General features: G+C 55.3%; 118 protein-coding genes and 2 pseudogenes (2 of these 120 cut by a window edge). 109 read left to right on the top strand and 11 right to left on the bottom strand.

Going from position 1 to position 115,343, the window contains the following annotated elements; genetic code table 11:
• From D7M11_RS01180 to D7M11_RS01170, 3 genes are all read right to left on the bottom strand, one after another.
• Positions 1-1,084, bottom strand: the 5' portion of a protein-coding gene (locus D7M11_RS01180; RefSeq protein ID WP_120745312.1) for a glycosyl hydrolase family 18 protein. It extends 827 nt beyond the left edge of the window; the window shows 1,084 of its 1,911 coding nt (coding positions 1-1,084); its start codon is at positions 1,082-1,084; its stop codon lies beyond the left edge, outside the window.
• 189 nt (positions 1,085-1,273) lie between these two features.
• Positions 1,274-1,552, bottom strand: a complete 279-nt coding sequence (locus D7M11_RS01175; RefSeq protein WP_120745311.1) for a DUF2653 family protein — start codon at positions 1,550-1,552, stop codon at positions 1,274-1,276.
• On the bottom strand, positions 1,552-1,971 hold the full coding sequence (locus D7M11_RS01170) for a hypothetical protein (protein WP_120745310.1): 420 nt from the start codon (positions 1,969-1,971) through the stop codon (positions 1,552-1,554). The genes D7M11_RS01175 and D7M11_RS01170 overlap by 1 nt, the downstream gene beginning before the upstream one ends.
• Before the next feature lie 204 nt (positions 1,972-2,175).
• Here D7M11_RS01170 and D7M11_RS01165 point away from each other — a divergent pair, with 204 nt between their 5' ends.
• The 3 genes from D7M11_RS01165 to D7M11_RS01155 are packed head-to-tail and all read left to right on the top strand — an operon-like array spanning position 2,176 to position 3,925.
• Positions 2,176-2,709: a DUF309 domain-containing protein gene (locus D7M11_RS01165; protein ID WP_120745309.1), complete on the top strand. Its 534-nt coding sequence runs from the start codon at positions 2,176-2,178 to the stop codon at positions 2,707-2,709.
• Positions 2,706-3,305, top strand: a complete 600-nt coding sequence (locus D7M11_RS01160; RefSeq protein WP_420817390.1) for an HD domain-containing protein — start codon at positions 2,706-2,708, stop codon at positions 3,303-3,305. Before D7M11_RS01165 ends, D7M11_RS01160 begins: the two co-directional genes overlap by 4 nt.
• A 53-nt stretch (positions 3,306-3,358) precedes the next feature.
• Positions 3,359-3,925 (top strand): beta-class carbonic anhydrase, encoded by a 567-nt coding sequence (locus tag D7M11_RS01155; protein ID WP_120745308.1) that lies wholly within the window; start codon positions 3,359-3,361, stop codon positions 3,923-3,925.
• Positions 3,926-3,982: 57 nt separating this feature from the next.
• On the opposite strand, the gene D7M11_RS01150 is transcribed toward D7M11_RS01155, so the two are convergent.
• Complete coding sequence (locus tag D7M11_RS01150) at positions 3,983-4,345, bottom strand: iron-sulfur cluster biosynthesis family protein (protein ID WP_120745307.1); 363 nt, start codon at positions 4,343-4,345, stop codon at positions 3,983-3,985.
• Positions 4,346-4,477: 132 nt separating this feature from the next.
• Between D7M11_RS01150 and D7M11_RS01145 the strand changes: the two genes are divergently transcribed.
• The 11 genes from D7M11_RS01145 (at position 4,478) to D7M11_RS01095 (ending at position 15,830) form a co-directional block, all read left to right on the top strand.
• Positions 4,478-5,998 carry a carboxypeptidase M32 gene (locus D7M11_RS01145; protein WP_120745306.1) on the top strand — a complete coding sequence of 507 codons (1,521 nt, stop codon included), beginning with the start codon at positions 4,478-4,480 and terminating at the stop codon, positions 5,996-5,998.
• Positions 5,999-6,140: 142 nt separating this feature from the next.
• Complete coding sequence (locus tag D7M11_RS01140; protein ID WP_120745305.1) at positions 6,141-7,151, top strand: ABC transporter substrate-binding protein; 1,011 nt, start codon at positions 6,141-6,143, stop codon at positions 7,149-7,151.
• A 28-nt stretch (positions 7,152-7,179) separates the two neighbouring features.
• The gene (locus tag D7M11_RS01135; RefSeq protein WP_120745713.1) at positions 7,180-7,974 is read left to right on the top strand and encodes an ABC transporter ATP-binding protein; all 795 of its coding nucleotides are present in this window, start codon (positions 7,180-7,182) and stop codon (positions 7,972-7,974) included.
• Positions 7,971-8,810 (top strand): ABC transporter permease, encoded by an 840-nt coding sequence (locus D7M11_RS01130; protein ID WP_120745304.1) that lies wholly within the window; start codon positions 7,971-7,973, stop codon positions 8,808-8,810. Before D7M11_RS01135 ends, D7M11_RS01130 begins: the two co-directional genes overlap by 4 nt.
• Before the next feature lie 134 nt (positions 8,811-8,944).
• The gene (locus D7M11_RS01125) at positions 8,945-9,892 is read left to right on the top strand and encodes an aromatic acid exporter family protein (protein WP_120745712.1); all 948 of its coding nucleotides are present in this window, start codon (positions 8,945-8,947) and stop codon (positions 9,890-9,892) included.
• Between the two features lie 130 nt (positions 9,893-10,022).
• A complete protein-coding gene (locus D7M11_RS01120; protein ID WP_120745303.1) occupies positions 10,023-10,976 on the top strand; it encodes an ABC transporter ATP-binding protein in 954 nt (317 codons plus the stop codon).
• Positions 10,973-11,767, top strand: coding sequence for an ABC transporter permease (locus tag D7M11_RS01115; RefSeq protein ID WP_120745302.1), 795 nt, complete (start codon positions 10,973-10,975; stop codon positions 11,765-11,767). The genes D7M11_RS01120 and D7M11_RS01115 overlap by 4 nt, the downstream gene beginning before the upstream one ends.
• Before the next feature lie 35 nt (positions 11,768-11,802).
• Positions 11,803-12,477: a response regulator transcription factor gene (locus D7M11_RS01110; protein WP_120745301.1), complete on the top strand. Its 675-nt coding sequence runs from the start codon at positions 11,803-11,805 to the stop codon at positions 12,475-12,477.
• Entirely contained in the window at positions 12,474-13,535 is a 1,062-nt protein-coding gene (locus tag D7M11_RS01105) for a sensor histidine kinase (protein ID WP_120745300.1), read from the top strand. Before D7M11_RS01110 ends, D7M11_RS01105 begins: the two co-directional genes overlap by 4 nt.
• 293 nt (positions 13,536-13,828) lie before the next feature.
• Positions 13,829-14,395, top strand: coding sequence for an outer spore coat protein CotE (locus D7M11_RS01100; RefSeq protein WP_120745299.1), 567 nt, complete (start codon positions 13,829-13,831; stop codon positions 14,393-14,395).
• A 100-nt stretch (positions 14,396-14,495) separates the two neighbouring features.
• Positions 14,496-15,830 (top strand): putative amidoligase domain-containing protein, encoded by a 1,335-nt coding sequence (locus D7M11_RS01095; protein ID WP_120745298.1) that lies wholly within the window; start codon positions 14,496-14,498, stop codon positions 15,828-15,830.
• A gap of 36 nt (positions 15,831-15,866) precedes the next feature.
• On the opposite strand, the gene D7M11_RS01090 is transcribed toward D7M11_RS01095, so the two are convergent.
• Complete coding sequence (locus tag D7M11_RS01090) at positions 15,867-16,949, bottom strand: sialidase family protein (RefSeq protein WP_205127014.1); 1,083 nt, start codon at positions 16,947-16,949, stop codon at positions 15,867-15,869.
• Positions 16,950-17,215: 266 nt separating this feature from the next.
• On the opposite strand from D7M11_RS01090, the gene mutS reads away from it, so the two are divergent.
• From mutS to D7M11_RS00975, 24 genes and pseudogenes are all read left to right on the top strand, one after another.
• Complete coding sequence (gene mutS, locus D7M11_RS01085; RefSeq protein WP_120745297.1) at positions 17,216-19,981, top strand: DNA mismatch repair protein MutS; 2,766 nt, start codon at positions 17,216-17,218, stop codon at positions 19,979-19,981.
• 13 nt (positions 19,982-19,994) lie between these two features.
• Positions 19,995-21,461, top strand: coding sequence for a S41 family peptidase (locus D7M11_RS01080; RefSeq protein WP_120745296.1), 1,467 nt, complete (start codon positions 19,995-19,997; stop codon positions 21,459-21,461).
• A complete protein-coding gene (mutL, locus tag D7M11_RS01075) occupies positions 21,461-23,545 on the top strand; it encodes a DNA mismatch repair endonuclease MutL (RefSeq protein WP_120745295.1) in 2,085 nt (694 codons plus the stop codon). The genes D7M11_RS01080 and mutL overlap by 1 nt, the downstream gene beginning before the upstream one ends.
• Complete coding sequence (locus tag D7M11_RS01070) at positions 23,545-24,318, top strand: class I SAM-dependent methyltransferase (protein ID WP_120745294.1); 774 nt, start codon at positions 23,545-23,547, stop codon at positions 24,316-24,318. The genes mutL and D7M11_RS01070 overlap by 1 nt, the downstream gene beginning before the upstream one ends.
• Positions 24,315-25,268 carry a tRNA (adenosine(37)-N6)-dimethylallyltransferase MiaA gene (gene miaA / locus D7M11_RS01065; RefSeq protein WP_120745293.1) on the top strand — a complete coding sequence of 318 codons (954 nt, stop codon included), beginning with the start codon at positions 24,315-24,317 and terminating at the stop codon, positions 25,266-25,268. The genes D7M11_RS01070 and miaA overlap by 4 nt, the downstream gene beginning before the upstream one ends.
• Before the next feature lie 69 nt (positions 25,269-25,337).
• Entirely contained in the window at positions 25,338-25,580 is a 243-nt protein-coding gene (hfq, locus tag D7M11_RS01060) for an RNA chaperone Hfq (protein ID WP_120745292.1), read from the top strand.
• 198 nt (positions 25,581-25,778) lie between these two features.
• Entirely contained in the window at positions 25,779-28,604 is a 2,826-nt protein-coding gene (locus D7M11_RS01055; protein WP_120745291.1) for a transglycosylase domain-containing protein, read from the top strand.
• Positions 28,605-28,728: 124 nt separating this feature from the next.
• Entirely contained in the window at positions 28,729-30,459 is a 1,731-nt protein-coding gene (locus D7M11_RS01050) for an ABC transporter ATP-binding protein (RefSeq protein ID WP_120745290.1), read from the top strand.
• Positions 30,456-32,345, top strand: a complete 1,890-nt coding sequence (locus D7M11_RS01045; protein ID WP_120745289.1) for an ABC transporter ATP-binding protein — start codon at positions 30,456-30,458, stop codon at positions 32,343-32,345. Before D7M11_RS01050 ends, D7M11_RS01045 begins: the two co-directional genes overlap by 4 nt.
• Before the next feature lie 232 nt (positions 32,346-32,577).
• Positions 32,578-34,323 carry a sensor histidine kinase gene (locus tag D7M11_RS01040; RefSeq protein WP_120745288.1) on the top strand — a complete coding sequence of 582 codons (1,746 nt, stop codon included), beginning with the start codon at positions 32,578-32,580 and terminating at the stop codon, positions 34,321-34,323.
• Between the two features lie 2 nt (positions 34,324-34,325).
• Positions 34,326-35,873 (top strand): response regulator, encoded by a 1,548-nt coding sequence (locus D7M11_RS01035; RefSeq protein ID WP_120745287.1) that lies wholly within the window; start codon positions 34,326-34,328, stop codon positions 35,871-35,873.
• 49 nt (positions 35,874-35,922) lie between these two features.
• A complete protein-coding gene (locus tag D7M11_RS01030; RefSeq protein ID WP_120745286.1) occupies positions 35,923-36,648 on the top strand; it encodes a metallophosphoesterase family protein in 726 nt (241 codons plus the stop codon).
• A gap of 10 nt (positions 36,649-36,658) precedes the next feature.
• Positions 36,659-37,162 (top strand): NUDIX hydrolase, encoded by a 504-nt coding sequence (locus D7M11_RS01025; protein ID WP_158606373.1) that lies wholly within the window; start codon positions 36,659-36,661, stop codon positions 37,160-37,162.
• Between the two features lie 55 nt (positions 37,163-37,217).
• Positions 37,218-37,958: a class I SAM-dependent methyltransferase gene (locus tag D7M11_RS01020; RefSeq protein WP_120745284.1), complete on the top strand. Its 741-nt coding sequence runs from the start codon at positions 37,218-37,220 to the stop codon at positions 37,956-37,958.
• 37 nt (positions 37,959-37,995) lie between these two features.
• Positions 37,996-38,582: pseudogene (gene pgsA / locus D7M11_RS37990) on the top strand (CDP-diacylglycerol--glycerol-3-phosphate 3-phosphatidyltransferase).
• 137 nt (positions 38,583-38,719) lie between these two features.
• Positions 38,720-39,139, top strand: coding sequence for a GNAT family N-acetyltransferase (locus D7M11_RS01010; RefSeq protein ID WP_338042458.1), 420 nt, complete (start codon positions 38,720-38,722; stop codon positions 39,137-39,139).
• Positions 39,136-39,690 carry an NUDIX hydrolase gene (locus D7M11_RS01005; protein ID WP_120745283.1) on the top strand — a complete coding sequence of 185 codons (555 nt, stop codon included), beginning with the start codon at positions 39,136-39,138 and terminating at the stop codon, positions 39,688-39,690. Before D7M11_RS01010 ends, D7M11_RS01005 begins: the two co-directional genes overlap by 4 nt.
• Positions 39,635-40,126, top strand: a complete 492-nt coding sequence (locus D7M11_RS01000) for an NUDIX hydrolase (protein ID WP_158606372.1) — start codon at positions 39,635-39,637, stop codon at positions 40,124-40,126. Before D7M11_RS01005 ends, D7M11_RS01000 begins: the two co-directional genes overlap by 56 nt.
• Positions 40,123-40,731 (top strand): DUF4269 domain-containing protein, encoded by a 609-nt coding sequence (locus D7M11_RS00995; protein WP_120745281.1) that lies wholly within the window; start codon positions 40,123-40,125, stop codon positions 40,729-40,731. The genes D7M11_RS01000 and D7M11_RS00995 overlap by 4 nt, the downstream gene beginning before the upstream one ends.
• 4 nt (positions 40,732-40,735) lie before the next feature.
• Positions 40,736-41,386, top strand: coding sequence for an HAD family hydrolase (locus D7M11_RS00990; protein ID WP_120745280.1), 651 nt, complete (start codon positions 40,736-40,738; stop codon positions 41,384-41,386).
• The gene (locus tag D7M11_RS00985; RefSeq protein WP_120745279.1) at positions 41,383-42,039 is read left to right on the top strand and encodes an HAD family hydrolase; all 657 of its coding nucleotides are present in this window, start codon (positions 41,383-41,385) and stop codon (positions 42,037-42,039) included. Before D7M11_RS00990 ends, D7M11_RS00985 begins: the two co-directional genes overlap by 4 nt.
• 80 nt (positions 42,040-42,119) lie before the next feature.
• A complete protein-coding gene (locus D7M11_RS00980) occupies positions 42,120-42,344 on the top strand; it encodes a helix-turn-helix transcriptional regulator (RefSeq protein ID WP_120745278.1) in 225 nt (74 codons plus the stop codon).
• Positions 42,345-42,596: 252 nt separating this feature from the next.
• Entirely contained in the window at positions 42,597-42,755 is a 159-nt protein-coding gene (locus D7M11_RS36250) for a hypothetical protein (RefSeq protein WP_158606371.1), read from the top strand.
• Positions 42,756-42,940: 185 nt separating this feature from the next.
• Positions 42,941-43,066, top strand: a complete 126-nt coding sequence (locus D7M11_RS00975) for a YjcZ family sporulation protein (protein ID WP_120745709.1) — start codon at positions 42,941-42,943, stop codon at positions 43,064-43,066.
• 288 nt (positions 43,067-43,354) lie between these two features.
• On the opposite strand, the gene D7M11_RS00970 is transcribed toward D7M11_RS00975, so the two are convergent.
• Positions 43,355-43,873 carry a DUF3231 family protein gene (locus tag D7M11_RS00970; protein WP_120745277.1) on the bottom strand — a complete coding sequence of 173 codons (519 nt, stop codon included), beginning with the start codon at positions 43,871-43,873 and terminating at the stop codon, positions 43,355-43,357.
• Positions 43,874-43,953: 80 nt separating this feature from the next.
• Positions 43,954-44,199 carry a WGxxGxxG family protein gene (locus tag D7M11_RS36680; protein ID WP_168928290.1) on the bottom strand — a complete coding sequence of 82 codons (246 nt, stop codon included), beginning with the start codon at positions 44,197-44,199 and terminating at the stop codon, positions 43,954-43,956.
• A 602-nt stretch (positions 44,200-44,801) separates the two neighbouring features.
• Here D7M11_RS36680 and rsmD point away from each other — a divergent pair.
• Both rsmD and coaD read left to right on the top strand, forming a co-directional pair.
• Complete coding sequence (gene rsmD / locus D7M11_RS00955) at positions 44,802-45,401, top strand: 16S rRNA (guanine(966)-N(2))-methyltransferase RsmD (protein WP_120745275.1); 600 nt, start codon at positions 44,802-44,804, stop codon at positions 45,399-45,401.
• Positions 45,382-45,879: a pantetheine-phosphate adenylyltransferase gene (coaD, locus tag D7M11_RS00950; RefSeq protein WP_120745274.1), complete on the top strand. Its 498-nt coding sequence runs from the start codon at positions 45,382-45,384 to the stop codon at positions 45,877-45,879. The genes rsmD and coaD overlap by 20 nt, the downstream gene beginning before the upstream one ends.
• A 33-nt stretch (positions 45,880-45,912) precedes the next feature.
• On the opposite strand, the gene D7M11_RS00945 is transcribed toward coaD, so the two are convergent.
• Positions 45,913-47,193 carry a sporulation protein gene (locus D7M11_RS00945; protein ID WP_120745273.1) on the bottom strand — a complete coding sequence of 427 codons (1,281 nt, stop codon included), beginning with the start codon at positions 47,191-47,193 and terminating at the stop codon, positions 45,913-45,915.
• Positions 47,194-47,304: 111 nt separating this feature from the next.
• Here D7M11_RS00945 and D7M11_RS00940 point away from each other — a divergent pair, with 111 nt between their 5' ends.
• A complete protein-coding gene (locus D7M11_RS00940; protein ID WP_120745272.1) occupies positions 47,305-48,441 on the top strand; it encodes a SepM family pheromone-processing serine protease in 1,137 nt (378 codons plus the stop codon).
• A 57-nt stretch (positions 48,442-48,498) separates the two neighbouring features.
• Here D7M11_RS00940 and D7M11_RS00935 read toward each other — a convergent pair whose 3' ends face one another.
• The gene (locus D7M11_RS00935; RefSeq protein ID WP_120745271.1) at positions 48,499-49,800 is read right to left on the bottom strand and encodes a nucleotidyltransferase; all 1,302 of its coding nucleotides are present in this window, start codon (positions 49,798-49,800) and stop codon (positions 48,499-48,501) included.
• Positions 49,801-49,965: 165 nt separating this feature from the next.
• Here D7M11_RS00935 and D7M11_RS00930 point away from each other — a divergent pair, with 165 nt between their 5' ends.
• The 31 genes and pseudogenes from D7M11_RS00930 to D7M11_RS00780 form a co-directional block, all read left to right on the top strand.
• Positions 49,966-50,475, top strand: a complete 510-nt coding sequence (locus D7M11_RS00930; protein ID WP_158606370.1) for a YceD family protein — start codon at positions 49,966-49,968, stop codon at positions 50,473-50,475.
• 29 nt (positions 50,476-50,504) lie between these two features.
• Positions 50,505-50,678: a 50S ribosomal protein L32 gene (rpmF, locus tag D7M11_RS00925; RefSeq protein ID WP_120745269.1), complete on the top strand. Its 174-nt coding sequence runs from the start codon at positions 50,505-50,507 to the stop codon at positions 50,676-50,678.
• A gap of 248 nt (positions 50,679-50,926) precedes the next feature.
• Positions 50,927-51,523 carry a transcription factor FapR gene (gene fapR / locus D7M11_RS00920; RefSeq protein ID WP_120745707.1) on the top strand — a complete coding sequence of 199 codons (597 nt, stop codon included), beginning with the start codon at positions 50,927-50,929 and terminating at the stop codon, positions 51,521-51,523.
• Positions 51,507-52,508 (top strand): phosphate acyltransferase PlsX, encoded by a 1,002-nt coding sequence (gene plsX / locus D7M11_RS00915; RefSeq protein WP_120745268.1) that lies wholly within the window; start codon positions 51,507-51,509, stop codon positions 52,506-52,508. The genes fapR and plsX overlap by 17 nt, the downstream gene beginning before the upstream one ends.
• Before the next feature lies 1 nt (position 52,509).
• Entirely contained in the window at positions 52,510-53,496 is a 987-nt protein-coding gene (locus D7M11_RS00910) for a beta-ketoacyl-ACP synthase III (protein WP_120745267.1), read from the top strand.
• 37 nt (positions 53,497-53,533) lie between these two features.
• Positions 53,534-54,487, top strand: coding sequence for an ACP S-malonyltransferase (gene fabD, locus D7M11_RS00905; protein ID WP_120745266.1), 954 nt, complete (start codon positions 53,534-53,536; stop codon positions 54,485-54,487).
• Positions 54,488-54,501: 14 nt separating this feature from the next.
• Positions 54,502-55,242 (top strand): 3-oxoacyl-[acyl-carrier-protein] reductase, encoded by a 741-nt coding sequence (fabG, locus tag D7M11_RS00900; RefSeq protein ID WP_120745265.1) that lies wholly within the window; start codon positions 54,502-54,504, stop codon positions 55,240-55,242.
• A gap of 151 nt (positions 55,243-55,393) precedes the next feature.
• Positions 55,394-55,627 carry an acyl carrier protein gene (acpP, locus tag D7M11_RS00895; protein WP_120745264.1) on the top strand — a complete coding sequence of 78 codons (234 nt, stop codon included), beginning with the start codon at positions 55,394-55,396 and terminating at the stop codon, positions 55,625-55,627.
• Between the two features lie 214 nt (positions 55,628-55,841).
• Positions 55,842-57,080 carry a beta-ketoacyl-ACP synthase II gene (fabF, locus tag D7M11_RS00890; RefSeq protein WP_120745263.1) on the top strand — a complete coding sequence of 413 codons (1,239 nt, stop codon included), beginning with the start codon at positions 55,842-55,844 and terminating at the stop codon, positions 57,078-57,080.
• 51 nt (positions 57,081-57,131) lie between these two features.
• On the top strand, positions 57,132-57,830 hold the full coding sequence (rnc, locus tag D7M11_RS00885; protein WP_420817370.1) for a ribonuclease III: 699 nt from the start codon (positions 57,132-57,134) through the stop codon (positions 57,828-57,830).
• A 240-nt stretch (positions 57,831-58,070) separates the two neighbouring features.
• A complete protein-coding gene (smc, locus tag D7M11_RS00880) occupies positions 58,071-61,643 on the top strand; it encodes a chromosome segregation protein SMC (protein ID WP_120745261.1) in 3,573 nt (1,190 codons plus the stop codon).
• Between the two features lie 35 nt (positions 61,644-61,678).
• Entirely contained in the window at positions 61,679-62,671 is a 993-nt protein-coding gene (gene ftsY / locus D7M11_RS00875; protein WP_120745260.1) for a signal recognition particle-docking protein FtsY, read from the top strand.
• A 203-nt stretch (positions 62,672-62,874) separates the two neighbouring features.
• Positions 62,875-63,288 carry a MerR family transcriptional regulator gene (locus D7M11_RS00870; RefSeq protein ID WP_338042467.1) on the top strand — a complete coding sequence of 138 codons (414 nt, stop codon included), beginning with the start codon at positions 62,875-62,877 and terminating at the stop codon, positions 63,286-63,288.
• Positions 63,285-63,836 carry a hypothetical protein gene (locus D7M11_RS00865; protein ID WP_120745258.1) on the top strand — a complete coding sequence of 184 codons (552 nt, stop codon included), beginning with the start codon at positions 63,285-63,287 and terminating at the stop codon, positions 63,834-63,836. The genes D7M11_RS00870 and D7M11_RS00865 overlap by 4 nt, the downstream gene beginning before the upstream one ends.
• Positions 63,827-64,420 carry an ATP-dependent Clp endopeptidase proteolytic subunit ClpP gene (gene clpP / locus D7M11_RS00860; RefSeq protein WP_120745257.1) on the top strand — a complete coding sequence of 198 codons (594 nt, stop codon included), beginning with the start codon at positions 63,827-63,829 and terminating at the stop codon, positions 64,418-64,420. The genes D7M11_RS00865 and clpP overlap by 10 nt, the downstream gene beginning before the upstream one ends.
• A gap of 127 nt (positions 64,421-64,547) precedes the next feature.
• Positions 64,548-66,242 carry a MutS-related protein gene (locus D7M11_RS00855; protein ID WP_120745256.1) on the top strand — a complete coding sequence of 565 codons (1,695 nt, stop codon included), beginning with the start codon at positions 64,548-64,550 and terminating at the stop codon, positions 66,240-66,242.
• A 28-nt stretch (positions 66,243-66,270) separates the two neighbouring features.
• Positions 66,271-67,206, top strand: a complete 936-nt coding sequence (rbsK, locus tag D7M11_RS00850) for a ribokinase (protein WP_120745255.1) — start codon at positions 66,271-66,273, stop codon at positions 67,204-67,206.
• Between the two features lie 178 nt (positions 67,207-67,384).
• Positions 67,385-67,714, top strand: coding sequence for a chaperone CsaA (gene csaA / locus D7M11_RS00845; protein ID WP_120745254.1), 330 nt, complete (start codon positions 67,385-67,387; stop codon positions 67,712-67,714).
• A 146-nt stretch (positions 67,715-67,860) separates the two neighbouring features.
• Entirely contained in the window at positions 67,861-68,211 is a 351-nt protein-coding gene (locus D7M11_RS00840; RefSeq protein ID WP_120745253.1) for a putative DNA-binding protein, read from the top strand.
• A 52-nt stretch (positions 68,212-68,263) separates the two neighbouring features.
• On the top strand, positions 68,264-69,640 hold the full coding sequence (ffh, locus tag D7M11_RS00835) for a signal recognition particle protein (RefSeq protein ID WP_120745252.1): 1,377 nt from the start codon (positions 68,264-68,266) through the stop codon (positions 69,638-69,640).
• A 155-nt stretch (positions 69,641-69,795) separates the two neighbouring features.
• Entirely contained in the window at positions 69,796-70,068 is a 273-nt protein-coding gene (gene rpsP, locus D7M11_RS00830) for a 30S ribosomal protein S16 (RefSeq protein WP_120745251.1), read from the top strand.
• Positions 70,069-70,089: 21 nt separating this feature from the next.
• Positions 70,090-70,320 (top strand): KH domain-containing protein, encoded by a 231-nt coding sequence (locus D7M11_RS00825; protein ID WP_120745250.1) that lies wholly within the window; start codon positions 70,090-70,092, stop codon positions 70,318-70,320.
• A 206-nt stretch (positions 70,321-70,526) separates the two neighbouring features.
• Positions 70,527-71,051 (top strand): ribosome maturation factor RimM, encoded by a 525-nt coding sequence (rimM, locus tag D7M11_RS00820; RefSeq protein ID WP_120745249.1) that lies wholly within the window; start codon positions 70,527-70,529, stop codon positions 71,049-71,051.
• Entirely contained in the window at positions 71,051-71,794 is a 744-nt protein-coding gene (trmD, locus tag D7M11_RS00815) for a tRNA (guanosine(37)-N1)-methyltransferase TrmD (protein WP_120745248.1), read from the top strand. Before rimM ends, trmD begins: the two co-directional genes overlap by 1 nt.
• A gap of 175 nt (positions 71,795-71,969) precedes the next feature.
• The gene (rplS, locus tag D7M11_RS00810) at positions 71,970-72,311 is read left to right on the top strand and encodes a 50S ribosomal protein L19 (protein WP_120745247.1); all 342 of its coding nucleotides are present in this window, start codon (positions 71,970-71,972) and stop codon (positions 72,309-72,311) included.
• 157 nt (positions 72,312-72,468) lie between these two features.
• Positions 72,469-73,119, top strand: coding sequence for a signal peptidase I (lepB, locus tag D7M11_RS00805; protein ID WP_120745706.1), 651 nt, complete (start codon positions 72,469-72,471; stop codon positions 73,117-73,119).
• A 46-nt stretch (positions 73,120-73,165) separates the two neighbouring features.
• Positions 73,166-74,065 carry a ribosome biogenesis GTPase YlqF gene (gene ylqF / locus D7M11_RS00800; protein ID WP_120745246.1) on the top strand — a complete coding sequence of 300 codons (900 nt, stop codon included), beginning with the start codon at positions 73,166-73,168 and terminating at the stop codon, positions 74,063-74,065.
• 139 nt (positions 74,066-74,204) lie between these two features.
• Positions 74,205-74,828 (top strand): ribonuclease HII, encoded by a 624-nt coding sequence (locus D7M11_RS00795; protein ID WP_120745705.1) that lies wholly within the window; start codon positions 74,205-74,207, stop codon positions 74,826-74,828.
• A gap of 106 nt (positions 74,829-74,934) precedes the next feature.
• Positions 74,935-77,001 (top strand): hypothetical protein, encoded by a 2,067-nt coding sequence (locus tag D7M11_RS00790; protein ID WP_120745245.1) that lies wholly within the window; start codon positions 74,935-74,937, stop codon positions 76,999-77,001.
• Entirely contained in the window at positions 76,998-77,306 is a 309-nt protein-coding gene (locus D7M11_RS00785; protein ID WP_168928289.1) for an EscU/YscU/HrcU family type III secretion system export apparatus switch protein, read from the top strand. Before D7M11_RS00790 ends, D7M11_RS00785 begins: the two co-directional genes overlap by 4 nt.
• 24 nt (positions 77,307-77,330) lie before the next feature.
• Positions 77,331-77,687 (top strand): annotated as a pseudogene (locus D7M11_RS00780) (YraN family protein); the annotation flags it as partial.
• Positions 77,688-77,775: 88 nt separating this feature from the next.
• On the opposite strand, the gene D7M11_RS00775 reads toward D7M11_RS00780, so the two are convergent.
• Positions 77,776-77,964, bottom strand: coding sequence for a DUF2524 domain-containing protein (locus D7M11_RS00775; RefSeq protein ID WP_120745243.1), 189 nt, complete (start codon positions 77,962-77,964; stop codon positions 77,776-77,778).
• A gap of 86 nt (positions 77,965-78,050) precedes the next feature.
• Positions 78,051-79,598 (bottom strand): YifB family Mg chelatase-like AAA ATPase, encoded by a 1,548-nt coding sequence (locus D7M11_RS00770; RefSeq protein ID WP_120745242.1) that lies wholly within the window; start codon positions 79,596-79,598, stop codon positions 78,051-78,053.
• A gap of 243 nt (positions 79,599-79,841) precedes the next feature.
• On the opposite strand from D7M11_RS00770, the gene D7M11_RS00765 reads away from it, so the two are divergent.
• The 37 genes from D7M11_RS00765 to D7M11_RS00585 form a co-directional block, all read left to right on the top strand.
• Positions 79,842-80,087: a hypothetical protein gene (locus D7M11_RS00765; protein ID WP_120745241.1), complete on the top strand. Its 246-nt coding sequence runs from the start codon at positions 79,842-79,844 to the stop codon at positions 80,085-80,087.
• Between the two features lie 286 nt (positions 80,088-80,373).
• Positions 80,374-81,534: an ADP-forming succinate--CoA ligase subunit beta gene (gene sucC / locus D7M11_RS00760; protein ID WP_120745240.1), complete on the top strand. Its 1,161-nt coding sequence runs from the start codon at positions 80,374-80,376 to the stop codon at positions 81,532-81,534.
• A gap of 21 nt (positions 81,535-81,555) precedes the next feature.
• Positions 81,556-82,488 carry a succinate--CoA ligase subunit alpha gene (sucD, locus tag D7M11_RS00755; RefSeq protein WP_120745239.1) on the top strand — a complete coding sequence of 311 codons (933 nt, stop codon included), beginning with the start codon at positions 81,556-81,558 and terminating at the stop codon, positions 82,486-82,488.
• 116 nt (positions 82,489-82,604) lie between these two features.
• Positions 82,605-83,705 carry a DNA-processing protein DprA gene (gene dprA / locus D7M11_RS00750; RefSeq protein ID WP_338042457.1) on the top strand — a complete coding sequence of 367 codons (1,101 nt, stop codon included), beginning with the start codon at positions 82,605-82,607 and terminating at the stop codon, positions 83,703-83,705.
• Between the two features lie 68 nt (positions 83,706-83,773).
• Positions 83,774-85,885, top strand: coding sequence for a type I DNA topoisomerase (gene topA / locus D7M11_RS00745; protein ID WP_120745238.1), 2,112 nt, complete (start codon positions 83,774-83,776; stop codon positions 85,883-85,885).
• A gap of 82 nt (positions 85,886-85,967) precedes the next feature.
• A complete protein-coding gene (trmFO, locus tag D7M11_RS00740) occupies positions 85,968-87,296 on the top strand; it encodes an FADH(2)-oxidizing methylenetetrahydrofolate--tRNA-(uracil(54)-C(5))-methyltransferase TrmFO (protein ID WP_120745237.1) in 1,329 nt (442 codons plus the stop codon).
• A 164-nt stretch (positions 87,297-87,460) separates the two neighbouring features.
• A complete protein-coding gene (hslV, locus tag D7M11_RS00735; RefSeq protein WP_120745236.1) occupies positions 87,461-88,000 on the top strand; it encodes an ATP-dependent protease subunit HslV in 540 nt (179 codons plus the stop codon).
• 190 nt (positions 88,001-88,190) lie between these two features.
• A complete protein-coding gene (gene hslU / locus D7M11_RS00730) occupies positions 88,191-89,585 on the top strand; it encodes an ATP-dependent protease ATPase subunit HslU (protein WP_120745235.1) in 1,395 nt (464 codons plus the stop codon).
• 353 nt (positions 89,586-89,938) lie between these two features.
• Positions 89,939-90,718: a GTP-sensing pleiotropic transcriptional regulator CodY gene (codY, locus tag D7M11_RS00725; protein ID WP_120745234.1), complete on the top strand. Its 780-nt coding sequence runs from the start codon at positions 89,939-89,941 to the stop codon at positions 90,716-90,718.
• A 221-nt stretch (positions 90,719-90,939) separates the two neighbouring features.
• A complete protein-coding gene (gene flgB / locus D7M11_RS00720; protein WP_120745233.1) occupies positions 90,940-91,344 on the top strand; it encodes a flagellar basal body rod protein FlgB in 405 nt (134 codons plus the stop codon).
• A 3-nt stretch (positions 91,345-91,347) separates the two neighbouring features.
• Complete coding sequence (gene flgC / locus D7M11_RS00715; RefSeq protein WP_120745232.1) at positions 91,348-91,797, top strand: flagellar basal body rod protein FlgC; 450 nt, start codon at positions 91,348-91,350, stop codon at positions 91,795-91,797.
• 45 nt (positions 91,798-91,842) lie between these two features.
• The gene (gene fliE / locus D7M11_RS00710) at positions 91,843-92,151 is read left to right on the top strand and encodes a flagellar hook-basal body complex protein FliE (RefSeq protein ID WP_120745231.1); all 309 of its coding nucleotides are present in this window, start codon (positions 91,843-91,845) and stop codon (positions 92,149-92,151) included.
• A gap of 38 nt (positions 92,152-92,189) precedes the next feature.
• Positions 92,190-93,779 carry a flagellar basal-body MS-ring/collar protein FliF gene (fliF, locus tag D7M11_RS00705; protein ID WP_240040908.1) on the top strand — a complete coding sequence of 530 codons (1,590 nt, stop codon included), beginning with the start codon at positions 92,190-92,192 and terminating at the stop codon, positions 93,777-93,779.
• A 12-nt stretch (positions 93,780-93,791) separates the two neighbouring features.
• On the top strand, positions 93,792-94,808 hold the full coding sequence (gene fliG / locus D7M11_RS00700; RefSeq protein WP_120745230.1) for a flagellar motor switch protein FliG: 1,017 nt from the start codon (positions 93,792-93,794) through the stop codon (positions 94,806-94,808).
• Positions 94,801-95,646: a FliH/SctL family protein gene (locus D7M11_RS00695; protein WP_120745229.1), complete on the top strand. Its 846-nt coding sequence runs from the start codon at positions 94,801-94,803 to the stop codon at positions 95,644-95,646. The genes fliG and D7M11_RS00695 overlap by 8 nt, the downstream gene beginning before the upstream one ends.
• Positions 95,639-96,961, top strand: a complete 1,323-nt coding sequence (fliI, locus tag D7M11_RS00690) for a flagellar protein export ATPase FliI (RefSeq protein WP_120745228.1) — start codon at positions 95,639-95,641, stop codon at positions 96,959-96,961. Before D7M11_RS00695 ends, fliI begins: the two co-directional genes overlap by 8 nt.
• A gap of 5 nt (positions 96,962-96,966) precedes the next feature.
• On the top strand, positions 96,967-97,413 hold the full coding sequence (fliJ, locus tag D7M11_RS00685) for a flagellar export protein FliJ (protein ID WP_158606369.1): 447 nt from the start codon (positions 96,967-96,969) through the stop codon (positions 97,411-97,413).
• Positions 97,414-97,438: 25 nt separating this feature from the next.
• The gene (locus D7M11_RS00680; protein WP_120745226.1) at positions 97,439-98,347 is read left to right on the top strand and encodes a MotE family protein; all 909 of its coding nucleotides are present in this window, start codon (positions 97,439-97,441) and stop codon (positions 98,345-98,347) included.
• Positions 98,348-98,380: 33 nt separating this feature from the next.
• Positions 98,381-99,985, top strand: a complete 1,605-nt coding sequence (locus D7M11_RS00675) for a flagellar hook-length control protein FliK (RefSeq protein WP_120745225.1) — start codon at positions 98,381-98,383, stop codon at positions 99,983-99,985.
• Between the two features lie 26 nt (positions 99,986-100,011).
• Positions 100,012-100,431: a flagellar hook capping FlgD N-terminal domain-containing protein gene (locus tag D7M11_RS00670; RefSeq protein WP_120745224.1), complete on the top strand. Its 420-nt coding sequence runs from the start codon at positions 100,012-100,014 to the stop codon at positions 100,429-100,431.
• 13 nt (positions 100,432-100,444) lie between these two features.
• Positions 100,445-100,831 (top strand): TIGR02530 family flagellar biosynthesis protein, encoded by a 387-nt coding sequence (locus D7M11_RS00665; protein WP_120745223.1) that lies wholly within the window; start codon positions 100,445-100,447, stop codon positions 100,829-100,831.
• Between the two features lie 98 nt (positions 100,832-100,929).
• Entirely contained in the window at positions 100,930-101,748 is an 819-nt protein-coding gene (locus D7M11_RS00660) for a flagellar hook-basal body complex protein (RefSeq protein WP_120745222.1), read from the top strand.
• 86 nt (positions 101,749-101,834) lie between these two features.
• On the top strand, positions 101,835-102,056 hold the full coding sequence (locus D7M11_RS00655; protein WP_120745221.1) for a flagellar FlbD family protein: 222 nt from the start codon (positions 101,835-101,837) through the stop codon (positions 102,054-102,056).
• 2 nt (positions 102,057-102,058) lie between these two features.
• On the top strand, positions 102,059-102,541 hold the full coding sequence (locus tag D7M11_RS00650; protein ID WP_120745220.1) for a flagellar basal body-associated FliL family protein: 483 nt from the start codon (positions 102,059-102,061) through the stop codon (positions 102,539-102,541).
• A gap of 30 nt (positions 102,542-102,571) precedes the next feature.
• Complete coding sequence (gene fliM, locus D7M11_RS00645) at positions 102,572-103,570, top strand: flagellar motor switch protein FliM (RefSeq protein ID WP_120745219.1); 999 nt, start codon at positions 102,572-102,574, stop codon at positions 103,568-103,570.
• On the top strand, positions 103,560-104,891 hold the full coding sequence (gene fliY / locus D7M11_RS00640) for a flagellar motor switch phosphatase FliY (protein ID WP_120745218.1): 1,332 nt from the start codon (positions 103,560-103,562) through the stop codon (positions 104,889-104,891). The genes fliM and fliY overlap by 11 nt, the downstream gene beginning before the upstream one ends.
• Positions 104,892-104,914: 23 nt before the next feature.
• Positions 104,915-105,277 (top strand): response regulator, encoded by a 363-nt coding sequence (locus D7M11_RS00635; protein WP_120745217.1) that lies wholly within the window; start codon positions 104,915-104,917, stop codon positions 105,275-105,277.
• On the top strand, positions 105,277-105,957 hold the full coding sequence (locus D7M11_RS00630; RefSeq protein WP_120745216.1) for a flagellar biosynthetic protein FliO: 681 nt from the start codon (positions 105,277-105,279) through the stop codon (positions 105,955-105,957). The genes D7M11_RS00635 and D7M11_RS00630 overlap by 1 nt, the downstream gene beginning before the upstream one ends.
• Positions 105,954-106,715: a flagellar type III secretion system pore protein FliP gene (gene fliP / locus D7M11_RS00625; RefSeq protein WP_120745215.1), complete on the top strand. Its 762-nt coding sequence runs from the start codon at positions 105,954-105,956 to the stop codon at positions 106,713-106,715. Before D7M11_RS00630 ends, fliP begins: the two co-directional genes overlap by 4 nt.
• Before the next feature lie 43 nt (positions 106,716-106,758).
• The gene (gene fliQ / locus D7M11_RS00620) at positions 106,759-107,028 is read left to right on the top strand and encodes a flagellar biosynthesis protein FliQ (RefSeq protein WP_120745701.1); all 270 of its coding nucleotides are present in this window, start codon (positions 106,759-106,761) and stop codon (positions 107,026-107,028) included.
• A gap of 11 nt (positions 107,029-107,039) precedes the next feature.
• Complete coding sequence (fliR, locus tag D7M11_RS00615) at positions 107,040-107,828, top strand: flagellar biosynthetic protein FliR (protein WP_120745214.1); 789 nt, start codon at positions 107,040-107,042, stop codon at positions 107,826-107,828.
• A gap of 31 nt (positions 107,829-107,859) precedes the next feature.
• Entirely contained in the window at positions 107,860-108,957 is a 1,098-nt protein-coding gene (gene flhB, locus D7M11_RS00610) for a flagellar biosynthesis protein FlhB (RefSeq protein WP_193556070.1), read from the top strand.
• Between the two features lie 48 nt (positions 108,958-109,005).
• Entirely contained in the window at positions 109,006-111,036 is a 2,031-nt protein-coding gene (flhA, locus tag D7M11_RS00605; RefSeq protein ID WP_120745212.1) for a flagellar biosynthesis protein FlhA, read from the top strand.
• Positions 111,033-112,304 carry a flagellar biosynthesis GTPase FlhF gene (gene flhF / locus D7M11_RS00600; RefSeq protein ID WP_120745211.1) on the top strand — a complete coding sequence of 424 codons (1,272 nt, stop codon included), beginning with the start codon at positions 111,033-111,035 and terminating at the stop codon, positions 112,302-112,304. Before flhA ends, flhF begins: the two co-directional genes overlap by 4 nt.
• A complete protein-coding gene (locus tag D7M11_RS00595; protein WP_120745210.1) occupies positions 112,304-113,173 on the top strand; it encodes a MinD/ParA family protein in 870 nt (289 codons plus the stop codon). The genes flhF and D7M11_RS00595 overlap by 1 nt, the downstream gene beginning before the upstream one ends.
• Positions 113,174-113,215: 42 nt before the next feature.
• Complete coding sequence (locus D7M11_RS00590; RefSeq protein ID WP_120745209.1) at positions 113,216-114,325, top strand: protein-glutamate methylesterase/protein-glutamine glutaminase; 1,110 nt, start codon at positions 113,216-113,218, stop codon at positions 114,323-114,325.
• Between the two features lie 27 nt (positions 114,326-114,352).
• A protein-coding gene (locus D7M11_RS00585) for a chemotaxis protein CheA (RefSeq protein WP_120745208.1) crosses the window boundary here: on the top strand, positions 114,353-115,343 show its 5' end (the start). 1,070 nt of this gene lie beyond the right edge of the window; only the first 991 of its 2,061 coding nucleotides appear in the window; its start codon is at positions 114,353-114,355; the stop codon falls past the right edge of the window.

Below are 115,343 nucleotides of genomic sequence, written 5' to 3'. Positions count from 1 at the left end.
TTGCGTCCGCGAGCTGGAACCAGGTGGGGGAGTCGATATCGAGTCCGACGGTCGTCTGCACCTGCTTCTTGATCGTGTCGGCGGCCGACGAGCCGTTCCAGCCCCAATACAGCAGCTTGCAGCTGTTGTTCCAGATCCGTTTGCCATGGTAGGTGCGAATCGATATCCCCGTATACCATTGCGAAAATTGGAGCGCTTCCGATATCGTTTTGAAGGCGGTCACTTTATTGTCGTTCTGGTATACCTCATAGTACGGATTGTTCGTCCATATTTCTTTGCCGTTCAGCTTGATCGTAATATGTAGATACCACTGCGAGTAGGCAATCGCTTCGTCGACGCTGATGAATTCGGCGATCGGGGTATCGTTCTGATACACCTTGTACGGCCTGCCGTTCGAATACACGACCTCGCCGCTATTCGACGTATCGATTACGACCGAATCGTACCATTTCAGCGCTTCAGTCACGGCATCTTCCAAGTATGCGAACGTGCCCAAATCCGTCGATACGCCTTGCTGCCGCACCTTATAAATACCCGCTCCTTGCCGGAGCTTGTCTTTCTCCGCGGCGGATATATTATCCCATACCCACTTGTTCGTTTGCAGATCGATGACATGAGAGCCCAGATAATACTTGGCTGCGGCTATTGCATCCTTCAGGTCGGCAAATTCCCAAGTATCCAGCGTGATAGAGCCCTGATACAGCCGGTAGCGCGGGTAGTTGTTCCACACCCAGGAGGTCGACTGCATGTCGCGGATCGCGGCGTGACCGTAATAACGGGCAACCGCCTTCGCTTCCTCCAACGTGGCGAATTCCCAGCCGGGCAGCGATACGTCGTACTGGTACAGCTTGTAGCGCGGGTAATTGTTCCACACCCATTTGCGCGAGCCAATCTCTTCGACGTAGCTTTCCTTATACCCTCCTGCGTAAGCGATCGCCTGCTTCAAGTCGGAAAACTCGGAAACCGCCGTTTCATTCTGATACACCCGGTACTTCGTCGTTTTGTTCGCCGCCATAGCGGTGAACGGCGTTACCAATACGGTTACCGACACGAGCAGCGCGGCAACCCATCTGCTTCCTCTCATTTCGATCAGCCACTCTCCCTATCAATCTCGTCTATTAGACGTAAAAAGATGAAGAAAGTTGCGAGATTTCGGGAGAATCGGCCAAATATCAAGAGAAAATACGGTGTAGCACCGATAATCGGGCGATACGTTCGGAAACGGACAAAAAAAGAGCGTTCCGGTTTCCCGGAAACGCTCTTCGCTAACTTGTTACTCTTTGACGATACAGAACATCTCGTCCTCAACATCCAGCTCCAATTGGCTGCGGAACACGCGCCGATTGTAATGGTTCAGGACGTATCGTTCGACCGCCTCGAGCATGTTCGCCTCGATAATATAGTGCGAACGGCCGTCGATCGTGATCTCGGCGGAAAACCCGAGGCTTTCCTCCCATTCCAGCTGAACGCTTACCTGATCGGGCGAAATGCCTTTGCGTTCGGCCATATGCTCGCATATGGCGTTGATCAATTCCTGCTGGTTAAGCGTCATTACGGCTCGAACCTCTTCTTCGATTTATTGCGGTCGCGGAAGTACACATAAGCGACGCGAATAAGCATGATCAACGCGAAGATGGCGATGACGTTGATGAGCAGGCCGAGAATGTTGCCGAGGAAGCCCATGCCGCCGAACATGCCGCCGAACAGCATACCGGCCAGACCGCCGATCATGAGGCCTTTCATAAAGCCGCCGCCGCTGAAAAATCCGGGCTTGGAAGCAGTAGCCGGTGTAGTCGGATTAGTCGTTGCTTTCCCCGAATCTGTCTTGGACACATTGTCCGAAGGCTTCGTAGGGGAGTAGGACTTGCTGCCCGAATTGAAGCTGCTTTTCGGCTTCGCATCTGCAAACTGTGGCGCGCTGAACGCTACGACGGCGAAGCAAGCCATCAGTACCAGCACCCATTTTCTCATTGGTAAACCCTCCTGTACTATAAATCAATCTGCCTATCAAGTTGTACTACGATTAGTTTCGGCATCGGTTTCATATTTTAAAAAAATATTTGATAAAAAGTTTTTATAAAAAAATTGCTGCCTCCGATCAACTGCATCGGAGCCGGATAAGTGATATAATACGTAGATGGACTGCGCCCGATAGGATAGGAGGCGATCTTACAGATGTATCCGGACGAGTACGTCGACTATTTGATTCATTTTCATGCCAGCCGGGACTGGTTTGAATGTCACGAAATTTTGGAGGAATACTGGAAGCGTCACCCGCACGATCCGAAAAGTCGGACCTGGGTAGGACTGATTCAAGTAGCGGTGTCGCTGTACCACCATAGACGCGGCAATCAGTCTGGCGCGCTGAAAATGATGTCGGCGGCGCTGCGCAATATGGATCAGGTCCATCTGAAGGAGCTCGGGATCGATGCGGACGCTTTTCGCAGGGAAGCGGAGCGGCGGCTGCACAAGCTGAATGCAGGCGAGGCGGCGCCGTTTGCCGATATGGATATTCCGCTGGCGGACGCGCGGCTGATCGCGAAGTGCGAATCGGTATGCGAGGCCAAAGGGCTGAACTGGAAACAGCCGAGCGACCCGGAAGATTCGTTCCTGAGAAACAAACATACGCTTCGCGACCGAAGCGACGTGATCGAAGCGCGGCAAAGAGAAGCCAATCGGCGGCACGAATACAAGGAAGCGCGGGGGTGAGCGGTCAGGTGGCCATGCGGCTCGAGCAGCAGCTAAGCTTTATTATCGAAATCGACAAACTCAAACATATTTTTCGCAAAACACGGCTCGTACGCAGCGACAGATTCGAGAACGATGCCGAACATACGTGGCATCTCGCCATGATGGCTGTCGTCCTGTACGAGCATGCCAACGAGCCGGATCTCGATCTGCTTACGGTGCTCAAGATGCTGCTTATCCACGATCTCGTCGAGATTGATGCCGGCGACACATTCGCCTACGACGAGAAAGGACTTGAAGGCAAGTTCGAGCGCGAGCAGGCAGCCGCGCAACGTCTGTTCGGTATGCTGCCGGACGATCAGAAGGACGAGTTTATCGGCCTGTGGATGCAGTTCGAGGCGCGTGAGACGAAAGAAGCGAAATTCGCCGCGGCCGTCGACCGGCTGCAGCCGATGCTGTTCAATTACGAGAACGAAGGCCAGTCGTGGAAGGAGCACGGCATCTCGAGCGATCGGGTGCTGGAGCGGAACAAGCATATCGCACAAGGTTCGACGGAGCTGTGGCGCTATGCGGAGGAACTGATCGGCAAGGCGGTCAAGCAAGGATATTTCAATTGACACTCCCGCGCGGCGGGCACGCCTGCTGCCGGACGAATAAGGAGACTTGGAACATGGCCAGACTATTAGATGAAATTATCGATTTTAACCGTTCGTTCGTAGATCAGAGCAAGTACGAGCCTTACTTGACGTCGAAGTTTCCGGACAAAAAGTTCGTAATTCTCACTTGTATGGATACCCGTCTGATCGAGCTGCTGCCGGCGAGCATGAACATCAAAAACGGCGACGTAAAAATGATCAAATCCGCTGGCGGCGTCGTGTCGACGGCGTTCGGGGGCATCATGCGAAGCATTATCGTGGCGATCTACGAGCTGGGCGCCGAAGAAGTGCTCGTCATCGGCCACTACGACTGCGGCATGGGCAACATTAACCCGCATGCGATGAAAGATAAGTTCCGCGAGCGGGGCATTGCCGAAGATACGCTGCAAATTCTGGAACATTCAGGCCTGAATATCGAGCATTGGCTGCGCGGCTTCGACGACGTATCGGAAAGCATCCGCAAAAGCGTCAGCCTGATCCGCCATCATCCGCTCGTGCCGAACATTCCGATTCACGGTCTCGTGATCGATCCGAAGACGGGCAAGCTCGACGTTGTGGATAAAGGTTATCTGGACAATTAAGTGAGTGCAAGCCAAAAGGGCCTCTTCGCTGTGCGAAAGAGGCCCTTTTGCTGCGATTCAGGCTTTAACGGATGACGAACCGGCCGCTGCGGTGCGGAAATCGATCGTTTTCATGTGCGAATTGTACGTTTGCTGCTTGCTTTTCAGAACGAGCGTTGGTCCTCCGGGCTTTCGATCCACAGTCAATTCTTCCTCGAAGAAAACGGCCTGCTTCGGATCGAAAAATACGGTAAACGCGTTGCTGCGGGCAAGCTGGTCGTCCTCGTCCGGGTTATTGACGAGCCACAGGGCGGCGACACCGTTCACAGCGCAGCCGCAGCCGTCGGTATCGTAGGCGAGCTTTAAGGCGCCTGCGGCCGTTCCGGTATAATAGGTTTGACGGATGAAGGCGGCCGCATCGTCGGTAAAGTGAATGTACATATTCGGAAACCTCCCCGCATGGAATCGTAGTGTACTGATTGTAACACAAAAAGCCGGCGAAGTTGATTCCTCCCGCCGCTCCAATGTATGATGGAACCATCCGTTTCCGCTGACGAAGGAGGAATGTTCAAGATGAGTGAATCGATCCAAGCGCTTAGACAGTCGTTTCGCAGTTATGTGAAGAAGATGAAGAGCTACGGGGAAGCGCTCGACGTCATGTATTGGGATTTGCGCACCGGTGCGCCCCGCAAAGGCGTAGAAGCCCGTTCCGAGGTCATCGGAGAGCTGTCTGCAGAAATGTTCAAAATGTCCGTATCGAGCGAAATGGGCCGCTTTTTGGAGCAGTTGTCGGAGCCGGGCGTTTTCGAACAGCTTGACGCCGTGGACCGGAAGCTGGTGGAGGAGTGCAAGAAGGAATACGACCGCAGCATCAAAATTCCGCCGGACAAATACCAGGCATACGTCGTTCTGACGTCCCAGGCGGAATCGGTATGGGAAGAGGCGAAGGAGAAAGCCGATTTCGCCATGTTCCAGCCGTATTTGGAAAAAATCGTTGCCGCGAACCGCGAATTTATTGAGCTGTGGGGTTATGCGGGGCATCCGTACAATACGCTGCTCGATATGTACGAGCCGGGAATGACAACCCAGAAGCTGGATCAGTTGTTCGCGGACGTGAGAGCGAAGCTGGTGCCGCTTGTGGCCGCTATCGGGCAATCGTCGAACGTGCCGGATACGGCGTTTTTACGGCAAACGTTTGATGTGACGCAGCAAAAAGCGTTCAGCTTGTACATACTGAAGGAGCTCGGCTACGATTTCGAAGCCGGACGGCTTGATGAGAGCGTTCATCCGTTTGCGACAGGGCTGAATCCGGGCGATGTGCGCATTACGACCCGCTACCTGCCTCACGATGTAACGAGCGCGTTGTTTGGCACGATCCATGAATGCGGCCATGCGCTGTATGAGCAAAATATTTCGCAGGAGCTGATCGGCACTCCGTTATGCACGGGAACGTCGATGGGCATCCACGAATCGCAATCGCGCTTCTGGGAAAATATGGTCGGACGCAGCCGGACGTTCTGGAAGCGATATTACCCGAAACTGCAGGAGCTTTACCCGGACCGGTTCGAGGGCGTTTCGGTCGACTCGTTCTACGACGCGATCAATGTCGTGCAGCCTTCGCTCATTCGCATCGAAGCCGACGAACTGACCTACAATCTGCATATTATGATCCGCTACGAGATTGAGAAGAAGCTTTTCGACGGATCGCTTCGCGTCGCCGATCTGCCTGCATACTGGAACGAGAAGTATAAGGAGTATCTCGGCGTCGTTCCGGCTCACGACGGCGAAGGCGTGCTGCAGGACGTCCATTGGGCCGGAGGCGCGTTCGGTTACTTCCCGTCGTATTCGCTGGGCAACATGTACTCAGCGCAGATCCGCTCCACGATGGAGAAGCAGCTCGGCGATCTCGACGATTTGGTGGACAGAGGGGAATTTTCCGCGGTCAAGACGTGGCTGGTCGAGAAGATTTATCGTCACGGCAAGCTGCTGACACCGAATGAAATCGTGGAGGGCGTGACAGGAGAGCCGCTGAATCCCGAATATTTGCTGGATTACCTCGGCAAGAAGTACGGCGACATTTACAACTTGAACTAAGGGTTATAAAAGGCAAGGAGCTCGCGCTCTCTTGCCTTTTTGCTTTTCGCCGCCGTTTATATCCGCCTTCCCTTCCGGGCCTCACACCAATACATGGGCAGCCGCATAAACTGATGGCAAAAAGCAAAGGGAGAATGGCAACATGGGCAAAACGATGAAGCCGCTGCTGGCCGTCCTGGTCGCCCTCGCTGCGGTTGCGCTCGCCGCCTGCTCCGGCACCGCTGCGGACCGGACCAAGATCCGGATCGGCGAAGTAACCCGCTCTATTTTTTATGCGCCCCAGTACGTGGCGATCAGTCAAGGCTTTTTCAAGGACGAGGGGCTGGATGTCGAGTTGACGACAACGGCGGGCGGCGACAAAACGATGACCGCGCTTCTGTCGGGAGCGATCGATGTGGCGCTCGTCGGTTCAGAAACATCGATTTATGTGAACCAGCAAGGCTCCGGCGATCCGGTCATCAACTTCGCGCAGGTCACGCAGACGGATGGAACGTTTCTCGTGTCGCGCAAAAAGATCGACAAGTTCGACTGGTCGATGCTGAAGGGGAGCACATTCCTCGGCCAGCGTAAAGGCGGCATGCCGCAGATGGCAGGCGAGTTTACGCTGAAGAAGAAAGGGATCGACCCGCAAAAAGATTTGAAGCTGATTCAAAACGTCGACTTCGCCAACATTCCGGCCGCCTTCGCCTCGGGAACCGGCGACTACGTGCAAATGTTCGAGCCGCAGGCGACCGTTATCGAAAAAGAAGGGAAGGGCTTCGTCATCGCTTCGTTCGGTGTGGAAAGCGGGCAGCTGCCGTATACGGTGTTCATGTCCAAAAAAAGCTTTATCGATAAAAACTCGAAATCGATTCAAAAATTTACGAACGCGGTCTATAAAGCGCAGCGCTGGGTGGCCGAAAAGCCGGTTGACGACATAACGGCTGCGCTTATGCCGTTCTTCGCCGATACGGATAAAGAGATCGTCAAGGCGGTCGTGAAGCGGTACAAGGATCAGGCGTCGTTTGCGACGGACCCGATCGTGGACGAGAAGGAATGGAACAACTTGCAGGATGTGATGCAGGCGGCAGGCGAGCTGCAGCAGCGGGCCGATTACGGCAAGCTTGTCAACAACACGTTCGCCCAGAAAGCAATCGAAACCGTCAAAAAATAAGGAACCGGAGGGAAGGGCGGTGAAGGCTGTGGACGAGGCGAAGCCGTCAGTAGTTTTGCAAGAGGTTTCCCATGTATACGTATCCGGCAAAACGGCGTTTCTGGCACTGGAGCGGATCGGGTTTACGCTTCAGGCCGGGGAGTTCGTCAGTCTGGTCGGGCCGAGCGGCTGCGGCAAAACGACGCTGCTCTCCATCGTCGCGGGGCTCATCGCGCCGACCGCAGGGCGCGTGGAGGTCGGCGGCAAAGCGGTAACCGGCCCTTCCCGGCAGATCGGCTACATGCTGCAGCACGACTACTTGTTTCCGTGGAGAACGATACTGGACAACAGCCTGATCGGGCTGGAGCTGCACGGGAACATAACGGAGGGGCAGCGCAGCGAAGCGCTCGGGCTGCTCGCGGAGATGGGACTCGGGGACGTAGCGGGCCAGTATCCGCATCAGCTGTCGGGCGGGATGCGCCAGCGGGTGGCGCTCGTGCGGACGCTGGTTACGTCGCCGGACATTTTACTGCTCGATGAGCCGTTCTCCGCGCTGGATTACCAGACGAAGCTGCAGTTGGAGCAGCTCATAGCGGATACGCTGCGCAAGTGGGGCAAATCGGCGCTGCTCGTGACCCATGACATCTCGGAGGCGATCGCGATGAGCGACCGGATCATCGTGATGGACCGCAGGCCCGGACGTCTGCGCCGGGATATTCGAATACCGGAGGAGATTCGGGCGGCCAGTCCGATGAAAGCGCGGGAAATGCCGGGGTTTCATCGGCTGTTCGGCGAAATATGGAACGAGTTCGAGGACATGGAAGCGAGGAGGGAACCGTTATGATACGGAACGCAGGGGCCGGAAGCGGAGACGCTCGGCCGGCCGACCTCCCTTCCCACGTGCTTGCGGCGCATCGCAAGTTGCTGCGCAGGCGAGCAGTGGCCGTCCTAACGACGCAAATCGCGATTTTGCTCGTCTTTCTTGCCGTCTGGGAAGTGGCTGGAAGACGCCAATGGATCGACGTGCTGCTGTTCAGCTATCCGAGCAAGATCGCCAGGCTGCTGGCCGGCAAATTGGCCGACGGCTCGCTAATGCCCCACGTCTGGACGACCGTGCTGGAAACGGGAGCGGGCTTCCTCCTCGGTACGCTGCTCGGCACGGCGCTCGCTACACTCATCTGGTGGTCGCCTTTTCTGTCCCGGGTCCTCGATCCTTATCTCGTTGTGGCCAACAGTATGCCGAAGGTGGCGCTTGGCCCGCTGTTTATCGTCGGACTCGGTCCGAACATGGGGGCGATCATAGCGACCACGCTTGCCGTCACGGTTATCATTACGACTCTGGTCGTGTATGCAAGCTTTAAGGAAGTAGACGATAACTATGTGAAGGTCGTGCGTATGTTCGGAGGAACGAAAAGCCAGTCGTTCCGCAAAGCGATTTTGCCCGCTTCGATTCCGGCTATCGTATCGACGCTGAAAGTAAATGTCGGGCTCGCCTGGGTCGGGGTGATCGTCGGCGAATTTCTCGTATCGAAGCAGGGGCTCGGTTATTTGATCATTTACGGCTTTCAAGTGTTCAACTTTACGCTTGTGCTCGGGAGTCTCGTTATTATCGCGATCGTGGCGACTGTGATGTACCGGGTCGTAGCTTCTATAGAAGCAAGACTGAACAGAAAGCCGTAGGGAAAGGAAAACGGGATGCGGAGGACGGAAGGTTGTCGCATCCTTTTTTACCGGAGCGCCAGCGGACAAGCTCGCCGATTGAATGCGAAGCCGAGTTGATTTACTATAGAAACAAAAACAGGGGGGAGTCGCCTATGGGTATTAGAACCTTGAAAACCGCAATCGCCACGGTGGCTGCCGTTTATTTGGCGATGCTGCTGACGCTGCAGTATCCGATGTCCGCCGGACTGCTGGCGATCCTGGGCGTGGAGTCGACGATCCGCAAAGGCATCGTCACCTCGCTCGTCCGCATCGGGGCGTCGGTGCTGGGGCTGGCTATCGCCACGATCATGCTGGTCGTGTTCGGCTTTCATCTGCTCGTGCTGGCCGCCTTCATTCTCATTGCCATTCCGGTGCTGCTCCGGCTCAAGCTGCAAAACGGGCTCGCTACCTGCTGCGTAGCGGTCTTCCACGTCTTCTCGATCGGCGACGCGACGATTCCGATCGTCCTGAACGAAATCGGATTGCTGCTGGTCGGGCTGGGAACGGCTACGCTCGTCAATATCGTTTATATGCCGGACACCGAGCGCAAACTGAAGATGGGGCGCGAGCGGGTCGAACATTTGTTCTCCGCCATCTTTTTGCAAATCGCGCACAGCTTGCGCGATGTCGATTATGCCTGGAGCGGAAGCGAGGTGCTCGAGCTGCGCGAAGCGATCGATAGCGGCAAGGCCGAAGCGGTGAAGGCGGCGGAAAACCGGCTTTTTCCCGGCAAGCCTTACTGGGGCCAGTACTTCCGTATGCGCGAAAGTCAGCTCGAATCGATCGAGGACATGATCCATATCGTAGCCCAGGTGTACAGCAGCTTGCCGCACGGCCAGCTCGTGGCGGAGCTGTTCGAGGCGCTCAGTGTAGACGTCAAAAGCGACACGTATACTGGAAACGTGGAGAAGCGGCTCACCGCGCTGGAGGAGCAGTTCAAGGGCATGCCGCTGCCGCAAAGCCGCGAGGAGTTCGAGGTGCGCTCGGCCATTTTGCAAATGTGCCACGAGTTGAAATATTATCTCAACATCGCGAAGAGAGAAAAGTACAGGCTGGAATGAGAAGAGTTTTCCCCGGCTGAACGCAGTACATATTCAGTTCACATTTACCGATTATGATAGGTACTGTTCCGAAAGTGATCGGCTTGGGTCGCAGATTGAAGCCGGCACCAATCATGGAGGAGGAAACGGAATGGAACCTATTATAGCGGTAAACAATTTGGTGAAACGATACAAAAAAGCCGACAAACCGGCCGTGGGCGGAATTAGCTTCGAGGTGAAGCAGGGAGAGTTTTTCGCGTTTCTCGGCCCAAACGGAGCAGGCAAAACAACGACCATATCCATACTGACCACAACGCTCTCGAAGACGGAGGGGCAAGTTACGATTGCCGGCTACGATATAGAACGGGAAGCTGCCGAGGTCCGGAGAAACGTCGGGATCATCTTCCAGAACCCAAGCCTGGACCTGGATTTGACGGCGGAGGAAAACATTCGTCTGCATGTCAGTATTTACGGCATATACGGCTATCGTCCGCTTTATCGGATGATGCCTGCCGAATACCGGCAGCGTATCCATGAACTGGCCGAAGTCGTCGGGCTTCAAGACCAATTGTTTAAGAAAGTCAAAGGCTTTTCGGGAGGCATGAAGCGCAAGCTGGAAATTATGAGAAGCCTGATGCATAACCCGCGCATTTTGTTTCTGGATGAACCTACGCAAGGACTCGATGCTTCGGCCCGTCAGTCCATATGGACTTATTTGAAACAGCTCCGAAAAGAACAAAAGATTACCGTGTTTCTGACGACTCACTATTTGGAGGAGGCTGAAGAAGCCGATCGTGTATGCATGGTGACCGGCGGGAAAATCTCCGCGCTAGGAACGCCGGATGAAATCAAACGGCAGTTGGCGGGCCCCGGCATGATGGTGCTGGCATCGGACGACATCGAGACGTTGAAAAACGAGCTTACTCTACTGAACGCTCCCTTTGTCGAGGAGCCGGGCGGCTTGCGGATCACCTGCTGGGAAGGGCAAGCGCAAAAAATCGTCGCAGGCTTGAAATCGCCGTTAACGAAGCTCGATATTCGCCAGCCGACGCTGGAAGAAGCGTATCTGAGTCTGGTAACCGGCAAAGGAGGCGTTTCGGCATGATTGCAGCTTGGAGAAGGGAAGGTAACGCCGCGGCGGCGATCGCCGCAAGAGAAATTACGAAAGGGATTAAAAATCCCACCTTGCTTATTGTCTCCATCGTGATGCCGATTATTTTTATCGGCCTGATGGGCGGGAGCCTGTCGCAAAATATGGCCGGCGGACTCGGATACAACTTCCTTCAATTCATGATGATCGGGATGATCGTGAACAGCACGTTCACGGGCTTGGTCAGCGGCATGAGCTCGCTGATCGAGGAGAGAAATCAAAACTTGACGCAAGAGCTTTACGTGTCGCCGATTTCGCGATATACGATTATCGTCGGCAAGATGATCGGCTCCAGCTTTTCCAGCTTAGTCGGTCTGCTCGGCATATTACTCGTCGCACTACTTATGAACATCCCTCTTGGGGGCATGCATATCGTTTACCTGTTTCTGCTGACCCCGCTGTTTTGTCTCGTCGCAGGATCGCTCGGCATTTTATTCATCGGCTTCGTTCAGGACAGCAAGTCGGCCGACATCGGCTCCATGATGATCGTTATGCCGCAAATGTTTCTCTCCGGAGCGATGATTCCGATTCAGCATTCCACCGGCCTGCTCGGCTTTTTGGCGAAGCTCATGCCGATGACCTACTGCATCGATTTTGCAAGAGCCGTTTTTTACGCGGGAACTCCGGAATACGATCTTGTGGTCATTCATCATCCGCTTACGGACTTGGCCGTAATGGCCGCTTGTTTCCTTGTATTTACCGTCGTCGGAACGATTATGTTTACGAGGTCGGAAAGAAACCGTTAAACTCAACCATAACCGATTTTGAAGGCGGGATCGTGATGCCGTATATTTTAGTCGTCGATGACGACAGCCATATCCGCGAGCTTGTCACCCACCTCCTGCGCAAGGAAGGGTTCTCGACCGAAGAAGCCGGAAACGGTCGGGAAGCGTTGAACGAGCTTTCCCGCAAACGCGCGGATCTTGTCATCCTCGATATTATGATGCCGGAGATGGACGGCTGGGAACTGTGCAGGAATCTTGCGGACGATTACCCGGATCTGCCGGTTCTCATGCTTACCGCCAAAGGAGAAACGGTGCATAAAGTAAAAGGCTTCGAGCTCGGAACGGACGATTATCTCGTAAAGCCGTTTGAGCCCCTGGAGCTGATCGCCCGCGTGAAGGCGCTGCTTAAGCGTTACCGGATCGCCGCTTCTCAGCAAATCCGGATCGGCGGTCTTGAGCTGGACCGGAAAACGTTCGAATGCCGGATTGGAGGCGAAAACGTAACGCTGCCGCTCAAGGAATTCGAGCTGCTGTTTCTTCTCGCCAGCTACCCGGGGAAAACGCTGACGCGCGACGCTCTGATCGAGCAAATATGGGGCTTCGACTACGAAGGCGACGAGCGCACGGTCGACGTTCATATCAAGAGGCTCCGGGAAAGGCTCGCGGAAGCGGATCGTTTGGAAATACGGACGATTCGCGGGCTCGGATACCGTTTGGAGGAAAAAGGATGAAGCGGCTTTCCCCGAAGCTCAAATTGATCCTGATCAGCTGCCTGCTATTTATAGGCGTGTTTTCATGGCTGACTGTTTGCTGGATCGGGGCCTTCTATTTAATGGAAGTGATTCCCTGGGAGCCTGCGCCTCTGCTCGATCATCTGATCACGTCCGGACTCGGCTTCTTGTTGTTCGGTTTTACGATGATGCTGATTTCTCTCTTTACGCGGAAAAGACGGGATGCGTTTCTGCAATCGATCATGGACGCCCTCCGCCGGATCGCCAAAGGAGACTTTAGGGTAAAAATCCCGCTGGAGGGGGAGTGGAATGATGGCCAAATGAGCTTTTTGGTCCGAGGAATCAACGATATGGCGGCCGATTTGGAAAAAATAGAAGTGATGCGGCAGGAGTTTATATCCAGCGTCTCGCATGAAATTCAGTCCCCTCTGACCTCGATCGGCGGATTCGCCCGCGTGTTGAAGGAAGGCGATCTTTCTTACGAGCAGCGGGTCCATTATTTGGACATTATCGAGCAGGAGAGCGTTCGTCTGTCCCGGCTGTCCGACAACATGCTGAAGCTGGCTTCGCTCGATTCCGACAAGCATCCCTTCAATCCTGTCGACCTAAGGCTGGACAAGCAGTTGCAGCGTGTCATTTTGGCCGCGGAGCCACAGTGGGCTGCGAAAAATTTGGAGCTTAGCGCACAGCTGGAGCCTGTACAGGCTCAGGCGGATGCGGACCTGCTTGAACAGGTATGGACCAATCTGCTTCATAATGCGGTTAAGTTTACACCGGAGAATGGTACCATCCTCGTAACGCTCCTTAAGACTACGGACGAAGCGGTCGTTACCTTTGAGGATTCCGGCGCAGGCATCCCCGAGGAAAGTATCGCCCGTGTGTTCGATAGGTTTTATAAAGCAGACCCGTCGAGGACCCGAAAGGGAGGCGGAAGCGGACTCGGGCTCTCCATTAGCCGCAAAATCGTCGAAATGCACGGCGGGACCATCACGGCTGCGAACGGAAGCGAGCGCGGAGCGGTTATGACCGTCCGCTTGCCTGTACGCCACCAATCTTAAAAAGTCCGGGTTCCGGCGGGAACAATCATATTTATTGCAAAAGAACTATAAATGAAGGTGGCAGGGAGGAGTACCTCGCTGCTTTTTGGTTTGCAAAAAGAAAGAGTTGGAATCCGGTGATTGGCCGCGAAGCCTATACCACCACTGGTTTCATGAGCTTGCATCAAACGCGGAATACCGATTATATCAGGGTTTTCCGAATTATTTATATTCGTCTGCATCCAATTAATCAACATTCGCCTATGTCCTGCATACACTTTAATTGAATGATTGTCATGGAGGAGGTTTGCAGGATGTCGACATCACATAGAGATACGCATTGCAGAGAAATCATCACGAAAGCTGTATGCGGCAAGGGTCGTAAGTTTTCTCAAGTGACGCATACCGTAACTCCGCCACACTCGCCGTCCAGTATTCTTGGTGCTTGGGTCATTAACCATGAATATGAAGCTGTCAAATCGAACGACGGAGTCGAAGTGGTAGGTACTTACGATATCAACATTTGGTATTCTTACGACAAAAACAAGAGCACAGACGTAGCAAAAGAGACAGTATCTTATGTAGAACTGGTCCCGCTGTCGTATCTCGATTCGAAACATAGAGCCTCCACGGTTGAGGTGTCTGCGGTCGCAACGCAGGACCCGAACTGTGTGGAAGCGAATGTTTCGTCCACTGGGGGAGGTGTTGTTATTCGAGTGGAGCGGGAATTCCAGGTTGAGTTGGTCGCCGAGACGAAAGTGTGCGTTCTCGTATGTGCAGGGGGCTGCGACGATCTCGAGAAGGATACCGACTTCGACGATAACGGCGATACCGAATTCGAGGATCTGGACCCGGATCTGCTCGACGACGAAGTGGATTAATACTTACTGTATATACTATGTCGGAGCTGTGCATTTCGTCAGGGGGCATTCGCCCTCTTTTTTGTTTAGCGGCGCTATCGGAGGAAAGGAGGCGGCCCGGGTGGACCCTTTACATGAGCAGGCCAAGCGGCTCGGCTTAAACGCCTCGGTGCGGGACGGCCGTGAGGGCCGGATGGGGCTTGGACACGAGGAGGCCCGTCTGCTCGGCTATGCGGAGCTAACGGGAACCGGGGACGATCGGGTCATCACCCATCGTTACCGGTTTTTCTTGTTTCACTTCGAGGTGTTGCTTACATACAAATCGGCGGCCAATTGCGTTTATACGGCGCGTCATGCGCGGAGCGGTTCGCTGTACACGCCGGTCCGTACCGATTGTGACGGCGGCGAGCAGTGGAGTCTGGTTGAGGCGGACGACAAGACGGATGACCCGAAGCTTAGAAGAGCGAGGAAGGCCGCCCTGCGCATTTTGTACATAACCGGCTTCGATTACGGAATCGTAGATATCGGTATTCGTTCGGGAGAGAAACCCGTGCTGCTTGCGCTTCAGCCGGATGCAGCCTTGGATGCGGCGCAGGCGCAGCGGATGGCGGAGGCGCTGGAGCGGTATCGCAGGCTGGAAGCGGCCGATAGCGGGGATGCCTGGAAGCCTCCGGTCCTGCTGGGGGCTGACCCCGAGTTTCTGCTGACCAATGCGGACGGCAAGGTCGTACCGGCTTCCGTCTATTTGCCGAGAGCCGGGCTTGCCGGCTGCGACCTCGTCCGTATCGCCGGCAAGGTGCATTATCCGTTAGCTGAGCTGCGCCCGGTGCCAAGCGCCGACCCGTTGCAGCTCGTCATCCATGTTCGCCGGGCGCTTCTGGCTGCGTCCGAGCTTATCCCGGACTCGCCCGGAGTGAAGTGGCTCGCCGGAGGAATGCCGGCCAAAGGGTTCGCGCTTGGCGGTCATATTCACATAAGCGGAACCCCGCTCCGGGCGGAGCTGCTCCGGGCGTTCGACAACTATCTGGCTCTGCCGTTAATCCTAATCGAGGACAGCCGGGCGGCTTCACGACGCCCCCGCTACGGCATTCCCGGCGACTTCCGCCGTCAGCCGCACGGCGGCTTCGAATACCGGACCTTGCCCAGCTGGCTTGTTTCGCCAAAGGTGGCGAAAGGCGCGATCGCCCTGGCGGCGCTGATCGCGAAACGCTACAAAAGCTTGCGGGCAAGACCGCTGCATCGGGCTGCCGTCCTCAGGCAATACTTTGCGGGCGATAAAGCCGGACTTCGCGCAGTTGTTCTGCCGCTGCTGGACGACATTCGCCGGCTGCCGGAGTATACGGAGTATGAGCCTGCTCTGGAGCCGCTGCTTGCGATGATAGCAAGCGGACAGAGCTGGGACGAAAGCCGCGACATTCGGGCCGGGTGGAAAATCCCGGTGCCTGCGGACGTATGATCGCGCTCCGTTCGACCCGTCAGCTGGGGAAGCTGCTCACGGCTTGAAGCGGGTAGCCGCAATATGTCTGATGCCTCCGTCATAGCCGTTCGGATCATTAGCTTCATTGAAATAGTAAGCGGCGAGCACCTCGCCGGGCGTTGTTTCGACGGCCCTCGGGTAGCCGAGATCTTTGCTGCCGCCGTCGTCGCGCAAAATAAGCTCCGGTCCCCATGTCCGTCCGCCATCTTCGCTGCATGCGGCGCGAATGCCAAACGGAGGGCGCCGGTATCCGTAAACGGCAAGCAGTCTGCCGTCACTCAGCAGCTTCAAGTCAACGACGTCGCCATGATCGTTGATCCGCGAGACGAAGCGCCACGTCCGGCCCCCGTCCTCGGAAGCGTACAGCTCGTTCCAGGCGGCGATCATATCCGGCTTGCATCGAACGGCCGCTAGGATCGTACCGCTTGGAAGCAGGACGGGCGAGGGGCAGATCATCCGGTATTCATGACTTGCCGGCATAAGCGAGATCAAGGACCAGTTTACGCCGCTGTCGAACGAGGCGAAGACGACAGGCCGGTCATGCGGATTCGTTTTCGGCTTCGCCGTCAAAAACAATAAAATGACGCCATCCGGCCGTACGATATAGGAGGGGCGCCCTTGGTAGCGGGGAATGCCGCAGCCCGGCAACAGCACGGCTTCCCCCCATACGGCTCCGCCGTCGCGGGACAGCTTGATCCAGGCTTTCGCTTTATCGCTGCCCGAATTCGGCGTACTCCAGCATGCGAGCAGCACGTTCGGATCCGAAAAGTCCGCCCCTTCGGCTATTTTTCGCGCCGGCCCGTACAGCAGCGGCTCGGCCAGATGGTAATTGTCCTCGATATCGGCCGCCTCCGACCAGGTCCGTCCTCCGTCGAGCGTTCGCGCGGCTGCGATGCGGCCGTACGTTTCCACGCGGTCGTGGTTCAGTTGTCCCGGTACGGAATAGTTGCAGGCGATGTTCATAAACCCGACGAGGACGTGTTGGTCCGACAGCTTCCACATCCCGGCATTAAACGGCCAGGAGCAGAACTCGTCGTTTTTGCGGTACACGATTGTATGCTCGGCATCTGTAGGCTTGACAGGCTTATAATATAACATGCGGACTCCTCCATGATCGAAATGCAGGACTTCCCGGCATACGCCGCATCATTTGGTGTTATCGATAACATTTCGTCGCGCCGAATGCACTGGTTTCTTCCACAGTATACCAGCAGCAGGCTTGTTTGGGCAGGGGAATCTGCGTTCGTTCGTCCGTTTGTCCGGCCTTCCGAATCGGTTCGATGCAGGACAAGGTGAGCGGCACGTTTTATGTTATAATGAAGGTTACACGCAGTTGAACCACGATTTTCGGTTGGGGGATGGACATGAGCAAATATACGCCGATGATCGAGCAATATTTGTCGATCAAGGCTCAGGCGGAGGACGCCATACTGTTTTTCCGTTTGGGCGATTTTTATGAAATGTTTTTTGACGACGCGATTCAGGCGGCGCAGGTGCTGGAAATTACGTTAACCGGGCGTGAAGGCGGCATGGAGGAACGTATTCCGATGTGCGGCGTCCCTTATCATTCTGCAGAAGCTTATATGAATCGACTGGTCGAAAAAGGATTTAAGGTAGCCATCTGCGAGCAGGTGGAGGACCCTTCGGAAGCCAAGGGGGTCGTGAGGCGCGAGATCGTGCGGATCGTAACGCCGGGCACCGTCATGGACGGCAAGATGGCGCCGGAGACGAAAAATAACTTCCTCGTATGCGTCAGCTCGTCCAAGGACCAGTATGGACTGGCTGCTTGCGACTTATCGACGGGCGAGCTGTTCGTAACGGCTACGGAGTCCACTCTGGAACAGTTGATGGACGAAATCAACGTATACAGCCCGTCCGAGCTGATTGGCCAGCCCGGAGTGCTGGGCGAGCTGCGCGCGTCGATGGCCGGATGGCTGCAAGGCATGCTGCTTACGGACTGGCAGCGGAAGGACGAGAAGCTCCTCAGCTCCCAGTTTCCGCAGGAGCAGCTTCGGGAAACTTCGCCTGTTTGTGCGGAATGCGTCGCCCTGCTGCTTTCGTACTTGAGCGAAACCCAGAAGCGGGCGCTCACCCACATCACCCGTATCGAAAACTACGAACGCAGGCAGCATATGACGATGGACCCGTTCACGCGGCGCAATCTGGAGCTGACGGAAACGGTCCGGGAACGGACGAAAAAAGGCTCGCTGCTGTGGCTGCTTGACCGCACGGTCACGTCGATGGGCGGAAGATTGCTGCGGCGGTGGATCGACAAGCCGCTGACAAACCGCGCCGACATCGAGAAACGGCTCGAGGCTGTCGATTGCTTGTACAACCGGCTTATCGTGCGCGAGGAGCTGCGTCAACAGCTCAAGGACGTATACGATCTTCAGCGCCTCGTAGGGCGCATTTCGTACGGGAATGCGAACGGCCGCGATCTGGTCGCGCTAAAGCTGTCGCTGATGCAAATTCCGTTTATTAAGCAAATATGCGCCGAATCCGGTTCGTCAACGCTGCAAGAGCTTGCCGATACGATGGACGATTGCGACGATATCCGCGCCTGGATCGAAGAGGCGATAGCGGACGAGCCCCCCGTTTCGGTCAAGGAAGGCGGCTTGATCAAGCAGGGCTACCAAGCGCATCTCGATCAGTTGCGGGAAGCCAGCGCGAACGGCAAGATGTGGATCGCGGAGCTGGAGCGGCGGGAGAAGGAAACAACCGGGATTAAATCGCTGAAGATCGGCTACAATAAAGTGTTCGGCTATTATATCGAGGTCACCCGCAGCAATTTGTCGTCGCTGCCCGAGCACCGGTACGAACGGAAACAGACGCTGGCGAACGCGGAGCGTTTCGTCACCCCCGAGCTGAAGGAGAAGGAAGCGCTCATTCTCGAAGCCGAGGAAAAGATGGTCGACATCGAATACGAGCTGTTTATGCAGATCAGGGACAAGCTGGCTGCGGAGGTGAAGCGGCTTCAGCTCCTGGCCGAAACGGTGGCGGCGGCTGACGTGCTGCAATCGTTCGCGACAGTCGGGGCGACGTATCGGTACCGGCGGCCGGTTATAACCGACGGCTACGATCTCGTCGTCAAGGAAGGGCGTCATCCGGTCGTGGAGGCGATTTTGGAGGGCGGCTCGTTTATCGCCAACGATACGGATATGGCCCGGGACGACGGGCGCGTGCTGCTCATCACCGGACCGAATATGGCGGGCAAAAGCACGTATATGCGCCAGGTTGCGATGCTTAGCATTATGGCGCAAATCGGCAGCTTCGTGCCTGCGGAAGAGGCTACGATTCCGATCGTGGACCGCATCTTTACGCGGATCGGCGCGGCGGACGATCTGGTAGGCGGACAAAGCACATTCATGGTCGAGATGATGGACATCCAGACAATGACGGCAAAAGCGACGGAACGCAGCCTCGTTATTATCGACGAGCTCGGCCGGGGCACGTCGACAAGCGAAGGCATGGCGATCGCGCAGGCGGTTATCGAGTTTTTGCACGACCGGGTCGGCTGCAAAACGCTCGTCTCGACGCACTTCCACGAGCTGGCTCATCTGGAGGAGACGGAGCCAGGGCTCCGCAATCATTGCATGGCGGTCAAAGAGAGCGATGGCGACGTGACGTTTTTGCGCAAAATGATCCGAGGCGCAGCCAGCACGAGCTACGGCGTCTACTGTGCCCGCATCGCCGGACTGCCGGATACGATCATAGACCGGGCGTACGAGCTGCTGAGCCGGTTCGAGACGGCTTCCGCCGTTTTGCAATCCGCAGACGAAGCCGCAGCGGGCCGCGAGCGGACTAGGGAGGAGACGACGCAGCCTCCGGCGGCGATCCCAGCAGCGGCTGCTTCCGAAGTTGGCGGCGCCGAAGAAGCGGAGGCCGTGCCTGTTCGCGAGGAAACTTTTGCGCCGGAGATGGTCAAGGAGTCGCCGCTCGTGCAGCTTAGCTTGTTCGGAGAGGGCGAGCGGCCGGGCAAGTCGGCGGCGAAAGGGAAGTCGAAGGCGGAGCTGGCCGCCGAGAAGCTGAGCCAGCGGCTGCAAACCGCCGATTTGATCAATATGACGCCGCTTCAGGCGATGAATTTTTTGTTCGAGCTGAAGCAGATGGCGGCAGCGGAAGCGAAATAAGGGGGATTATCCGATGAATCGCAGCATATTTGCCGGAAAGCTACGGGTATTCAAAACGCTTGCGGCGTCAATGACACTGCTGGCCCTGCTAACCGCTCCGGCCGCACCGACATGGGCGGAAGCCAAGGCCGAAACGGCGCAGCAGCTGAAGGAAGTCCGGGACGTCATCCAGAAAGTGCATTTGAGCGGAATAAGCGCCGCCGACTTGCAGGCGGATACGATCGAAGGCTTGATTCGAAAGCTGGACGATCCTTATACGGAATATTTCGACGAGGCGAGATGGAATGAGTTTCAAAATTCGCTCGAATTGAACTATGCGGGCATCGGCATGCGACTTGGGCAGGATGAAGGCGGCTTTATCGCCGTCGAAGTATTCGAGGGCTCGCCGTCGGTAACGGCCGGACTGCGGCGCGGCGACTACATTATTGCCGTAGGCGGGAGTCCGACGGCCGGCATGAGAATCGACGAGGTGACCGGCCTTATACGCGGAGCCGAAGGAACGGAAATAAGCATCCGGGTCAAGCGGGGAGACCAGCAGCTTGACTTGACGGTCAAACGCAAACAAATTCATCTGCCCGTCGTCAGTGGCGGCATGATGGAAGGCGGAATCGGCTACTTGAACGTCGACAGCTTCTCCGAGGAAGCCGACGAGCAGTTCGCCGCCATGCTGGACGTGCTGAAAAAAGCGAAGGCGAAAGGACTCGTTATCGACCTGCGCGACAATCCGGGCGGGCTGCTGGAAACGGCAAAGCATATCGCCGAGCAGTTTATTTCGGACGGCGTTCTCATCCATACCCGGGACAAATTCGGCGTGGACGAGCCGCTATACATCCGAAGCGGACAGTCGGTTTCGTTCCCGGTGATCGTTCTTGTCAACGAGAACAGCGCCAGTGCTTCGGAAGTGCTGACGGCCGCTTTGCAGGATTATCATAAAGCCGCTGCCGTTGGTAAGAAAACGTACGGCAAAGGAAGCGTTCAGTCGCTCTATCCGCTTCCGTCCGGCGGCGTGCTGAAAGTAACGGTTCAGGAATATTTATCGCCGGACAAGCGTGTGGTTAACAAGGTCGGGCTTATGCCGGATATCGAGACCGAAGGTACCGTACCCCAGCTTCTGACGGGGCTTCGCCAAGCCGGGCTGAACGACATTCGGCTGGAGGCGGACAAACATTCCTATAAGGTGGGCGGGTTCGAATTTTTTGATGCGGATTTGCCGACGATCACCGATGCGGGTCATCTTTATATGCCTGCCCGCGTGCTTGCGGCGAGCGTCGGGGAACAGCTCGTATGGAACGAAAGCCTGCACGCCGTAGAGATCGGTCAAGGCAGCGCGAAGCATTTGTTTAGCGACGGGACGGGTTTCCGCAACGAAAAAGGGACCGGGTTCATTGAGCTGAGCCGCTTCAAGGAGCAATATCCGCAAATCGAATGGACGAACGATGCGGAGAAGACCGTGCTGACCGTGAAAGGAAAAGAAATGTAATGGGAAAAATTAAAGTGCTCGACGAACATGTGGCGAACCAGATCGCCGCAGGCGAAGTCATCGAGAGGCCGTCGTCCGTGGTGAAGGAGCTCGTCGAAAACTCGCTGGATGCCGGGAGCACCAGAATAAACGTCGCGATCGAGGAGGGCGGCCTGCAGCTCATCCGCGTAACGGACAACGGCAGCGGCATCGAAACGGAAGATTGCGAGGTCGCCTTTTTCCGCCATGCAACGAGTAAAATCGGCAGCGGCAAAGATTTGTTCCAAATTCGCACGCTTGGCTTTCGCGGCGAAGCGCTGCCGAGTATCGCGGCCGTAGCCAAGGTGGAATGCGTAACGTCTCCGGAGCGGACCGGCCTTGGCAGGAAGCTCGTTATCGAGGGAGGCTCCGTCAAGGCGTTCGAGGAAACGGCCGCGTCCCGGGGCACCGATATGACGGTCAAGGAGCTGTTCTACAACACACCAGCCCGGCTGAAATACATGAAGACGATCCAGACCGAGCTGGGCCACATTTCCGATTACTTGTACCGCAGCGCCATGGCGCATCCGCAAGTGGCGTTCACTCTGAGGCACAACGGCTCGGTTTTGCTGCAAACGCTCGGCAACGGGGATCTGCTACAAGTCATTGCGGCCGTATACGGCACCGCTGTAGCTAAGACGATGCTGCCGATACAAGCGGAAAATGCCGACTATACGCTCCAAGGATATATCTCGCGTCCGGACATGACCCGGTCGAACCGCCAGGCGATCACGATGATCTTAAACGGCAGAACGATTCGCAATTACTCGGTATCGAATGCCATACTCGGCGCGTATCATACGCTGCTTCCGATCAACCGTTACCCGGTCGTTTGTCTGCACATCGGGATGGACCCGGCGCTTGTCGATGTGAACGTGCATCCGGCGAAGCTGGAAGTACGCTTCAGCATGGAGCAGGAGCTGACCCGGTTCGTTGAAGAGCAGGTTCGAAGTGTCCTGAGAGGTCAGGTGCTCATTCCGGAGGCCGCCAGGCCAACGCCGAAGGCGGCTGTCGTGCAAGAGCGGATGGAGCTGTACCGCGCGCCCGCCGAGCCGTTTGCCGAATCCGACGCCTATCGGAGCGCACCGCTTCCGGAGCCTCCGACGGAAACCGGCACCGCGGCTGCCGACGGCTCCGAGCCGGAACGCCAGGAGATGGAATCTCCCGACGATCGCGAGCAAGCGCCGGTCCGGGAAGCGGCTCCGCCCGCTAACACGAACACGACAGAGCCTTACATACCTGACCGTTCGGAGGAGCGCCAGCAGATTAATCCGCAGAAGGATTACAGTGGGGCTCGTGGGGAGCAGCGCCGTTCGGATTTGGACAGCAGCGCGCAGCGAAGCACTGTTTCGTCTTCGGCGGCTACCGGCAGGAACCGAGGAGCTTCTTACGAACGGCCGGATTCCAAAGGCGGCGTTCCCTATGATCGCATGACCGGGATGCTGCCTGCATCCGGAGCGCTGCAGCCGTCTGCGGCTCCGCGGTTCCCGCAGCTTGATCCGATCGGGCAGATGCACGGAACGTATATTGTCGCCCAGAGCGAGACGGGTCTGTATTTGATCGATCAGCATGCCGCGCATGAGCGCATTAACTACGAATATTACTACGAGAAATTCGGCAAGCCCGCCGAGGCAAGCCAGCAGCTGCTCGTGCCGCTTACGCTTGAATTAACAACGGCGGAGGCCGAGGCACTGACCGGCAAGCTGGAGCTGCTCGGACAGGTCGGCGTCGATCTGGAGCCGTTCGGCGGCGGCGCCTTTCTTGTCAGGGGACTTCCGCATTGGTTTCCGCCGGGAGAAGAGAAGGCGCTGGTGGAGGAAATGACGGACTATTTGCTGGCCGAGAAAAAGTCGGTCGATCTGACCAAGCTGCGTGAGAAGGCGGCGATTATGTGCTCCTGCAAAGCTTCGATTAAGGCGAATCAATATTTGAGCACGGCGGAGATCGAGGCGCTGCTCGACCGGCTGGCCCGGTGCCGCAATCCGTATACGTGTCCGCACGGAAGACCGATCGTAGTCAGCTTCTCGACGTACGAGCTGGAAAAAATGTTTAAACGGGTGATGTAATGCTTGTCACGACTTCCTATTCTCCGACGTCCGAAGCGACTGAGCGCGCGAAGCGCATCGCCGGCGAGCTTGCGCTGTCTTACGTGCCGCGGGGCACGTCCTCCGTCCGCCGGCTCGGCGAACGATATCGCGAGAGCGAATTTCTGCTCGTTACCGAACGGGAGCTGCACTATTACGGAGACGGCGATACGCCGCTCTTTTTTCACCCGTCGCTCTCTTTGGTTCGCGTTAAACGACTGATGAACGGAGAAAACGACGGATTGGTCAAAATCTCCGGTGCTGCCCCCGGGGACCGCGTAGTGGACTGCACGGCCGGACTCGGCTCGGATGCGATCGTGCTCTCCTATGCGGTCGGTGAAACGGGCGAGGTAACGGCTATCGAAAGCGAACCTGCGCTATATACGGTCGTGCGGGAAGGGCTGCTAACGTACGACTCGCCGCTAAAACCGTTCGAGGCGGCGATGCGGCGGGTCCGGATGAAGCTGGCCGATCATTTGTCCGTCCTTCGGGAACTGCCGGATCGCAGCGTCGACATTGTTTATTTCGACCCGATGTTTCGCCGTCCGGCCTTGGAATCAAGTGCCATCGGACCGCTCAGGCAAGTCGCCAATCACGCGCCGCTTGCGGAGGAGTCGATCCGCGAGGCGCTCCGCGTCGCCCGCAAAAGCGTCGTGCTGAAAGAAAATAAAGACAGCGGCGAGTTCGAGCGTCTGGGCTTCCCCGAGATGCCGCGCTCGCGCACGAAAATAGCCTATGGAGTGATACATCCTTGACGGAAACGAAACCGCGTCTTCTCGTGCTGGTCGGGCCTACGGCCGTCGGGAAGACGCAATTAAGCCTGGAGGCGGCAGCGCGATACGGCTGTGAGATCATTTCCGGCGACTCGATGCAAGTATACCGGGGCATGGATATCGGAACGGCGAAAGCCTCTTTGCAGGAGCGATCGATCGTGCCCCATCATATGATCGACATTCACGATCCGGACCATCCGTTCTCCGTCGCCGAATTCCAGGAGCGGGTAAGGGGTCTGATCGCGGACATCGGCGACCGCGGCAAGCTGCCTTTTATCGTCGGGGGCACAGGCCTGTACATCGAATCGGTATGCTACGACTATCAGTTTAGCGATATCGGCGTCGACGAGGAGTATCGGGCGGAGTTAAACAGCTATGCCGATCGTTATGGCGAGGAAGCGCTGCATGACAAGCTGAAGGCTGCCGATCCCGAAACGGCAGCGCGAATTCATCCGAACGACCGGAGAAGGACGATCCGCGCATTGGAAATCGTCCATATCGCAGGAGCCCCCGTCTCCCGCGAGCAGGCGAGACACAAAAAGGAATCGCCTTACGAACTGTGTATCGTCGGCTTGACAATGGACCGCGAAATTTTATATAAACGTATTGAAGCGCGCATCGACGAGATGGTGGGGCAAGGGCTCGTCGGCGAGGTGGAGCGTCTTCTGACACGCGGCTATACGACCGACCTGCCTTCGATGCTCGGACTCGGTTACAAGGAAATAGCCGGATACGTCAAGGGCGACTATGATCTGGACTTCGCGGTCGAGCTGCTGAAACGGAATACGCGAAGGTTTGCCAAACGCCAGCTTTCCTGGTTTCGCCACATGACGGATATCCGGTGGATCGACGTGACGGAGCCAAATTTTTCTGAGCATTTGCAAACATTTCATGATATACTAGCAGGAAAGTTTACCCCCGATCCAGAATAATAGTGGGGAGATTACCAAACAACAATGCCGGCAGCGTCCGCGGACATTTCTATATTAGGGGGAACCTTGATGAACAAGTCGATCAACATTCAGGATACGTTCCTGAACCAACTTCGCAAGGAGAGTATTGCCGTTACCGTATATTTGACGAACGGTTTCCAAATCCGCGGATATATTAAAGCGTTCGATAATTTCACGATCATTATCGACAGCGACGGCCGTCAGCAGATGGTATACAAGCATGCGATCTCGACGTTCACACCGCAGCGTCCGGTATCGCTTATGCCCCAGGAGTCCGCAAGCGAATCTTGATGGATTCGTGCCGGTGGCCTTGAGCGGGCGCAACATTTTTTGAAACTTTTTCAGGTGGAATTTCGTTTAATAGGTGTACCACAAAGAGGAGCAACCCGCGGTGGGTTGTTCTTTTGCTTCCGGCACATAGAGAGATAGACGGGAATCCTGCGAAAGCGGGCGACGATTTTCGGATTCGGGTAGGGAAGGAGTCGGACGATGAGCGCAACAAGAAACGGTAACGGCAAGGAGCCGAAGCCCCCAAACAAAAAAAAGAAAAAGCGATTTCGGCCGCGAAAGCTGATCCTGTGGTTTTTCATCACCTGCGCGTTAGGCATGTTTTGTGCGATGGGCGGTTATATTTTCATTATGCTGAACGGGGAGAAGCTGTTCCGGGAAAATCTCGACAAGCTGGACATGGCGCAATCGGCCAAAGTGTATGACGTGCAGGGACAAGAGGTCACCACTTTGTACGTGGCGGGGGAAAACCGCGAACTTGTCGAGGCCAAGGATATTCCGCAGAGGCTCGGTCAGGCGTTTATCGCCACCGAGGATAAGCGGTTCGAGGAGCATGGCGGGATCGACTTCTGGTCGATCGGACGGGCGCTGGTCAAGGACGTCGTCAACCGCAGCGCGGTCGAGGGCGGCAGCACGATCACGCAGCAGCTCGCCAAAAACTTGTTTCTGAACGCGGACAAAACGATATTCCGCAAAGCGACCGAAGCATCGATTGCACTGGCGCTGGAAAACAATTTGTCCAAGGATGAGATTTTGACGCTGTACTTGAACCGGATTTACTTCGGCAACCGGGTGTACGGCGTGAAGGCGGCAGCCAAAAAATATTTCGGCAAATCGGATCTGAACCAGCTCGAGCTGTGGGAGATGGCGTCGCTGGCCGCTATTCCGAAGGCGCCTGCCTATTATAACCCGATCGATCATCCGGACCGGTCCAAGGAGCGCCGGGGAGTCGTGCTTCAACTGCTCAGGGATCAGGGCTATATAACCGAAGCGGAACGGGCGCAGGCGGCGGAAGTGGAGTATACGTACAAAGCGCCGGCAACGACGAAGGAGTATACGACGTTCATCGACTATGCGCTTGACGAAGCGGAGGAGAAGTCGGGCAAAACCGAGGACGAACTGCTGCGCGGCGGGTATCAGATCTACACGACGCTGGACACGGCGGCGCAAAAGGCGATGGAAACGGCGTATGCGAACGACAAGCTGTTCCAGAAGGACGGACCGAATCAGAAAATGCAAAGCGCGATGGTCATCGTGAATCACAAAGACGGCGGGATCGTCGGTATGGTCGGCGGCCGCGACTACAAGACGAAGCAGCTCAACCGGGCCATCCAGCCTCGGGCTCCGGGGTCAACGTTTAAGCCGATCGCGGAATATGGGCCGGCGATGGAGAAGGACTTCAAAAAGTGGAATCCGTATTCGATGCTGAAAGACGAGAAGACGACGTATCAGGGCGGCTATTCGCCGAGTAACTGGGATGGCATCTATCTCGGTCAGATCAGTATGCAGATGGCTTTGCAAAAGTCGGCCAATGCGCCTAGCGTTTGGCTGTTGAACGAGATTCGCGTACAGACAGGCATGGATTTTGCAAAAAAATTAGGAATAGATCTCGATGCGAACAAAGACAACAACCTTGCGATCGCGCTCGGCGGTTTGACGAAGGGCGTTACTCCGCTGCAAATGGCTTCGGCTTATGGCGCGTTCGCCAATAACGGGCTGAAGCACGAAAGCCACTCGGTCGTCAAAATTGTCGGACCGGACAACAAGGAGCTGTATAAGTTCAACGACAAGCCAACCCAAGCGATGAGTGCGAGAACTGCTTGGTACATGACGGTTATGCTCAAAAATGCCGTTGACAACGGTACAGGCACGAGCGCAAAACTCGGCAATTGGCCTGTCGCAGGCAAGACGGGCACAACGCAGCTTGATCTGAAAGGACTCGAGAAATATAACCGGGACGTCTGGTTCGCCGGTTATACGCCGGAATGGACTGCGGCGATCTGGATGGGCTTCGATAAGACCGATAAAGATCACTATGTATCCAGCGGCAGCGCGGGACCGGCCATTCTGTTCAAGGAAGTAATGACCAAAGCGCTGGCGGGGCGCAAGCCGACGCAGTTCCAGAAGCCGAAGGACGTTCCGGAGCTGACGCAGCCGCCGCAAGCAGTGAATGATTTAAGCGCCGCGTTTGTTCCGGAAAAAGGAACGGTACGGCTCACATGGTCTCCGATCACCGGCGACAATATAGTTTACAAGCTGTTCCGTAAAAGCTCGAAGGATAAGGATTTTGCCGAGCTGGCCCGTTCGGCGACGCCAAGCTTCGAGGATTTGAACGTGCCGGCGGGCGACAAATACGAGTATTATGTCGTTCCCTACAATTCGGCGACCGATACGGATGCGGAAAAATCGAATGTGGCGAACGTGGACGTTCCGGCCTCCGGCGCGAACAACGGCCAACCCGGGGACAATCCGAACGGTCCGGGCCAGGGCAACGGTCAAGGAAACGGGAACGGTCAGGGGAACAATGGCCAAGGCAACGGCCCGAACAACGGCAACAACAATAACAACGGTAACAACGGAAATGGGAACGGGAACGGCTCCAATCAAGGTGGTAGCGGCAATACTGGAACCGGGGGAACAGGAGGCTCTGGAACCGGAACGGGCATTGGCGGTTCCGGCGGGAACGGAACCGGAGCAGGTTCAGGTACCGGTGCGGGCCAAGGAGGCAGCGGGCAAACGAAACCGGGGACTCCCGGCACCGGCACCGGTACATCCGGCAGCGGCACAGGCGGATCAACCGGTGGCAGTACCGGAGGTACGAACGGCGGAAGCGGTACGGGTAGCGGCACGGGACAAACTCCGGGCAGCGGCACCGGTACAACGAAACCGGGCTCGGGAACCTCAGGCACTGGAACGTCAGGAACCGGAACGCCTGGAACCGGTGCGAGCACAGGAACGGGTACCGGAACCGGCGGCACCGGCTCGACGGGGGGAAGAACAATCCAGGTAACTCCGGATAATTTCTAGTATGCATACGTAACTCCTACAAAAAGAATCGGTCGGGCGACCGATTCTTTTTTGCGCCTATGCGTTTATAGTAATCGATGAAGCTCTAAACGGACATGTTATACAAGTATTAGGAGTGTGAATGATGTTCAAACTATTTCGTTTTGTGAGGCCTTACCGGATGTGGGTGGTCGCTGTAGTTTTGCTTATGTTTCTACAGTCGATCGCCCAGCTATACTTGCCTACGCTTATGGCGGATATCGTCGATATCGGCGTCGTGAACGGGGACGCCGGCTATATTTTGCAAACCGGCGCCATGATGCTGCTTTTCGCTGCTTTCGGCACACTTTGCAACGTGACGGCAGGTTTTATGTCCGCCAAAACGGCGGCCGGCTTCGGCAAAATCGTTCGCGGCAACGTATTCGCCCATGTGGAAACATTTTCGCTTCAGGAGTTTGACAAATTCGGTACCGCATCGATGATTACCCGTACGACGAACGATATTACCCAGGTGCAGCAAGTGCTCTTCATGCTGATGCGCATGTTTTTGAGCGCTCCTCTGATGATCGTCGGCGGTATCGTTATGGCCGTATCCAAAGACGCGACGCTGTCGCTGGTGCTTGTAGCGGTCATTCCGCTGCTTGTTGCCGTCATCGTGCTGGTCGCCTCCAAAGGCCTCCCGCTCTTCCAGATCATGCAAGCAAAGCTGGATCGGCTGAACCTTGTTCTTCGGGAAAACTTAACCGGCATCCGTGTCGTCAGGGCGTTCAATCGGACGGAGTGGGAGCGCAGCCGGTTTCGGACGGCAAATGAAAGCTTGACCGATACGGCCATTAAGGTGACTCGCATCATGTCTGTCATTTTTCCGATTATGCTGCTGCTGCTCAATTTGTCGCTAGTGGCGATCATGTGGTTCGGCGGCATTCGGATCGATAACCAGCATATGCAGGTCGGCGACCTGATCGCCTTCACCCAATACGCCGCGCAAATCTTGATGTCGCTGACGATGGTATCGATGATGTTTATGATGATTCCGCGGGCTTCGGCTTCGGCGGTCCGGATCAACGAAGTGCTGAATACGGAGCCTTCGATCGTGGATAGAACCGGAGCCCGGGAGAACGCCTATGTGCAGCGAGGCGTCGTCGAATTCGACTCTGTTACGTTCCGGTATCCGGGAGCGGAGCAGCCTGCCGTGCGCAACATCTCGTTTACGGCTAGGCCTGGCGAGATGACAGCCATTATCGGCGGCACCGGCAGCGGCAAATCTACGCTGATGAATCTGCTCATGAGATTTTATGATGTAGACGGAGGCGGCATCCGGATTAACGGCCAGGATATTCGCGAAATGCGGCAGGAGCAGCTGCGCGGCCTAGTCGGGTATGTGCCGCAAAAAGCGTCGCTTTTCTCCGGTACGGTTGCGGAAAATATTCGCTTCGGAAGCGATGCAGCCACGATGGAGGAAGTGGAGCATGCTGCCGAGGTCGCTCAGGCCAAGCCGTTCATCGATGAGATGAAGGAAGGCTTCGATTCGGCCGTTTCGCAAGGAGGAACGAACTACTCCGGCGGGCAAAAGCAGCGGCTTTCCATTGCGCGCGCGATCGCCCGGGGGCCTGCCGTGTACGTATTCGACGATAGCTTCTCCGCGCTCGATTTCAAAACGGACGCTTTGCTTCGCGCTTCGCTGCGAGCCGAAACGGAGGATGCAACGATGCTGGTCGTGGCGCAGCGGGTCAGCACGATTATGAACGCCGACCGGATTATTGTGCTGGACGACGGTGAGGTGGCGGGCATCGGAACGCACCGGGAACTGCTCGCTTCGTGCGGCGTTTACCGTGAGATCGTTACATCCCAGCTGTCCGAGGAGGAGATCCAATGAGCGAGCAGAATCGAAAATCGTCTCATGGAGGGCCGATGCGGGGACCGGGCTTCGGGCCTGGAGGCGGCATGATGGGAATGCCGGGACAGAAGGCGAAGAATGCGAAAGGCGCCATGAAGCGGCTGCTCGGTTATTTGAAGCAGCGGCAGGCTCAGCTGTGGGTCGTGCTGATCGCGGCGATTCTTAGCACCGTGTTCGGAATCGTCAGCCCGAAAATTATGGGCAAGGTGACTACGATTCTGTTCGAAGGCGCCATTGCCAAAATGAAAAACGTACCGGGAGCGTTTATAGACTTCGAAGCGATCGGCCGTATATTGCTGCTGCTAATTGGCTTGTATGCGGTCAGCGCGCTGTTTACATTCATCCAGCAGTTTATCGTCGCCGGCGTTGCCCAGAAGATTGTCTTCGCTCTGCGTCAAGACGTACAGAGCAAGCTGAACCGGCTGCCGCTGAAGTATTTCGACTCCCGCACGCACGGGGAAATTCTGAGCCGGGCGACGAACGACGTGGACAACATCGGCAATACGCTCCAGCAGGTGCTGGCCCAGTTCATCTCATCGGTTGTGCTGCTTGTGGGCATTATCGTTATGATGCTGACGATCAGCCCTTGGCTTACGTTAATTACGATCATTACATTGCCGCTCAGCGTGCTTATTACGAAGAAGGTCGCCGGCCGTTCGCAAAAATATTTCGCCGCCCAGCAAAAAACGCTCGGGGAGCTGAACGGTCATGTGGAAGAAATGTACGGCGGGCATTCGATCGTAAAAGCTTTCGGCTACGAGCGCAAGTCGGTCGACAAGTTTAACGCCATTAACGAAACGCTGTACGATTCCGGTTGGCGGGCCCAGTTCGTCTCCGGCATCATTATGCCGCTTATGATGTTTGTCGGCAATATCGGCTACGTTCTCGTCTGCGTGGTCGGCGGCATCTTCGTCACGCGCCAGGCGATTACAATCGGCGATGTGCAGGCGTTCATTCAATATTCGCAGCAGTTTACAATGCCGATTACGCAGGTGGCGAATATTGCGAACCTGATTCAATCGGGGCTCGCGTCGGCCGAACGCGTCTTCGAACTGCTGGACGAGACGGAGGAAATTCCGGAATCGCCCGCTGCCGGAGCGCTCAAGACGCCGAAAGGCCATGTTGCGTTTAACGAGGTCAGCTTTGGTTACAAAGAAGAGGCGCCGCTGATCGAGGGGATGTCGATCGCGATCAAGCCCGGACAGACGGTAGCCATAGTCGGACCGACCGGAGCGGGCAAAACGACGCTTGTCAATCTGCTTATGCGCTTCTACGAAATCGGAGGCGGATCCATCACGATCGACGGCACCGATATCCGCGAGCTGAAGCGCAGCACGCTGCGGGGGATGTTTGGCATGGTGCTGCAGGATACGTGGCTGTTTAACGGCACGATTCGCGACAATATCGCCTACGGGCGCGAAGGCGCGACTGAGGAAGAGGTCGTGCAGGCGGCGAAAGCGGCGTATGCGGATCATTTTATCCGTACGCTGCCCGACGGCTATGACACGATATTAAACGAAGAAGCATCCAACTTGTCGCAAGGGCAAAAGCAGCTTCTGACGATTGCGAGGGCTATACTCGCAGATCCAGCCATTTTGATTCTCGACGAGGCCACGAGCAGCGTCGACACCCGCACAGAGGTGCATATTCAGACAGCGATGACCGATCTGATGCAAGGGCGAACAAGCTTCGTTATCGCTCACAGGCTGTCCACGATCCGGGACGCCGACCTGATTCTCGTCATGAATCACGGGAGCGTTATCGAGCAGGGGACTCACCAGGAGCTGCTTGCCGCCGGCGGCTTTTACACGGATTTGTACAACAGCCAGTTTACATCCGGCGGTCAGCAGCCTAATGCAGTGTAAAGTTGGCTGAGTGCTGTTCATACGTTTGGCGAAAGCCCGGGCTAACCGGGCTTTTCGTTCGACCCAGGCTTGCCGGTTCCTACCCGGCCGGCCTATTTTTTTTCCAGTTTTCGGGAAGGGATTTCGGGACAGATCCCTTCGTTTAAGTACAAAAGCATGGGCCGAGGTAGGAATCCGGCTGTTTTTGTCGAAGTAATGGAACTACTGCCGTATTTGGAATGACGGGTGACTTATGAAGCGACTGTTTGCATGGCTTGGTTCGCAGCCTTTTCGGAGCTTTCAGCTCCGCTTGTTTATTTATTTGTTTTTGATCGGCTCGATTCCGGTGTTCGGGGCGCTGTCGCTCTTTTATGTCCATTCCTCCGAGCGCTCCGACGAGGAATGGCGGGCGACGGTCGTGGCGAAGCACGATCAGGTACAGCGAAGGCTGGACAAAGAGCTTCGCGAGCTTGAATATTTATACCGCAGCTGGATGCAGAACGAGTATGTCGCCCAGCTCATTATGATGAACCGGGACGGCCGCCTCTTGAACGAAACGGCGTTTCGCTCGGTCAAGGAATCGATCGGAAGCATGGCGATGGTTCAGATGGAATACCGCAAATTCGTCACCGATATTTGCTTTACGATCGAGGAAGCGGGCTCGTTTTGCACGAACGGCAATCCGTTCGATTACGAAGAGCAAGAACTGCGAAAGCCGGCGAATCGCTCCGACTTTATTATACGTGTCCAAGGACATAAAGGGATTGGCTGGGTCGGCCCGCTGTACGATCCGGCTAACCTCGTCATTGTCGGTTCGATTGAGATCGTCTTCGACATGCCACGGCTGCTGGGTGAAATCCGAAGCGATCACGCGCTGTCCGATCTGGTGCTGTGGGATACGGCAGGCGATTCCATCCTGTTCGAGAGCGGCCGCCGCGATACGGCGACGAGCCCCGGCTCTTCCTTGTTTTTGGCGGAGAAGGAACCGTTTTTGCGCAGCGAGTCGAACGTTTTTTTATCTCAGCGTCCGGTATCCGTACCGGGCCAAACGTGGATGACGTATTTGGAATCTCCCAATACGGACATTCGTTCGCTGAAATCGACGCTGAAAAATACGATTCTTGTTTTTTGTACGATTTTGGTCGTGGTATCGATTGTAAGCTCGTTTATTTTCTCCACGTTGTTCTCGAGGCCGCTGCGCAAGCTGCGTCAATTGATGAAACGCGCCGAATCCGGCGATTTGAAGGCCTACTGGATGTCCGGCAGCATTCGCGAGATCGACGAGCTCGGTAACGGCTATAACCAGATGCTGAACCGGCTCGAGGAGACGATCAAGCAGGCGAAGCTGGAGGAGTCGCTCAAGAAGGAAGCGGAGATCGAAGCGCTGCAATATCAGCTCAATCCGCATTTTTTGTACAATACGCTGAATACGATCAAATGGGTGGCGAAAATTCACCAAACGCCGCAAATTTCCGATGCGGTCAGTGCGCTCGTCCGGCTGCTGCAAGCAAGTCTCGGGAAAAAGGGCGATTTTCTGACGCTTAAGCAGGAAGTCGGGCTCATCCGCGACTATATGGCGATTCAAACGTTCCGTTACGGAGATACGGTCCGCATGTTTCTGGATATCGACCCGATCGCATCGATCTGTCTCGTGCCGAAAATGATCTTACAGCCGCTCGTCGAAAACGCGCTCATTCACGGGCTCGAAAACAGCGCGAAGGGCGGAGAAATTACGATCAAAGCATGGCTCGACCGGGATATGCTGATGCTGGAGGTGCAGGACAACGGGAAAGGGATGGCGCCCCCCGAGGCGGGAGAAGAGGCGCTGCCTCCCGGCAAAAGCGCCAAGGAGCGAATGAGCGGCATCGGTCTGAACAATATTCGCGACAAGATCAAGCTGTACTACGGGCCGGATTATAAGATGCACATATTCAGCAAACCGAATGCGGGGACAACGGTGCGCCTATCGCTGCCCATTCACCGAAGCGAGGAGTCTTGACCATGAATGTACTGATAGTCGACGATGAGCCGATCATCCGTGTCGGGCTCAAATCCCTCGTCGATTGGGAACGAAACGGATTTCATCTGATCGGCGAAGCGGCCGACGGGGTCGAGGCGCTGGAGCTGTTCCGGAGCAGGCCGGTCGATATCGTCATAACCGATATCCGCATGCCGAGAATGGACGGACTCGCCCTTATGCGCGAGGTCAAGTCGGTGCAGGACGATGTGGGCCTGCTCGTGCTGAGCTGTCTGGACGACTTCGCCTACGTGAAGGAGGCGATGAAGCTCGGCGCGCAGGACTATATTTTGAAGCCGACAATGGAGCCGGAGGAGCTGCTGTCGATCCTGCAAACGGTGAAGGAAAAGCTTGGAGAAAAAAGGCAAACGAAGCGGGCGCTGGCCGAATGGCGCGAGCATATGCAGCAATCCGGCGCTTACAAAATCGCCGACTCGCTGCGCCAGTTCGTGGAAAGCGGCAACGGTCAGGAACGTCTGGAGACGGAGCTGTTCTCGCCCGGCTGCGGCCTGTTCAGCGTATGGGTCGAAGGCGATCTGTCGGCGCTGCCGAATATCGAGGAACGGACATTGCCGGGTGCCAAGGCGGTAGTCCGCTGGAGCGAGCGGATCTGGATCGCCCTGTACGCCTACGAGAAATCGGCCTCGGAAAAGGAACGCTACGAACGGATGTTTGCAAGCGCGCAAAGCTTGTACTCACGATGCAAAGAGAACGCCTCGAAAGAGGCGGACTGGTTCGTGTGTCTCGGTCCGGCGATAACCCGGCTGCCGCAAATCCACGAAAGTATAGCCGTTCACCGCAAGCAGGCCCACAATCGTTTCTATGGCGCGCCTAACGCGTTTATTACCAGCTGGCCGGAATCCGTAGCGGACGGTCCGCTGCCGGTCGCAGAACGAAACGACTTTTTGCGCGCCGTCTCGAACGGCAATCCGGAAGCTGCCTATCATTCGATCGATATGCTGACCGAATCGGTCCGGCGGCATCAGCCGGGCGTTCCCAAGCTGCAATCGTTTTTGCTGGAAACGCTCGGGGTCGCTTTCGGTCTTGCGCGGCAGCACCATCCGAACGGGGCCGAGGAGGACGATGCGGTAGCCGGGCTGCTCCAGCCGCTCCGCTCCGCGCTTCATGTGGAACCGTTATGCGCATTCGTGAAGGAAACGGCGCGCAAGCTCTGGATGAAGCCGCTTGGTCATGAGGCGGCCAAAGGGGCCGGCAATCCGTTTATCCGCAAAGCGATCCGCTTTATGCGCGAGCAGTACAACCGGAATATCGGCACGGTTGATATCGCTGACCATGTCAAGCTGAGCCGCAGCTATTTGAGCGACCTGTTCAGCAAGGAGATGGGCGAATCGCTCACGGAAACGCTGACCCGGATTCGGATCGAGGAGGCGAAGCGGAAGCTGCGCTCGGGGGAGATGAAAGTGTACGAGGTCGCCGAGGCGGTCGGCTTTTCCGACTCGAAGTCTTTTGCCAAAACGTTCAAACGGCTTGTCGGCTGCACGCCGAAGGAGTATGAGTCGTCCAGTCATTAAACGGTAAGCCATTGCGGTTGGGAAGCGGGAGGAGGAAAGGCAACTTGATATGAAAATAGCGATTATAACCGATGTTCACGGCAATGCTCCCGCGCTTGATGCCGTGCTGGCGGAAATCGACGCCGCCGGCGATATGGAGCGGATCTACTGTCTGGGGGATATGATCGGAATCGGCCCCGATACGAATGAAGTGCTGGCGAGGTTAACCGGACGAAGCGACGTTTCGTTCGTAACGGGCAATCATGAGTTGGCCGTCCTGCACATTATAGACGGCCGCGGCTGTTTGAACGGACATGAGACGGCCTATGCGCACCATCAGTGGATTGCGGAGCGGCTAGACCCGCGCTACATCCCTTTTTTGAACGGACTGCCGGTAAGCGAGCAGGTGCAGGTCGGAGGCGTTTCGATCTTGATGACGCATTACCATCTTCGTGCCGACGGGCAATTCGAGCCAATTGATGCCCGGCCGGACGGGCTAAAGCTGGATGCGCTATACAGCGGTACCGGCTACGACCTAGTTTGCTTCGGCCATCATCATCCGCTGCATCTGTTCGAGACGGCCAGCCGAACCTACTTGAATCCTGGCGCTCTGGGCTGTTACGTTATACCGAAGGCCCGATACGCCATCGTGCGCGCGGCAGGCGGCGCCGTGACTATCGAGTGCAAGGAAGCGGATTACGATAACCGCGCTTTTCTGAGATCGTACCTGGATCTGGACGTGCCGGATGCGACTTTTATTTTGCAAGCCTTTCACGGCAATCAGATCGGGAGGTAAAAGAAATCCGATGATGAGCGACTATAACTATTGTCCGCTATGCGGCGGCCCTCTTGCGGGGACATACGAGAAAGGGAAAAGCTATCGTTTTTGTCCGTCCGGTCATTACACGCTGTATCCGTCCCAGTCGGTCGGGGCGGTGGCTGTAATCCCGGATGGGGAGGGGCGCATTTTGCTGGAACGGAGAGCGATTGAGCCCGGTTACGGGATGTGGGCTTTGCCTGGCGGCATGGCCGAGCAGGGAGAGTCCATACAGGCTTGCGCCGTGCGGGAAGTACTCGAGGAAACGGGGCTGGAGATCGAAGTGACGAAGCTGCTGGACGTCACCGGGGGCATCCGGGTGTGCACCGTCTTTTACGAGGCCCGGCTGATCGGCGGTATGCTGACCAAGTCGGCGGAATCGCTGGAGCTGGAGTGGTTCCGCCCGGAGCATATTCCGTTCGAACAATTCGCATTTCCCCGGCATAAGGAGCAGTTGAGCCGGTGGCTGAATGAGCGGCGAACCGAGGCGTAGTCCGTCTGTTGGTTGCTGCGGTCCGGGAGAACGAACAGGGAGAGGTTAACCGACTGTGAAAAAATATTATTTGGACGAGCATACGGCAGCGTATGCCGAAATGAAGGAGCGGGGAATCGCCGCCTGGGATCAATATTACGATCCCGACTCTTACAGCTTCGATCGCTTTATGATGCGGCCATTTCTGGAGCAGGCGCTGGAGACCGCGGCAATCGGCGGAGTGGGACGCGCACTCGAATACGGATGCGGGACAGGAGCTGCGTCATGTTTTTTGGCCCGGTGCGGATTTGAAGTCGAAGGCATCGATATTACGCCGGACGCGATCGAGCTGGCGAGACGTTATGCGCTGGAGCGCAATCTTAACGTTGCTTATGCTGTACGCGATATAACACAGTGCCGGTTCGCGGAACCGGTGTTCGACCTCGTCGTGGACAATTATTGCATGCAGAGCATCGTGACGGACGAAGACCGCGATTCGCTGTTTGCCGCTGTACGATCGGGGCTGAAGAATGGCGGCTACTACATTGTGGCTACGGCGATGTACCACTCGGGCCGGGATTATGGCGATGGTTATTACGATTCGGAGAAGGGCATCGTTTACGAGAAGCTGGAGGCGGACCCGGCTTTGTTTTCCGATACGTTGTATCGGGATGGTGGCTACTGGCTGCCGCACCGGAGGCATTTGACGGCGGACGCCCTGCGGGCGGAGCTGCAGAGAGCGGGATTCTCCATCGTTTACCAGCAGGAAGGCAACGTTATCTGTAAACTGTCTTCGGTATCGGACCGACACCTATAGGCGAATAAACCAATAAGCGCTTGCAAGGAGGAGTTTTATGAACGCTGCGAATCGGATAACGGTTGCCCGAATCGGACTGATTCCGCTGCTCGTGCTGTTTTTGCAGCCATTCCCGGATGGGCTGGTCCGGGAGTACGCAGTCGTCGAATGGCTGGATCAGTACGGGATGTATGCGGCGACGTTTGTGTTTGTGCTGGCTGCCGCTACGGATAAGACGGATATGTCGCCCGGACCTATAATCAAACGACGAATTTGGGCAAGCTGCTTGATCCTCTTGCGGACAAGCTGCTATTATTAACCGCGTTAATTATGCTGGTGCAGCTTGGGCTTATACCGGCCTGGATAGCGGTCGTCATCATCGGGCGCGAATCGGTCATTACCGGTATCCGGGTTGCCGCTGCGGCAAGAGGAGTCGTGCTTGCGGCCGATACATACGGAAAGTGGAAAATGGTCGTCCAGGTAGCCGCTATAAGCATCGTACTCGTTCAACAGCTGCCGGTCGCTGCCTTCGCCGGTTCGAGCGCCGGTTCGTTTGCGATGCTCGCGGCGGCGGGCATTACCGTTTATTCCGGTATCCGGTATATCGCGCTGCACGGTTCGCTGCTGCTGCGGCCGAACGGATAACGGCCCCTCGTGAAGAAGGGGCTGGATGAGGCGTTTTCCGACAAGTTTCCGCTTTGTCGGCGCGCTTGTCGGTTTGTGCGCTTTCCCGGGAAAAGGTGAGGCTTGCAGGCGGGGTTACAAGGGAAGGAGGCCAGGCCGTGGTTGAGATTACGGAAATGACGATTGAGCATTACGAGCGAATGATCGGACTGTGGAACGTCACGGAAGGGCTTGTTTTGAGCGAGGCGGATTCCAGGGAAAATATCGAAAGCTTTTTGCGGCGCAATAGCGGCCTAAGCTTCGTCTGCATCGACCAACGGCAAGTGGTGGGCACGAGTATGTGCGGTCACGACGGCCGCAGAGGATTTTTGTATCACGTAGCCGTACACCGCTCCTATCGCGGGCAGCGGATCGCGAAAGATTTGGTCGAGCGGAGTCTCGGAAGTTTGCGGAACGCGGGCATTACGAAATGTCATTTGTTTACGCTGGAACATAACGAGATCGGCAACCGGTATTGGTCCGGCAGCGGCTGGTCGAGAAGAGACGGAATTCTGCTGTATTCGAGGGATTTGGTATGAGCGATGAGCCGTCTATCCCGTATACGCTGTTGTTTATTCGTCAAGGGTCCAAGCTGTTGATGCTGAACCGGGATAAGGCTCCGGCGAAAGGGCTGTGGAACGGCGTCGGCGGCAAGCTGGAAGCCGGGGAAGCGCCGCTCGAAGGAGTGCTGCGGGAGGCGTTCGAGGAAACGGAAATCCGGCTCGCGGCTGCCAGCTTCAAGGGTATCGTATGGTGGGAGTCGCATGGCGCGCCCGCTGTGGGCATGTACTTGTTCACGGCCGAACTGCCGGAGGATGAGCATTACGAGACGCCAAGACGAACGGAAGAGGGGTTGCTGGAATGGAAGGAGATCGGCTGGGTGCTGTCCGATCATAATTTGGGCGTAGGCGAAGCCATCCCCAAATATTTGCCAGCCATGCTGAACGAGGATTGTCCTTATATCCACATTTGCCGACTGGATCGGAACCGGATGACGGGTTATGAACGGAAAAAGGATTGGATGGGAGGCGGCCATGATCAAACCGGAGCAATGGCACAGGCATCTGGGGGCATACGGAATATGCCTTAGGGATGGAAAGCTTCTGGTCATCCGCAAAAACGGCGGGCCGTATACGAAACGGTTCGATTTGCCCGGAGGGACGATAGAGCCGAACGAATCGCTAACCGAAACGGTCCATCGCGAGTTTCTAGAGGAGACGGGTCTGCAGGTCCGCATCATGCGGTCTCTTGGCACGCGAGACTATGTAGTCGCCTGGACGCGGGAAAGCTTCGCCCATACGCATTGCCACCACATCGCCGTGTTGTATGAAGTCGAATATGCGGACGGAGACGTTGCCGATTCGCCATGCTTCGACGATTCCGACGGGGCGGAATGGATCGATGTCGAATCGATTAACGAGGATGCGGCGTCACCGCTCGTTCTGGATGCGCTGCGTTGGGTCAGGACGGGTAAGTTACCGCTCGAGGCGGCCAGATACGATCATTGGCAGGTGCAGGGCGAATGAGGGAAGACGTGCAGCGAAGAAGCTGGTCGGATATCGAATATTTGAGGGTAGGGACCGCCGTTCAGAGGAAGGCTTACGACGTTATATTCCGATTCGGATTGCTGGAGCCGCTCCGGCCTTATCAGCCGGTTGTCGTAGGGACGATCCCGATCGAGCTGAACGTTCAAGGAAGCGATCTGGACATTGCCTGCGAGGTTTACCGGTTCGAGCCGTTCGAGCAGACCGTCCGGAAGGCGTTCGGCGGCTTCGACCAGTTTGAGTTTGTGCGCAGGGGCGCGCAGCGGGGACGCAAAGAACGGGCGGTAGTCCGCTTTGAGTGCGGCAATCTGCCGGTGGAATTGTTTGCGGAGCCGGCGCCGGTTCGCATGCAGAACGGCTACAGGCATATGGTAATAGAGGCTCGGCTGCTGGAGCTGTACGGACAACGCGCCAAAGAGGCGATTCTGAACAGGAAGCGCGCCGGTATGAAGACAGAGCCCGCTTTTGCCGACTATTTCGGGCTGAAGGGCGATCCATACGAGGCGCTGCTGGAGCTGGAACTGTACTCGGACGAACAGTTGTCTATGGCGGTGACGCCGGTAATGCCCGAACAAACAGAGGAGTGAGCGTGTGAGAAACTTGACGACGATTCTTTTCGATTTTGACGGTACGCTGGCGGATACGCTGCCGATATGCATTCATGCGATCCAGCAAGCTTTCCTGACCTATGACGGCCAAACGCTGACGCCCGGTGAGGTCGTGGCGATGTTTGGCCCTACCGAAGCGGATATCATCCGCTTGAATCTGCGGAATCGGGAGGCGGCCGAAGACGGGGTGCGGCTTTTTTACAAGCTGTACAATGAAGAGCACGACGTAAGAGTGAAGCCGAACGAGGCGATTCTCGGGCTGCTGGGCCATTTGAAAAGCAAAGGGTACCGCATGGGCATCGTAACCGGCAAAGGCAGGGATTCGCTCGATATTTCTCTCGATCGTCTCGGCATGACGGATTACTTCGATGTGACCGTCTCCGGCGATGAAATGACGAAGCCGAAGCCCGACCCCGAAGGGGTGCTCACGGCGATGCAAGCGCTTGGAGCCGAGAAGGACGAAACGCTTTTTATCGGCGACAGCGAAGCGGATATGCGGGCGGGCAAAGGTGCCGGCGTGTTCACGATCGGGGCGCACTGGCTTGAGAACGTGCAGACGCACGAATTCGGAACGATGCCCGATCTGTACGTGAAGAGAGTAGCCGAGCTGCTTGCTTTTCTAGAAACGGCATGAGTAGGGGCCAAGCTCGCTACAAAGCGATCCTGTTCGATATGGACAACACGCTGCTGCGATCGCGAATCGATTTTCCGCGGATCAAGCGCGACGTATTCGCTCTGCTGACCGAGCAAGGGATTCTCCCCGCGGACTTTCCGCTCGAAGACCATACGATCGCGACCCTGATCGAAACGGCGCGTGCCTCGAACAGGTTGACGGATGAGTTGGATCGCAGCGTATGGGACATCGTCGTTCGCGGCGAGCGGGAAGGAATGGCCGGAGCGGAGCTGGAGCCTCATGTCGAGGAGACGCTGGAACGTATCCGAGGCCATGTGCGGATGACGATTCTGACGAACAATGCGCTTGAAGCCGCGCAGGAAGCCTTGCAACGCACAGGCATTGCGCCGTTCTTCGAGCATATTGCAGGCCGGGAACAGATGACTTCGCTGAAGCCGTCACCATCCGGCGTTTTTCACCTGTTGTCGCAGTACCCGGGCATTCGCCCGGAGCTGTGGTTGTCCGTAGGCGATTCCTGGATCGACGGAAAAGCGGCGCAGCAAGCGGGAATTTCCTTTCTGGCATACAATGCGCGGATGACGGAGCTGGAACGAAGAGGCGTTCCGTCGATCGGGCATATTCGTTCCATGCGCGAGCTGGATAACTATTTGTAGATTTCGTCAAAACCTCTTATCCCTCGTCAAAGGATTCGACAAACGGTCATGTCGAAGATTTAGGAAGAGGTGATGAAACGATGGTGGATCAAATCGATTGCCGGCTGCAAGAAATTCTCGATTCCAGAGGAATTGAGCAGGAATGGCTCTGCAAGCAAGTAGGGATATCGAGTTCTGCCATGAAGCGGATTGTCAAAGGGGAGAGTGAGCCGACGTTTCTGACAGCCTTAAAAATATCGGAAGCTTTAGACCTTGTCACCAATTCCATATGGAGTCTGAAAAAAGAGAGTGGAGCGGCGTCCTGATGCGAAGCAGCGGAAAGCCGGAGGATGAGGGTTAAAAGCGGAAGGGTCTTCCTGAGGACGGGAAGGCCCTGTTCGGCGTTTTCGGCAAATGCGGTCGTTAAGGCCGTTAAGTAATGGAAGTTTTAGGCGTTTGTCCCGCCAAGCTGCGATGAACAAGCTATAAATAGACTTGAGGGGCGGTATACGCGCTAGTGTTTCTAGCAATTGAATCACCATATGATATAGCATTCTTAAAGAAGTGGAGGTGATTCCATGCTAGAGCGCATTATGGGGCTATTGAATGGCAAGCAGGGCAAGGGCTTCGGTTTCGGTGGCGGAATGGGGTCTTTTGGCGGCAAACGCAGAAAAGGTATTGGTCCGGAACGGATGATTTCCTCTATACTCAACAATGTCATGAAAAAGCGCCGTTAACGGTTACGATCGGCCGTATAGATGTTTTTTTGCGGCGGGATTATCGAACGCTCTCCGTTTGTGCAGACGAGGGCGTTTTTTTATATAAGAAAACCCCGGCACTACCGGACATTAGTCCAAACCATTTTATTTTTCGCTCATACGATGTGGAGGTAGTTCAGAAAGGCACGATGGGTGGTGAAAACATGAGTGGTATTGGCGGAATAGGTGGAGTTGGCGGTTTTAGCTGTGGCGGTCTGGGAACCAGTACGGCGGTTATCCTGGTACTCTTCATCCTTCTGGTCATCGTCTCGCGAGCTTTTGTTTTTTAATGCCCCATACGATGTGTGAACTGCTGCATATGGGGGATGTGCAGCCTGCGATTGTTCCCCCGATCCATCTGGAAAACTTCCGTTTGGCCCTTGTGCCGGGCGGGAGTTTTTCTTTTCGTCTATGCCGAGCGTACGGAGTATTTCTCTGCCGTACGGAATGAGAAGTCCAAATCGTGGCCCCTTTTCCAAAAAGACGTCTTTTTTGTGCTTCTTTTTACAAAACAAGAAAACGGGGCGGACCAGTATCAGCTTTCACTGACTTTCTGGGCAGCCCCGGAATTTAATTCTTTAAGCTTCAACAAGCTCTGGTCGTTTCATGTGTAGAGGAGGTGGCACTAGCCATCCTTTTTCCTTACTCAACTCCAACATTTTTAAACCTAGAGCTGCTTTGGTGACATGATATTTACCAAATAATGCCCCAATATCTTCACGAATCGATTTGCCCATGATCTGGCTGCATATTGCCATACTTGCAGCTGTATCAGTGGCAATCATGGACGCAATTTCGATATCCGTAAATCTTGCGCCGACGGGAATATCTTCAAGCTTTGCTTCGGGCCTTGCAGGGAGAGTAGGGGATGAAGGTATCCCGTTATGAATCAAGATTTCATCGCATTCTTCGGATTCCAGTTCTGCTTGGTTGATCATATCATCCAAAATTTTCTTTAGCTCTTTATCACCAGCATGGTACGAATAAGCCCGATAGACGGAAATACAACCTTTTGCTTTCATTGAGAAAGCCCACAGATCAAAGGCTTCTCCGTAATGCAAAGGCTGATCTTTAGGATTGCCACTTAAAATCCCCATTAATAACAGCTCCTTACTTGTATTGTAAACCGGTTGTTATCATTACCTCAAAATACACGGGTTATTCTAGTTCAAAACCCTCATTTTTGAGGATCCTTCGAACGATTTCTCATTCCAGCTAATCCTAAAAGACCTGCTAAACCAAGCCAGCCCCAATTATTGTTATTCCTATTGTCTGTAGCGTAGGCGTGAGTCGTGTTGGTTGCATTGTTCATCGTGGTGTTTACAGCAATTGCATTGTCAGTAGGTGTACCTTCGGCAAATGTAGGTTGAGACAGAAACAAACCGAAAGACAGAACAAATGTGGCCATGAAAAGTTTTCTCATAACTCAATCTCCTCCAAATTGTTTTAGGATTCACTTGTAGGTTGCGATCATTTAGGCTAAATATCTATTCCATTTTTCACCATGTTTTTTGGTTTGTGCTTCGAAGGCCGCAATACCACGTTAATCCGAGCAATCTATTCGGCGATGACTGGTCGGGGTGATGTGCCCCTTTTATATTGGGGGGACTTATTGGAAAGCCCCTTCGCCGAATTTCTTCCCCAATTCGTATCCAATTTGCGAATATGAAGAAATTCACGTCGCTCTTAACCATAAAAAAACCGCTTCCCACAAGGGAAAGCGGATCAAGGTCTCGGAGCCCGCTTGCGCGAACTCCTTCATGGGAGAGGAGAAACCGGACGAAGAGCTTATGGGGAAACGTAAGCCTTCTCCGCGGTTGTCTACGACATTGGTTGGATGTCGATATCTTCAATATTCCCGTACCTGGAAAAAGATATACCTATGCCGCTGAAATTTTGTGGTTCTGTTGCAGAATATGTTACGATAGCAGCAGGAATGCCGCAGGCGGCAAGGGAAAGACCGTTGCCGGAACAAAGCGGAAATTACATACTTCAAGTGTGGTACAGAGAGAACGGGGGACTACCGTGAGAGTGATATCGGGGTCGGCCAAGGGCAGGCCGCTGAAGGCGGTTCCGGGCATGGGGACGCGGCCTACTACGGATAAGGTTAAAGAAGCGATATTCAGTATGATCGGGCCCTATTTTGCCGGGGGCTCGGTGCTGGATTTGTTTGCGGGAACCGGCGGTCTCGGCATTGAGGCGCTCAGCCGGGGCATGGACGCCGCCGTTTTTATCGACGCGGACAAGAAGAGCGTGGAAGTCGTACATGCCAATCTACAGGCGGCAAGACTCGAGTCGAAGGCGGAGGTATACCGCAACGACGCAATACGGGCGCTGAAGGTGCTGGGCAAACGGGGAACGAAGTTCGACCTCGTCTTTCTAGACCCGCCCTATAAAATGACGGCGATTGCGGAAATGATTCAGACGATGCTGGAGCTTGGCCTGCTGGCGGATGACGCCACGGTCGTGATCGAGCACGATGCATCCAACGTATGGGAGGAGAGCATCGGAGACTTGTTCCGCAAAAAGCATGTCGAGTACGGGGAAACGGCCGTATCCGTCTATAAACGGGAACTGGGATATGAATCGGAGGGGAGAGGTAACGATGAGCGAACAGAAGCATGATTACAAAATTGCCGTTTACCCGGGGAGCTTCGACCCGGTCACATTCGGACATCTCGATATTATTCACCGGGCCGCGGCCGTATTCGATAAGGTAATCGTGGCGGTGCTGAACAACAGCAAAAAAAGTCCGCTCTTCACGGTCGAGGAACGGACGCAGCTGCTGGGGGAAGTGACGCGCGGCCTGCCGAACGTCGAGGTGGACAGCTTCGGCGATTTGCTGATCAATTATGTGAGCGAGAAGAAAGCGAACGTTATTGTAAAAGGGCTTCGGGCCATTTCCGATTTCGAATCCGAGATGCAGATGGCCTCCCTGAATCATAAGCTGAACGATAAAGTGGAAACCTTCTTTATGATGACAAGCCCGCAGTATTCGTACTTAAGCTCGAGCATCGTCAAAGAAATCGCGCGTTACCACGGGCCGGTGTCGGATCTTGTGCCCGCCGAAGTGGAGCAGGCGCTTAACGATAAATTCGCGTAAGCGAGACCGGCCGTACCGGGCGATCAGTGAAGGTCAGTCCGCCCATTTTCCCGTACGCTGCCATATGGATACAACGACCGACAAGCCGATGCCGATTAGGAGTACAGTTCCTAGTCCCATTATTTGATAAGGAGCGGCCGTCAACCAACCGGTCCACAGGGAAACGCCGGATTCGGCAGCAGCGGCGGAAGGCTGGAAAAAACTCGGCTCCGCCCGGCGGAACCATGCGGATAAAGGCTGCCACGTCGCGAAGGTTAAAAGAACGGATAAACCGGCTTGCACAAGCCGGGTCAGCAAAAAGACGCGATAACGCAAATCGGTGTGGCGGATCGCCGTTTTTACCTGCACATGCACTGCGAGGCCGCTCCAGGCGAGCCCTGCGGCGATCAAGGCAGCGATTGAGGCGCCAGACAGCGGTATTTGGCTGAGCCGGTTGGAGCCGATGTGCAGCTCCAGCAGACCGGAGAGGAAGCTGCGAACCGAATCCGCTGCCGCAGTCGTTTCCGGAAAGGTTAGCGACGCAAGGCCCGCCGCTGCCCGCACAACGCCGGCCGTTTCGATCACCCCGAGCAGCACGGAGAAAACGATCATCGTTCCGCCGATCATCATCAGCGTTTGGATCGATCCGGATACCGAATCGCCCAGCAGCTTGCCGAAGGACCTCCCGTCCTCAAGACGGGCCCGGTGCATGTCCGCTAACGCGCGGAAGAGAAGCGTTCGTTTATTGTTGACGGCAGTGCTGGAGCTTCGAGCTGCCGGGTTCCCGATAGCGGGTCGTGTGTCGCGCTGGAACAGGCGGAGCAACAGCCCCGTCCCGATAGCGGACGCGTAGTGAACGATGGCAATGATCGCTCCGGTCTCGGCGCTATGCAGAAACCCGGCTCCTATGACCGTCAGCACGAAAAAAGGGCTGGCCACGTGGGAAACTACCAGGATGCGTTCCCCTTCCTCGCGGCTGACGAGCCCGTCCCGGCGAAGCTTGCCGGCCATTTCCGCTCCTGTGGGCATCCCGGCTACGGCGCCGAGCGCAATCGCCCAGCCGCCGATTCCGGGGAAACGAAACAGCAGGCGGGCCAAAGGCTCGAGCAAGGTGCCGATCGCGCGTGTCGCTCCGAAGCCGTTCATCAGCTCGCCAAGCATCAGAAACGGCAGCAGGGAAGGGAACACGATGTTCCACCATATCGTTAATCCGCCGAGAGAGGACTTAAACGCACGTTCCGGAAACAACAATATCGAAAGCACCAATAGGGCCGTCAGCACCGCAAGCGCAGCGGTATATTCGCGGCTTCTTGCGTGAAACGTCCAAAGTCGCATTGCGATCGCCTCCGCATAGGGTCAAGTGGTACATGTTTACGCGAGGCGGGGGCGCTTTAGACCAAGCCCGGCCTGATTCGCCCGGCTACCAGTCTGGAAGGAGCAACAAGCATGATCGACAGTCGCTACAGAGAACGCAGCAAGCTGAAATGGTCGCGTGGCTTTCTTTCTTCGTTTCTCCTTACAATCACGCTGGCTTATGCGTTTTATTTCATACCCGTTCCCTATTACATCTACAAGCCTGGCACCGCAGAGGAGCTTAAGCCGATGGTGAAGGTGGAGAACGGGGATCCGGAGGAAAAAGGGGCCTTTATGCTCACGACGGTGTCCATGGGCCGCTCAAGCATCCTAAGTTTTGTGCTCGCCAAATTAAGTCCGAATACGGAAATCCGCAAGAAGGAAGAAGTGCTGCGGGGCAGTACGGAGCAGGAATATTCGACCCGGCAGGAATATGTGATGCTCGACTCGCAGAGCAGTTCGATTCAGGCCGCCTACAAGCAGGCGAACATACCGTTTCGCATCGATTCCCAAGGCGTGCTGGTGATGCAGACGATCAAGGAGTATCCGGCCTACGGCATTCTTCTGCCCGGGGATAAAATATTGCAGGTCGCCTCCAAGCCGGTGCTGAAGCATGAGGACATCGTGAATGAGCTGAAGCTGCATAAGGCGGAGGAAGCGGTCGATGTAGTAGTAAAACGCGGCAAGACGGAGAAAACGGTATCGGTCACGCTGAAAGACCTGGACGCCATCGATAAGGAACACGGGAAAAACAGCGCGGCGGGAAGCGCGCCGGCAAGCGGCGGCCGCATCGGCTTCGGCATATCGACGGCGGAGCTGCTCGGCATAACACCCGAGCGGAGCGATAAGAAGGTAACGATCGATGCCGGCGAAATCGGCGGGCCGTCGGCCGGACTGCTGTTTTCGCTCGAGATCTATAACCAGCTGACGCCCGGAGATTTGACGAAATCGTACCGGATTGCCGGAACGGGGACGATCGATCCCAGCGGCAACGTCTGCTCGATCGGCGGCATCCGGCAAAAAATCGTCGCCGCGGACCGGGAGAAAGCGGACATCTTTTTCGCTCCGGTCGACCGCAAGATGGGCGAGTGCAATTTGGCCGCGGATGTGCCGAACGCTTCCGATGCGGCCGATCAGGCGAAAAAAATCGATTCGAAGATGAAAGTGGTTCCCGTGGCGACGCTGGAAGAAGCCGTACGTTATCTGGAAAGCTTGAAGCCTAAGGCGTAAGGCACGGCGCGAGTCCGACCCGAGCGAGGACGGGTCTGATCCAGCTTCAGCCGCGCATCAGACTTCGTCCGCCAGCCGAACGGGAGGCTCGTAATAGTCCCGGAACAGCTCGGCTTTCGAGGGCTGCCGATAAGCCGAAGCGTGCACCGTCGCCGAACGGATGTCCATGTCGAGGAACGGGTGACGGAATGACGCCGCTTTCGTGACGACCGGCACGGACGCCGTTTTCCTCATCGCTTTGAGCAGCGCTTGTCCTGCGGCCGTAAAACCGAGCACGCGCAAGTACGGAACCCCGCCGCGCAGAAGATCGGGCGACAGGTCGATTTTACGGTGGTTCAATAAAATTCTGGTCATCATCCGCTGCAGTTTCGTTCGCGTGTACCGCTTCGTCTTTAAAGCCTGCATCAACTGCTCGAAGGGCTCGCCTGCGGACGGCTGCACTTCGTGCAAGCAGCGGGCGATGCGGTGCTCGAGCCCTTCCGTTACTTCCCCGAACTCGGCCATTTCGGACGGAGACGTTACGGCCAGGCGCGCGAACAACGGCGCATAAAAGCTCGCCCAACTGACCGGAGCTCGTCCGGCTTCCCATTCCCGCTGCAGAATACGTCTCGTATACGCCGGCACGAAGGGGCGGACCGCTTCCGTATCGGCTTCGCCCGACAGCAGCTTGCGAAGTGCGGTTGCGCTGGCAATCCGCTCGTCCGAAATGTCCGTTTGGTTGTAATCCGCCTTTTGCCGCTGGATCGTGTAAGGACGCATCGTACCGTGCAGCCGCTCCAGCGCAAGCAAATAATGCAGTCCGAGTGTGTTGTTCGGTTTGGCGAGCCAGTCTTCCTCGCTCTCCTCAGCGAGTAGGCGGCCTGCGGCGGCAGCATAGGCGGAAGGATAACTTAAGCCGCTCTTCAGCCGGCTGCGGATGGCGTCCTGGAACGATGGCGCTAAGCCTGTAAGGGAGCCAGCGGTCATATCCGCATGATCTGGAGCTTCCCGATTATCCGCCTCATGCAGCCGCCTGGCGGCGCTGCGCAGCAGTTCCAGGTCGCCGCTTTCGCTGCCGAAACAGAACGCGTCGACGACGCCCGTAGCCTCCAGCGCAGAAATGGCGCCGTAGGCGAACCATTCGGCAGGCTGCGTCGAATAAGCGACCGGCAGCTCGAGCACGAGATCGGCGCCCATACGGAGCGCCATTTCGGTACGCGCCCATTTGCAAACGATGGCCGGTTCGCCCCGCTGCAGGAAGCTGCCGCTCATGACGGCGACGACGGTATCTGTGCCGGAGACGAGCTTGCTTTGCTCGAAATGATAGACGTGGCCGTTGTGCAGCGGATTGTACTCGACAATGATTCCGACCGTTTTCAAAAAGAAGCACTCCTCGCGGGATTCATGCGTACAACATAAAAGGTGGCGAAACAGGTAACATTATTTCGCTAGTGAAGGATAATAATACTATATCATGCGCCTGAAATGTTGACAAAGCTGCCAGTGGATCGATATAATAGGCTATGTTTGTTTGGAGTGATAATCATGCATTTGAACATCCGGGAGCTCGTCTCAGGCTCGGGACAAGTCCGCCGCACCGAAGTTGCGGATATCGGGCATTTGCTACAGGGTAACAACGATGTCGTACGTGCCGAACCGCTTCATATCGATCTGACGGCAGCCGCCGATCATGGCGTCGTGAAAGCGTCGGGGACACTTACGTTGCACGCCGAATTCATCTGTTCGCGCTGCTTGAGCCATTATGGCAGCAAGCTGGCGATCCCGTTCCGGGAGCGCTTCTCGCGCAAACCGGGCGATTCGGAAGACGACGAGGACGATCTGCATGTGATAACCGAAGATGTCGTCGATCTCACACCGTACATCGAGGAAACCGTCATGCTCGGATTGCCTTACGTACCGCTATGCATGCCCGAATGCAAAGGGTTGAACCCGGAGACGGGGGCGAACCTGAATATCGATCCCGCGGCCGTTCCGGAAGCGCGAATCGATCCGCGACTGGCCGTGTTGCAAGAGTGGCTTGACAAAGGGAAATAACGATAAGTTTTTGTGAAGGAGGTGGGAATATGGCAGTTCCATTTCGTAAAACATCGAAATCTACACGCGACAAACGCCGTACTCACTTTAAATTGTCCGTACCGGGTATGGTTAAATGCGACAACTGCGGCGAGCTGAAGCTTGCGCATCGCGTTTGCAAAGTTTGCGGTACTTACAAAGGCAGAGAAATCGTAAAATCGTAATGTAGGCTCATTCCATGATGCTGAACATTCGACTGGCCCTGTAACGGGTGCGAAAGGTACTTCATTTCGGTGAAGTGCCTTTTTTCTTTGAGGCGGCTTATCCCGGCTCTTTCTTTTTGACCGGGAATAACTTATACTAACGTTTAGTACCTGGTAACAATCGATGGCGATCGATTTATATAAACGTAAAAACGTAGATACGTTGCAAACGATAGAAGACCGGAAAGTAGGTGCCCGACATCGAACGAATGCCGAAACGTCAACGTCAGCAATCGCTGGCCAAGGAGCTGGACAACAACCCGTTCATCACGGACGAGGAGCTTACTCGCATGTTCAAGGTGAGTATTCAGACGATCCGTCTGGACCGGCTCGAGCTTGGCATCCCGGAGCTCCGGGAGCGTCTGAAGATGATGGCCGAGCGAACGTACGATCAAGTCCGGTCCCTGCCGATTCACGAAGTCATCGGGGATATTATCGATCTCCAGCTCGACAAAAGCGGGATTTCGATATTTGAACTGAAGGAGGAGCACGTCTTTTCGCGGACGAACATCGCACGGGGGCATCATATATTCGCGCAGGCGAATTCGCTTGCTATCGCGGTAGTGAATAACGAAAAGGCGCTCACCGCTTCCGCCGATATCCGCTTCATCCGCTCGGTCAAGCTAGGGGAGAAGTGTATCGCGAAAGCGTATGTCCGTTCGATTTCCGGGCAAAAGGGGAAGGCGAAGGTGGAAGTGTTCACTTACGTCGGCGAAGAAACGGTATTTCACGGAAGCTTCCTGATCTATCGTTTTGCAAACGAACTGAGCGAAAGAGGGGAAGAGCTGCATGCGAATCGCGATTGATGCCATGGGCGGAGACCACGGTCCCGCGATGACAGTGGCAGGAGCGCTGCTGGCGGCTAAAGAATGGAACGACGCGCACATCGTCCTGGTCGGGGACGAGGCCTTAATTACGCCGCATCTGCCGGCAGGGGGGGCGCCTTCGAACGTAACGATCCATCATGCATCCGATGTCATAGCCGGCGACGATGAGCCGGTGCGCGCCGTCAGGCGCAAGAAGGACGCTTCGATGGTCGTGTGCGGACGGCTGATCCGGGAAGGCGCGGCGGATGCAATGATATCTGCGGGCAATACCGGCGCTCTTATGGCGACGGGTCTGCTCATCGTCGGAAGAATCGACGGCATCGAACGGCCGGCTTTGGCGCCGATGCTGCCGACGATGGACGGAAGCGGCTTTTTGGCGCTGGACCTGGGCGCGAATATGGACTCCACCGAGCATAATTTGCTCCAATATGCGATTATGGGCAGTGTATACCGCAACAAGGTGCACGGGATATCGAAGCCGAGAGTCGGACTGCTGAACGTCGGAACGGAAGCGGGCAAGGGCAACGAGCTGACCAAAGCGGCATTCCCGCTGCTCGAGCAGGCCCCGATCCACTTTGTGGGCAACGTGGAAGCAAGAGATTTGCTCCATGGCAGCTGCGACGTGCTCGTTTGCGACGGGTTTGCGGGCAACATATTGCTGAAGGCGATGGAAGGAACGGCCGGCGCGGTGTTTAAGGCGCTGAAGACGGAGTTTACCAGATCGTTCATCAGCAAGCTTGCGGCAGCGATTCTGAAGCCGGGCCTCACCGCCTTCAAGCAAAAGATGGATTACACCGAACATGGCGCGGCGCCGCTGCTCGGCATAGACGGGCTTGTGCTGAAATGTCACGGCTCCTCGGATTCGAACGCCTTCAAAAATGCCGTCAGGCAAGCGCGCATCGCGCATACGAGCGGATTGGTGGGCGCAATCTCTTCGGAAACCAGCAGGAAGCGAGATGGGTAAAATGAATGGGATACCGGTAGGAATTCTCGGCACAGGCATGTATGTGCCGGAGCGGGTGCTTACGAACAAAGACTTGGAGAAAATCGTCGAAACAAACGACGAATGGATCGTCAGCCGCACGGGTATGAGCGAGCGCCGAATTGCCGCGGAGCATCAAGCGTCCTCCGATCTGGCATACGAAGCCGCCCTGGAGGCGCTGGATCGTGCAGGGATTTCGGCACAGGAGCTAGAATTAATTATTGTTGCAACGGTTACGCCGGATATGTCGTTCCCGTCGACAGCCTGCATCTTGCAAAACAAGCTCGGTGCGAAAAAGGCGGCGGCGTACGACTTGTCGGCCGCTTGTTCCGGCTTCATATACGGTCTCGCCAATGCAACCGGCCTGATCAAAAGCGGCATCTACAAAAACGCGCTCGTAATCGGCGCCGAATGCCTCTCGAGAATAACCGATTACACGGATCGCAATACATGCATTTTATTCGGTGACGGCGCAGGCGCGGTTGTGCTGGGCGAGGTGCCGGAAGGCCGCGGATTTCTGTCGTTCGAGCTCGGTGCGGACGGCGGAGGCGGGGAACTGCTGAAGGCAAGCGGCGGAGGCTCTCGTAATCCGATCTCGCAGAAGGTGCTGGAGGACAAGTCGCAATACATCTATATGGCGGGTAAGGAAGTATTCAAATTCGCCGTTAAAATTATGGGTAGCGCGGCTGAGGAAGCGCTGCGCAAGGCCGGCGTCGAGAAAAGCGACATCGACCTGCTAATCCCGCATCAAGCGAATATCCGCATCATCCAGTCGGCGCTTGAGCGGCTCGAGCTTCCGGAAGAGAAATGCATGATCAACCTGAACAAGTACGGCAATGTGTCGGCTGCTTCGATTCCGATTGCGCTGGCCGAGGCGGTTCGTGAAAACCGCGTACAGGAAGGCGACAAGCTGCTGTTCGTCGGCTTCGGCGGCGGCTTGACGTGGGGCTCGTCCGTACTCGTATGGTAACAGCCGGGTAGTTTAGCCAGGAAGGAAGGAACCGAGGATGAAACGGATCGCGTTTGTATTTCCGGGACAAGGCGCTCAGGCCGTCGGCATGGGCAAAGATTTTTACGACAACCACGAAGGCGCGAGAAGCCGTTTTTTGCAGGCGGACGAAGCGCTTGGTTTTTCGCTTACCGAACTTATTTTTCAAGGTCCTGACGAACAACTGAAAAAAACGGTCAATACACAGCCGGCGCTGCTGACAACAAGCATAGCTATTCTGGAAGCGGTCAAGGAGTTGGGCATCGAGCCCGATTTCGTAGCCGGTCACAGCCTCGGCGAATATTGCGCGCTCGTCGCAGCCGGCGTTATGAGCTTTGAGGACGCGGTGCGCACCGTTCGCGCGCGCGGCGAGTTTATGGAACAGGCCGTGCCGAGCGGCCAAGGCGGCATGGCTGCCGTGCTCGGAGCGGACCGGGAGCAGCTTGCTGCGCTTTGCCGCACCGTATCGTCGGAAGTCGGCGCGGTGGAGATGGCGAACGTCAATTGCCCGGGTCAGATCGTCGTTTCAGGAAGCCGGGAAGGCGTTCAGGCGGTTGTAGAACGCGGCAAGGAAGCCGGTGCGAAACGGGTCATTCCGCTTGAGGTAAGCGGACCATTTCACTCGTCCCTTATGCAGCCTGCCGCAGACCGTCTTGCCGGTACGCTTGCCGAAGTAGACATGCAAGATGCGCGCATTCCGGTCGTAGCCAATGTCACGGCGGATTCGGTATTGGAAGCGGAGCTGGTCCGGCGCTTGCTCGTCGAGCAGGTCGTCTCTCCCGTTTTGTGGGAAGACAGCGTCGCCTGGATGATCTCGCAGGGCGTGGATACGTTCGTTGAGATCGGATCGGGCACGGTGCTGGCCGGACTGATTAAGAAGGTGGACAAGCAGGTGCAAGCGGTGTCGATTAACAGCCGCGAGGCGCTGGACAAATTCGCCGCTGAGCTTGAGGCCTCCAGGTCTCCATTTTGAAGGAGGAATTAGCGATGCTGGAAGGAAAAGTAGCGATTGTAACGGGAGCCTCCCGCGGAATCGGCCGGGCGATCGCGCTTGGGCTCGCCGAGGCAGGAGCGAATGTCGTCGTCAACTATGCGGGCAGCGAGCAGGCGGCCGAAGAAGTCGTCCGTCTCATCGAAGGCATGGGCCGCGAAGCGTTCAAGGCGAAGGCGGATGTCGCTTCGGCCGAGCAGGTGGACGAGCTCGTCAAGCAAACGATCGACCGTTTCGGCAAAGTCGATATTTTGGTCAACAACGCCGGCATTACCCGGGACAATCTGATTATGCGCATGAAAGAAGACGAGTTTGATCAAGTTATTAATACGAACTTGAAGGGCGTTTTCAATTGCATCAAGGCGGTAACCCGTCCGATGATGAAGCAGCGCTATGGCAAAATCATCAATATTTCGTCCGTCGTAGGCGTGCTCGGCAATGCCGGACAAGCCAACTATGTGGCGGCGAAAGCCGGTGTAATCGGTTTGACCAAATCGGCGGCCAGAGAGCTTGCTTCCCGCAATATTACCGTTAATGCGGTTGCGCCCGGCTTTATTGAAACAGAAATGACCGACAAGCTTGCCGAGGAGCTGCGCGGACAAATGCTGCAGCAGATTCCGCTCGCCCGTTTCGGGCAGCCGGAAGAGATCGCCCGGATCGTCCGCTTCCTGGCATCCGACGATTCCGCCTATATGACGGGTCAGACGATTCACGTCGACGGCGGTATGTACATGTGAGCAAACCGTTAAGCTCATCCGCAAAACGGTCTCATAAAACGGCCTAAACGGCGCCGCACTTCGGGGCAGCATGACCGGGGCGGCAAACTGCCGAACACATATGGCATTTTGCATTCTTTTCTCGTATAATACCAAGGAGGAGGTGAACGGGATGTCCGATATTTTTGACCGCGTGAAGCGCATAGTGGTCGATCGCTTAGGGGTTGAAGAGGCTGAAGTCTCCCTGGAAGCATCTTTTAAAGACGATTTGGGTGCAGATTCCCTCGACGTAGTCGAATTGGTTATGGAGTTGGAAGACGAGTTTGATCTGGAAATTTCCGACGAAGATGCTGAGAAGATTACAAGCGTAGGAGAAGTAGTAGAATACATAAAGTCTCATACCTAAGACTTTGACGAAGCGGGCTTCCTGGGTATAAACAGCTTTCCCAGCGAAGTTCCGACTCTCTATGCTACAGCTAAAAGGTTAACAAAGTCCCGTTTTCTTGACAGGAACGGGACTTGTCCTCATTAAATCGCGCAAACGAGTCTTCGGCCTAAGGCCGAAGCTGCCAATACAAAGCAGTACCAATCGCCGTCATTTGTCGAAGAGGTGGGAACTGATGAAACGAAGAGTCGTCATTACCGGAATGGGCGTCATGTCTTCCTTGGGGCACGATCTGGAAACGTTTTGGAACAACCTGATGGCCGGCCAATCCGGCGTCTCGGTCATCGAGTCGTTCGATACAAGCGAGTACACGACTCATATCGCTGCAGAGATCCACGATTTTAATCCCGAAGATTATATGGATAAGAAAGAAGCGCGGCGCATGGACCGGTTCGTCCAATTCGCCGTCGCGGCCAGCAAAGCCGCGATCGATAACGCGAAGCTCGACATCGGGGGAAATACCGACCCGGAGCGCTGCGGTGTATATGTCGGCTCGGGAATCGGCGGGCTTGGCACATGGGAAGAGCAGCATAAAATTTTGCTGGAAAAAGGGCCGAAGCGGGTTAGTCCGTTTTTTATCCCGATGATGATCGCCAATATGGCGTCCGGGCAAATCTCGATGACATTCGGCGCGAAAGGCCCGAACAGCACGGCGGTAACGGCGTGCGCTACGGGAACTCACTCGATCGGCGATTCGTACAAGCTGATTCAGTCCGACGAAGCCGATGTGATGATTTGCGGCGGCGCCGAGGCGACGATCCGCCCTACGGGGATGGCCGGTTTTTGCGCGCTGCGGGCGATGTCCACGCGCAACGAGGAGCCCGAGAAGGCAAGCCGGCCGTTCGACATCGATCGCGACGGATTCGTTATGGGCGAAGGCGCGGGCATTCTCGTGCTTGAGGAGCTGGAGCATGCGAAGAAACGCGGCGCCCATATTTATGCCGAAGTGATCGGCTATGGCATGTCCGGGGACGCTCACCATATGACCGATCCCGATCCGGACGGAGCGGCCCGCTGCATGGCTCGGGCGATCCGTGACGCGGGTATCGATGCATCCGAGATCGATTACATCAATGCGCACGGCACGTCGACGCCGATCGGCGACCGTTCGGAAACGACAGCGATCAAGAAGGCGCTCGGCGCCCATGCATACAAGGTGGCCATCAGTTCGACCAAGTCGATGACCGGGCATTTGCTCGGCGCAGCCGGCGGGGTGGAAGCCGTGATCTCCGGACTTACGATTGAACGCGGCCGGATTGCGCCGACGATCAACCTCGACAACCAAGACCCGGAATGCGATCTCGACTACGTGCCGAACGTTCCGAGAGAAGCGAGTGTAAACGTGGCGATGTCCAATTCGTTCGGGTTCGGCGGTCATAACGCAACGATCGTGTTGAAACGGTTCGCGGAATAAGGCTTCGGGTGAATCCCGCTACCGGATCGAATCGATAGGCGGTGGATTTCGTTGAAATCACTTAAAAAACTGCAGGCGGAGCTGGGCATTACGTTCCGCGATCCGCGTTTGCTGAAGCAAGCGTTCACGCATTCCTCTTACGTCAATGAACAACGCACCGCCGGATTGCAGGATAACGAGCGGCTGGAGTTTTTGGGCGACGCCGTGCTGCAACTGACCGTATCGGATTATTTGTTCCGCACGTACCCGAATCGTCCGGAAGGGGAGCTGACGAAGCATCGGGCCTCGATCGTGTGCGAGCCATCGCTTGTTCAGTTCGCCGAACGGCTCGATTTCGGGTCGTACGTCTTTCTGGGCAAAGGCGAAGAGCTGACCGGCGGACGTTCCCGTCCGGCCTTGCTGGCCGACGTGTTCGAATCGTTCGTCGCTGCTCTTTATTTGGACCAGGGGCTGGAAGCGGTCAAGGTGTTTTTGCAGGCGAACATGTTTCCTTACTTGGCGAAAGACGCGATGCTGCAGGCGGGAGATTTCAAAACGAAGCTCCAGGAATATACGCAGCAGCGCGGAATGGGAACCGTGGAATACCGGATCGTGGAGGAACGCGGACCGGCGCATGATCGGGAATTCGTTTCCGAGGTGTGGATGGGCGATAGCAAGCTCGGAACCGGTACCGGCCGTTCCAAGAAGGATGCCGAGCAGCAGGCGGCTTCGCAAGCGCTCGGACAGCTGCGGGTTGCGTTGGAGCAATAACGCGCGCGGCCTCCGAGTACATAACAGGGAATAAAACCTCCATCTGCGTGATCAAACGATGATCGCGGGTGGAGGTTTATTATTGCACCGAACTATTGCCGGCGAGCAGTACCCACCCCGCTCCCACGGGAGATAGCAAGCGCCGTGACGGGGAGGGGCCGCAGGAAGTGTTCCTGCCGCACCATATATGCTACAATAAGCTGTAAACCTTTGCAGTACATAGTCGTTTGAGGTGAAGCCATGTTTTTGAAACGTTTGGAATTGGCCGGATTCAAGTCGTTCGCGGATAAGACGGAGCTGGAGTTCGTCCAGGGCATTACGGCCGTCGTCGGACCGAACGGAAGCGGCAAAAGCAACATCTCCGATTCGATCCGCTGGGTGCTCGGCGAGCAGAGCGCGCGGTCTTTGCGCGGCGGCAAGATGGAAGATATCATCTTCGCCGGCAGCGACTCCCGCAAGGCGGTCAACTACGGAGAAGTGTCGCTTACGCTGGACAATTCGGACGAATCGCTTTCGCTCGGGTTTAATGAGGTGACGGTTACGCGCCGCATCCACCGGAGCGGGGATAGCGAATATTTTATTAACAAACAAGCTTGCAGGCTGAAAGATATTACCGAGCTGTTCATGGATACGGGTATCGGAAAAGAAGCGTACTCGATTATCGGCCAGGGCCGGATCGAGGAAATTTTAAGTACGAAGTCGGAAGACAGGCGCGGCATTTTTGAAGAAGCATCGGGTATCGTCAAGTTCAAGTCGCGCAAGAAGGAAGCGGAGAAAAAGCTGGCGGAGACGGAGAGCAACCTGCTGCGCATCCACGATCTCGTCTCCGAGCTGGAGGATCAGATCGAGCCGCTGCGCAAGCAGTCGGAGAAGGCGATCCTGTTCAAGCAGCTTAAGGAGCAGCTGAAATCGAGCGAAATCTCGATGTACGTATACCAGATCGAGCAAATTCACGAGTCTTGGAAGCAGGCGAGCGATAAGCTGACCGCGCTGCAAAAGGAAGAGCTGGAGCTGTCGGCAATCGTCAGTAAGCATGACGCCCTGCTCGAGAAGGAGCGGATGGAGGCGCGCAGGCTGGAGGAGGAGATCGACCGGCTGCACGAGACGGTGCTGCGGATCAGCGAGGACTTCGAGAAAACCGAAGGCCAAGGCGAGGTGCTGAAAGAGCGCGGCAAAAATTTGCTTGCGAACCGCAGCCAGCTGGAGCTTACGCATGACGTTCAGCAGCGGCGCATCGCCGAGAAAAGAAGCGAGACCGCCGCATTTCGCGACAAATATGCGCTGCTCGCGCGCGAGGTTGAGGAGCTGAGGGCGAAGCTGACCGCCGAGGAGGAGCATCTGCTCGGAGTGGCAGGAGGGGTCAGCAGCGCGGAGGAGGAAAGCCTGAAGGCGGACCTGCTCGAGACGATGAACCGGATCGCCCAGTCCCGCAACGAAGTCCGTTTTGCCGAGCAGCAGCTCGAATCGTTGTCGCGGCGGATGGAGCGGATGGAAGACGAATACGCCAAATGGTCAGGCCAGCACGAGCAGATCGAGCGAAGGCGGAGCGAGCTGAAGCTGCGGTCGGCGAAGCTGGCCGCAGAGCTGGACGATTGCCGCAACCGTTATGCCGCGCTCGGGCAGGAGATGAAGTCGAAGCAGGAGTTGCTCGGTCAGGCGCAGGACATGGTGCGCAAATGGGAGCAGAAGCTGGAGGCGCTTATCTCCAGACGCGATACGATGAATGAAATGCAGAACGATTACGACGGGTTTGCGCTCGGCGTCAAAGAGGTGCTGAAGGCAAAAAACCGGCCGGACGGGCTGAGGGGCATCCACGGTGCGGTAGCCGAGCTGGTGAAGGTGCCGGCCGAGGTGGAAACGGCGATCGAAACGGCGCTTGGCGGCGCTCTGCAAAACATCGTCGTCGAAAATGAAGCTTCCGGGCGCGAGGCGATCGCCTTTTTGAAGCGCAAGCAGGCCGGACGCGCCACCTTCCTGCCGCTGGACGTCATCCGCGGACGTTCGATTCCCGATCACGAGCGAACGATGCTGTCTTCCCAGAACGGCTTTGTCGGTGTCGCCGTCCATCTCGTCGAGTTCGAGAATAAGTACGAGAACATCGTTTCCAGCATGCTAGGCAACGTGATCGTCGCCGCATCGCTGGAGGAAGCGAACCGGATCGCTTCGAAATGCCAATACCGCTACCGCGTCGTTACGTTGGAGGGCGATGTCGTCAATCCGGGCGGCTCGATGTCCGGGGGCAGCTTGCAGAAGAAAACGTCAAGCCTGCTCGGGCGCAAGCGCCAAATCGATGAGATGGACAAGGAGATTCGCACCTCGGAGAGTCAGCTAGGCGATCTTCGCAAAAAGGTGGAGGTTATCAAGCGCGAGCTGGCCGAAGGCAGCCGAACGCTGGACGAGCTGCGCCAGCTCGGCGAACAGCAGCGAATCGAGGAGCAGCAGCTTCGTTCACAGCTCAGCCAGCTTGACAGCGAAGGCAAAAACGCCGAGGAGCAGACGGCGCTGTACGCGCATGACCGCGAATCGCTTGCCGGCGAATGGAACGATTTTACGCAGAAGAAAAAAGCCGCAGAGGAAGCGCTCGAGGTATACAAGCAGGAAGAAACCGGGCTGCAGACGGCGATTCGCGATGCGGAGCTGAAGCGCAAGGCGAAGGAGTCGGCCAAGGAAGAGCTGCAGGTCCAGCTCACGTCGCTGAAGGTGAAAACCGCCTCGGTTTCGCAGGAGAAGCAGTCGCTTGAGGAGCAGCTTCACCGGTTCGACGAAGATTTGAGCGCCACGGTCAAGGAGCACGCCGCGAGCAAACGGCTGCTGGAGCAGGTGCTTGCCGATCTGGCGGCGAACGATGCCGAGTCGGTGAAGCAGATCGAGCTGCTGCACCAGTTGCGGCTCAAAAAGCAGGAAGCGGCCGAGCAGATGGAGCTCAAGCGGGCGGAGCGGGCGAAATGGGTGCAGAAGCTGGAGGAAGGCGAGAGCCTTACGAAGGAGCAGCGGACGCAGCTCAAGTTGGTCGAGGAGCAGCTCAGGCAAACGGAAGTGCGGGTCAACCGGCTCGACGTGGAGCTGGAAAACCTGCTGAAGAAGCTGGCCGAGGAATACGAGCTGAGCTACGAACTGGCCAAGCAGCGTTACCCGATCCCGGAAGACGTTCCCGCCGCCCAGAACGAAGTGAGAGACCTGAAGCGGCAAATAACCTCGCTCGGCGAAGTGAATCTCGGGGCCGTCGAGGAATACCAGCGGGTGAATGAGCGATACCAGTTCCTGAGCGAGCAAAAGAACGATCTCGTCGAAGCGAAAACGCAGTTGTATCTCGTCATTCGCGAAATGGACGAAGAAATGTCCAAACGGTTCAAAACGACGTTTGATATGATCCGCTCCCGGTTTGTCCACGTCTTCGTCAAGCTGTTCGGCGGCGGCCGCGCGGACCTGATCTTGTCCGAGCCGGATCGTCTGCTGGATACGGGCATCGAGATCGTGGCCCAGCCTCCGGGCAAAAAGCTGCAAAATCTGCAGCTGCTGAGCGGCGGCGAACGCGCTTTGACCGCTATGGCGCTGCTGTTCGCGATTCTTCACATCAAGCCGGTGCCGTTCTGCGTGCTCGACGAGGTTGAAGCGGCACTGGACGAAGCGAACGTAAGCCGGTTCGCCGAATATTTGCGGGAATTTTCCGGCCAGACGCAATTTATTGTCGTTACGCACCGGAAAGGAACGATGGAATCGGCGGATGTGCTGTATGGCGTTACGATGGAGGAGGGCGGCGTATCGAAGCTCGTTTCCGTCCGCCTGGACGATGAGAATCCGATGACGGCGTAACGGCCCTTTAACTTTGATATGGACGGTGCCAAAGTATGAGCTTTTTTAAAAGACTGCGCGAGAGCATTTCCGCCACGGCGGAATCGGTAACGAACAAATTCAAGGACGGGCTGAGCAAAACCCGCTCCGCCTTCGTGGAAAAGGTCGAGGAGCTCATTCTTCGCCGGAAGAAAATCGACGAAGACTTTTACGAGGAGCTTGAAGAAATACTGATCGGCGCGGATGTAGGCGTGAATACGGTGCTGGAGCTAATCGAGCAACTGCGGACCGAGGTGCGCAAGCGGAAAATCGAAAATCCGGCCGACCTGCAACCGATCCTGTCCGAGAAGCTCGTCGGCATGATGCAGGGCGGCGAGGACAACCGTCTTCATATGAACGAAAACGGCTTGACTGTGTATTTGTTCGTCGGCGTCAACGGAGTCGGGAAAACTACGGCGATCGGCAAGCTCGCGCATCGCTTCAAATCGCAAGGGAAAAAGGTGCTGCTCGCGGCCGGAGATACGTTCCGGGCAGCCGCCATCGATCAGCTCGAAGTATGGGGCCAGCGCGCCGGAGTCGACGTGATCAAGCAGTCGGAAGGCTCCGACCCGGCTGCAGTCATGTTCGATGCGATCCAGGCGGCCAAGATGCGCGGGGTCGACGTGCTGCTCTGCGATACGGCGGGACGTCTGCAGAACAAGACGAATCTGATGGATGAGCTGAACAAAATTTATCGCGTCATCCGCCGCGAAATTCCGGACGCTCCGCACGAGACGCTGCTCGTCATCGATGCTACGACCGGTCAAAACGCACTGAACCAGGCGAAGCTGTTCGGCGAGAAAACCGGGGTTACCGGGCTCGTCCTCTCGAAGCTGGACAGCACGGCCAAAGGCGGCATCGTGATTGCCATCCGCAATGAGCTGAACATTCCGGTGAAGCTGGTCGGTCTGGGCGAAAAGATCGACGATCTGGAGGATTTCGATTCCAACCAGTTCGTTCATGCGCTGTTTGCCGGCCTGATTCAGAAGGAAGAAGCGGACGAAGCTTAAGTCAGGTCGTTCGCGGTGATTCGCGGTAATAAAACTCCTCGTAGGACAGTGGGCTCTCAGCCTTGTCCGAGCGAGGAGTTTTTTCATTCGTGTCGGAGTTGCAAAAAATATATAGTTACAGTATACTGTAACACATACAGTTAAGTGTTATTGATACATTGAAATGTTACTTAGACGGAAACATGGAGGGACTGAGTTTGAACATGTATACGGCCAAGCAAGTAGCCGAGCTGATCGGCAAGGACGATCCTGAGTTTCAATTGCGGACAGTACGGTATTACACGCAGATCGGACTTGTTCCGCCGTTGGAGCTTGTAGGCAACAAGCGGGTGTACACAGATAAGCACATCGATTATTTCCGCGCGATACTTACTTTATCCAAGAGCGGGGAGACGCTGGCCGCCATTCAAACGAAGCTGCAATCGCTCTCCAGCGAAGACATTGCGCGGATCGGGGAAAGTCTGCATCTTTACCAGTCGAAGCAGATGATCGGTAATGAAACTTTTATCATCAGCGACGATCTTATTATTTCAGTAAGTCCGCGAATATCCGCCGAGCTGCGGGCGAATGTCATCGAAACGGTTACGCGGATGATAAAGGAGGACGGCAGTCGATGATGATGTGCAAGCTGGCCAAATCCGTTATGGAGAATGAGGAAGGTCTGAACCATTTGTTGATCAAATGGGGAGAACGAAGCGGAGACGGTCTGGTGCGAGTTCGCATCCGGCTGCCTGAAGGCATCTACCGAAAGCCCAATTTGAGCGGGTACCCGGAAACGAACAGCGGCGACATCGTTGTTGCATACGGTTCGAAAGCGCGGCAGATCGTCGTGGAACTGTATACCTCTGAGCCGATCGATGCCGGAATGAAAACGGTCGTCATCGAAGCGGCGTTTGAAAGCGAAGACGGCCTACTGAATTGGAGACAGCACGCGGTGTCGTTCGAAGCGAGGCTTGAAGATAAGATGGAGGATGCTGAGGTCGATCCGGAAGTGGCTGAGGTTGTCAAACGGTTGCAGCCGTGCCAGGCTTCCGATCCTGATTACCGGTTCGAGAAGTTGACTCCGCTGAAGCCGATTCGGATCGCTCCGCTACAGTTGTCCGATCTGGAGAAGAAGTATCGCATAGACTACAGCTGCGAAAACGGGGGTGTCAGATGGATTTGATCCCTTATGTAGTGGAACAGACAAGCCGCGGCGAACGCGCCTATGACGTTTACTCGCGTCTGCTGCAGGACCGGATCGTTTTTTTGAACGGCGAAATTACCGATCAGGCTGCTAATTCAGTCATCGCCCAGCTGCTGTTTCTCGAGGGCAGCGAGCCTGAGCGGGAGATCAAGCTCTACATTAACAGTCCGGGAGGTTCGATAACGGCGGGTTTTGCCATTTACGACGCAATGCAGCATGTGAAGCCCGAGATCAGCACACTTTGTATCGGGCTTGCCGCTTCGATGGGCGCCTTCCTGTTAAGCAGCGGAACCCCGGGTAAACGATACGCGCTGCCGAATAGCGAGATTATGATTCATCAGCCGCTTGGAGGCGTCCAAGGCCAGGCGTCGCAGATTGCCCTTCATGCCGCACGGCTGCTGAAGCTGCGAAGTAAGCTGAACGGTCTGCTTGCCGCTCAAACGAAACGGTCGCTTGAAACGATCGAGCGGGATACGGATCGGGATTACTTTATGAATGCCCGCGAAGCGATAGAGTATGGGATTATCGATAAAGTATTGACCGGTCAGGCGGAGGCTCAATAAGAGCTTCCGCCTTGTTTGCTTTTTGTGTGAATTTTTGGCTTGCCCTGTTGCTCTTCCTTGGCTATTGTGGTGTGATAGAGAAGATGGATAATTGTGGGGATCATGGGTTTTGGGAGGGCGATGTCGATTGGATACGGAACTTGCTGTCAGCTTGCTTTGGCCGACGGCGTCGGCGAAGGAACAGGCGGCGCACGGGATGCGTCTTACGGAACAATGCGTAAACGACCTCGGTCTTGAGAGAGTGGTGCATGAGCTGTGCGTCAACCAAAAGTATTATGATCCGATCCGGAAGTTACTCGTCCAGCTGTGCAGCAATGAGGAGGTTATCCGGTACCGTCTTGACATAGCGGAAGATTTCGTAACACTTCCCGACATGTCAGACGAATTTGCGCTGCTGCTTCCGCTTCTCCATAAACTGGACGTTCAGTATCGCACGAAGACGATTACGGGAGCCGAGCCATTGCGCAAAATCGCCTGGCAGCTGGAATCGCTCGAGCTGTATGTGCAGTGCGTCGCGGGTATGAAAACGGTATCAGAGCGATTCCGCAGCGAGATTAAGTCTGATGGGCTGAGCCGGCTGTTTGCGGCTGTCGATCGGTTGACCGCGGATGAATCGTTCCAGTCGCTATCGCAGGCGATTCCGGAATACCGCCAAAAGCTGCAAAGTATGTCCAGTGTTACGCTCGGCATTAATCTGGATCACGAGCTGAAGCCGGCGGAGGCTATAATTTTGTCGCTGGAATCGAAGCCGTTCAAAAACAAAAAACGGTCGTTGCTTTCCAGCCTGCTCGGGCTGAAATCCGTCGACGAGCCGTATGAGGGCATATCTCCGTTCCAACCTGTCAACAGAGCGACGAGCCAGGCGCTGGATTCGTTTTTAATCAAAAGCTTGGAAGACATTCTTAGCGATGCTCTTCTTCCGATCGGTCAAGCGATGAAACGGTATATCGACATCAACATTCCGCTCGTCACCAATCTGGAAGCGGAAATCGGCTTCTGTGTCGGCTCGGCCCGGTTCGTGGCCTTGATGGAGTCCGTCGGCCTCAGGATGTGCAAGCCCGAGACAGTACCTGAAAAGGAACGGATATGCCGCATCGATAATATGTTCGATGTCGTTCTGGCAACCGGATTAACGCGGCGCCACCCGGACATCCCCTTGAACAATACAGTCGTGGCGAGCGACGTCCGTTTCGATGACGAGGGCCGTATTTTCATATTAACAGGCCCGAATCAAGGCGGGAAGACGACTTATACGCGCGCGGTCGGACTGTCGCAGGTTATGTTCCAAGCGGGGCTGTACGTTCCCGGCACCAGGGCGGCCATAAGTCCGGTAGACGGGGTGTTTGCCCATTTCAGCGAGGAAGAGAAACCGAATATACTGAATGGCAGGCTTGGCGAGGAGTCGCGCAGACTGGCCGAAATATTTGCGAACGCCACCCGCGACAGTCTGATTTTGCTGAACGAGACGTTGTCTTCCACAAGCTCTCGGGACAGCCTGCATCTGGCTAAAGATATCGTCAAAGGGATGAAGGTGCTCGGCTGCCGGGCCGTATATGCCACGCATCTGCTTGAGCTGGCGCTGGACATCGAACGGATCAACGGCGAGGTGTCCGGGGACAGCAGACTCATCAGCATGGTGGCTGGCGTTGAAATGGACGGCAGCGAAGAAGTAGCCGCAGCGTCGGCGGCGAAGCGGACATACAAGGTGAAACCGGGTCCGCCGAACGAAATCAGCTATGCGAAGGACATTGCCAGATTACATGGCATTAGCTTCGATCAAATTATCGATACGTTCAAGCAGCGTAACGTCATCCGAAGATAACGGGACGGGTCGAGGGGAGAAACTTTTAATGAGTCGCAAGGCGAAAATAGCGGTTGTGGGCAGCATCAATATGGATTTGGTCGTTACGGCGGCCAAATCTCCCGTGCCGGGGGAAACGGTGCTCGGCGAGCGGTTCGCGATGATACCGGGCGGCAAAGGCGCCAATCAGGCGGTCGCGGCGGCGCGGCTCGGGGCGGAAGTTTGCATGATCGGCTGCGTGGGGGACGACGTGTTCGGGGAAACGATGGTCGCTCAGCTTCGCGGCGAAACGATTGACACCGCTTTTGTAAACACAGTAAAAGGAACCGCGACCGGAGTAGCCGTCATACAAGTGCTTGGCGACGGAGATAACAATATCATTGTCGTTCCCGGGGCCAACGCTTTCGTCACGCCGGATCTGGTACGGGATGCGGAGGAAGCGATCCGCGGCGCGGATGTGCTGCTCGTACAGCTCGAAATCCCGCTTCCGGCCGTGGAAGAGGCGCTGCGGATCGCCCGGATGCATGGGGTGCGCACGATGCTCAATCCGGCGCCGGCCCGACAGCTTCCGGAGGAAGTGATCGCACTAGCCGATGTGATTACACCGAACGAAACGGAGGCTGCGATCCTTGCCACCGGAACGGTAGACGGAGCGGGAAACCTGGAGGAGCGAATGGACGAATTACAGCGAATCGCAGGGGAGGCGGATTTGCTCATTACGCTGGGCGAGAAAGGAGTCCGAACCGCGATACAAGGAGTTCGCTCCGATTTCCCTGCGTATCGGGTCGATGTGGTCGATACGACGGCGGCCGGAGATTCGTTTAATGCAGGCGTTGCCGTACGATTGGGCGAAGGGGCCGGACTCGAAGAGGCGGTCCGCTTCGCCTCCAAGGTAGGGGCGCTGACCGTAACCCGATTTGGCGCGCAGTCCTCGCTGCCGACCCGCGAAGAAGTGGATCAATTTGATATGGTGGCCCATTCCTGATCGAAAAGAACCTGCTAGCGATATTATGTTCGCGTTAGCAGGTTTTTTGCTTTTTTCGGTCGTACGAATGAATGACTATAATCGAAGAAGCCTTTGACAAGCACGGGCGGTTAGGGCATGATGGCATACATACTGCCGTCCGCTTTGGACGGCTCATGTTCAAGGAGGCTTCTTAGAAATGGCACAATACGAGCAATTTGCAGAGCTGGATATTCGCATAGGAACCGTAACCGGCGCCGAACCGTTTCCCGAAGCGCGCAAGCCGGCGATCAAGCTGGCGATTGACTTCGGACCACTTGGAGTAAAGCGTACTAGCGCCCAAATAACGAAAAGGTACGAGCCCGAATCGCTGGTCGGACTTCAAGTCGTGGCGATCGTCAACTTTCCGCCGAAGCGAATCGCCGGCTTCGTCTCGGAGGTGCTCGTGCTCGGAGGGGTACCGGCCGAAGGCGATGTGGTGCTGTTGCAGCCGGATGCTCCGCTTCCGAACGGCACCCCGATCGCTTGATTCGGTGAAGAGCGGGTTAATTTCCCGAACTTCATCAAACGCGGTTAAAAGCTGACAAGGTAAAAAGCTTGACAATCGATCGGCGAGTCGGTATGATAGATCATGTTGTCGTGTAAAGTGTTTTTCCTTTACAGGAGGTGGCGCGGATGACCGGCGAACAGTCGCTCGAGAAGACGAACCGCATCAATATGCTGTTCGACATTTACGGACCGCTGCTTACAGAGAAGCAGAGAACGTTTCTCGGGTTATATTTTCACGACGATTACTCGCTTGGCGAAATATCCGCGGAGTTCGAAATTAGCCGTCAAGCTGTGTATGAACATATTAAGCGAGCCGAGGTTACGCTCGAAGATTATGAGGCGAAGCTGAGGCTGCTGGATAAACACGAGCGGCGCCGGCATATTTCGGAGAAGATTGAAACGATTTTCGGCAATCCGGCCTATGCGGAACACGACGAATTGAAACGGAACGTGCGAAGCTTGTACAATATAGATTGAGCGTTAATGGAATCGCATTACCGACTCCACCGAAAGATGCGGGGGGATGACCATGGCATTTGAAGGATTGACCGGCCGGCTGCAAAATGTGCTGACGAAGCTGCGAGGCAAAGGAAAGCTGACCGAAGACGACGTAAACGAGGCGCTGCGCGAGGTTCGTCTGGCCCTCCTCGAAGCCGACGTCAATTTCAAGGTCGTCAAAGAGTTTATTGCCAAGGTGAAGGAAAAGGCGATCGGGCAAGAGGTGCTGAAAAGCTTCACGCCGGGCATGGTTGTCATCGATATCGTTAACAAAGAGCTGGCTGCCTTGATGGGCGGCACGCAGAGCAAGCTGGCCAAATCGAACAAGCCGCCGACGATCATCTTGATGGCAGGCTTGCAGGGCGCTGGTAAAACGACGGCGTCGGGTAAGCTCGCCAAGCTGCTGCAGAAGCAGCACCATCGTCCGCTGCTCGTCGCAGCCGATATTTACCGGCCGGCGGCGATCAAGCAGCTGCAAGTGCTCGCCGAGCAGATCAAGGTGCCGGTCTTCTCGCTTGGCGATAAGACAAGCCCTGTCGACATTGCGAAGGGCGGCGTGCAGCACGCCAAGGATAACGGCAACGATTATGTCATTATCGATACGGCGGGGCGGCTGCAAACGGACGACGAGCTGATGGAAGAGCTGAAGATGATCGTCCAGGCCGTCGATCCTGACGAGACGCTGCTCGTCATCGATGCGATGACCGGTCAGGAAGCGGTCAACGTGGCGGAGAGCTTCCATGCGCAGCTCGAGCTGACCGGGATCATTTTGTCCAGGCTTGACGGCGATATTCGCGGCGGCGCGGCTTTATCGGTTAAGTCGGTTACCGGCTGCTCGATCAAATTCGCTTCGATGGGCGAAAAGCTCGATTCGCTGGAGCCGTTTCATCCGGAACGGATGGCTTCGCGGATACTCGGGATGGGCGACATGCTGTCGCTGATCGAGAAGGCGCAGTCGAGCATCGATGCCGAAAAAGCGGCCGAGATGGAGCGCAAAATGCGGAACGCCGAGTTCACGTTCGAGGATTTCCTCGAGCAGATGGAGCAGGTGAAGAAGCTGGGTCCGATCGACCAGTTGCTCGATATGCTGCCCGGAGCGAACAAGATGAAGGGCATGAAAGATTTGAAGGTCGACGACAAGCAAATGGGACGTGTAGTCGCCATCGTCAAGTCGATGACGAAGGAAGAGAAGCTGAAACCGGAGCTGCTCAATGCAAGCCGGCGCAAGCGGATTGCCGCGGGAAGCGGGACGACGATTCAGGATGTCAACCGGCTGATCAAGCAGTTCGACGATATGCGGAAAATGATGAAGCAATTTTCGTCGATGATGGGTCCCGGCGGTCCGAAAGGCATGAAAAACTTGAAGAAGATGGGCAAGGGCGGCGGCTTTAAGTTCCCGTTCGGCTAAACCTTCGAGAATCATCATAGAAAAGTAATTGTAATAAGCATCGAAGCTTCGCTCCACTTTTTGGGGCAAAATGGGGGCTCCCCCAAAAGTAATAGGATTAAGTTGCAAAGCTTGTCTTCACTTTTGGGGGACCTATTAAGGGAGGTGAAAACACAATGGCAGTTCGCATTCGTCTGAAACGTATGGGCGCTCATAAAGCTCCTTTTTACCGTGTGGTTGTATCGGATTCCCGTTCTCCGCGCGACGGCCGTTTCATTGAAGAAATCGGCACGTACAACCCACTGACTACGCCTGCTTCCGTCACGCTTGACGAAGACAAGGCTCTGAAATGGCTTCAAGACGGCGCGCAAGCGTCCGACACCGTTCGCAACTTGTTCAGCAAAGCCGGCATTATGACCAAGTTTCACCAAATCAGACAACAGAAGTAATCTGTTGATTTGGAGGTTGCTATGAGAGATTTGATCACCGTACTAGCCAAGGCGTTGGTCGATCATCCGGAAGATGTCGTCGTGAGCGAAGTGGAGGAGAAAGACGAGATCGTCTATCGGCTTTCCGTTCATCCGTCCGATATGGGCAAAGTGATCGGCAAGCAAGGACGAATCGCCAAAGCTTTGCGCACTGTCGTTACATCGGCGGCCGTGAAACATAACAAGCGCGTATCCGTGGAAATCGTCTCGTGACGACGAACGCGGCCGCGCACCCATTGTGCAGCATCGCATCATAAGCTGCGCAATCGCGGATACAGGGTTAGGTCTCGGACCTAACCCTTTTCCCGATCATTTCGGGCAGAAGCGGGTTTCGTGACAGCGTTCCCGCCAAGGCTTAGGCCACAACTGCCGCAGGCCAAAAAGGCCGGCGGATCAAGACCAGATAATGGAGGGAACGCATGAGCGGAAAGCTGTATAATGTCGGTAAAATCGTCAATACGCACGGCATTCGGGGGGAGCTGAAGGTCGTATCGCAGACGGATTTTCCCGAAGAGCGGTTCGGCAAAGGAAGCCGGCTTGTACTGATCGACCCGAACAACGAAGCGAATGAACAACGGGTGTCCGTGCAAGGCTCCCGATCGCATAAAAACGTATATATTCTCAAACTAACAGGGTACGATAATATTAATGAAGTTTTGCCTTATAAAGGGTGGCTGATTAAAGTTTCCGACGAGGACCGGAAGCCGCTCGAAAAGGGTGAGTATTATTACAACCAGATTATCGGCTGTTTGGTCGTCACCGATGAAGGCGAGGAGCTTGGCAGCATTAGCGAAATATTGGCTCCTGGAGCGAATCATGTCTGGGTTGTGGAACGGGCGAAGGGCAAGCCGGTGCTGCTTCCGGTTATCGACGACGTCGTATTGGATGTGGATGTGGAAGCGAAGCGGGTCCGCGTTCATCTGATGGAAGGTTTGATCGACTGATGCGGATCGATGTGCTGACCTTGTTTCCTTCCATGTTCGAGGGCGTGTTCGGCGCGAGCATTCTCGGCAAAGCCCGCGATAAAGGCATCGTAAGCCTGAATACGGTCAACTTTCGCGATTTTGCAAACAACAAGCATAATACGGTCGACGATTACCCGTTCGGCGGCGGCGGCGGTATGGTGCTCAAGGCGGAGCCGATTTTCGGCGCGGTGGAGTCTTTGACGGAAGGCAGCGAAGAGGTGCCGCGCGTCATTCTGATGTGCCCGCAAGGCGAAACGTTCACGCAGCGCAAGGCGGAAGAGCTGTCCGCCGAGCGGCATCTTATTTTCGTATGCGGCCATTACGAAGGATACGACGAACGGATTCGCGAGTTTCTGATCACGGACGAGCTGTCGATCGGCGACTATGTGCTGACGGGCGGCGAGCTGCCGGCGATGGCTGTCATCGACAGTGTCGTTCGGCTGCTGCCCGGCGTTCTCGGCAATGAGCAATCAGCAGTGACCGATTCATTCAGCACGGGCTTGCTCGAGTATCCGCAGTATACGCGCCCGGCCCAGTTCCGCGATTGGAGCATTCCCGATGTGCTGTTGTCCGGACACCATGAGCATATAGCCAAGTGGCGCAGGGAGCAGTCGCTGCTGCGTACGCTGAAGCGGCGTCCGGATTTGCTGGAGCATGCCGAGCTGACCGCGAAGGAACGGGAATGGTTGAAGCGGCAGCAGGAGTCTTCGGACCGTTCTTGATGTAACGTAGACTTTGGAAATATTTAATCGAAAGATCTTGCATTTCTACCCAAGCCTATGTTAGAATATCATCTGTTGTAGTTTTAGTTCGGTGGTCCTCTGCGCGCAATGACGATAGCCATTAGGAGCTATACGAGCGAGTACGAACATCTGAGTGGAAGGAGGAAGCAGATCTATGAATCTCGTACGTGAAATTTCACAAGAACAGCTTCGTAAAGATTTGCCGAGCTTCCGTCCGGGCGACACCCTCAAGGTACACGTAAAAGTTATCGAGGGATCGCGCGAGCGGGTTCAGCTGTTTGAGGGCGTTGTAATCAAACGTCGTGGCGGCGGCATCAGCGAAACGTTTACGGTTCGCAAAGTATCTTACGGCGTAGGCGTGGAAAGAACATTCCCGCTGCACTCGCCAAAGCTCGAGAAGATCGAAGTAGCTCGCCGCGGTAAAGTTCGCCGCGCGAAACTGTACTACTTGCGTGGTCTTCGCGGTAAAGCAGCCAGAATTAAAGAAATCCGTTAATTCGGAAAAAGGGGCTTGTCACCAGCAAGTCCCTTTTCGTTTATTGTTAAAGACTAATTCGTTTAACCCATAAAGATAAAGCGCTACAGCGAACGGACCTTGCCCGGAGGAGCGGCATGTGTTCGCCACGAAAGTCCGGAAAAGTGAGGGAGATGTTATGAGCGATAGCGATTTGAAACGAGAAGACGACGAACCGGCTAACAATCCTTCTCCCGATGCGGATGCCGGGAAGTCCGGAGACCGTCCGGAGCCGCAGGCCGCCGTCTTGAAAACGAAAAATGAAGCGTGGGAATGGCTGAAAGCGCTGCTGATCGCCTTTGGCCTCGCGTTCCTGATCCGCTATTTCCTGTTCGGGTCTTACATAGTGGACGGGCCTTCGATGAAGCCGAACTTCCATACGGGAGAAAGGCTGATCGTCAACAAGCTGCTGTACGATTTCCGGGAGCCGAAGCGCGGCGAGGTCGTCGTGTTCCATGCGACCGAAAACAAAGACTTTATCAAACGCATTATCGCTTTGCCCGGGGAGACCGTGAAGGTTCAAGGCGATACGGTATATATTAATGGAGAACCGCTGGACGAGCCGTATTTGCACGAGGTGGTCGAACAGGCCAAAAAGGCGGGCAAATCGTATAACAATTTGAACTGGCCGGAGTCGAAAGTGCCGGAAGGCACCGTTTTCGTCCTGGGTGACAACCGTTCCGACAGTACGGACAGCCGGATGATCGGACCGGTACCGACGGAGAAGGTCGTCGGACGCGCCGAAATCGTATTTTGGCCGATCGCTGACATGCAGTGGATTCACAGATAAAGGCGCTTTTCGAAACCTAAACGAATACGACACCGGGAGGTAACGCATGACGACGATTCAATGGTTTCCCGGTCATATGACCAGAGCCAGACGGCAGATTCAGGAAAAGCTCAAGCTCATCGACATTGCCATCGAGCTGCTGGACGCCCGCGTGCCATTATCGAGCCGAAACCCGATGATCGACGACATTATGATGAACAAGCCGCGTCTCGTCCTGCTGAATAAAGCCGACTTGGCAGACCCGGGCATCACGCGCGACTGGATCGCCTACTTCGGGAAGCTCGGAATCGAGGCGCTTCCGATCGACGCCGTCACAGGGGAAGGGGTCCGCTCCATACCGGAGAAGGCCAAACATGCGCTGCGCGACAAAATCGAGGCGCAGCTGCGCAAAGGGATGAATCCGAGAGCCGTCCGAGCTTTGATCGTGGGCATTCCGAATGTAGGCAAGTCGACGCTGATCAATCGTCTCGCCGGCAAGCATATCGCGGCGACCGGCGATAAACCGGGCGTAACGAAAGGGCAGCAGTGGATCAAGGCGGGCGGAGATTTGGAGCTGCTCGACACGCCGGGGATCTTGTGGCCGAAGTTCGAGGATGAGGTCGTCGGCTATCGGCTGGCGGCGATCGGATCGATCAGCGATCAAATTTTGCACGTGGAGGATGTGGCGTTCCACGCTTTGCGCTTTATAAGCGAAGCTTATCCGGCTAACCTCAAGGAGCGCTACGAGTTGACGGACGTTCCTGGGGCAGGGGCGGAGGCGGACGAGATCGTAGGCGTTATGGAGGCGATCGGGCGCAAGCGCGGCTGCTTGCAGAGCGGCGGCTCCGTCAATTTGGAGAAAGCCTCGATGGTCGTGCTGCGCGATTTGCGCGGAGGCAAGCTGGGACGGATCAGTTTGGAGAGGCCGGATGGCCGCTCGAAGGAGGAAGCACTCACGGACGGCTGAAAAGCCGGCCCGCAGGGTGCTTTTTTCGTTGTTCGCGCTTTATGTTGAACAGATTAGGAAAATGCCACCAGCAGGAAACGATCTTCCCTAACGGCCGCAATCCCGGTACAATGGAGGAATGAAACCGATCATGGGGGAAATGATGGAGTTGTTACAGTACGAACGGGAATTATGGAACAGCGGCGTGCAATGTATCGCCGGAATCGATGAGGTAGGCCGAGGTTGTTTGTTCGGCGATGTGGTGGCGGCGGCTGTCGTGCTTCCGGCAGGGGTCGTCATCGAAGGAATTGACGATTCGAAGAAGCTGAGCGAGAAAAAGCGCGAGGAGCTGTATGAGGTCATCCGCGAGAACGCGCTCGGCATCGGAATCGGCAAGGTTGATGCGGCTACGGTCGACGCGATCAATATTAAGCAGGCGGCCAGACTGGCGATGAAGCAGGCGCTGGAGCAGCTCGCAGAGATGGTGACGCCGGATTATTTACTGGTTGATGCCGAAAAGGTGGACAGCCCGATTCGTCAGCTAGCCGTTATTCACGGGGATGCGCTGAGCCAATCGATCGCGGCGGCTTCCATCATCGCCAAGGTGACGAGAGACAGGTTGTGCCTGGGGTGGAATCTCGATTATCCCGAATACGGAATCGCCTCCCACAAAGGTTATGCGACCAAAGTACATAGAGAAGCGATTATGCAGTATGGCCCTAGCCCGATGCACCGGAAAACGTTTCTGAAAGGCATATTGAACGAGCAGATGGAGCTGTTTTAAACGGCTTGTCGGGCCGGTTCATGGCGGAATAACGGATTTCGCTGCAAAATACCGCGGCGGCTGCCGATATACATAGTAGAAATCCGGGCGCGAGGGAGCGGTAACGATGAGCATGCAAATCAGTCAAATGATGCGGAGCCTGCTCGGCGAGCTGCAGCCGGCGGAAGCGAAAACGGTCGAGCTGAAAGCCGGACAAGTCGTAAAAGGGATGGTGCTTCAGCTTTTGGGCGAGCAGGACGCGATCGTTAATATTGGCGGCGTTCATCTGAGAGCGAAGCTGGAGACTTCTTTGCAGCAGGGGCAGGTCGCGCATTTTCAAGTACAGCCGGAGTCGACGGGCAGTTTGACGATTTTGAAGGCGGTTGATGTGGCGGCGGCGTTTCTCGGCGAAGATTCGATTGCGAATATGCTGCAGAGCTTTGGTATGAAAGACAGCCCGTCGCTAAGGCAGCTCGCCAAGCAGCTCCAGCAGGCGGAGATCCCGCTGACGAAAGCGGTGCTGCAAAACTTTGCGGCTATCGCCGAGCAGGCGCCTGCTGGCGTGCCGTCCGAGCAGTGGCTGGAAGCGGCGATTGTGGCGAGCAAGCGCAATCTGCCTGTCACCCGGGAATCGGTGCAGAGTTTGCGCGAAGCGATGTTCGGGCAGCCTCTGGGCGAGAAGCTGAACGGCTTGCAGCAATTAGCCCGGCAAACGCTCCAAACGATGGCTCTGCCGCCCGGCCCTGCGGCAGATGAAGCTCAGCAACTGCTGACGAAGCTGGAGCAGGCGATCGAGGCGGTTCGCGGACAGACGGAGCAGGCGGTGAAAGCAGGTAACGGACAGCAGGTTGTCGCTGGCGAGAACGATCAGGCGGCCAAAGGGACCATCTTTGATAAAACGCCCGCAGAACGTCCTGTCGACGCTGGGAGCGTCTCTGGTAAACAGGCAGCGGCTTCCCCTACCGAAGGGAGCAAAGCTTCTGTGCTCGCGACGAGAGCCGCCGATGGGGCGGCTATGCAGACCGCACCCGCCGCTGAAGAGTCCGGAGACACGCAGCCTCAGGCTGCTGTCCGGTCGGACCGTGCGGCGCCAGGGCAAGAGAGGCCCGCGGCAGAGCAAGCGGGAGCGAATGCGGCAAGCCGGACGAGCGAGCAGGCGGAGGAGCGATCGGCTCCTTCGGGCTTCAGGCCCGAAGCCGGCGGCGGACGCGGGGAAGCGGAGCGAACTGTAGGGAACGTAGGCCGCCAAGAGGGGCAAGTGCCGCTCGGCAAGGCGGCTCCAGAGGCCGGAGGCAGCCCTCTGCAAGCAACAGGTCAAGCGGATAAGGCAGCGGAAACGAACGAGCCTGCTGACGCTCAGAGACAGCCTCCGAAGCAAGCGGAGCCCCAGGAACACACAGCGGCGCCGAGGATGCAGGCGAAAGGCGAAGATAACTGGATTTCCCGGCTATTTAAAGCGGTCGGAATGGACAATGAACATCAGCTATCGCGCGCGATTATGAGAGCCGAGCATCGGGCTCACCCGACGGCGGGGCCGGAATCCGCTTCAATGCTGCTTGCAGCCGGTGCAGCGGTACCGGAACAGCCGGTGTCTCCTAGCGATGTGCTGCGTCATGCGGCGGCCGACAGCTTAAAAAGCGTACTGCTGCAAATTAGCGGCTCCGATGCGATGCCGAGTACGCTGCGGGAAAGCGCTCAGCAGGCGCTGCAGCAAATTACCGGGCAGCAGCTTCTGCTGTCCCCGGATCGCGGCGCGGCGTTGACGCACCTCACTTTGATGCTCCCGGTGCGGCAGGACGGGGTGGAGCAGACGGCGGCCGTACACGTTCAAACGCGCAAAGGCAGCCGCGGAGAGCTTGATGCGAGCAATTGCCGGCTGTTGTTCGATCTGAATATGCAGACACTTGGCCTGACGCTTGTGGATGTGCAGGTGTACGACAGGAAGGTGCATCTGCAAGTACACAACGATATGCCGGTTCTTGCCGGACTGCTGGAAGCATACCGCGAAGAAATTGAGGAAGGGCTGCGCCAAAACGGCTACGAGTGCGCGGTGCTGAAATGCAGTCCCTATCCCCAGTCGCTATCTTCGGCGGGGCGGGGAGAAGCGGCAGGCGGTGCCGAACTTCCGGTGCAATCGCCGTCTGCGGCGGCTTACCGGGTGAAGTCTTACAAAGGCGTGGATATGCGAGTATGAGCCAAACGCCGGAGAACGAGAAGATGGCGATGAAGCGGGCGGTCGCACTGCGGTATGCGCCCGATAAAAACGTTTCCCCGATGGTCGTAGCCAAAGGGAAAGGCCATGTGGCCGATACGATCATCCGTAAAGCCAAGGAGCACGGCGTCACCTTGCAGGAAGACCCCTCGCTGGTCGAGGTGTTGTCCAAGCTGGACTTGAAGCAGGAAATTCCGCCGGAGCTGTACCAGCTCGTTGCGGAAATATTAAGCTTTGTGTACCGGACCGACTCTCGGGCAAAAGCGGAAGGGGACGGTGGAGCATGACCGGATCAAGGCGGCCGGACGGACGGACGCAAAGCGTTGGGGCGGCAAGGCGAGGAAGCGGCTGCCCGGCATTTAGTCGGCGAAGGGTATACGATCAAGGAACGCAACTGGCGCTGTCCGAGCGGCGAGCTGGATTTGATCGCCGATGATGAAGGCGTAACCGTATTCGTCGAGGTGCGTTCCAGGCGCGATACGGGAACATTCGGCAGTCCGGAGGAATCGGTCGATATGCGCAAACAGAGGAAAGTCCGGGAAACGGCCGCCTATTATTTATATCGAAGCCGGGCAACGGCAGGCAAGTCGAGAATCGACGTGATTACCATTCTGTTTACAGCCGAGGGACAGCTCCTTAAATTAAATCATTTGAAGAATGCGTTTTAACTTTAGGCGTGATCGAAAAGCGATTTACATGCAAAAATGCCGTCTGGACCGATGTAGTCCGGGCGGCATTTTCGTGTTTCCGGGGGATTTAGCTGTTTCCGGGAATGGAGCATTTGTTGCGAATAAACCGAATCTGATTTTCGATGCGGTTCATCCGCTCTTCATCTTCCTTCGATCCGCCAATGCTGGAGCTTAGCTGTTCCGCTTCCTGCAGCAGCCGGTGAAGATCGTCTCCTGCACTCGCGCAGTCGTAATTGCTTTCCAGATTATCTAGCATCGTAACCTCCATCATTTCCTTATAAAATTACGCCGCGGCTAGCTTATTGTACGCAACTTGGAGCTGCGGTAAACACCGGAAGAGGTCTAACGGTTCCGGTCCAGGGTGCGGTACTGCAGCGCCTCTGCCAAATGCTCGGTTTGAATCGCCTCGCTCCCCGCCAGATCGGCTATTGTGCGGGCGATTTTGAGGATGCGGTCATGGGAGCGCACGCTCAGTCCCATCGCTTCAAATGAGCTTGCGAGCAGCTTATCCCCTTCGGGAGGAAGCTGGCAGTGCTCGCGGAGTTTCCGTCCGGTCAGCTCGCCGTTAAAGCGGACCGGGGTACCGGCATACCGGAGCGCTTGGCGCTCCAGCGCCTTGCCGACTCGGGCGCGCAGATCGAAAGAACTGTCGCCGCCTCCTGCGGCATGTTTGATCGCATCGTATTCTATGCGCGGCACTTCGACATGCAGATCGATCCGCTCCAGCAGCGGTCCCGATATGCGGGAACGATACTGCTGTACTTTGAGCGGGGAACATGAACATGCAGTTGCTGCCGTAGGGAAGCCGTAAAAGCCGCACGGACACGGATTCATCGAAGCTGCGAGCATGAAATGGGTAGGAAACGTGAACACGGCTCTCGCCCTGCCGATCGTCACCCGGCGGTCCTCGATCGGCTGACGCAGTACTTCGAGCACGCTGCGCGGAAATTCCGGCAGCTCGTCCAGAAACAAAACGCCGCGGTGGGCCAGACTGACCTCGCCCGGCTTCGGGTAACTGCCGGCGCCGACAAGGCCGCCCATTGACACCGTATGATGGGGATTGCGGAACGGCCGGTGCCGAATCAGCTTTGTTCGATCCGTGATGAGTCCGGCGGCGCTGTACACCTTCGTCACCTCGAGCGATTCTTCGTCGGTCAGAGCGGGCAGGATGGAGGGCAGGCGGCGGATGAGCATCGTTTTGCCCGAGCCGGGCGGTCCGATAAAGATCAGATTGTGAAACCCTGCGGCGGCAATCGTTAACGCGCGTTTAGCCTGGTATTGGCCGAACACGTCGACAAAATCCTCCATAAATATTTCGTCATTATCCGACAGCAACGGCGTGCGGCCGACTCCTTGTGACGGAGCGATTTCCTGAAAAGGATCGGTTCCGCTAAGCTCCATCAGCTCCTTGACGGCGCCGATCCCGACGATTCGCATCCCTTCGATAAGCATCGCCTCCCGGACGTTTTCCGCCGGCAGCAGAACGTTCGACAAGCCTCGGCGCTTGGCCGCGTCTACCATGGACAAAACGCCGCGAACGGGACGAAGCCGCCCGTCCAGCGACAGCTCCCCGATCGTCAGGCACCGCTCTAGTCCGGGGACGTTCAGTTGACCGCTGGCACTGAGCACGCCTGTGGCGATGGCGAGATCGAAGGAGGAGCCTTCCTTGCGTACATCCGCAGGCGCGAGATTAATCGTAATCCGCTCGAGCGGAAATACGGCCCCGCTGTTTTTGAGTGCGGACCGTACGCGTTCGGTCGATTCTTTCACTGAAGAGTCCGGCAAGCCGACGATCTGAAAATAAGGCAATCCGCTGCTAATATCGATTTCGACGTCTACGATCGTACCGTCGATGCCTTGCAGACACGCGCCGTTCATTTTAAAATACATGCCAAAAAGCACCTCTTTTCGTCGGAATAGGCCCGCCGGGCGCCGTTCAATCGATTGGGCGGGCAAGTGTACGCGAAAATTGGTGCTTCCATATTTTCTGAAATCTTATATTCGTCGCCGGCTGCGCAATATCCTTCCGCCGCGAAATGATATCTTACAGCCGCGCCAAGACTCTCAGGTTGATCCCAGCGCTAATAATATGGCTGCAAGTGGAGATACTGGTAACGAAAGAGGTGAATGCACATGCAGGATAAACCGTATTTCTGCCCAAACTGCCGGTCGAACCGGACCAAATTCCGCATCATGTCGACCTCGTCGCAGTCGTTTATGAAAGAGGCGGTAAGCGGAACGATTACGCAAATGTCCGAGTCTGTTACGGAGGAAATTCCCGAGCCGATGATCGGATGCCTTGTATGCGGCTTTATCGGCAATGAGATGCGATACGTCAAACAGGCCGAGCGGGAGCCGCGCGTCGATCCGATGCAGTAACCGCCGCCGATTCGTATCTTGTGCGTTTAGCGCAAGCTTTCCGGAAGAAAGCCTGCGCTATTTCTATGTGAGCGTGGGAAGAAAGCTTTGTCTTTTTACCGTCCATAACCATACAAATACATATTGTTCACAAAAATTTCAGGAATGTGTCGAAAAAACGTGGTACAATAAATAAGGCATTTTTGGGTTAACCGCGAGCGTTACAGTTCGCCTTGTGGGTAGCGGGCATTATGCCCTTTTTTGTATACAACATCACCCAAGACAGTTCGATAGGAGGATTCGGTCAATGAATATCCATGAGTATCAAGGGAAAGAGGTCCTGAGACAGTATGGCGTAGCGGTTCCTCAGGGCAAAGTGGCGTTTACGGTGGATGAAGCCGTCGAAGCCGCGAAATCGCTCGGTACGTCCGTAGTTGTCGTAAAAGCGCAAATCCATGCGGGCGGACGCGGCAAAGCGGGCGGCGTTAAAGTGGCCAAAAATATCGACGAGGTTCGTACATACGCCGAGCAAATTTTGGGCAAAGTGCTGGTCACGCATCAAACCGGACCGGAAGGCAAGGAAGTAAAGCGTCTTCTCATCGAGCAAGGCTGCGACATCAAGAAAGAATATTATGTGGGTGTAGTCGTTGACCGTGGTACAGGCCGCGTCGTTATGATGGCGTCCGAAGAAGGCGGCACCGAGATCGAAGAAGTCGCTGCCCACACGCCAGAGAAAATTTTCAAGGAAGTTATCGATCCTGCTATCGGCTTGCAGCCGTTCCAAGCGCGCAAACTTGCATATGCGATCAACATTCCTACCGCGCTCGTTAACAAAGCCGTACAATTCATGACGGCTCTTTATAATGCGTTTGTGGACAAAGACTGCTCCATCGCCGAAATCAATCCGCTCGTCGTTACCGGTGACGGACAAGTTATGGCGCTTGACGCCAAGCTTAATTTCGATTCGAACGCGCTGTTCCGCCACAAGGACATTTTGGAGCTTCGCGATTTGGACGAAGAGGACGAAAAAGAAATTCAAGCGTCCAAATTCGATCTCAGCTACATCGCCCTCGACGGCAATATCGGCTGTCTCGTTAACGGCGCAGGCCTTGCCATGTCGACGATGGACATCATCAAGTATTACGGCGGCGAACCGGCTAACTTCCTTGACGTTGGCGGCGGCGCTACGGCTGAGAAAGTAACCGAGGCGTTCAAAATCATTTTGTCCGACGCGAAAGTAAAAGGTATCTTCGTCAACATCTTCGGCGGCATTATGAAATGCGACGTTATTGCCGACGGCGTTATCGAAGCCGCTAAGCAAGTAGGTCTGGACCGTCCGCTCGTCGTACGTTTGGAAGGAACGAACGTGGACCTCGGCAAAAAGAAATTGAACGAGTCCGGGTTGAATATTGTCGCTGCCGATTCGATGGCTGACGGCGCGCAAAAAATCGTTTCGCTGGTGAAGTAATTCGAGAGGAGATGACATTCGATGAGCATTTTGATCGATAAAAATACAAAAATTATTACGCAAGGCATCACCGGATCGCAGGGCACTTTCCATACGAAAGGCGGCCTGGAATACGGCTCCCAGTTCGTTGGCGGCGTAACCCCGGGCAAAGGCGGCACGGAAGTTGAGTTTGCGCTGGAAAACGGCACAACCGTCAAGCTCCCGGTTTACAACACGGTTATCGAAGCGAAAAAAGCAACCGGCGCAACGGTATCGCTCATTTTCGTTCCCCCGGCTTTTGCCGCGGATTCGATTCTGGAAGCGGTCGACGCTGAAATGGATCTGGCCATTTGTATTACGGAAGGCATTCCAGTTCTCGACATGGTTCGCGTGAGCCGTTACATGGAAGGCAAGAAAACCCGCCTGATCGGCCCTAACTGTCCGGGCGTCATTACGCCGGGCGAGTGCAAAATCGGCATTATGCCGGGCTACATTCATCTGCCTGGTCATGTCGGCGTAGTATCCCGCAGCGGCACGCTGACGTACGAAGCGGTTCACCAGCTGACGACTCGCGGCATCGGCCAATCGACGGCAGTAGGTATCGGCGGCGACCCGGTTAAAGGCTCGGAGTTCATCGATATCCTCAAGCTGTTTAACGAAGATCCGAACACGTATGCGGTCATCATGATCGGCGAAATCGGCGGCACGGCAGAAGAAGAAGCGGCCGAGTGGATCAAAGCCAACATGACGAAGCCGGTAGTAGGCTTCATCGGCGGTCAAACGGCCCCTCCGGGAAAACGGATGGGACATGCCGGCGCAATCATTTCCGGCGGCAAAGGCACGGCAGCGGAAAAAGTGGCGACGCTGGAAGCTTGCGGCGTGAAAGTCGCTCCGACTCCGTCCGAAATGGGCTCTACGCTTGTCAGCGTGCTCGAAGAAAAAGGCATGCTAGACAAATGCATCGTTAAAAAATAAAAACGTTTTGAAGGTAAGCAACCTTCCGCATCCCGCTACCCGGGTACGGAAGGTTTTTTGTTTAAATAGTCCGAATGGACAAGCCCGGCAAATTTTTTTGCAAAGGAGACCTTTACTTGATAAATGACCGTAATGTATTATTTGGATTGCACGAACTTGCAGGAGTGGGCTGGAGAACGATCGAGCGGCTCGTCTCCGGTGTTTCCGGAGCGATCTCCGGACTTTTAGATGCGGAGCCGGCGGATCTTGTCGCTTTTGGCGTCAAACCGAATGCGGCTGCGGCGATCTGCGGCAAACTGACTCCGGCATTTATCGAAAGCCGGCTGGAAACGTACGTTAGGAATCGCGTCTCTTTCGTGACCGAAGCGGACCCGGACTACCCGCCTCTGCTTCGCGAGATTGCCCAGCCGCCGTGGGTTCTGTATTATCGCGGCGACTTGAGCGTATTGACGCGTCCGTGCATCGCCATGGTCGGTACCCGTTCGCCGACAGCATACGGCCGGAAAATCGCCTTCGAACTGGCGAGAGATCTATCGTACGGCGGAATATGCGTCGCAAGCGGGCTCGCCAGAGGCATCGACAGCAGCGCCCATCGCGGTGCGCTCGAGGGTGAGGGCGGCACGGCGGCTGTGCTAGGCTGCGGGCCGGATCGCGTGTATCCGATTGAAAACGCTTCCCTGTATGCGGATATAACACAGAAAGGGGTTATCGTTAGTGAATACCCGCTCGGCACGGAGCCGAAGCCCGGCCTGTTTCCGCAGCGCAACCGGATCATATCCGGCCTCAGTCTGGGAACGGTCGTCGTGGAGGCGGCCAGCCGAAGCGGGTCGCTCATCACGGCGGATCAGGCGCTGGAGCAGTCGAGGGACGTATTTGCCGTGCCCGGGCCGATTACTTCCTCGCAAAGCTCCGGTACGCTCGACCTGATCCGGCAAGGAGCCAAACTCGTAACTTGTGCCGAAGATATTATGGAAGAATACCGGCGTTATTCGACAAAAGACGTGCCTGGAAGTCGGGCGGATACCGCCCAGGATGGCGTGGAGGCGTCTGCGGACGAGCGAAAATTGCTGGAGCTGCTGTCCGCCGTTCCGATTACTTTTGACGAATTGCTCATCCTCTCCGGTATAGAATTTGGACATTTGCATTCAGTTCTGTTAAATTTAATTTTGAAAAAAAAGATTGAGCCTTTACCTGGTTCGGCCTATATACGTTTGTAGTGTCCGTACGAGCGGCTTAACCATAGGAATACAAGGAAGAGGAACGATGGAAGGAGGACGGCGAGTCTATGGCGGATTCTTTAGTCATTGTGGAGTCACCGGCAAAAGCGAAAACGATCGGCAAATATTTGGGCAGTAAATTTATTGTCAAAGCGTCCATGGGACATATACGCGATCTTCCGAAGAGCCAAATGGGCGTGGAGGTCGAAAACCATTTTGAACCGAAATATATAACGATTCGCGGCAAAGGAGCCGTTTTGAAGGAACTGAAGGATGCGAGCCGCAAAGTGAAAAACGTGTATCTTGCGGCTGACCCCGATCGCGAAGGCGAGGCGATTGCGTGGCATTTGGCGCATTACCTCGAGCTGAGCGAGAAGGAGCCTTGCCGGGTTGTGTTTAACGAGATTACGAAGCAGGCCGTTAAGGACGCTTTCAAGCAGCCGCGGCCAATCGATATGGATTTGGTCAACGCGCAGCAGGCGCGCCGCATTTTGGATCGTCTTGTCGGCTACAAAATTAGCCCGCTGCTGTGGAAGAAGGTCAAGAAGGGGTTATCGGCCGGCCGGGTTCAATCCGTAGCCGTAAAGCTCGTTATTGACCGCGAGAACGAGATTCGCGCGTTCGTACCGGAGGAGTATTGGTCGATTACGGCAAAGCTGGCCGTCAAAGGGACCGAATTCGACGCCAAGTTTTATGGAGCGGGCGGGGAGAAGCTCGAGCTGCATCGCGAGGCTGACGTTCAAGACATCTTGGAGCGGATCGGTTCGGAGAAGTTTGTTGTAAACGAAGTAAGGGAGAAGGAGCGGCAGCGCAATCCGGCGCCTCCGTTCATTACGAGCTCCTTGCAGCAGGAAGCGGCGCGCAAGCTGAATTTCCGGGCGGCGAAAACGATGCAGATCGCCCAGCAGCTGTACGAAGGGATCGACCTCGGCAAGGAAGGAACGGTTGGTCTCATTACGTACATGCGTACCGACTCTACCCGGATTTCCCCGGTCGCCCAGGAAGAGGCCAAGGAGTATATATTCGCATCGTACGGAGCCGAGTATTATCCGGAGACGCCCCGCGTTTATTTGAAAAAAAATGCCAACGCCCAGGACGCCCACGAAGGCATCCGGCCGACTGCGGTAGTGAAAACCCCAGATGAGCTGAAGCCGTTTTTGAGCAGGGATCAGCATCGGTTATACAAGCTCGTATGGGAGCGGTTCGTCGCGAGCCAGATGGCATCGGCGGTTCTCGATACGATGACGGTCGACATTCAGGCGGGGGATACGTTATTCCGCGCCGTCGGCTCCAAAGTGAAGTTTCCAGGCTTCATGAAGGTGTATGTGGAAGGCAACGACGACGGCACAACCGAGGACGACAAGTTTTTGCCGATGCTCGTACAAGGCGATGAGCTGGATAATCGCGCCATCGAGCCGAAGCAGCATTTCACCCAGCCGCCTCCGCGTTATTCGGAAGCCCGACTCGTGCGCGTGCTTGAGGAAATGGGGATCGGCCGGCCAAGTACGTACGCTCCTACGCTGGAGACGATCCAGAAGCGCGGCTACGTGGCGATGGAAGAGAAAAAGTTCGTCCCTACGGAGCTTGGCGATCTGGTCATCCAGCTTATGGCCGAGTTTTTCCCGGAAATTTTGAACGTGGAGTTTACGGCCCATATGGAGGAAGAGCTGGACTTCGTCGAAGAGGGCAAGGTCGACTGGGTCAAAGTGCTCGATGAATTTTATTCGACGTTCGAAAAGCGGCTCGAAGTGGCCGAGGAAGAAATGAAGGAAGTTGAAATCCAGGATGAAGTGACCGATATTTTGTGCGAAAAATGCGGCCGGCATATGGTGATCAAGATGGGCCGGTTCGGGAAGTTTCTCGCCTGCTCCGGTTTCCCGGAATGCCGCAATGCGAAGCCGATCGTCAAGGAAATCGGCGTCACTTGTCCGAAGTGCAAGGAAGGCCATGTCGTCGAGCGGCGGAGCAAAAAAGGGCGCATCTTCTTCGGCTGCGACCGGTATCCGGAGTGCGATTACGTCTCTTGGGATAAACCGTCCGGCAAAGCGTGTCCGAACTGCGAGACGATGCTGGTCGAGAAAAATACGAAGGCCGGCCATTTCCTGCAATGTACGGAATGCGGCCACAAGGAAGAATACCAGCAGGCGGACGCCGAGGGCGAAGGCGAAGCCGATTATTAAGCCCTATGCCTGGCGCGCCAAGACAGCAGCGGGCTGCGTCAGGCGAAGCTGCGGGCTATAGCCAAGCGGGAGGTAGACGTATTTGAGTAGTGCAAGCAAAGTGACAGTGATCGGCGCAGGACTGGCCGGCAGCGAGGCGGCTTTTCAAATCGCCAGTCAAGGCGTGCCGGTCGTGCTGTACGAGATGCGGCCGGTGCGTAAAACGCCGGCCCATATTTCCGACAAATTCGCCGAGCTCGTATGCAGCAATTCGCTGCGGGCGAACGGTTTGACGAACGCGGTAGGCGTGCTGAAGGAAGAAATGCGGCGGATGAACTCGCTCATTATGCGCAGCGCGGACAAACACGCGGTGCCCGCAGGCGGGGCGCTGGCAGTGGACCGCGACGGTTTTTCGGGAGAAATAACCGATACGCTGCGGAATCATCCGCTTATCGAAGTTGTCAACGAAGAATTGACCGAGCTGCCCGAAGGAATTACGGTTGTCGCAACCGGTCCCTTGACTTCTCCGGCACTGTCGGACATGCTGCGGAAGCTTACCGGCGAGGAATATTTGTATTTCTATGACGCTGCTGCTCCGATCGTAGAGAAGGATTCGATCGATATGAACCGGGTATATTTGGCGTCCCGGTACGATAAAGGGGAAGCCGCCTACTTGAACTGCCCGATGACTGAAGAGGAGTTCGAACTTTTTCACGAAGCGCTCATCACGGCGGAAACGGCCCCGGTCAAGGAGTTCGAAAAGGAGATATACTTCGAGGGCTGCATGCCGATCGAAGTCATGTCCAAAAGAGGCAAGCAAACGGCGCTGTTCGGGCCGATGAAGCCGGTAGGCTTGGTCAATCCGCATACCGGCAAGCTGCCGTATGCCGTCGTACAGCTGCGCCAGGACAACGCGGCGGGCACGCTGTACAATCTTGTCGGTTTTCAGACTCATCTGAAGTGGGGCGAGCAGAAGCGCGTGTTCTCGCTTATTCCGGGACTGGAGAATGCGGAATTCGTCCGTTACGGCGTCATGCACCGCAATACGTTCATCAACTCGCCGAACCTGCTCCGTCCTACTTATCAGTTTAAAGGAAGGGACAACCTGTTTTTCGCCGGCCAGATGACGGGGGTTGAAGGTTATGTGGAGTCGGCTGCATCCGGCTTGATCGCCGGGATTAATGCCGGACGGATGGCGAAGGGCGAAGATTGCATCGTGCTGCCGCCGGAAACGACGCTTGGCAGTATGGCGCACTATATTACGTCGGCCGATCCGAAGCATTTTCAGCCGATGAACGCCAACTTCGGGCTGCTGCCGCCGCTCGAGCAAAAAATTCGCGACAAAAAACGGAAATACGAGCTGCTTGCTGAGCGTGCTCTTGAAACAATTCAGAATTTTTCATATAATGTACACAATTCAACTTGTCGCTAAAACATGTACTATGTTACGATTAACGTGCTTGTCGGAGCTCGCAAGGCGGCGATGCTTCATTCATACTGAAAACTCATACATGAAACAGCAGCAGATGCCAGTTTGATGCTGTTTCTTCTTTGTTGCGCGTAAACGTATATACATAGAAAAGGAGGGGTGTCCGCATGGGCGAGTTTCACGCTACCACGATATTTGCGATCCGGCATGAAGGCAAGGGAGCGATCGCCGGAGACGGCCAGGTGACGTTCGGCAACAGCATGGTCATGAAGTCGCAGGCGAAAAAAGTGCGCCGGCTGTACAGAGGGAAAGTCGTGGCCGGCTTTGCGGGGTCCGTCGCCGATGCGATCACGCTGTTTGAGAAGTTCGAAGCGAAGCTGGAGGAGCATCAGGGCAACCTGCTGCGTGCCGCTGTGGAGTTGGCCAAGGATTGGCGCTCGGACCGGGTGCTGCGCCGGCTGGAAGCGATGATGATCGTCATGGACTCGCAGAGTTTGCTGCTTATTTCGGGCAACGGAGAAATTATCGAGCCCGACGACGGCATCCTCGCCATCGGCTCGGGGGGCAGCTTCGCGCTTGCCGCCGGCCGTGCGCTCAAGCGGTTCGCTCCTCAGCTTGCCGCGAGCGACATCGCCAGAGCGTCGCTGGAAACGGCCGCGGATATTTGCGTGTTCACAAACCGGAATATTATTGTGGAAGAAATATAGCATGTAGGAGCTGTCACGCCAAGGTTAGCGGCCTTGTGTGGCAGTTCCGTAATTTCGGGGGGCTCCCCGCAAAGTATTTGGAATATGCATCGAAGCCTGTACTCCACTTTGTGGGGTTACTTTCGGGGGGCACCCCCCATCATCGCAGCCTAGACTCCATTTTTTGAGGTTAATTTCGGGAGGGACTTTCATGGATCAGCGCCTACTGACGCCAAGGCAAATCGTAGTGGAACTGGATAAATACATTATCGGGCAGAAGCAGGCGAAAAAGTCGGTCGCCGTCGCCTTGCGCAATCGTTACCGCCGCAATATGCTGAGCGACACCCTTCGAGACGAAATCGTGCCGAAAAATATACTTATGATCGGACCGACCGGCGTCGGCAAAACGGAAATCGCCCGCAGGCTGGCTAAGCTGGTGAACGCTCCGTTCGTAAAAGTCGAAGCGACGAAGTTCACCGAAGTCGGTTATGTAGGCCGCGACGTCGAATCGATGGTGCGCGATCTCGTCGAGACCGCGATCCGTATGGTCAAAGCGGAGAAAACGGAGAAGCTGCAGGATAAGGCGGAGCAGCTTGCAAACGACCGGCTCGTCGCCCTGCTCGCTCCTTCGACGTCTTCGCAGAAAACGACCCGAAATCCGCTCGAGATGCTGTTCAGCGGCGCGAACCAGCAGGCAACGGATAAGGAAGAGACCGACCATGCGCTGCTTCAGCGCCGCCAGCAACTGGCGGAGAAGCTGCAGCGAGGCGAACTGGAGGACCAGGTTGTCGAGATCGAGGTGGAGGACGCCGCGCCTTCGATGCTGGACATGTTTGCGGGGCAAGGCAACGAACAGATGGGCATGAATATGCAGGAAATGTTCGGCAATTTGCTGCCGAAGCGGACAAAGAAGCGGAAGCTTCCGGTTAAGGAAGCGAGACAAGTGCTGATCCAGGAGGAAGCTCAGAAGCTGCTCGACATGGACGAGGTCGTTCAGGAGTCGATCAAGCGGGCTGAGCAGTCCGGCATCATTTTTATTGACGAAATCGATAAAATCGCCAGCTCCGGACGCAGCGGCGGGCCGGATGTATCCCGTGAAGGCGTGCAGCGCGACATTTTGCCGATTGTGGAAGGCTCTACGATTATGACCAAGTATGGTCCGGTCAAAACCGATTATGTGCTCTTTATCGCGGCAGGGGCGTTCCATATCGCCAAGCCTTCCGATCTGATCCCGGAGCTGCAGGGGCGGTTTCCGATCCGCGTGGAGCTGACGAACCTTACGCAGGACGATTTTGTGCGCATCTTGACGGAGCCGGAAAATGCGTTAACGAAGCAATACACAGCGCTGCTCGAAACGGAGGGCATACGCGTCGAGTTTTCGGATGAAGCGATAAGCGAGCTTGCCAAAATCGCCGCCGAGGTGAACCAAAATACGGACAATATCGGCGCCCGCAGGCTGCATACGATTCTGGAGAAGCTGCTGGAGGACTTGTCGTTCGAAGCGCCGGACATCACGCTAGATCACATCTTGATAACGCCGGAATACGTGCGCGAGAAAGTGGCCGGCATCGCGCAAAATCGCGATCTTAGCCAGTACATTTTGTAAGAAAAACGTCTATCGACGTCATCCAAGGATGAGCGACCGCTACTGAACCCCACAAAGTGAAGATAAACTACGAGGCGTATTCCGATTACTTTGCGGGGACCCCAAAAACAGCGGAAGTTTTTCTTGGTACAGAAAGCTGCACTTCGCTTAATGCTTTAGGGAAGCTAATTTTTCTGTAACGATAAGAAAAGCTTCCGCTCGGAGCCTTTCGATGATGCGCATTCGTGTTTTTGCGGCAGCTTTACTTGGTATAGAATTCCGTATTTTACTTTCATACCTTAGCAAACTTATAAATTCTATAACAATAGCGGGAGCTGCTGGCCAGCTACGGCAATACCCGGGAGGCTTGAAGCATGAGTTTACTTAGCAAGACCAGAAGTTTGAACCGGCTGCTGCAAAAGGCGGCCGGAAACGCGGTCAGTTTTATGGAAATGTCGGAGGTGCTGCGCGATCTGATTGCGGCCAGCGTATTTGTCATTAGCCGTAAAGGGAAAATTCTCGGCTATGCGGTCGCAGGGCCCTTATCGTCCGAAGCGCTGCACGAGATGATCGTTCAAAATCGCCGTTTGCCGGAAGAGTACAACAACGTGCTCAAAAGAATTGAAGAAACTTCCTCGAACGGCGATACGGACAGTACGTACCGCATGTTTACCGAAAAAATACATTCTTTTTTTGATGAAGCGCATGTAACGATTATTCCGATTATCGGCGGCGGGGACCGGCTGGGAACGGTCGTGCTGACCCGCGGCGGCGAAGCCTTCATAGACGATGATCTGATTATGGCGGAGTACGGCTCGACGATCGTCGGGATGGAAATCCTGCGCGAGCACGCGGAAGAGATCGAGCTTGACGCGAGAAGCAAAGCAGCCGTCCAAGTCGCGGTCAATTCCTTGTCCTACAGCGAGATGGAAGCGGTCGATCATATTATCGAGGAGCTTAAAGACAAAGAGGGCCTTCTCGTGGCGAGTAAAATCGCCGATCGGGTAGGCATTACCCGCTCCGTGATCGTGAATGCGCTGCGCAAGCTGGAAAGCGCCGGTGTGATTGAAACGAGATCGCTCGGGATGAAAGGAACCTATATTAAAATACTAAACGATCAGCTTGTGCAGAGCGTGGCTAACGCCCGGGCATGAGTGACTTTTGTATTGTTCCGAGCCCTATCTTTCCTAAAGATAGGGCTTTTTGCTTATTGTAAACTTTCTTTTCTAGATGGAATATATATATGGCTCATATTGTTACAAAAATAGACATTTTTCAAAACTTTTTTTATTTGACACAAATGCATAGAAGGAAAACTGTAAAGGCGCGAAGAATACTGTTACATAACTTTTTTAGTGAAAGTGGGTATATTGGAATGGCTTTTTGGGACACACCAAGCCTCGGCTTGATGGAAAGAACGCTTGATGCGGCAGCCTTTCGACAAAAAGTGATAGCGAATAACGTAGCCAATGTCGACACTCCTTACTTCAAACGTTCCGATGTTCAGTTCGAAGAGCTCCTGTCGAAGGAATTGAAAAAAACGTCGATTCAAGGGAGAAGAACCGACGCGAGACATATTCCAATCGGACAAACTTCGACGCCAGTCGCCCCCGGGCTTACAACAGACGACAAGACGGTCATGAACAATAACATGAACAACGTGGACGTCGATTACGAGATGGCGCTTCAAGCCAAAAATCAGCTGCGGTACAATGTGCTGATCAGCCAAGTAAGCCATGATCTGAAAAATTATAGGACCGCCTTGAACGGAGGGAGATAACGGATGAAGCTGACGAACGGATTCGATATCAGCTCTTCGGCACTGACAGCGCAGCGATTTCGGATGGACGTTATCTCGTCGAATATCGCGAATGCCGATACGACGCGCGGCAAGCTTGTGGATGGCAAGTGGGTACCTTACCAGCGCAAGGTAGTGACGATGGAAGCGAAGGAGCCGTCGCCGTTTTCGGCGCTGCTGTCGCAGTCGATGCGCGACAAAACGGGCGAAGGCGTGCGGGTAACGCGTGTTTTCGAGGACGAGGCACCTTTCAAGCAAGTGTACAATCCGACGCATCCCGATGCGGACGAACGCGGTTATGTGGAGATGCCCAATGTTGACCTGCTGAAGGAAATGGTCGATCTGATGGCAGCCTCTCGTTCCTATGAGGCGAACGTAACGGCGCTTAACGCATCGAAGGCGATGATCTCCAAAGCGCTCGAAATAGGCAAATAACCACGAATCTCATACATCATTTTTGGCCTGGAGGGTCTCTGAAGCATGATCGATCAAATCGGATTTCTACCCAAAAAACCGTTAGCCGCTCTGAATGCCAAGGCGTCGGAAGATCTAGGCGCCGCGCAAATTACGAAAGATTTCGGATCGTTCCTCAGCGATGCGATGAACGGGCTGAATAAGCAGCATGCCGCTGTGGATCAATTGAACGATAATTTTGTCATTGGAGAAGTCGCTGACGCGCACCAATTGACGATCGCCGCCGAGAAGCTGTCGTTAAGTTTGGAGATGACCGTTCAGATTCGCAACAAAGTAATCGAAGCGTATCAGGAGGTCATGAGAACCCAAATTTAACGTTTTAACAACTGCAGCAGATTCCCGGGCGGGGTGACATGGTGAATGAGACAATTGTCCAATACCGAGACAAAGCGACTGGGTATTGGAAACAACTGAGTAAAAATCAAAAATATATGATACTCGGTACAGCTGTAATTTTGATCGCGGTTATTATCCTAACATCGATAAACTTATCGAAAACGGAATACGTAACAGCTTTTCGAAATTTGCAACCGAACGATGCGGCAAGCATCAAAAAATATTTGGACGATTCGAAAATATCGTATAAGCTCGCTCCTGACGGCACTTCGATAGAAGTACCGGTGAGTCAGGCGGCGGCGATCAAGCTGGACGTGGAATCGCAAGGGCTCAACAAAAACGGCTCGCTAGGATACGGCGTTTTCGAAGGAAGCAGTACGTTCGGCATGTCCGACAACGAGTTCAATGTCAAGCTGATCAATGCCATGCAGGGCGAAATCCAGCAAATGTTTAACAAGATCAACGGTGTAGCCAGCTCCAAGGTGCTGATCACGGTGCCGAAGGAGAGCGCGTTTCTATCTACGCAGCCCCAGGAATCGACGGCTTCCGTCGTGCTTAATATCCAGAACGGGTACCGGTTCGATCAGGCGCAAATCGACACGATGTACAATCTCGTCGCCAAAACGATTCCGAAGCTGAAGTACGAGAACATCACGATTTCGAACCAGAACGGCGAGCTGCTCCCGTATTCGAAGACGAACGGGGCTATAGCCGGAACATCGAATCAGATCCAGCAGCAATTTTTGATCCGAAACCAGTTCCAGAACGAGCTGCAAAAAAACATTATGAGCTTGCTGGGCAAAATGTATGCCCCCGATAAAGTTGTCGTCAGCGTTATTTCAACACTGAACTTCGATCAGAAGACAAGCAAGCAGAATCTCGTAACCCCAGTCAACACGGTGGATAACAGAGGGATCGAAATCAGTCTTCAGGAAAACAACAAAACCGCTACGAGCAGCGGCGCGCCGAACAGCGGGGTGCCGGGTACGGCGAATACGGATATTCCCACCTATCAAGGCGGGCAATCGACCGGCGTTCAGTCGCAATCGGAAGAGACGAATCGAATCGTAAACTTTGAAGTGAACCGGATTACGAATGATATCGTTTCGAGTCCTTTTTCTGTCAAAGATTTGTCGATTAGTGTCGGGATCGAACCTCCGGTCAAAAACGATCCGAATTCGCTCACGCAGGAAATGAAGGATAATATCCAGAAAACGCTGGTCAGCATCGTATCCGCTACGCTCGCGGACAGCGGACAAACGCTGACGGATGCGGATATCGCCAAAAAAGTAACTTTGTTCGCACAGCCGTTTGCCATTTCTGCAGGCAGCGAACAAACAGCGGTCAATTACTGGATGTGGGGCGGCATCGGCATAGCGGCCATGGTCGTCGCCGGTATAGCGGGATACATGATTCGCCGCAGAAGGCAAAATCAGCGCGAACTCGTCGAAGAAGAGCTGTCTCCGCCTACGAAGGTGGAAATGCCTACTATCGATATCGAAAACGTATCGAACGAAAGCCAAATTCGCAAGCAGCTCGAAGGACTGGCCAAGAAAAAACCGGATGAATTCGTAAACTTGCTGCGCACATGGTTAGTGGATGAATAAGGAGGGGCCTATGTGGCAAAAGGGGTGCAGCAAGGACTGACAGGCCGGCAGAAGGCCGCAATTTTGCTCATCAGTCTCGGGCCGGAAGTGTCCGCCCAAATTTTCAAACATTTGCGCGAGGAAGAGATTGAGCAGCTGACGCTGGAAATCGCCAATGTAAGAAAGGTGGATAATGCCGAGAAAGAAGCCATTCTTGCGGAGTTTCATCAAATATGCATGGTTCAGGAGTATATCTCCCAGGGCGGTATCCAATATGCCAAAGAAATTTTGGAGAAGGCGCTCGGTACGAACCGCGCGATGGATATTATCAATCGCTTGACGGCGACGCTGCAAGTGCGTCCGTTCGACTTTGCGCGCAAAGCCGACCCGGCGCAAATATTGAACTTTATCCAAAACGAAAATTCGCAAACGATCGCGCTCATTTTATCTTATTTGCAGCCGGATCAGGCTTCGATCATCTTGTCCTCGCTGCCTCAGGAGAAGCAGGCCGATGTGGCGAAGCGGATCGCTTTGATGGACAGCACGTCGCCGGAAGTGATCAATCAGGTCGAACGCGTGTTGGAGCAGAAGCTCTCCTCAACTGTAACGACCGACTACACGACCGCAGGCGGCATCGAGGCTATCGTACATATTTTGAACGGAGTCGACCGGGGGACGGAGCGCACGATTCTAGATTCGCTCGAAATTCAAGACCCCGAGCTCGCTGAAGAAATCAAAAAACGGATGTTCGTATTCGAAGACATTGTCAACATCGACAACCGCTCCATCCAGCGCATTATTCGCGACATCGAAAACTCGGATCTTCAGCTTGCGCTCAAGGTGGCGAGCGAAGAAGTGCGGGAAGTTATTTTCCGCAATATGTCGAAACGAATGGCGGAAACGTTCCGCGAAGAAATGGAATACATGGGTCCGGTCCGGCTGCGCGACGTAGAAGAGGCGCAAACGCGCATCGTGGCGACGATCCGCCGCTTGGAAGAAGCCGGAGAGATCATTATCGCGCGTGGCGGAGGAGACGATATCATTGTCTAATGTCATCAAAGCGGCCTTCTATGTTCCATTAGACGATAAAAAGCTCATAAAGGTTTCGGCGAATGAGTCGGTTCGCGATCCGGAGCCGTCCGAACTTGCCCAAAGCGAGACGGCGGCAGACGAAGAGACCGTGCCGGCGGAAGTGGCCGCGGCGCTGGTCGCGAAGGAACAAATAATTCGCGATGCCGAACAGTATGCAGAGTCCGTCGTTAGTCAAGCGACTGAGGACGCCAACCGGCTTCGCAGCGAAGCAAATGTAGAGATAGAAGCCTGGTGGAGCAGACGCAGGGCGGAGGACGAGCAGTTGTCGGCACAGGCGACTGCAGCCGGCCAGGAGCTCGGCTACCAGCAAGGGTATGAAGAAGCCGAACGAAACGTTCGCGGCCAGTACGAGCAACTGCTTGGCGAAGCGCGCTCCGTCATTGAAAACGCGGTGTTGGTGAAGCATCAGCTGATCCAGGAGTCCGAACCGTTTCTGATCGAACTAAGCTGCGCGATTGCCGAGAAAATCGTTGGCAGGCAATTGTCCATCGAACCGGAATGGACGATCGACTTGGTTAAAAATGTGCTGCAGCGCCGAAGGGAGCAGGGCATTATTACGCTGTGCGTGTCCGCACAGCATTTCCAATTCATCGTTGATGCAAGGGAGGAACTGATGCTGGCGATCGATTCGCAGGCCGAGCTTCAGATCATTCCCGATCCGACCGTGCACGACCACGGTTGTGTCATTCGTTCCTCTTTCGGCAGCATCGACGCGCGGATCGATACCCAGTTGAACGAAATCAAAAAGGGACTTCAACAGATCGCCTTGCAGGGCGGAGGAGATTCCCATGAGTAGCGCTCCCGATGTGTCCAAATATACCGAGTTTTTACGGCATATCGATCCGATCCGCGTCAACGGCAAAGTAACTCAAGTTATCGGACTCACTGTGGAATCCGAAGGTCCGGACGCCAGCGTCGGCGATGTATGCTACATCTATCCTTACAAGTCGGCACAGCCCCTGAAGGCGGAAGTGGTCGGCTTTCGCAACAATAAAGTGCTGCTGATGCCGCTCGGCGAGCTTCACTCGATCGGTCCCGGCTGCGATGTCGTCGGAACGGGAAAGCCGCTCACGGCCCAGGTCGGGCACGAGCTGCTGGGGAAAGTGCTGGACGGACTTGGGCAACCGCTTGACGGTTCGTTTCTGCCGACCCGTATGGCGCATTACTCGACGAATTCGCCCGTAAACAATCCGCTCAAGCGGCCGCGGGTCCAGGAGCCGATCAGCGTCGGCGTTCGCTGCATCGACGGCTTGCTCACGCTTGGCAAAGGCCAGCGGGTCGGCATCTTCGCCGGCTCCGGCGTCGGCAAAAGCACTTTGATGGGCATGATTGCCAGAAATACGTCCGCAGACGTCAACGTCATCGCTCTGATCGGCGAACGAGGCCGGGAAGTGCTTGATTTTATCGAACGCGATCTCGGTCCGGAAGGTCTTGCGCGTTCGGTTGTGATTGTGGCGACTTCCGACCAGCCGGCGCTGATCCGGATGAAGGGCGCGCTGATTGCGACCTCGATTGCCGAATATTTCCGCGATCGCGGGCTTAACGTCATGCTGATGATGGATTCGGTCACGCGTTATGCGATGGCTCTTCGCGAAGTCGGCCTTGCCATCGGCGAGCCGCCGGCGACGAGAGGGTACACGCCTTCCGTTTTTGCCAATTTGCCGAAGCTGCTGGAGCGAGCGGGAACCGGTCCGAAAGGTTCGATTACGGCCTTTTATACCGTGCTCGTCGACGGCGACGATATGAACGAGCCGATTGCCGATACGGTACGGGGCATTCTCGACGGACATATCGTACTCGACCGCAATCTGGCGCACAAAGGTCATTATCCGGCTATCAATGTACTGGCCAGCGTGAGCCGCTGCATGAAAGAAATTGTTCCCGACAGTCAGTCGGATGCGGCCAATCAGTTGAAGCGTCTGTTGTCCATTTACAAAGATTCGGAGGACTTGATCCAAATAGGGGCGTACCAGCGAGGCTCCAATCCAGAAATTGATCGTTCGATCGAACAGATTGAAACGATATGGGGATATTTGAAGCAAAAGACGAGCGAGAAAATCAGCTACGACGAAGCTTACGAGCAGCTGCTCGAGCAATTTGGCGGAGGCTAAGGCGCATGCGATACCGATATCCGTTCCAGAAGCTGTTGGATTTGAAAACAAATGAAAAAGAGCAGGCCGAATGGAATCTCTCTGATGCGATCGGACAGCTGCAGCAGGAAGAGTTATCTCTTTCTGCACTGACCGAAGAACGCAGCCGCGTAGCGGAGCAGCTTGGACTTGCATCGGCGCGAATGACGACGATATCCGAAATTCAGCTGCTGGAGCTGTATTTGCAGCGATTGGACAGGCAGATGCAGGCGAAGGCGAAAGACGTGGAGAAGGCGAAGGCGAATGTAGCGGACAAACGGCAGGTTTTATCCGGAAAAATGATGGAAGAAAAAGTATGGACGAAAGCTAAAGAAAAAGCGCAAATACAGTTTACCGCTACCCTTTTGAAAAAAGAACAGGAAGAGCTGGACGAAATCGCGCTTACCCGCCGCATTCAGACGATTATGAATTAGCTTACAACGGAAAGGGGGCTAAGTAATGGCGAATACGGATGTGGAGAAATCTTCTTACGGATCGTTCGAGCGGTTTCTGTTTTTTGCGACGCCGATTATTTTTACGCTTGTGCTGCTCGGCGTGTTGTTCATGCTGTTTGACAACAACGTGATGAACGGAGTCCTTCGGGCTGCCAATCAAGTGCCGGTGCTCGAGAAATTCGTTCCCGATCCGAAGCCGAAAGAGAAGACGACATCCGCCACATCTTCGACCGGAGCGGCTTCCGCCCCGGATACCGGTCTCATCGATCAGTTGAAAGCTCAGCTCGCGAAAGCCCAGGCCGACCTGCAAAGCGCAACGGCGGAAGGCGAGCAGAAGGAGCAGTCGATCAAAAGCTTGAAGGCGCAAGTGGGCGAGCTCGAGGAGAAGCTGAAGACGAAGACGCAAACCGACGAGCAGTACAAGGCGCAGATCGCTCAGTTGGCTTCGATATATGCAGGAATGATGCCGAGCAAATCCGCTCCGATTCTCGAGGTGCTGACGCTCAAGGAAAGGGCGCTCGTGCTCGCGGAAATGAAGCCGGCCGACCGAGGCAAAGTGCTGGAGAAGATGACGCCGGCGGTAGCGGCGGAAACATCGATTCAGTTGAAAGACGTCGTGCCGGCCAAAGATATGCAGATTGCGGCGCTGCAGGAGCGGCTTGAGGTGAACAAGCAGGAGCAGCAAAAAGCCGCCGTTCCGGCGATGACGAAGGATAGTCTGGGTCAGACGTTCTCGCAGATGGTTCCGAAAAGCGCCGCTTCGATCCTGATCGAAATGAATGCCGCGAACTCGGGAAGAGTGGTCGACATTTTGAAATCGATGGACAATGCGGGCAGAGCGAAGGTACTGGCGGCGATCTCCGACGCCAATAAACAGGTGGCGGCCGCGCTCAGCTCCAAGCTTGCGGAATAAAAGTCTCCTTGATTGGAAAGGAGGTGAAAAATAATGAATGCACCATTAATGCTGGTAAGTAATATGCAGTCCGGAGGCGGCAGTCCGCTTGGCGTACTCGCAACCAAAGGCAATGGGGCGGACGGTACCGGGGTTCTTGCCGGCGACGCCGCGTTTGCGAGCGCGCTTGTGCAAGCGATACTCGGTAAGGACGGCGGGGCCGCAACCGGCCAGTCGAATCTGCTTTCCGCCGAATTGCTGGCGAAGGTGACCGCTGCCGCAACCGACAAGCCGCAAATCGGGGATTTGCTGGCAGCCTTGATGGACGGCACGGATACTTCGGCGTTAAATGCGCTAAGCGGTCTTCTCGCGTCCCCGCAGATGAGCGCACAACTGGCCGAGCTGTTTTTGCAGCTTGCCCCGGCCGAAACATCGGGAGACAAGCCGCAAACCGGAGATTTGCTGGCGAACTGGCTTGATCAGTTACAAGCTTCGGAGCCATCAGCCGAAGACCGGAAGACGATCGACGAAATGATGGCGCTAATGGAGCTCGCTGCGGCGGTCGTATCGCAGTGGCAGCCTGCTGCAGACCAACCGATATCTGCGCAAGGCGACGAGCAGCTGTCAGCGATGCCGGGCGCGGAGCGTCAGAACGCTACCGGCACTGCCGAATGGTTGCAAACGCTGCGTCAACTCGTCGACCTGCATCGGAAGCAGCCGGAGCAGCCGGAAATAAAGGCGCTGGTACAATCTCTTGAGCAACTGCTTGCTCCGCAAAATAAAGAGCAGTCAGCCGCGACTGCAGTGAATGCTTCGGCGCAAACCCAGACGATCGTTCAAACGGTATCGGGGCAGCCAAGCGTTACCCCAGTCCATACAGCGGCAGCGGTCCCGCTCCACTCGGCCTTAAAGCAAAAACTGGCCGAAAAGCTAACGGACGCGGGTGCGGCACCAAGAGCGGCGGCTTCCTTGGCTGCTCTGGCGAAAGGAATCGATCTGAAAGAGCGGCTCGAGGCGATGGCAGCCAAAGCAGGCGTACAGCCTTCTATTGCAGCGGTTCCGGCTGCTGACGACAAGGTCGGCGATACGGCGAACATCGCTTCGGCAGAGACGGATCATACGTCGAACGCTTCGCTGCAAACGAGCCATCTGACGAGACAGCAAGCGCCGGTGCAGTCGGCACAGCCGCAAGCCCATGTCGTACATGCGGACCGTTTTATCGAAGAAATGGCCAAGGCGATGAAGAGTTTGCGCACGAATGCGCAAAGCGGCTTGTCTGAAGTGAGAATAACGCTGATGCCGGAGCATCTTGGCCATGTGGATGTTAAAGTGTCGCTGCAAAACGGTCAGGTTATCGCCCAATTCGTAGCGGATTCCGCCCACGGTAAAGAAATGCTGGAAAGCCAGCTGTCCCAGCTCCGATCGATGCTGCAAACGCAAGGGCTGCAAGTCGATAGGCTGGTCGTATCGCAATCCGATCCGCAGCCGTTCCAGGGATCGTTCCAGGATGCGAAGCAGCAGCAATCGCAGTCGGATCGCAGAGGAAAGGAACACTCCGCGAATACCGAGGAAGATCCAGCCGATTTCCTTAAACAGCTGGAGAGCATAACGGGGGCCAGACCGGCAGTGACAGACGGCTTGTTCGACACGAAAGCCTGATCGATCGTTTGGATGGAGGATAACAAATGCCAACAGTTGGCGTTTCCAACGGGACGTTTTATTACAAGAACGCGGTCGAGAAGCAAAAGACCGGCTCGAGCAATCTCGGCAGAGACGAGTTTTTGAAAATATTGATTACCCAGCTCTCCAATCAGGACCCGACCAAGCCGCTGGAGGATAAAGAGTTTATTTCGCAGATGGCCACCTTTACCTCGGTAGAACAGCTTACGAATATGGCGGGCGAGATGAGGCTGCTACGGCAATCGATCGGTTTCAGCTCCGCCTTGATCGGTCAGACGATCGGCTGGACGCAGAAAGATTCGAACGACAAGGAGCAGGTTCTGTCCGGCGTTGTCGAATCGATCAAGATCAAGGATAACAAGCAGTATGCGATCGTCGGAGAGAACCAGGTGTCCATTGATCAAATAACGGAGATCAAAAAGTAGAAGGTGTTTTTCCATGACGGATCGAATCACAGTCGGACATATGTATCCGAACGTCCCTTCGCCGATTGCCGCGAAACGATTCGATGTCAGCGTACGGCGACAGGAAGCTAGCCAAGGCCCGTCTTTTCAGGACGTATTTAACGACAGCCTCGTACGAATCAGTCATCATGCAGGCGTTCGGCTGCAGCAGCGCGGAATCGAGCTGAAACCGGAACAGATGGACAAAATCGGGACGGCGATCGAGAAGGCGGCTGCCAAGGGAGCGAAGGAATCGTTAATTGTCATGGACAACATGGCGATGATCGTGAACGTCAAAAGTAAAACGATCGTCACTGCCTTGGACCGTACGTCGATGACGGATAATGTGTTTACGCAAATCGACAGTGCCGTAATTATTTAGACCGGGCGAAGCGCGGGCCGGCCCTATCAGGGAGCCCTGGGCTGCGGACCGCTTGAAGCAGCCCGCAAACGCAAGCCTTACATTTGGGAGGAACGCGAATGCTTAGATCGCTATATTCCGGCGTATCCGGGATGAGAGGCTTTCAAACGAAGCTGGACGTCATCGGCAACAATATAGCAAACGTTAATACGATCGGCTTTAAAGGCAGCCGCGCAATGTTCAAGGACATTTTGAGCCAGACCGTAGCGGGCGTAACGGCGCCGGCCGACGGCAACGGCGGCGTGAATGCGAAGCAGATCGGACTCGGCGTGACGCTTGCGGCCGTCGATACGATACATACGCCGGGCAGCGCGATGACGACAAACGTCGTCACGGATGTGCGGATTGACGGCGACGGATTTTTTGCGGTGCGTGCCGGCGAAGACGGCGGCATTTTCCTGACGCGCGACGGCAATTTCAAGCTGGATGCGGCCGGACAAATCGTTACGGCAGACGGGTATCGCGTCATGGGCTTGGACGATGTTTTGCCGGTGATCGAAACGGATGCCGTTACGGCGTTTTCGATCGATCAGAACGGTCAGTTCATTGGGGTGAACGTAGATGGAACGTCTGCGCCGATCGACGGCATGCAGATCGCGGTAGTCAAAGTAACGAACCCGTCCGGCCTGGAGAAGGTCGGCGGCAATATGTACCGCGTAACGCCGAACGCTATGGAAGGCGACATCGTATTTTCGACGCCTAACGATCCGGAAGTAGGCACGGGGGCGATCATCTCGGGGCAGCTTGAGATGTCCAACGTTGATCTGACCGGCGAGTTTACGGAAATGATCGTAGCGCAGCGCGGCTTCCAGGCCAACTCCAAGATCATTACAACGTCTGATGAAGTGCTGCAAGAAGTGCTCAGCTTAAAACGATAAAACTTAGAAGCGGGCGGCGGGGGAGTAAGTAATCTCCCCTTGCCAAACCAAATGGCCTAGCAGTACGGTTTCGGGAGGATGATAGCGTGATACCTGTGACAAGACTCAATGGCAGCAAGTTAACCATTAACGCATTGTTGATCGAAACGATTGAGGAAACTCCGGATACGCTCATAACGCTGACAACCGGAAAAAAATTCATCGTGACCGAGAAGGTATCAGACGTGGTTGGCTTGGTAAAGGCATACATGCAAACTGTCGGATCGATCAGGGTCGCCGTCAAGAATAACGTCCCGGAGGGCTCATAGTCATGTTTAAGAACAAAATGCTGCAATGGTTAATCATGATTCTTATCGCCATTACCTTGATCGCGCTCGCAAGCTTCGTATTATGGGAGTACTTGGACAAAAAACCTAAGTCGACAGACCCTCTGGATCAAGCCGCCAGCTCCGTCGAAAATGTGAAAGTGAAAAAGATGACGGCGAAGGAAGAGAAAGATAACAGCGTGGAAATGAAGGACGTTCTCACGAATTTGTCCAGCAAAAACTACGTGAAAGTCAGTTTTTCCTTTTTGCTCGATAACAGCAAGGCGAAAGAGGAGTTCGAACTGCTGAATGCGCGAGTGCGGGCCATCGTTTTGCAGACGCTCGCCGATATGACGGGGGAACAGGCCAGCGGCTCCAAGGGTCAGGACCTTATCAGTACGACACTTATTAATAAAATTAACCCGATTTTATCCAAAGGTAAATTGGTGCGTGTCGACATTACAGACATAAACATCACGAATAATTAAGCAAATGCCGCGGATAAGGGGGTGATGGAATTGGTAGACGTACTATCGCAGAACGAGATCGACGCCTTGCTTGCCGCGCTTTCATCCGGCGAGATGGATGCCGAAGAGCTGAAAAAGGAAGAAACGCAAAAGAAAGTTCATGTGTATAATTTCAAACGCGCGGTCCGGTTTTCGAAGGATCATATTCGCAGCCTGATGCGGATTCACGAAAACTTCGCTCGTTATCTGACGACGTACTTCTCAGCGCAGCTTCGGACTTTCGTGCAAATTAACGTCGTTCAGGTCGAGCAATTGCCGTATGACGAATTTATACGCTCCATTCCGAAAATGACGATTTTAAATATATTCGAGGCAGAACCGCTGGAAGGCCGGATGGTGCTGGAAGTGCATCCGAACGTCGCATTCGCCATGCTGGATCGGATGCTTGGCGGTTCCGGCAGCTCTCCTCCCAAAATCAATGCGCTGACGGAGATCGAAACGATCGTCATGGAACGCATTTTCAGCCGGGCGTTCGAAAGCTTGCAGGAAGCGTGGAAAACGGTCATCGACCTGACCCCGAGACTTGAGGCGCTGGAGACAAATCCGCAATTCATGCAGATCGTATCGCCGAACGAAACGATCGCTCTGATCTCGCTGACGACCAAAATTGGCGATACATCCGGGATGATTAACCTGTGTATCCCGCATGTCGTCATCGAGCCGATCATGTCGCGATTATCCGTGCATCACCAATTTTTGTCCCAGCGCAAAAGCCGTGCGCCGGAAGAGGTCGAAGCGCTTCAGGAACGGGTGTACAAGGCAAAGCTTCCGATTGTGGCGGAACTTGGCGAGTCGGTTATCAACGTCAAGGAATTTCTGAATTTGGCCGCCGGAGACGTCATTTCATTAAATAAGACCGTTGACAACGGGCTGCATATCAAAGTAGGGGATAAACTCAAATTTATTGGAAGTCCGGGAACCGTTAAAGACAAACTTGCCGTGCAAATTACGGAGATTGTCAGCGAAGGGGTAGAAGAAAATGACGAGTAAAGATTATTTATCGCAAGAAGAAATCGACGCCCTGCTTCGGCAAACGAGCGATGATTTCGGCAGCGGTTCGTCGTCCGCCGGCAGTCCGACCGTTGATGATTTCTTGAGCCCGATCGAGCAGGATGCGCTTGGGGAAATCGGGAATATCACTTTCGGCAGCGCGGCGACCGCCTTGTCTACGCTTCTTGGCAAGAAGGTCGACATTACGACGCCGAAAGTTTCGATCATCGCCCGCACGGAGCTGGAGTCGGAATTCCCGAAGCCGCATGTCGCCATCCATGTCAACTATGTTGACGGCTTCGACGGCATCAATCTGCTAGTGATCAAAACGAAAGACGCGCAAGTGATCGCCGATCTGATGATGGGCGGGAGCGGCAATGTGACGGATGATATGGAGCTGTCCGAAATCCATATAAGCGCCGTCCAGGAAGCGATGAACCAGATGATGGGCTCCTCGGCTACGTCGATGTCGACGATATTCAACCGGTTTGTCAACATCTCGCCTCCCGGTATCAATATTTTGAATTTGCAAAATGGCGAGGGCAAAGATCAACTGCCGCGCGAAGATGTTTTCGTTAAAATCTCGTTCCGTCTCATTATCGGCGATCTGATCGATTCGACCTTGATGCAGCTGTTGTCCGTTTCGTTTTCCAAAGAGATGGTCTCCATCTTGCTGGGAGGCAGCGGGATGGATCCGGAGCCGGTAGCCCCGCCGCCGGCTGCACAAACCGAGGCCCCACAGGCCGCAACGCCTGCACCGGCTCCATCCGCGCCGGATCCGACGGCTGGCTACGGGCAACAAACGCCAATGCCGCCACAGATGCAGCCGCCGATGCAGATGCCGCCGGTTCAGCCGTTCGAAGATCCTTATGCGCAGCAGCACATGATGTATCAGCAGCCTTATCCGCAGCCGCCGATGTACCAGCAGCCCATGTATCAACAGCCGATGTATCCGCCGCAGCCGCATGTTCCGGCGAACTACGGGGGTATGCCGGGGCGCAACGTTAACGTGCAAGCTGCCCAATTTTCCAATCTGGGCGGAGCTTCCTTGCAAGGGGATGAAACCAATTTAAATTTATTGCTGGATATCCCCCTTAAAGTTACCGTAGAATTAGGTAGAACCAAAAAGCTGATCAAGGACATTCTGGAATTTTCCCAAGGCTCCATCATTGAACTGGATAAGCTGGCCGGCGAGCCAGTCGATATTCTGGTGAACAACAAATTGATAGCCAAAGGGGAAGTCGTAGTCATTGACGAAAACTTCGGTGTCCGCGTAACCGATATAATCAGCCAGATGGATCGCATTCAAAAATTACAATAATACCTGGGAGGCCTGACAGTTCAATGGCTAACAAAATTTTGATCGTAGACGACGCAGCATTCATGCGAATGATGATTAAGGACATCTTGAGCAAGAACGGGTACGAGGTTGTTGGAGAAGCTCCGGACGGAGCGGTAGCTGTGGAGAAATACAAAGAGCTGAAGCCCGATCTCGTAACGATGGACATCACGATGCCGGAGATGGACGGGATTGCCGCCCTCAAGGAAATCAAGAAATTCGACGCAGGCGCCAAAGTCATCATGTGCTCCGCTATGGGGCAGCAGGCGATGGTTATCGATGCGATCCAGGCCGGCGCCAAAGACTTTATCGTGAAGCCGTTCCAAGCCGACCGTGTTATCGAAGCGATCAAGAAAACGTTAGGGTAATGGCCATGACTGCGGGAGGACGATTAAGCCCGCTTCGCAAACGGGTTGAGCAGGCCGCTCTGGCCGTATGTTCGTTAGCGGTTTCGTGGAGTATCGCATCGACCGCATATGCCGATGGAAAAACGGAGGAGGATTCGTTCCGGGCCGGCACTGGCGTATCTGCCGTCCCCGGGGATTCCGGAGCCGTCTTTATTGCAATGGTGAAAGTGATCTTTTTCCTTGTTCTTATTATCGGCATCTTCCTAGTTATAATGAAGGTTTTGGCCAAAAAAAAATGGCGCTGGCATCCGGCGGGAGCGGCTTTTCACACGCTTGGGGGATTATCGCTCGGGCAGAACAAATCCGTTCAGGTCGTGGAGATCGGCAGGTCCATTTACGTGCTCGGGGTCGGCGAGAACATCACCTTGATTCAAAAAATCGACGATCCCGAGGAAATGGCCTACATAACCGCGTTCCTTTCGCCGGAGGATACGATCGGCGGGTTAGGCTTGCAAAAGCTGCGCGATTGGCTTGGCCGAAACAAAAAAAGCGAGACGGAATCGGTGGAGGATGAAAATCAGGTGGCCGCTTCTTTTCAAAGCGTGTTCCAATCCAAAATGAATCAAATGGCAGGCCGCAAAAAGATGATGGAAGACATGCTGCAAAATGGCGATAACGACAACCGGAAGTTAGAGCCATGAAGCGTTATATCGCCGTTCTCGGCGCTTTGCTTGCGATATGGCTGATGAACCCGGGACAAGCGTTTGCCGCCGATCCGATACCCGGTATCGATATTAACGTCGGCAGCGGCGAAGGAATTGCCGGAACGACCAATACGGTCACGCTTATCCTGTTAATAACCGTGTTAAGTCTGGCGCCGGCGATCCTGGTGCTGATGACGAGTTTTACCCGGATCGTTATCGTGCTCGGCTTTGTGCGCACGGCTCTGGGTACGCAGCAGATGCCGCCGAATCAAGTATTGATCGGCCTGGCCTTGTTTTTATCATTATTCGTTATGTCGCCTACGATCTCGCAAATGAATCAGACGGCGATTCAGCCTTATCTAAAAGGGGAAATCACCCAAACCGATGCGCTAGCCAAGGCGGCGCTGCCGCTCAAGAAGTTTATGGCGGCGCAAACGCGCGAAAAAGATTTGATGCTGTTTCTGAACTACTCGAAAGCGGAAAAGCCGAAAGGGATCGAAGATACGCCGCTTACGGCGTTAATTCCGGCGTTCGCCATCAGCGAACTGAAGTCGGCCTTTCAGATGGGGTTCATGATCTTCATTCCGTTTCTGGTTATCGACATGGTTGTCGCCAGTACGCTCATGGCGATGGGGATGATGATGCTGCCGCCGGTTATGATTTCGCTGCCGTTTAAAATTTTGCTGTTCGTTCTTGTCGACGGCTGGTATTTGGTAGTCAAATCCCTTCTGCTGAGCTTTAATGCGCCGTTATGACGTACGTAGTTTGGCCAGCAAACGGAAAGGAGTGGCCTTCGCCCTGAGTTCCGAATTTGTCATACGTCTTGCCGGAGAAGCTGTTTATACCGTTCTGAAAGCCTCTGCACCCATGCTTCTGCTCGCGCTGGCGGTGGGTCTCATCATCAGCGTGTTCCAGGCGGCTACGCAAATCCAGGAACAAACTTTGGCCTTCGTTCCGAAAATTGTAGTCGTGCTGCTGTCCATCCTGATGTTCGGACCTTGGATTTTGCAGACGCTGGTCGACTATACGTTCAACCTGCTCGATAATTTGTACAAGTTTATCAGGTAGGGAGATCGCCGATGGAACAGTGGATTCCTTACTTGCCGAACTGGCTGCTTCTGTTTTGCCGCATTACTGCGTTTATGCTGGCCGCCCCGGTTTTTTCCACCCGCGGCTTGCCGCCGACGTGGAAAATCGGTGTAGCGGCGATGATCGCCTTTATTACGTTTCCGGCTGCCGGTTTAAACAATCCGACTGCCATCGACGGGCTGTTTATCGTCTCGATTATCCGCGAAGTGCTGGTTGGATTGCTGCTCGGCTTTACCGCCTACATGTTTTTTACGGCTGTCCAAATTGCCGGATCGTTTATCGATATCCAGATGGGACTCGGCATTGCGAACGTGATCGACCCGATGACGGGCGCACAAAGTCCGCTGATCGGCAATTTCAAATTTATTTTGGCGATGCTGCTGTTTTTGACCTTTAACGGTCATCATTACATGATTGAAGGCTTGATCAAAAGCTACGAGTGGATGCCGCTGTCGAACGGACTGTTCGCCGCCATCCAGAACGGTACTGTACACGAATTTTTGCTGCGTTCGTTCGCGAGTGTGTTTTCGTTAGCGCTGCAAATGTCAACGCCTTTGGTAGTAGCCTTGTTTTTGACCGACATCGGGCTCGGCATTTTGTCCAAAACGGCACCGCAGTTCAACATTTTCGTCGTCGGCGTACCGATTAAAATATTGATCGGCTTTCTGCTGCTCGTACTTGTACTTCCCGGTTTTGTATTTCTGTTTCAAGATTTGTTCAGCTCCTTGTTCCAATCGCTCGATCAACTGGTTAAGCTGATCGGACAAGCCTCGAAATAATTCCGCCAAACGAATAGGGGGTGTCAATAACGTGACGCGATTCGCGCTGCCGCTCGATCTACAGCTGTTCGCCGGGGAGAAAACCGAGAAGGCAACGCCGAAGAAACGCCAGGATGCGCGCAAGAAAGGGCAAGTCGCCAAATCGATGGAGCTCCCCTCGTCGTCCATTCTGTTCGGAATCGTGCTTCTGCTGTTCGGGTATGGCAGCATTATGCGGGACAAAATCGAGAATATGTTCTTATTCACCATTCACGACTACATGGGGATGGAGCTGACGCCAAGCACGGCTGCGACGATATTCGGTCGGCTTATTTTCGAAGGACTGCTGCTGCTGGCTCCCATATTCGGTCTGGCCTTAGTTATGGCGGTAGTGGCGTCCGCATCGCAGGTCGGTTTCTTGATTACGATGGAGCCGCTGAAAATGTCGTTTAGCAAGCTGGACCCGATCAAAGGAATTGCCAATTTGTTCAAGCTTCGGGCGCTGGTGGAGCTGCTCAAATCGGTGCTGAAAATGACCGTTATCGGTCTTGTCGTTTTTTTCACGATCTGGAATTCCCGCGACGTGCTGATCGAGATGGGCCGATGGCCGCTTATTCATACGTTCTCGTATACGGCCAAGCTGATTATGACGCTCGCGATCGAAATTGCCGTCATTTTGCTCATTCTCGCGCTGTTCGATTATATGTACCAGCGCTACGAGCACGAGAAAAATTTGAAAATGTCCAAAGACGAAGTGAAGCAGGAGTATAAAAACTCCGAAGGGGACCCGCTCATCAAAAGCAAAATCCGCGAAAAGCAGCGGAGAATGGCGCTGCAGCGGATGATGCAGGAAGTTCCCAAGGCCGACGTCGTTATTACGAACCCGACGCACTTCGCCGTAGCGATCCGCTACGATCCGAAAAAATCGGAAGCGCCTGTAGTCGTAGCCAAAGGCATGGATTACATCGCATTGAAAATTCGGCAGGTCGCGGAGGAACACGGTATCGTCAAGATGGAAAACAAGCCGCTAGCCCGCGCACTGTACGACCAGGTCGAGATCGGACAAACGATACCGGCCGATCTGTTCCAGGCGGTGGCCGAGGTGCTGGCCTACGTATATAAGCTGAAAGGCAAAACGACGATTACTTAACGGAAATGATCGGCATAGAATCACGAATAGGGAAAGGAGGGCGAATCCATGCGAACGAGAGATTTATTCATATTGTCCGGCATCATCGGCATCATTCTCATGATGGTCGTCCCCATCCCGCTTGCGCTGCTCGACTTCCTGCTTATCGTTAACATTTCGATCGCGCTGATCATTATTCTGATTGCGATGAATACGCAGCAGGCGCTCGATTTTTCCATTTTTCCGACGCTACTGCTGATTACGACGCTGTTTCGGCTGGCGCTGAACGTATCGACTACGCGAAATATTTTGAGTGAGGCTGAGGCGGGCAACGTAGTGGCGACGTTCGGCTCCTTCGTCGCCGGAGGCAATCTGGTAGTCGGCTTTGTCGTATTTCTCATTCTCGTTATCGTGCAGTTTATCGTTATTACGAAAGGTTCGGAGCGCGTAGCCGAAGTCGGAGCGAGATTTACGCTTGACGCGATGCCCGGCAAACAGATGGCGATCGACGCCGATCTGAACTCCGGACTGATCAACGAGCAAGAAGCGAAAGACAGACGGAAAAAAATCGAAAGGGAAGCCGATTTTTACGGGGCGATGGACGGTGCGAGCAAATTCGTCAAAGGCGACGCGATCGCGAGCATCGTTATTTTGTTCATCAACATGATCGGCGGTTTGATCATCGGGGCGACGTTTCACGGCATGTCGCTTTCGGAGTCGCTGCATACGTTCTCGATCCTGACGATCGGCGACGGACTCGTCAGCCAAATTCCGGCGCTGCTCATCTCGTCTGCGGCCGGTATCATCGTAACGCGCGCCGCTTCCGAAGGGAACCTCGCGAGCGACTTGACGGCGCAGCTGTTCAGTTATCCGAAGCTGCTCTATGTTGTGGCCGGAACCGTTATGTTTCTCGGCCTCTTCACACCCATTCACCTGATCACGACTGTGCCGATCGCCGGCCTTCTCGTGTTGGCGGCCTACCGGATGCAGCGAAACTTGTCGCGCAAGGCGGAAGAAACGGAACAGCTTGTGGAAGAACAGCAAATCGAAGAAGTCAGAAGCCCGGAGAGCGTGATCTCGCTTCTGCAGGTTGATCCGATCGAATTCGAGTTCGGGTACGGTCTCATTCCGCTGGCGGACACGAACCAGGGCGGCGACCTGCTGGACCGGATCATTCTCATCCGCAGACAGTGCGCGCTGGAGCTCGGTCTTGTCGTTCCGGTCATCCGCATTCGCGACAATATTCAGCTTCGCCCGAACGAGTATGTGATCAAAATTAAAGGAAATACGGTCGCGCGCAGCGATCTGCTGCTAAACCACTATTTGGCGATGAGTCCGGGGATCGAAGACGACTCGATCGTCGGCATCGAAACGACGGAGCCGGCCTTCGGCCTGCCCGCCCAGTGGATCGACGAGGCGATGAAGGAAAGGGCGGAGCTGTCCGGCTATACGGTAGTCGATCCGCCGTCCGTCGTGGCCACTCATCTGACCGAGGTCGTGAAGCGTCATGCGCACGAGCTGCTCGGACGCCAGGAAACGAAGATGCTGATCGAGAACATCAAGGAAAGCTATCCGGCGCTTGTGGACGAGCTGATCCCGAACGTGCTCAGCGTCGGCGACGTGCAAAAAGTGCTGGCCAAGCTGCTGAAAGAAAAAATTTCGATCCGCGATCTCGTGACGATATTCGAAACGCTGGCCGACTACGGCACGTATACGAAGGACCCTGACATTTTGACCGAATACGTGCGGCAAGCTTTGTCGCGGCAAATTACGAATCAGTACGCAAACGGACAATCGCTCAAAGTAGTTACGATCGGCCCGTCGCTGGAGAAGAAAATAGCGGAAAGCGTACAGCAGACGGAGCACGGCTCCTATCTCGCGATGGACCCGGCTTCGTCGCAGACGATTTTCCAGAAAGTATCCGAGCAGCTTACGAAGCTGATTCAGCAAGGGCAGCCGCCGGTCATCCTGGCTTCTCCTACAATCCGCATGTATTTGCGCCAACTGCTGGAGCGCACGATGCAGGACATTACGGTATTGTCGTACAGCGAGCTTGAGCCTCAAGCCGAAATTCAAAGCGTAGGGGTGGTGAACCTGTGAGAGTGAAGCGTTATGTAGTGGACTCGATGCCGGATGCGCTGCAAAAAATTCGTGCCGATCTAGGCAAAGACGCGGTCATCCTGAATACAAAAGAAATTCGTTCAGGCGGTTTTCTCGGCCTGTTCGGCAAAAAGAAGATCGAGGTCATCGCCGCCACCGATTCCGGAGGGCAGAAGCAGCCCGCACCGAGTCCTACGGTACCGCTTAGGCAGGCCGCCGCCGTTCCGGCGACCCCGTCGTTCGTTTCGCAAATGCAGGAGGCGCTGATTCACGGCGGGATGAAGGAGGCTGCTCCGGCATCGGCTTCGGTCGCCATGCTGGATACGCCGATATTGCCGCCTGTCGTTCCTCCTGTCTCTCAAGCCGTGCAGCAGGCCGGCAGACATCAAGCGAGAGAAGACATCCTGCTGGATGAAATCAAACAAATGAAAGAAATGTTCGCCAAACTGGCGACTGGGGTTCAGCTGGCCGCCAAGTACCCGGAGCCGGTGGCGAAATTCGAGAAGCAGTTGCTGGATCAGGGCATTTCCGCCGACATCGTCGAACGGCTGCTCCTTCAGGCGACCGAACAATTTGAAAGCGAGACGTCGCCGAAAACGGAGCCATTCGCGTATGAAGCGGTCAAACAGCAGCTCAAGGCGATTTTACATAATCCGAACCGTAAAGGCATAGCCGAGGATACGCGCATCGCACACTTCGTAGGTCCGACCGGCGTCGGCAAAACGACGACGATTGCCAAGCTGGCGGCGGAGCAGGTGCTGAAGTATAACCGCAAGGTCGGCTTCATCACGTCCGACACGTACCGGATCGCGGCGGTCGAGCAGCTCAAAACGTACGCCACCATTTTGAACATACCGCTCGAGGTGGTGTTTTCGCCGCAGGAGCTTGCCCGGGCGTACGAACAGCTGAAGCATTGCGACGTTATCTTCATGGACACCGCCGGCCGCAATTTCCGCAATCAGATGTACGTATCCGAGCTGAACTCGCTGCTGCAAACGAAGGGCAGAAGCGAAACGTATCTCGTGCTCTCGCTGACTTCCAAATATAGCGACATGAAGGCGATCACCGAAAATTTCGCCAAATTCCAGCTGGATCAAGTCATTTTTACGAAGTTCGACGAAACCGATTCGTACGGCTCCATCATTAATCTGCTGTATGATTTTCCGCTGCAGCTGTCGTACTTGACTAACGGTCAGAACGTTCCGGAGGACATTTCGCTTACAGAAGAAGATCGGCTCGCCGAGCTTCTCCTGGAGGAACGCAGCTGATGAACGATCAAGCGCAAAGCCTTCGCAATCTGGTCAAATCGCAAACCGATTCTCGCGAGCGGAACACGAGGATCATTACGGTTACGAGCGGCAAGGGCGGTGTAGGGAAGTCGAATTTTACGCTTAACTTCGCGCTGTCGCTGCAAAAGCGGGGCTACAAGGTTCTCGTATTCGATGCCGATATCGGACTCGCCAATATCGATCTGCTTATGGGCGTTTCTCCCAAGTACAGCTTGTACCATCTGCTCAAACGGGAAAAAAGCATCTGGGATATCATCTATAAAGGTTATCACGATCTGGAGTTCATTGCCGGAGGTTCGGGCTTTAACGATTTGATCCGGCTCACTGAAGAGGAGATCGACTATTTCGCCGAGCAGGTGAACGAACTTAGCGGTTATGTCGACTTTATTATTTTCGATACGGGCGCCGGATTGTCGAAGGAGACGCTGAAGTTTATCGTTGCGGCATCGGAAACGATTGTGGTTACCACGCCGGAGCCGACGGCGATTACCGACGCGTACGCCATTATCAAAATGGTTACTTCGATGGGGCATGTGGTGCGCTTCAGGCTAGTGGTCAACCGGGTAACGGAATCGGGCGAAGGCAAGTATACGGCGGACAAAATCAGTTTGGTAGCCAAGCAGTTTTTGAATCTGGACATTCCGACCTTAGGCTTCGTTGAGGATGACGCCAGTGTAAGCAAGGCGGTCAAGAAGCAAATTCCGTTTACGGTCGCTTTCCCTGCCTCTCCGGCTTCCCGAAGCATCGATCGTCTGGCCGGACAATTTATTACCGGGGAAGCCGCTGCCGAAGCTCCAAACGGAGCAGTGAAACAATTTTTGAGCAAAATGATGCGACTGCTGAAGTGAGACGCCGGATACAACCAATGACATCAGGATGAGGTGATTTTTATGACGAAGCATAAAGTTTTGGTCGTTGACGATTCGGTCTTCATGCGTAAAATCATATCCGACCTGATTAAGGAAGACGAGCGGTTCGAAGTGATCGATACGGCTAAAAACGGTCTGGAAGCCGTCGACAAAACGAAACGTTTGAAGCCCGACGTCGTCACTCTCGATATCGAAATGCCGGAGATGAACGGACTCGATGCTTTGCGGCTCATTATGGCGGATACTCCCGTGCCGGTAGTCATGCTCAGCAGCTTGACGGAAGAAGGGGCGAAGGAAACGATCGCCGCGCTGGAGATGGGAGCCGTTGATTTTGTGCGCAAGCCGTCCGGTTCCATCTCGCTTGACTTGTTTAAAGTAAAAGCTTTGCTGCTGGACAAGCTGTCGATCGCCGTGCAAACCCGGGTATCGAAAATCTCGGCGCCTCCGGTCGTGCCGCGGCCGATCATTCAGCCGCCCAAGCCCCTGTTCGTAGACAACAAGCCGAAGGAATTGTCGGAAAAGACGTACGGCGGCCGCATCGAACGTTTGGTTGCCATCGGGACGTCGACAGGAGGGCCGCGCGCGCTGCAGCAGGTTGTCTCGGCGCTGCCCGAGCATTTTCCGGCGCCTGTTCTGATCGTGCAGCATATGCCTCCGAATTTCACCAAATCGCTTGCCATGCGTTTAGATTCTACATCGCAAATCAAAGTCACGGAAGCCTGCGACGGAGACCGGCTGCAAAACGGCGTTGCCTACATCGCGCCGGGCGGCTGGCATATGATCCTTAAGAAAGACGACATGGGATACAAGATCCGGCTGACGAAGGATGAGCCCCGCAGTGGGCACCGGCCATCGGTCGACATGCTGTTCGATTCGCTGCTGCCATACCGGGAGCTGAAGCGCCACGTCGTGCTGATGACGGGAATGGGCAGCGACGGCGCCAAAGGGATGCAGGCGCTGCGTCAGGCCGGCGCACTGTCGACGATCGCGGAATCGAACGAAACCTGCGTCGTCTACGGCATGCCCCGCGCCGCGGTAGAGCTGGGCTGCGTGACCCATCAGCTGCCGCTGTACCAGATCGCCGCCAAATTGACCGAACTCGTTACGCAGGACTACCACTCAAAAACGTAAATCCGATGGAAGACGGGGTGTTGTCGTATGGAAATGAATCAATACTTGAGCATGTTTATCGACGAGTCCAAGGAGCATTTGCAGGCTTTGAACGATAACATGTTGAGGCTGGAAGCAAGCCCGGAAGATATCAGTATCGTGCAGTCGATTTTCCGTTCGGCCCATACGCTCAAAGGCATGTCCGCGACAATGGGGTTCGAGGATCTGGCTTCGCTGACCCACGAGATGGAAAATGTGCTCGACCTGGTTCGCAACCATAAGCTGTCGATGAACCCGTTCATCTTCGACGCGATTTTCAAAAGCTTGGATTCGCTCGATGCGATGGTCGAGGACATCGTAAACGGCGGGACGGGGAAGGCGGACGTATCGGCGATTGTGGCCGTACTGAAGTCGATCGTATCCGGCGATTACGAGAAAGCTGCGGCCGCGACAGCCACGGCCCCGGCGGCTGCTCCGACGGCTTCTGCAGGAGCGGAGCTGGACGAGTTTCAATATTCGATTTTGCTGCAGTCGGTTGAGGCCGGGCTTCAGGTTTACCGATTGGAAGTTACGCTGCAAAAAACGTGCGTGCTGAAAGCGGCTCGCGCTTACATGGTGTTCAGCTACCTGGAGCAGAACGGCGAAATCGTCAAGTCGATGCCTTCGGTTGAAGATATTGAGAAGGAAAAGTTCGAAACCTCGTTCTCCGTTTATTTCGTTTCGGAACAAAGCGGGGAAGAGTTGGAGCGGCAGGTCGGCAATATTAGCGAGATGGAATCGGTGCAGGCGGAGAAGCTCGATCCGGAAGGCTTGAAGCGCAAAATGCAGCCTGCGCCGGCAGCTACTGCTGCGGCCGCTAGTGAAGTGGCTTCAGCGGCGAACGAAGTGTCTCCCGCAGCGGCGGCGAAGCCCGTGGCGGCAGCGGCTCCGAAGGCTGCCGGAGGCGGGGCGCCCGTTCAATCCCGCACGATTCGCGTCGATATCGAACGCCTCGACGTGCTGATGAATTTGTTCAGCGAGCTGCTGATTGACCGGGTGC

It is taken from the genome of Paenibacillus ginsengarvi (assembly GCF_003626695.1).
Taxonomy (GTDB): Bacteria; Bacillota; Bacilli; order Paenibacillales; family NBRC-103111; genus Paenibacillus_AB; species Paenibacillus_AB ginsengarvi.
This window is presented reverse-complemented; position numbering and strand designations above follow the sequence as displayed.

Coding starts and splice junctions, on each gene's coding strand:
- D7M11_RS01055 (WP_120745291.1), top strand. CDS start 25,779: ATGAGCGCAACAAGAAACGGTAACGGCAAGGAGCCGAAGCCCCCAAAC.
- hslV (WP_120745236.1), top strand. CDS start 87,461: ATGGGCGAGTTTCACGCTACCACGATATTTGCGATCCGGCATGAAGGC.
- D7M11_RS00970 (WP_120745277.1), bottom strand. CDS start 43,873: ATGGGGATTTTAAGTGGCAATCCTAAAGATCAGCCTTTGCATTACGGA.
- D7M11_RS01035 (WP_120745287.1), top strand. CDS start 34,326: ATGAATGTACTGATAGTCGACGATGAGCCGATCATCCGTGTCGGGCTC.
- plsX (WP_120745268.1), top strand. CDS start 51,507: ATGCGAATCGCGATTGATGCCATGGGCGGAGACCACGGTCCCGCGATG.
- D7M11_RS00675 (WP_120745225.1), top strand. CDS start 98,381: ATGAATGCACCATTAATGCTGGTAAGTAATATGCAGTCCGGAGGCGGC.
- rbsK (WP_120745255.1), top strand. CDS start 66,271: ATGAGTCGCAAGGCGAAAATAGCGGTTGTGGGCAGCATCAATATGGAT.
- fliJ (WP_158606369.1), top strand. CDS start 96,967: ATGCGATACCGATATCCGTTCCAGAAGCTGTTGGATTTGAAAACAAAT.
- D7M11_RS01165 (WP_120745309.1), top strand. CDS start 2,176: ATGTATCCGGACGAGTACGTCGACTATTTGATTCATTTTCATGCCAGC.
- D7M11_RS00910 (WP_120745267.1), top strand. CDS start 52,510: ATGAATGGGATACCGGTAGGAATTCTCGGCACAGGCATGTATGTGCCG.
- D7M11_RS00985 (WP_120745279.1), top strand. CDS start 41,383: ATGAGTAGGGGCCAAGCTCGCTACAAAGCGATCCTGTTCGATATGGAC.
- csaA (WP_120745254.1), top strand. CDS start 67,385: ATGGCACAATACGAGCAATTTGCAGAGCTGGATATTCGCATAGGAACC.
- fliI (WP_120745228.1), top strand. CDS start 95,639: ATGAGTAGCGCTCCCGATGTGTCCAAATATACCGAGTTTTTACGGCAT.
- D7M11_RS00775 (WP_120745243.1), bottom strand. CDS start 77,964: ATGCTAGATAATCTGGAAAGCAATTACGACTGCGCGAGTGCAGGAGAC.
- topA (WP_120745238.1), top strand. CDS start 83,774: ATGGCGGATTCTTTAGTCATTGTGGAGTCACCGGCAAAAGCGAAAACG.
- D7M11_RS00635 (WP_120745217.1), top strand. CDS start 104,915: ATGGCTAACAAAATTTTGATCGTAGACGACGCAGCATTCATGCGAATG.
- rpsP (WP_120745251.1), top strand. CDS start 69,796: ATGGCAGTTCGCATTCGTCTGAAACGTATGGGCGCTCATAAAGCTCCT.
- D7M11_RS01110 (WP_120745301.1), top strand. CDS start 11,803: ATGCCGTATATTTTAGTCGTCGATGACGACAGCCATATCCGCGAGCTT.
- ffh (WP_120745252.1), top strand. CDS start 68,264: ATGGCATTTGAAGGATTGACCGGCCGGCTGCAAAATGTGCTGACGAAG.
- D7M11_RS01115 (WP_120745302.1), top strand. CDS start 10,973: ATGATTGCAGCTTGGAGAAGGGAAGGTAACGCCGCGGCGGCGATCGCC.
- D7M11_RS00785 (WP_168928289.1), top strand. CDS start 76,998: ATGAGCCAAACGCCGGAGAACGAGAAGATGGCGATGAAGCGGGCGGTC.
- mutL (WP_120745295.1), top strand. CDS start 21,461: ATGGGAAAAATTAAAGTGCTCGACGAACATGTGGCGAACCAGATCGCC.
- rpmF (WP_120745269.1), top strand. CDS start 50,505: ATGGCAGTTCCATTTCGTAAAACATCGAAATCTACACGCGACAAACGC.
- hslU (WP_120745235.1), top strand. CDS start 88,191: ATGGATCAGCGCCTACTGACGCCAAGGCAAATCGTAGTGGAACTGGAT.
- fliF (WP_240040908.1), top strand. CDS start 92,190: ATGGTGAATGAGACAATTGTCCAATACCGAGACAAAGCGACTGGGTAT.
- smc (WP_120745261.1), top strand. CDS start 58,071: ATGTTTTTGAAACGTTTGGAATTGGCCGGATTCAAGTCGTTCGCGGAT.
- D7M11_RS00825 (WP_120745250.1), top strand. CDS start 70,090: ATGAGAGATTTGATCACCGTACTAGCCAAGGCGTTGGTCGATCATCCG.
- D7M11_RS00940 (WP_120745272.1), top strand. CDS start 47,305: ATGATCGACAGTCGCTACAGAGAACGCAGCAAGCTGAAATGGTCGCGT.
- sucC (WP_120745240.1), top strand. CDS start 80,374: ATGAATATCCATGAGTATCAAGGGAAAGAGGTCCTGAGACAGTATGGC.
- D7M11_RS36250 (WP_158606371.1), top strand. CDS start 42,597: ATGCTAGAGCGCATTATGGGGCTATTGAATGGCAAGCAGGGCAAGGGC.
- D7M11_RS00975 (WP_120745709.1), top strand. CDS start 42,941: ATGAGTGGTATTGGCGGAATAGGTGGAGTTGGCGGTTTTAGCTGTGGC.
- D7M11_RS01000 (WP_158606372.1), top strand. CDS start 39,635: ATGATCAAACCGGAGCAATGGCACAGGCATCTGGGGGCATACGGAATA.
- D7M11_RS01005 (WP_120745283.1), top strand. CDS start 39,136: ATGAGCGATGAGCCGTCTATCCCGTATACGCTGTTGTTTATTCGTCAA.
- D7M11_RS00670 (WP_120745224.1), top strand. CDS start 100,012: ATGCCAACAGTTGGCGTTTCCAACGGGACGTTTTATTACAAGAACGCG.
- D7M11_RS00650 (WP_120745220.1), top strand. CDS start 102,059: ATGTTTAAGAACAAAATGCTGCAATGGTTAATCATGATTCTTATCGCC.
- trmD (WP_120745248.1), top strand. CDS start 71,051: ATGCGGATCGATGTGCTGACCTTGTTTCCTTCCATGTTCGAGGGCGTG.
- D7M11_RS00630 (WP_120745216.1), top strand. CDS start 105,277: ATGGCCATGACTGCGGGAGGACGATTAAGCCCGCTTCGCAAACGGGTT.
- D7M11_RS01030 (WP_120745286.1), top strand. CDS start 35,923: ATGAAAATAGCGATTATAACCGATGTTCACGGCAATGCTCCCGCGCTT.
- lepB (WP_120745706.1), top strand. CDS start 72,469: ATGAGCGATAGCGATTTGAAACGAGAAGACGACGAACCGGCTAACAAT.
- D7M11_RS01145 (WP_120745306.1), top strand. CDS start 4,478: ATGAGTGAATCGATCCAAGCGCTTAGACAGTCGTTTCGCAGTTATGTG.
- rplS (WP_120745247.1), top strand. CDS start 71,970: ATGAATCTCGTACGTGAAATTTCACAAGAACAGCTTCGTAAAGATTTG.
- hfq (WP_120745292.1), top strand. CDS start 25,338: ATGAACAAGTCGATCAACATTCAGGATACGTTCCTGAACCAACTTCGC.
- D7M11_RS01125 (WP_120745712.1), top strand. CDS start 8,945: ATGGGTATTAGAACCTTGAAAACCGCAATCGCCACGGTGGCTGCCGTT.
- D7M11_RS01025 (WP_158606373.1), top strand. CDS start 36,659: ATGATGAGCGACTATAACTATTGTCCGCTATGCGGCGGCCCTCTTGCG.
- D7M11_RS00770 (WP_120745242.1), bottom strand. CDS start 79,598: ATGTATTTTAAAATGAACGGCGCGTGTCTGCAAGGCATCGACGGTACG.
- ylqF (WP_120745246.1), top strand. CDS start 73,166: ATGACGACGATTCAATGGTTTCCCGGTCATATGACCAGAGCCAGACGG.
- D7M11_RS00790 (WP_120745245.1), top strand. CDS start 74,935: ATGAGCATGCAAATCAGTCAAATGATGCGGAGCCTGCTCGGCGAGCTG.
- acpP (WP_120745264.1), top strand. CDS start 55,394: ATGTCCGATATTTTTGACCGCGTGAAGCGCATAGTGGTCGATCGCTTA.
- codY (WP_120745234.1), top strand. CDS start 89,939: ATGAGTTTACTTAGCAAGACCAGAAGTTTGAACCGGCTGCTGCAAAAG.
- D7M11_RS00765 (WP_120745241.1), top strand. CDS start 79,842: ATGCAGGATAAACCGTATTTCTGCCCAAACTGCCGGTCGAACCGGACC.
- D7M11_RS01040 (WP_120745288.1), top strand. CDS start 32,578: ATGAAGCGACTGTTTGCATGGCTTGGTTCGCAGCCTTTTCGGAGCTTT.
- D7M11_RS00995 (WP_120745281.1), top strand. CDS start 40,123: ATGAGGGAAGACGTGCAGCGAAGAAGCTGGTCGGATATCGAATATTTG.
- D7M11_RS01155 (WP_120745308.1), top strand. CDS start 3,359: ATGGCCAGACTATTAGATGAAATTATCGATTTTAACCGTTCGTTCGTA.
- clpP (WP_120745257.1), top strand. CDS start 63,827: ATGGATTTGATCCCTTATGTAGTGGAACAGACAAGCCGCGGCGAACGC.
- D7M11_RS01090 (WP_205127014.1), bottom strand. CDS start 16,949: ATGTTATATTATAAGCCTGTCAAGCCTACAGATGCCGAGCATACAATC.
- D7M11_RS00945 (WP_120745273.1), bottom strand. CDS start 47,193: ATGCGACTTTGGACGTTTCACGCAAGAAGCCGCGAATATACCGCTGCG.
- D7M11_RS01175 (WP_120745311.1), bottom strand. CDS start 1,552: ATGACGCTTAACCAGCAGGAATTGATCAACGCCATATGCGAGCATATG.
- D7M11_RS01080 (WP_120745296.1), top strand. CDS start 19,995: ATGAATCGCAGCATATTTGCCGGAAAGCTACGGGTATTCAAAACGCTT.
- D7M11_RS00665 (WP_120745223.1), top strand. CDS start 100,445: ATGACGGATCGAATCACAGTCGGACATATGTATCCGAACGTCCCTTCG.
- D7M11_RS01150 (WP_120745307.1), bottom strand. CDS start 4,345: ATGTACATTCACTTTACCGACGATGCGGCCGCCTTCATCCGTCAAACC.
- D7M11_RS00840 (WP_120745253.1), top strand. CDS start 67,861: ATGACCGGCGAACAGTCGCTCGAGAAGACGAACCGCATCAATATGCTG.
- fliR (WP_120745214.1), top strand. CDS start 107,040: ATGGAACAGTGGATTCCTTACTTGCCGAACTGGCTGCTTCTGTTTTGC.
- sucD (WP_120745239.1), top strand. CDS start 81,556: ATGAGCATTTTGATCGATAAAAATACAAAAATTATTACGCAAGGCATC.
- D7M11_RS01170 (WP_120745310.1), bottom strand. CDS start 1,971: ATGAGAAAATGGGTGCTGGTACTGATGGCTTGCTTCGCCGTCGTAGCG.
- flgC (WP_120745232.1), top strand. CDS start 91,348: ATGAAGCTGACGAACGGATTCGATATCAGCTCTTCGGCACTGACAGCG.
- D7M11_RS01105 (WP_120745300.1), top strand. CDS start 12,474: ATGAAGCGGCTTTCCCCGAAGCTCAAATTGATCCTGATCAGCTGCCTG.
- fliP (WP_120745215.1), top strand. CDS start 105,954: ATGAAGCGTTATATCGCCGTTCTCGGCGCTTTGCTTGCGATATGGCTG.
- flhA (WP_120745212.1), top strand. CDS start 109,006: ATGCGAACGAGAGATTTATTCATATTGTCCGGCATCATCGGCATCATT.
- D7M11_RS00595 (WP_120745210.1), top strand. CDS start 112,304: ATGAACGATCAAGCGCAAAGCCTTCGCAATCTGGTCAAATCGCAAACC.
- rimM (WP_120745249.1), top strand. CDS start 70,527: ATGAGCGGAAAGCTGTATAATGTCGGTAAAATCGTCAATACGCACGGC.
- D7M11_RS00865 (WP_120745258.1), top strand. CDS start 63,285: ATGATGATGTGCAAGCTGGCCAAATCCGTTATGGAGAATGAGGAAGGT.
- D7M11_RS00980 (WP_120745278.1), top strand. CDS start 42,120: ATGGTGGATCAAATCGATTGCCGGCTGCAAGAAATTCTCGATTCCAGA.
- D7M11_RS36680 (WP_168928290.1), bottom strand. CDS start 44,199: ATGAGAAAACTTTTCATGGCCACATTTGTTCTGTCTTTCGGTTTGTTT.
- fliE (WP_120745231.1), top strand. CDS start 91,843: ATGATCGATCAAATCGGATTTCTACCCAAAAAACCGTTAGCCGCTCTG.
- flgB (WP_120745233.1), top strand. CDS start 90,940: ATGGCTTTTTGGGACACACCAAGCCTCGGCTTGATGGAAAGAACGCTT.
- D7M11_RS01070 (WP_120745294.1), top strand. CDS start 23,545: ATGCTTGTCACGACTTCCTATTCTCCGACGTCCGAAGCGACTGAGCGC.
- D7M11_RS01050 (WP_120745290.1), top strand. CDS start 28,729: ATGTTCAAACTATTTCGTTTTGTGAGGCCTTACCGGATGTGGGTGGTC.
- D7M11_RS01045 (WP_120745289.1), top strand. CDS start 30,456: ATGAGCGAGCAGAATCGAAAATCGTCTCATGGAGGGCCGATGCGGGGA.
- D7M11_RS01140 (WP_120745305.1), top strand. CDS start 6,141: ATGGGCAAAACGATGAAGCCGCTGCTGGCCGTCCTGGTCGCCCTCGCT.
- D7M11_RS00870 (WP_338042467.1), top strand. CDS start 62,875: ATGTATACGGCCAAGCAAGTAGCCGAGCTGATCGGCAAGGACGATCCT.
- D7M11_RS00795 (WP_120745705.1), top strand. CDS start 74,205: ATGATGGAGTTGTTACAGTACGAACGGGAATTATGGAACAGCGGCGTG.
- fliY (WP_120745218.1), top strand. CDS start 103,560: ATGACGAGTAAAGATTATTTATCGCAAGAAGAAATCGACGCCCTGCTT.
- D7M11_RS00590 (WP_120745209.1), top strand. CDS start 113,216: ATGACGAAGCATAAAGTTTTGGTCGTTGACGATTCGGTCTTCATGCGT.
- D7M11_RS01120 (WP_120745303.1), top strand. CDS start 10,023: ATGGAACCTATTATAGCGGTAAACAATTTGGTGAAACGATACAAAAAA.
- fabG (WP_120745265.1), top strand. CDS start 54,502: ATGCTGGAAGGAAAAGTAGCGATTGTAACGGGAGCCTCCCGCGGAATC.
- mutS (WP_120745297.1), top strand. CDS start 17,216: ATGAGCAAATATACGCCGATGATCGAGCAATATTTGTCGATCAAGGCT.
- D7M11_RS00930 (WP_158606370.1), top strand. CDS start 49,966: ATGCATTTGAACATCCGGGAGCTCGTCTCAGGCTCGGGACAAGTCCGC.
- fapR (WP_120745707.1), top strand. CDS start 50,927: ATGCCGAAACGTCAACGTCAGCAATCGCTGGCCAAGGAGCTGGACAAC.
- fabF (WP_120745263.1), top strand. CDS start 55,842: ATGAAACGAAGAGTCGTCATTACCGGAATGGGCGTCATGTCTTCCTTG.
- D7M11_RS00660 (WP_120745222.1), top strand. CDS start 100,930: ATGCTTAGATCGCTATATTCCGGCGTATCCGGGATGAGAGGCTTTCAA.
- ftsY (WP_120745260.1), top strand. CDS start 61,679: ATGAGCTTTTTTAAAAGACTGCGCGAGAGCATTTCCGCCACGGCGGAA.
- D7M11_RS01130 (WP_120745304.1), top strand. CDS start 7,971: ATGATACGGAACGCAGGGGCCGGAAGCGGAGACGCTCGGCCGGCCGAC.
- D7M11_RS01100 (WP_120745299.1), top strand. CDS start 13,829: ATGTCGACATCACATAGAGATACGCATTGCAGAGAAATCATCACGAAA.
- D7M11_RS00680 (WP_120745226.1), top strand. CDS start 97,439: ATGGCGAATACGGATGTGGAGAAATCTTCTTACGGATCGTTCGAGCGG.
- coaD (WP_120745274.1), top strand. CDS start 45,382: ATGAGCGAACAGAAGCATGATTACAAAATTGCCGTTTACCCGGGGAGC.
- fabD (WP_120745266.1), top strand. CDS start 53,534: ATGAAACGGATCGCGTTTGTATTTCCGGGACAAGGCGCTCAGGCCGTC.